Source organism: Petrotoga sp. Shatin.DS.tank11.9.2.9.3 (assembly GCF_003665005.1).
Taxonomy (GTDB): domain Bacteria; phylum Thermotogota; class Thermotogae; order Petrotogales; family Petrotogaceae; genus Petrotoga; species Petrotoga mobilis.
The window spans coordinates 230,687-346,029 of sequence record NZ_JGVT01000001.1 but is presented as its reverse complement, the minus strand read 5'-3'; the positions used below and the strand labels follow the sequence as shown (position 1 = coordinate 346,029).

Annotated in this window: 107 protein-coding genes, 1 tRNA gene, 2 pseudogenes and 1 riboswitch (1 of these 111 cut by a window edge); of the genes and pseudogenes, 74 read left to right on the top strand and 36 right to left on the bottom strand. The window is 34.2% G+C overall.

The genetic code is table 11. The features are described 5' to 3' along the window. Nucleotides 1-430: 430 nt before the first annotated feature. From BZ25_RS10520 to BZ25_RS01475, 18 genes are all read left to right on the top strand, one after another. On the top strand, nucleotides 431-565 hold the full coding sequence (locus tag BZ25_RS10520) for a hypothetical protein (protein WP_255415867.1): 135 nt from the start codon (nucleotides 431-433) through the stop codon (nucleotides 563-565). A 195-nt stretch (nucleotides 566-760) separates the two neighbouring features. Next, nucleotides 761-1,528, top strand: coding sequence for a DUF364 domain-containing protein (locus BZ25_RS01555; RefSeq protein ID WP_121515501.1), 768 nt, complete (start codon nucleotides 761-763; stop codon nucleotides 1,526-1,528). Between the two features lie 48 nt (nucleotides 1,529-1,576). Then, nucleotides 1,577-2,092, top strand: a complete 516-nt coding sequence (gene cobO / locus BZ25_RS01550; protein ID WP_121515500.1) for a cob(I)yrinic acid a,c-diamide adenosyltransferase — start codon at nucleotides 1,577-1,579, stop codon at nucleotides 2,090-2,092. Between the two features lie 222 nt (nucleotides 2,093-2,314). Further along, nucleotides 2,315-2,809, top strand: coding sequence for a hypothetical protein (locus BZ25_RS01545; protein WP_147429921.1), 495 nt, complete (start codon nucleotides 2,315-2,317; stop codon nucleotides 2,807-2,809). A gap of 81 nt (nucleotides 2,810-2,890) precedes the next feature. After that, entirely contained in the window at nucleotides 2,891-3,640 is a 750-nt protein-coding gene (locus BZ25_RS01540; RefSeq protein WP_103064726.1) for an ABC transporter ATP-binding protein, read from the top strand. Nucleotides 3,641-3,661: 21 nt separating this feature from the next. After that, entirely contained in the window at nucleotides 3,662-5,257 is a 1,596-nt protein-coding gene (locus tag BZ25_RS01535; RefSeq protein WP_121515498.1) for a hypothetical protein, read from the top strand. 422 nt (nucleotides 5,258-5,679) lie between these two features. After that, nucleotides 5,680-6,336 carry an MBL fold metallo-hydrolase gene (locus BZ25_RS01530; protein ID WP_121515497.1) on the top strand — a complete coding sequence of 219 codons (657 nt, stop codon included), beginning with the start codon at nucleotides 5,680-5,682 and terminating at the stop codon, nucleotides 6,334-6,336. Nucleotides 6,337-6,388: 52 nt separating this feature from the next. Next, nucleotides 6,389-7,783: a YfcC family protein gene (locus tag BZ25_RS01525; protein ID WP_121515496.1), complete on the top strand. Its 1,395-nt coding sequence runs from the start codon at nucleotides 6,389-6,391 to the stop codon at nucleotides 7,781-7,783. Nucleotides 7,784-7,797: 14 nt separating this feature from the next. Beyond that, nucleotides 7,798-8,892 carry a M14 family metallopeptidase gene (locus BZ25_RS01520; protein WP_158584816.1) on the top strand — a complete coding sequence of 365 codons (1,095 nt, stop codon included), beginning with the start codon at nucleotides 7,798-7,800 and terminating at the stop codon, nucleotides 8,890-8,892. 74 nt (nucleotides 8,893-8,966) lie between these two features. Further along, a complete protein-coding gene (locus tag BZ25_RS01515; RefSeq protein ID WP_121567217.1) occupies nucleotides 8,967-9,890 on the top strand; it encodes an L-lactate dehydrogenase in 924 nt (307 codons plus the stop codon). A 14-nt stretch (nucleotides 9,891-9,904) separates the two neighbouring features. Continuing rightward, entirely contained in the window at nucleotides 9,905-10,588 is a 684-nt protein-coding gene (locus tag BZ25_RS01510; RefSeq protein ID WP_121567216.1) for an RsiV family protein, read from the top strand. Between the two features lie 83 nt (nucleotides 10,589-10,671). After that, nucleotides 10,672-11,247: a nitroreductase family protein gene (locus BZ25_RS01505; protein ID WP_121567215.1), complete on the top strand. Its 576-nt coding sequence runs from the start codon at nucleotides 10,672-10,674 to the stop codon at nucleotides 11,245-11,247. Between the two features lie 37 nt (nucleotides 11,248-11,284). Continuing rightward, nucleotides 11,285-12,820, top strand: a complete 1,536-nt coding sequence (locus BZ25_RS01500) for a class I SAM-dependent DNA methyltransferase (protein WP_121567214.1) — start codon at nucleotides 11,285-11,287, stop codon at nucleotides 12,818-12,820. Beyond that, on the top strand, nucleotides 12,811-14,148 hold the full coding sequence (locus BZ25_RS01495) for a restriction endonuclease subunit S (protein ID WP_121567213.1): 1,338 nt from the start codon (nucleotides 12,811-12,813) through the stop codon (nucleotides 14,146-14,148). The genes BZ25_RS01500 and BZ25_RS01495 overlap by 10 nt, the downstream gene beginning before the upstream one ends. A gap of 88 nt (nucleotides 14,149-14,236) precedes the next feature. After that, on the top strand, nucleotides 14,237-17,182 hold the full coding sequence (locus BZ25_RS01490; protein ID WP_121567212.1) for a type I restriction endonuclease subunit R: 2,946 nt from the start codon (nucleotides 14,237-14,239) through the stop codon (nucleotides 17,180-17,182). Further along, complete coding sequence (locus tag BZ25_RS01485) at nucleotides 17,175-17,453, top strand: M48 family metallopeptidase (protein WP_012209683.1); 279 nt, start codon at nucleotides 17,175-17,177, stop codon at nucleotides 17,451-17,453. The genes BZ25_RS01490 and BZ25_RS01485 overlap by 8 nt, the downstream gene beginning before the upstream one ends. 15 nt (nucleotides 17,454-17,468) lie before the next feature. Beyond that, complete coding sequence (locus BZ25_RS01480) at nucleotides 17,469-19,712, top strand: bifunctional dihydroorotate dehydrogenase B NAD binding subunit/NADPH-dependent glutamate synthase (protein WP_121567211.1); 2,244 nt, start codon at nucleotides 17,469-17,471, stop codon at nucleotides 19,710-19,712. Beyond that, a complete protein-coding gene (locus BZ25_RS01475; protein WP_121567210.1) occupies nucleotides 19,712-20,353 on the top strand; it encodes a protein-L-isoaspartate(D-aspartate) O-methyltransferase in 642 nt (213 codons plus the stop codon). The genes BZ25_RS01480 and BZ25_RS01475 overlap by 1 nt, the downstream gene beginning before the upstream one ends. Before the next feature lie 53 nt (nucleotides 20,354-20,406). Here BZ25_RS01475 and BZ25_RS01470 read toward each other — a convergent pair whose 3' ends face one another. Further along, nucleotides 20,407-21,507 (bottom strand): BMP family protein, encoded by a 1,101-nt coding sequence (locus BZ25_RS01470; protein ID WP_121567209.1) that lies wholly within the window; start codon nucleotides 21,505-21,507, stop codon nucleotides 20,407-20,409. A gap of 302 nt (nucleotides 21,508-21,809) precedes the next feature. Here BZ25_RS01470 and BZ25_RS01465 point away from each other — a divergent pair, with 302 nt between their 5' ends. From BZ25_RS01465 to gcvPB, 13 genes are all read left to right on the top strand, one after another. Then, the gene (locus BZ25_RS01465) at nucleotides 21,810-23,165 is read left to right on the top strand and encodes an MBL fold metallo-hydrolase (protein WP_121567208.1); all 1,356 of its coding nucleotides are present in this window, start codon (nucleotides 21,810-21,812) and stop codon (nucleotides 23,163-23,165) included. A gap of 123 nt (nucleotides 23,166-23,288) precedes the next feature. Then, a tRNA-Ala gene (locus BZ25_RS01460) sits at nucleotides 23,289-23,364 on the top strand. Nucleotides 23,365-23,638: 274 nt separating this feature from the next. Then, nucleotides 23,639-25,090, top strand: a complete 1,452-nt coding sequence (gene guaB, locus BZ25_RS01455) for an IMP dehydrogenase (protein ID WP_121567207.1) — start codon at nucleotides 23,639-23,641, stop codon at nucleotides 25,088-25,090. A 252-nt stretch (nucleotides 25,091-25,342) separates the two neighbouring features. Then, nucleotides 25,343-26,386 carry a 23S rRNA (adenine(2503)-C(2))-methyltransferase RlmN gene (rlmN, locus tag BZ25_RS01450; protein WP_121567206.1) on the top strand — a complete coding sequence of 348 codons (1,044 nt, stop codon included), beginning with the start codon at nucleotides 25,343-25,345 and terminating at the stop codon, nucleotides 26,384-26,386. A 5-nt stretch (nucleotides 26,387-26,391) separates the two neighbouring features. Next, on the top strand, nucleotides 26,392-26,895 hold the full coding sequence (locus BZ25_RS01445; RefSeq protein ID WP_012209690.1) for a PASTA domain-containing protein: 504 nt from the start codon (nucleotides 26,392-26,394) through the stop codon (nucleotides 26,893-26,895). Then, complete coding sequence (rsgA, locus tag BZ25_RS01440; RefSeq protein ID WP_121567205.1) at nucleotides 26,892-27,794, top strand: ribosome small subunit-dependent GTPase A; 903 nt, start codon at nucleotides 26,892-26,894, stop codon at nucleotides 27,792-27,794. Before BZ25_RS01445 ends, rsgA begins: the two co-directional genes overlap by 4 nt. A gap of 12 nt (nucleotides 27,795-27,806) precedes the next feature. Next, the gene (gene rpe / locus BZ25_RS01435) at nucleotides 27,807-28,466 is read left to right on the top strand and encodes a ribulose-phosphate 3-epimerase (RefSeq protein ID WP_012209692.1); all 660 of its coding nucleotides are present in this window, start codon (nucleotides 27,807-27,809) and stop codon (nucleotides 28,464-28,466) included. Further along, a complete protein-coding gene (gene rdgB, locus BZ25_RS01430; RefSeq protein ID WP_121567204.1) occupies nucleotides 28,459-29,082 on the top strand; it encodes an RdgB/HAM1 family non-canonical purine NTP pyrophosphatase in 624 nt (207 codons plus the stop codon). The genes rpe and rdgB overlap by 8 nt, the downstream gene beginning before the upstream one ends. A gap of 115 nt (nucleotides 29,083-29,197) precedes the next feature. Beyond that, complete coding sequence (locus BZ25_RS01425) at nucleotides 29,198-29,470, top strand: HU family DNA-binding protein (RefSeq protein ID WP_012209694.1); 273 nt, start codon at nucleotides 29,198-29,200, stop codon at nucleotides 29,468-29,470. Between the two features lie 71 nt (nucleotides 29,471-29,541). After that, nucleotides 29,542-30,213 (top strand): metallophosphoesterase family protein, encoded by a 672-nt coding sequence (locus BZ25_RS01420; protein WP_012209695.1) that lies wholly within the window; start codon nucleotides 29,542-29,544, stop codon nucleotides 30,211-30,213. A gap of 138 nt (nucleotides 30,214-30,351) precedes the next feature. Beyond that, nucleotides 30,352-31,677 (top strand): glycine cleavage system aminomethyltransferase GcvT, encoded by a 1,326-nt coding sequence (gcvT, locus tag BZ25_RS01415; protein WP_121567203.1) that lies wholly within the window; start codon nucleotides 30,352-30,354, stop codon nucleotides 31,675-31,677. A 65-nt stretch (nucleotides 31,678-31,742) separates the two neighbouring features. After that, nucleotides 31,743-33,089, top strand: coding sequence for an aminomethyl-transferring glycine dehydrogenase subunit GcvPA (gcvPA, locus tag BZ25_RS01410; RefSeq protein WP_121567202.1), 1,347 nt, complete (start codon nucleotides 31,743-31,745; stop codon nucleotides 33,087-33,089). Then, complete coding sequence (gcvPB, locus tag BZ25_RS01405) at nucleotides 33,086-34,522, top strand: aminomethyl-transferring glycine dehydrogenase subunit GcvPB (protein ID WP_121567201.1); 1,437 nt, start codon at nucleotides 33,086-33,088, stop codon at nucleotides 34,520-34,522. Before gcvPA ends, gcvPB begins: the two co-directional genes overlap by 4 nt. Nucleotides 34,523-34,599: 77 nt before the next feature. Here gcvPB and BZ25_RS01400 read toward each other — a convergent pair whose 3' ends face one another. Then, the gene (locus BZ25_RS01400; protein ID WP_158245175.1) at nucleotides 34,600-35,073 is read right to left on the bottom strand and encodes a Fur family transcriptional regulator; all 474 of its coding nucleotides are present in this window, start codon (nucleotides 35,071-35,073) and stop codon (nucleotides 34,600-34,602) included. Between the two features lie 214 nt (nucleotides 35,074-35,287). Here BZ25_RS01400 and pfkA point away from each other — a divergent pair, with 214 nt between their 5' ends. The 6 genes from pfkA to BZ25_RS01370 all read left to right on the top strand — a co-directional run bounded on the left by pfkA (nucleotide 35,288) and on the right by BZ25_RS01370 (nucleotide 42,011). Next, nucleotides 35,288-36,295: a 6-phosphofructokinase gene (gene pfkA / locus BZ25_RS01395; RefSeq protein WP_012209700.1), complete on the top strand. Its 1,008-nt coding sequence runs from the start codon at nucleotides 35,288-35,290 to the stop codon at nucleotides 36,293-36,295. Nucleotides 36,296-36,403: 108 nt separating this feature from the next. Further along, entirely contained in the window at nucleotides 36,404-37,840 is a 1,437-nt protein-coding gene (gene pyk, locus BZ25_RS01390; RefSeq protein ID WP_103064809.1) for a pyruvate kinase, read from the top strand. 44 nt (nucleotides 37,841-37,884) lie between these two features. Then, on the top strand, nucleotides 37,885-39,294 hold the full coding sequence (gene hslU, locus BZ25_RS01385) for an ATP-dependent protease ATPase subunit HslU (RefSeq protein WP_121567200.1): 1,410 nt from the start codon (nucleotides 37,885-37,887) through the stop codon (nucleotides 39,292-39,294). Nucleotides 39,295-39,354: 60 nt separating this feature from the next. Beyond that, nucleotides 39,355-39,789, top strand: coding sequence for an NAD(P)-binding protein (locus BZ25_RS01380; RefSeq protein ID WP_103064811.1), 435 nt, complete (start codon nucleotides 39,355-39,357; stop codon nucleotides 39,787-39,789). After that, entirely contained in the window at nucleotides 39,782-40,456 is a 675-nt protein-coding gene (locus tag BZ25_RS01375) for a TrkA family potassium uptake protein (protein WP_012209704.1), read from the top strand. Before BZ25_RS01380 ends, BZ25_RS01375 begins: the two co-directional genes overlap by 8 nt. Nucleotides 40,457-40,466: 10 nt before the next feature. Next, entirely contained in the window at nucleotides 40,467-42,011 is a 1,545-nt protein-coding gene (locus BZ25_RS01370) for a TrkH family potassium uptake protein (protein WP_121567199.1), read from the top strand. Between the two features lie 104 nt (nucleotides 42,012-42,115). Here the strand turns inward: BZ25_RS01370 and BZ25_RS01365 are convergent, their stop codons facing one another. The 11 genes from BZ25_RS01365 to BZ25_RS01315 form a co-directional block, all read right to left on the bottom strand. Further along, nucleotides 42,116-42,949 (bottom strand): carbohydrate ABC transporter permease, encoded by an 834-nt coding sequence (locus BZ25_RS01365; RefSeq protein WP_121567198.1) that lies wholly within the window; start codon nucleotides 42,947-42,949, stop codon nucleotides 42,116-42,118. Continuing rightward, entirely contained in the window at nucleotides 42,946-43,869 is a 924-nt protein-coding gene (locus BZ25_RS01360) for a carbohydrate ABC transporter permease (protein WP_121567197.1), read from the bottom strand. Before BZ25_RS01360 ends, BZ25_RS01365 begins: the two co-directional genes overlap by 4 nt. Nucleotides 43,870-43,945: 76 nt before the next feature. After that, nucleotides 43,946-45,193 carry an ABC transporter substrate-binding protein gene (locus BZ25_RS01355; protein ID WP_121567196.1) on the bottom strand — a complete coding sequence of 416 codons (1,248 nt, stop codon included), beginning with the start codon at nucleotides 45,191-45,193 and terminating at the stop codon, nucleotides 43,946-43,948. A gap of 60 nt (nucleotides 45,194-45,253) precedes the next feature. Next, on the bottom strand, nucleotides 45,254-46,420 hold the full coding sequence (locus BZ25_RS01350; protein ID WP_158245176.1) for an ROK family transcriptional regulator: 1,167 nt from the start codon (nucleotides 46,418-46,420) through the stop codon (nucleotides 45,254-45,256). A gap of 323 nt (nucleotides 46,421-46,743) precedes the next feature. After that, the gene (locus BZ25_RS01345) at nucleotides 46,744-47,715 is read right to left on the bottom strand and encodes a HAMP domain-containing sensor histidine kinase (protein ID WP_012209710.1); all 972 of its coding nucleotides are present in this window, start codon (nucleotides 47,713-47,715) and stop codon (nucleotides 46,744-46,746) included. After that, on the bottom strand, nucleotides 47,712-48,410 hold the full coding sequence (locus BZ25_RS01340) for a response regulator transcription factor (protein ID WP_121567195.1): 699 nt from the start codon (nucleotides 48,408-48,410) through the stop codon (nucleotides 47,712-47,714). Before BZ25_RS01340 ends, BZ25_RS01345 begins: the two co-directional genes overlap by 4 nt. 14 nt (nucleotides 48,411-48,424) lie before the next feature. After that, the gene (gene phoU, locus BZ25_RS01335) at nucleotides 48,425-49,087 is read right to left on the bottom strand and encodes a phosphate signaling complex protein PhoU (RefSeq protein WP_012209712.1); all 663 of its coding nucleotides are present in this window, start codon (nucleotides 49,085-49,087) and stop codon (nucleotides 48,425-48,427) included. A gap of 58 nt (nucleotides 49,088-49,145) precedes the next feature. Beyond that, complete coding sequence (gene pstB, locus BZ25_RS01330) at nucleotides 49,146-49,913, bottom strand: phosphate ABC transporter ATP-binding protein PstB (protein ID WP_012209713.1); 768 nt, start codon at nucleotides 49,911-49,913, stop codon at nucleotides 49,146-49,148. Continuing rightward, nucleotides 49,910-50,758, bottom strand: a complete 849-nt coding sequence (pstA, locus tag BZ25_RS01325) for a phosphate ABC transporter permease PstA (RefSeq protein ID WP_012209714.1) — start codon at nucleotides 50,756-50,758, stop codon at nucleotides 49,910-49,912. Before pstA ends, pstB begins: the two co-directional genes overlap by 4 nt. After that, nucleotides 50,746-51,573, bottom strand: a complete 828-nt coding sequence (gene pstC / locus BZ25_RS01320) for a phosphate ABC transporter permease subunit PstC (RefSeq protein ID WP_369973671.1) — start codon at nucleotides 51,571-51,573, stop codon at nucleotides 50,746-50,748. Before pstC ends, pstA begins: the two co-directional genes overlap by 13 nt. A gap of 71 nt (nucleotides 51,574-51,644) precedes the next feature. Then, nucleotides 51,645-52,469 carry a phosphate ABC transporter substrate-binding protein PstS family protein gene (locus BZ25_RS01315; protein ID WP_121567194.1) on the bottom strand — a complete coding sequence of 275 codons (825 nt, stop codon included), beginning with the start codon at nucleotides 52,467-52,469 and terminating at the stop codon, nucleotides 51,645-51,647. A gap of 272 nt (nucleotides 52,470-52,741) precedes the next feature. Between BZ25_RS01315 and BZ25_RS01310 the strand changes: the two genes are divergently transcribed. Genes BZ25_RS01310 through BZ25_RS01300 form a run of 3 tightly spaced genes read left to right on the top strand, consistent with a single transcriptional unit; the run spans nucleotide 52,742 to nucleotide 55,564 of the window. Then, entirely contained in the window at nucleotides 52,742-54,880 is a 2,139-nt protein-coding gene (locus BZ25_RS01310; RefSeq protein WP_121515462.1) for a bifunctional (p)ppGpp synthetase/guanosine-3',5'-bis(diphosphate) 3'-pyrophosphohydrolase, read from the top strand. Nucleotide 54,881: 1 nt separating this feature from the next. Further along, nucleotides 54,882-55,334, top strand: a complete 453-nt coding sequence (dtd, locus tag BZ25_RS01305; protein WP_121567193.1) for a D-aminoacyl-tRNA deacylase — start codon at nucleotides 54,882-54,884, stop codon at nucleotides 55,332-55,334. Nucleotides 55,335-55,366: 32 nt separating this feature from the next. Beyond that, the gene (locus BZ25_RS01300) at nucleotides 55,367-55,564 is read left to right on the top strand and encodes a hypothetical protein (RefSeq protein ID WP_121515461.1); all 198 of its coding nucleotides are present in this window, start codon (nucleotides 55,367-55,369) and stop codon (nucleotides 55,562-55,564) included. On the opposite strand, the gene BZ25_RS01295 is transcribed toward BZ25_RS01300, so the two are convergent. Further along, the gene (locus tag BZ25_RS01295) at nucleotides 55,551-56,633 is read right to left on the bottom strand and encodes a YfbR-like 5'-deoxynucleotidase (protein ID WP_121567192.1); all 1,083 of its coding nucleotides are present in this window, start codon (nucleotides 56,631-56,633) and stop codon (nucleotides 55,551-55,553) included. The two genes, BZ25_RS01300 and BZ25_RS01295, sit on opposite strands and share 14 nt — an antisense overlap. Nucleotides 56,634-56,774: 141 nt before the next feature. Here BZ25_RS01295 and dxr point away from each other — a divergent pair, with 141 nt between their 5' ends. The 25 genes from dxr to purD all read left to right on the top strand — a co-directional run bounded on the left by dxr (nucleotide 56,775) and on the right by purD (nucleotide 82,819). Next, the gene (gene dxr / locus BZ25_RS01290) at nucleotides 56,775-57,932 is read left to right on the top strand and encodes a 1-deoxy-D-xylulose-5-phosphate reductoisomerase (RefSeq protein WP_121567191.1); all 1,158 of its coding nucleotides are present in this window, start codon (nucleotides 56,775-56,777) and stop codon (nucleotides 57,930-57,932) included. After that, entirely contained in the window at nucleotides 57,929-59,452 is a 1,524-nt protein-coding gene (locus tag BZ25_RS01285) for a site-2 protease family protein (RefSeq protein ID WP_121567190.1), read from the top strand. Before dxr ends, BZ25_RS01285 begins: the two co-directional genes overlap by 4 nt. Nucleotides 59,453-59,465: 13 nt before the next feature. After that, on the top strand, nucleotides 59,466-60,515 hold the full coding sequence (gene ispG / locus BZ25_RS01280; RefSeq protein WP_121567189.1) for a flavodoxin-dependent (E)-4-hydroxy-3-methylbut-2-enyl-diphosphate synthase: 1,050 nt from the start codon (nucleotides 59,466-59,468) through the stop codon (nucleotides 60,513-60,515). Between the two features lie 17 nt (nucleotides 60,516-60,532). After that, nucleotides 60,533-61,003, top strand: coding sequence for a YaaR family protein (locus BZ25_RS01275; RefSeq protein ID WP_012209726.1), 471 nt, complete (start codon nucleotides 60,533-60,535; stop codon nucleotides 61,001-61,003). 23 nt (nucleotides 61,004-61,026) lie between these two features. After that, complete coding sequence (locus BZ25_RS01270) at nucleotides 61,027-62,067, top strand: hypothetical protein (RefSeq protein ID WP_147429920.1); 1,041 nt, start codon at nucleotides 61,027-61,029, stop codon at nucleotides 62,065-62,067. Between the two features lie 23 nt (nucleotides 62,068-62,090). Then, entirely contained in the window at nucleotides 62,091-62,918 is an 828-nt protein-coding gene (locus tag BZ25_RS01265; RefSeq protein ID WP_199171157.1) for a regulatory iron-sulfur-containing complex subunit RicT, read from the top strand. 174 nt (nucleotides 62,919-63,092) lie between these two features. Continuing rightward, nucleotides 63,093-63,302 (top strand): DUF2905 domain-containing protein, encoded by a 210-nt coding sequence (locus BZ25_RS01260; RefSeq protein ID WP_121515455.1) that lies wholly within the window; start codon nucleotides 63,093-63,095, stop codon nucleotides 63,300-63,302. 32 nt (nucleotides 63,303-63,334) lie between these two features. Next, on the top strand, nucleotides 63,335-65,230 hold the full coding sequence (locus BZ25_RS01255; RefSeq protein WP_121515454.1) for a transketolase: 1,896 nt from the start codon (nucleotides 63,335-63,337) through the stop codon (nucleotides 65,228-65,230). Then, complete coding sequence (gene rnc / locus BZ25_RS01250) at nucleotides 65,227-65,988, top strand: ribonuclease III (RefSeq protein WP_012209731.1); 762 nt, start codon at nucleotides 65,227-65,229, stop codon at nucleotides 65,986-65,988. The genes BZ25_RS01255 and rnc overlap by 4 nt, the downstream gene beginning before the upstream one ends. After that, a complete protein-coding gene (locus BZ25_RS01245; RefSeq protein WP_233552334.1) occupies nucleotides 65,972-66,841 on the top strand; it encodes a radical SAM protein in 870 nt (289 codons plus the stop codon). The genes rnc and BZ25_RS01245 overlap by 17 nt, the downstream gene beginning before the upstream one ends. Before the next feature lie 50 nt (nucleotides 66,842-66,891). Then, the gene (locus tag BZ25_RS01240; protein WP_121515452.1) at nucleotides 66,892-67,854 is read left to right on the top strand and encodes a 4Fe-4S cluster-binding domain-containing protein; all 963 of its coding nucleotides are present in this window, start codon (nucleotides 66,892-66,894) and stop codon (nucleotides 67,852-67,854) included. Nucleotides 67,855-67,883: 29 nt separating this feature from the next. Beyond that, nucleotides 67,884-69,521, top strand: a complete 1,638-nt coding sequence (locus tag BZ25_RS01235; protein WP_012209735.1) for a sigma-54-dependent Fis family transcriptional regulator — start codon at nucleotides 67,884-67,886, stop codon at nucleotides 69,519-69,521. A gap of 28 nt (nucleotides 69,522-69,549) precedes the next feature. Further along, nucleotides 69,550-70,002 (top strand): flagellar export protein FliJ, encoded by a 453-nt coding sequence (fliJ, locus tag BZ25_RS01230; protein WP_012209736.1) that lies wholly within the window; start codon nucleotides 69,550-69,552, stop codon nucleotides 70,000-70,002. Further along, nucleotides 69,995-70,447, top strand: coding sequence for an arsenate reductase ArsC (locus tag BZ25_RS01225; RefSeq protein ID WP_012209737.1), 453 nt, complete (start codon nucleotides 69,995-69,997; stop codon nucleotides 70,445-70,447). The genes fliJ and BZ25_RS01225 overlap by 8 nt, the downstream gene beginning before the upstream one ends. A gap of 83 nt (nucleotides 70,448-70,530) precedes the next feature. Beyond that, a riboswitch (purine riboswitch) is annotated at nucleotides 70,531-70,632 on the top strand. Between the two features lie 81 nt (nucleotides 70,633-70,713). After that, a complete protein-coding gene (locus tag BZ25_RS01220; RefSeq protein WP_121515450.1) occupies nucleotides 70,714-71,133 on the top strand; it encodes an AIR carboxylase family protein in 420 nt (139 codons plus the stop codon). Then, a complete protein-coding gene (purC, locus tag BZ25_RS01215) occupies nucleotides 71,123-71,839 on the top strand; it encodes a phosphoribosylaminoimidazolesuccinocarboxamide synthase (protein WP_121515449.1) in 717 nt (238 codons plus the stop codon). Before BZ25_RS01220 ends, purC begins: the two co-directional genes overlap by 11 nt. Next, nucleotides 71,836-72,108 carry a phosphoribosylformylglycinamidine synthase subunit PurS gene (purS, locus tag BZ25_RS01210; protein WP_012209740.1) on the top strand — a complete coding sequence of 91 codons (273 nt, stop codon included), beginning with the start codon at nucleotides 71,836-71,838 and terminating at the stop codon, nucleotides 72,106-72,108. The genes purC and purS overlap by 4 nt, the downstream gene beginning before the upstream one ends. 14 nt (nucleotides 72,109-72,122) lie before the next feature. Then, nucleotides 72,123-72,797, top strand: coding sequence for a phosphoribosylformylglycinamidine synthase subunit PurQ (gene purQ, locus BZ25_RS01205; protein WP_121515484.1), 675 nt, complete (start codon nucleotides 72,123-72,125; stop codon nucleotides 72,795-72,797). Next, nucleotides 72,775-74,958, top strand: a complete 2,184-nt coding sequence (gene purL / locus BZ25_RS01200) for a phosphoribosylformylglycinamidine synthase subunit PurL (RefSeq protein ID WP_121567188.1) — start codon at nucleotides 72,775-72,777, stop codon at nucleotides 74,956-74,958. The genes purQ and purL overlap by 23 nt, the downstream gene beginning before the upstream one ends. 4 nt (nucleotides 74,959-74,962) lie before the next feature. Continuing rightward, entirely contained in the window at nucleotides 74,963-76,327 is a 1,365-nt protein-coding gene (purF, locus tag BZ25_RS01195) for an amidophosphoribosyltransferase (RefSeq protein WP_121567187.1), read from the top strand. A gap of 286 nt (nucleotides 76,328-76,613) precedes the next feature. After that, nucleotides 76,614-77,585 carry a phosphoribosylformylglycinamidine cyclo-ligase gene (purM, locus tag BZ25_RS01190; protein ID WP_121567186.1) on the top strand — a complete coding sequence of 324 codons (972 nt, stop codon included), beginning with the start codon at nucleotides 76,614-76,616 and terminating at the stop codon, nucleotides 77,583-77,585. 25 nt (nucleotides 77,586-77,610) lie between these two features. Beyond that, entirely contained in the window at nucleotides 77,611-78,189 is a 579-nt protein-coding gene (gene purN, locus BZ25_RS01185) for a phosphoribosylglycinamide formyltransferase (RefSeq protein WP_121567185.1), read from the top strand. A gap of 67 nt (nucleotides 78,190-78,256) precedes the next feature. Beyond that, nucleotides 78,257-79,783, top strand: a complete 1,527-nt coding sequence (purH, locus tag BZ25_RS01180; RefSeq protein ID WP_121567184.1) for a bifunctional phosphoribosylaminoimidazolecarboxamide formyltransferase/IMP cyclohydrolase — start codon at nucleotides 78,257-78,259, stop codon at nucleotides 79,781-79,783. A gap of 63 nt (nucleotides 79,784-79,846) precedes the next feature. Beyond that, the gene (locus BZ25_RS01175; protein WP_121567183.1) at nucleotides 79,847-81,490 is read left to right on the top strand and encodes a sensor domain-containing diguanylate cyclase; all 1,644 of its coding nucleotides are present in this window, start codon (nucleotides 79,847-79,849) and stop codon (nucleotides 81,488-81,490) included. Between the two features lie 66 nt (nucleotides 81,491-81,556). Continuing rightward, nucleotides 81,557-82,819 carry a phosphoribosylamine--glycine ligase gene (gene purD, locus BZ25_RS01170; protein ID WP_121567182.1) on the top strand — a complete coding sequence of 421 codons (1,263 nt, stop codon included), beginning with the start codon at nucleotides 81,557-81,559 and terminating at the stop codon, nucleotides 82,817-82,819. A 7-nt stretch (nucleotides 82,820-82,826) separates the two neighbouring features. On the opposite strand, the gene BZ25_RS01165 is transcribed toward purD, so the two are convergent. Beyond that, the gene (locus tag BZ25_RS01165) at nucleotides 82,827-83,177 is read right to left on the bottom strand and encodes a hypothetical protein (protein WP_121515442.1); all 351 of its coding nucleotides are present in this window, start codon (nucleotides 83,175-83,177) and stop codon (nucleotides 82,827-82,829) included. 246 nt (nucleotides 83,178-83,423) lie between these two features. Here BZ25_RS01165 and BZ25_RS01160 point away from each other — a divergent pair, with 246 nt between their 5' ends. The 7 genes from BZ25_RS01160 to BZ25_RS01130 all read left to right on the top strand — a co-directional run bounded on the left by BZ25_RS01160 (nucleotide 83,424) and on the right by BZ25_RS01130 (nucleotide 90,357). After that, nucleotides 83,424-84,458: an L-threonylcarbamoyladenylate synthase gene (locus BZ25_RS01160; RefSeq protein ID WP_121515441.1), complete on the top strand. Its 1,035-nt coding sequence runs from the start codon at nucleotides 83,424-83,426 to the stop codon at nucleotides 84,456-84,458. Between the two features lie 17 nt (nucleotides 84,459-84,475). Next, the gene (locus BZ25_RS01155) at nucleotides 84,476-85,243 is read left to right on the top strand and encodes a type III pantothenate kinase (RefSeq protein ID WP_121567181.1); all 768 of its coding nucleotides are present in this window, start codon (nucleotides 84,476-84,478) and stop codon (nucleotides 85,241-85,243) included. Nucleotides 85,244-85,257: 14 nt separating this feature from the next. Then, entirely contained in the window at nucleotides 85,258-86,604 is a 1,347-nt protein-coding gene (locus BZ25_RS01150; protein WP_121567180.1) for a radical SAM protein, read from the top strand. Between the two features lie 116 nt (nucleotides 86,605-86,720). Continuing rightward, nucleotides 86,721-86,975, top strand: coding sequence for a type II toxin-antitoxin system Phd/YefM family antitoxin (locus tag BZ25_RS01145; protein ID WP_012209557.1), 255 nt, complete (start codon nucleotides 86,721-86,723; stop codon nucleotides 86,973-86,975). A 141-nt stretch (nucleotides 86,976-87,116) separates the two neighbouring features. Continuing rightward, nucleotides 87,117-88,217, top strand: a complete 1,101-nt coding sequence (locus BZ25_RS01140; protein WP_121515438.1) for an ABC transporter ATP-binding protein — start codon at nucleotides 87,117-87,119, stop codon at nucleotides 88,215-88,217. A gap of 83 nt (nucleotides 88,218-88,300) precedes the next feature. Next, a complete protein-coding gene (cas6, locus tag BZ25_RS01135; protein ID WP_121515437.1) occupies nucleotides 88,301-89,086 on the top strand; it encodes a CRISPR-associated endoribonuclease Cas6 in 786 nt (261 codons plus the stop codon). Nucleotides 89,087-89,133: 47 nt separating this feature from the next. After that, complete coding sequence (locus tag BZ25_RS01130; RefSeq protein ID WP_121515436.1) at nucleotides 89,134-90,357, top strand: 6-phosphofructokinase; 1,224 nt, start codon at nucleotides 89,134-89,136, stop codon at nucleotides 90,355-90,357. Between the two features lie 63 nt (nucleotides 90,358-90,420). Here BZ25_RS01130 and BZ25_RS01125 read toward each other — a convergent pair whose 3' ends face one another. The 4 genes from BZ25_RS01125 to BZ25_RS01110 all read right to left on the bottom strand — a co-directional run bounded on the left by BZ25_RS01125 (nucleotide 90,421) and on the right by BZ25_RS01110 (nucleotide 97,257). Beyond that, entirely contained in the window at nucleotides 90,421-93,618 is a 3,198-nt protein-coding gene (locus BZ25_RS01125) for a S41 family peptidase (RefSeq protein WP_121567179.1), read from the bottom strand. 21 nt (nucleotides 93,619-93,639) lie between these two features. Next, complete coding sequence (locus tag BZ25_RS01120) at nucleotides 93,640-95,001, bottom strand: D-alanyl-D-alanine carboxypeptidase/D-alanyl-D-alanine-endopeptidase (RefSeq protein ID WP_121567178.1); 1,362 nt, start codon at nucleotides 94,999-95,001, stop codon at nucleotides 93,640-93,642. After that, on the bottom strand, nucleotides 94,998-95,603 hold the full coding sequence (locus BZ25_RS01115; protein ID WP_012209551.1) for a TetR/AcrR family transcriptional regulator: 606 nt from the start codon (nucleotides 95,601-95,603) through the stop codon (nucleotides 94,998-95,000). The genes BZ25_RS01120 and BZ25_RS01115 overlap by 4 nt, the downstream gene beginning before the upstream one ends. A 955-nt stretch (nucleotides 95,604-96,558) precedes the next feature. Then, nucleotides 96,559-97,257 (bottom strand): hypothetical protein, encoded by a 699-nt coding sequence (locus BZ25_RS01110; RefSeq protein WP_121515432.1) that lies wholly within the window; start codon nucleotides 97,255-97,257, stop codon nucleotides 96,559-96,561. 1,591 nt (nucleotides 97,258-98,848) lie between these two features. Here BZ25_RS01110 and BZ25_RS01105 point away from each other — a divergent pair. After that, a complete protein-coding gene (locus BZ25_RS01105) occupies nucleotides 98,849-99,352 on the top strand; it encodes a hypothetical protein (protein ID WP_121515431.1) in 504 nt (167 codons plus the stop codon). Between the two features lie 165 nt (nucleotides 99,353-99,517). Here BZ25_RS01105 and BZ25_RS01100 read toward each other — a convergent pair whose 3' ends face one another. The 4 genes and pseudogenes from BZ25_RS01100 to BZ25_RS01090 all read right to left on the bottom strand — a co-directional run bounded on the left by BZ25_RS01100 (nucleotide 99,518) and on the right by BZ25_RS01090 (nucleotide 102,515). After that, complete coding sequence (locus tag BZ25_RS01100) at nucleotides 99,518-101,191, bottom strand: IS1634 family transposase (RefSeq protein ID WP_158584813.1); 1,674 nt, start codon at nucleotides 101,189-101,191, stop codon at nucleotides 99,518-99,520. 159 nt (nucleotides 101,192-101,350) lie between these two features. Next, nucleotides 101,351-101,893: pseudogene (locus BZ25_RS10630) on the bottom strand (LVIVD repeat-containing protein); the annotation flags it as partial. A gap of 2 nt (nucleotides 101,894-101,895) precedes the next feature. Next, nucleotides 101,896-102,196, bottom strand: a pseudogene (locus tag BZ25_RS10625) (hypothetical protein); the annotation flags it as partial. Nucleotides 102,197-102,275: 79 nt separating this feature from the next. Further along, nucleotides 102,276-102,515, bottom strand: coding sequence for a hypothetical protein (locus BZ25_RS01090; RefSeq protein ID WP_121515428.1), 240 nt, complete (start codon nucleotides 102,513-102,515; stop codon nucleotides 102,276-102,278). 373 nt (nucleotides 102,516-102,888) lie between these two features. On the opposite strand from BZ25_RS01090, the gene BZ25_RS01085 reads away from it, so the two are divergent. Next, on the top strand, nucleotides 102,889-103,827 hold the full coding sequence (locus BZ25_RS01085; protein ID WP_121515427.1) for a site-specific DNA-methyltransferase: 939 nt from the start codon (nucleotides 102,889-102,891) through the stop codon (nucleotides 103,825-103,827). A 154-nt stretch (nucleotides 103,828-103,981) separates the two neighbouring features. On the opposite strand, the gene BZ25_RS01080 is transcribed toward BZ25_RS01085, so the two are convergent. From BZ25_RS01080 to glgX, 13 genes are all read right to left on the bottom strand, one after another. Continuing rightward, nucleotides 103,982-104,878 carry a tyrosine-type recombinase/integrase gene (locus tag BZ25_RS01080; protein WP_121515426.1) on the bottom strand — a complete coding sequence of 299 codons (897 nt, stop codon included), beginning with the start codon at nucleotides 104,876-104,878 and terminating at the stop codon, nucleotides 103,982-103,984. Nucleotides 104,879-104,907: 29 nt separating this feature from the next. Beyond that, the gene (locus BZ25_RS01075; protein ID WP_121515425.1) at nucleotides 104,908-106,641 is read right to left on the bottom strand and encodes a phospho-sugar mutase; all 1,734 of its coding nucleotides are present in this window, start codon (nucleotides 106,639-106,641) and stop codon (nucleotides 104,908-104,910) included. Nucleotides 106,642-106,748: 107 nt separating this feature from the next. Next, nucleotides 106,749-107,438, bottom strand: coding sequence for an L-serine ammonia-lyase, iron-sulfur-dependent subunit beta (gene sdaAB, locus BZ25_RS01070; protein WP_121515424.1), 690 nt, complete (start codon nucleotides 107,436-107,438; stop codon nucleotides 106,749-106,751). A gap of 53 nt (nucleotides 107,439-107,491) precedes the next feature. Beyond that, on the bottom strand, nucleotides 107,492-108,367 hold the full coding sequence (gene sdaAA, locus BZ25_RS01065) for an L-serine ammonia-lyase, iron-sulfur-dependent, subunit alpha (RefSeq protein WP_121515423.1): 876 nt from the start codon (nucleotides 108,365-108,367) through the stop codon (nucleotides 107,492-107,494). Between the two features lie 28 nt (nucleotides 108,368-108,395). Beyond that, a complete protein-coding gene (locus BZ25_RS01060; protein WP_121515422.1) occupies nucleotides 108,396-109,568 on the bottom strand; it encodes a MalY/PatB family protein in 1,173 nt (390 codons plus the stop codon). Next, nucleotides 109,565-110,386 carry a bifunctional 5,10-methylenetetrahydrofolate dehydrogenase/5,10-methenyltetrahydrofolate cyclohydrolase gene (locus BZ25_RS01055; RefSeq protein ID WP_121515421.1) on the bottom strand — a complete coding sequence of 274 codons (822 nt, stop codon included), beginning with the start codon at nucleotides 110,384-110,386 and terminating at the stop codon, nucleotides 109,565-109,567. The genes BZ25_RS01060 and BZ25_RS01055 overlap by 4 nt, the downstream gene beginning before the upstream one ends. A 37-nt stretch (nucleotides 110,387-110,423) precedes the next feature. After that, on the bottom strand, nucleotides 110,424-112,088 hold the full coding sequence (locus BZ25_RS01050; RefSeq protein ID WP_012209543.1) for a formate--tetrahydrofolate ligase: 1,665 nt from the start codon (nucleotides 112,086-112,088) through the stop codon (nucleotides 110,424-110,426). Between the two features lie 184 nt (nucleotides 112,089-112,272). After that, nucleotides 112,273-112,533 (bottom strand): JAB domain-containing protein, encoded by a 261-nt coding sequence (locus BZ25_RS10620; RefSeq protein ID WP_081429298.1) that lies wholly within the window; start codon nucleotides 112,531-112,533, stop codon nucleotides 112,273-112,275. A gap of 148 nt (nucleotides 112,534-112,681) precedes the next feature. After that, nucleotides 112,682-113,047, bottom strand: a complete 366-nt coding sequence (locus BZ25_RS01035; protein ID WP_041534148.1) for a hypothetical protein — start codon at nucleotides 113,045-113,047, stop codon at nucleotides 112,682-112,684. Beyond that, a complete protein-coding gene (locus BZ25_RS01030; RefSeq protein WP_121515420.1) occupies nucleotides 113,037-113,531 on the bottom strand; it encodes a hypothetical protein in 495 nt (164 codons plus the stop codon). Before BZ25_RS01030 ends, BZ25_RS01035 begins: the two co-directional genes overlap by 11 nt. 65 nt (nucleotides 113,532-113,596) lie before the next feature. Continuing rightward, a complete protein-coding gene (locus tag BZ25_RS01025; RefSeq protein ID WP_121515419.1) occupies nucleotides 113,597-114,715 on the bottom strand; it encodes a YhcG family protein in 1,119 nt (372 codons plus the stop codon). Continuing rightward, nucleotides 114,705-114,839, bottom strand: a complete 135-nt coding sequence (locus BZ25_RS10515; RefSeq protein ID WP_147429919.1) for a formate--tetrahydrofolate ligase — start codon at nucleotides 114,837-114,839, stop codon at nucleotides 114,705-114,707. The genes BZ25_RS01025 and BZ25_RS10515 overlap by 11 nt, the downstream gene beginning before the upstream one ends. Before the next feature lie 60 nt (nucleotides 114,840-114,899). Further along, on the bottom strand, nucleotides 114,900-115,343 hold the final stretch of the coding sequence (glgX, locus tag BZ25_RS01020; RefSeq protein WP_121515418.1) for a glycogen debranching protein GlgX. Its footprint extends 1,713 nt past the window's final position; only the last 444 of its 2,157 coding nucleotides appear in the window; the start codon falls outside the window, past its right edge — the gene reads right to left on this strand; it ends in the stop codon at nucleotides 114,900-114,902.

The window sequence follows — 115,343 nt, the reverse complement described above, 5'->3', positions numbered from 1 at the left end:
ACGAAAGTTTAAACATGGTAAAATTGAGAGAGGAAACACCCCGAAGGGGGCTCAAGGAAATAAGTGTTCTTCTGGATAAATTATACAACATTCAACTAGCAAAAAGCAAATCAAGTTCAAAGACATAAATACTATCTAACCATTATCCTATTTCGATGACAATTAATTATGATCTAACACGGTCTAACATTCGTACGTTCGTAATATACTCTGGAAAACAGGAAAGTGGAGGAAATGAATTGGACCGGGGTTCAAATAAATACAAAGTTCAACAAGTACTCATGATAAACTACGATGGAATAAGAAAGGTATGAAAAGATAAAAGGAAAGATAGAAAAAGAAGAACAATTAGGTAAGGGAAGAATACATAAACAAGTTGAAAGAGGTGATACGAATGACAAAGATAGGAGCCTAGCTGTTTGAAGAAGGCATGGAAAAAGGTGAAAGAAAAGTAATCATAGAAATCCTAAACCAAAGGTTTGAAGAAGATTTTGATAAAATATTAGATGGAAAGGTCAGAAAAGCAAAAGAAGAAACCATAAACCAAATAAAGAAAAATATTTAAAGTATTACAGTAGAAGAGCTAAAGTAGTTATTGAATTAGTTGTCGAAGGCTAATGCAAATTAATGAATTTTTTTAGATTTTTAGATGATATAATGGGGTTGAAAACAAATTATATAAATCATGGGAAATAAGAAGAAGGTTAGGAACATTTTTAAAATTTCAATAGTTAAATAACTCACTAAGAAGGGGAACAGGATGATAATTGAAAGAGTTATAGAAGAAGCACAACCATATTTAGAAGGAATAAAGATCAAAGATGCAGTTATAGGAATTTCACTTATTGGTTTGGAACTGAGTAATAATCACATTGGCGTAAGTTACGTTCTACGTGAGAATTTAAAATCAGGTTGCTCTATCTTCCCGTATGTCCAGGACATTATTGGTAAAGATAGTTTAGAAATTGCCGAATGGGCTCTCACGGGTCAAGATGATTTGCAAAGGTCTATCGGCGTTGCCGTGTTGACAGCCGCTTCACGCTCCCTTCCTTTGGTTGATGTAGATACTTCTATTCACCCCTTTTCTATTGAAATCACACCAGAGGATAATGTTTGCTCGATAGGCTATATTCCTCAAGTTGCTAATATGTTCAATGGAATGGTCAAAAATGTCTTTATTTTTGATCGTGGGGTCTCACAAAAAGGTGGCATTTTTGGTAAAGTCCTTCCTGAGGAAAAGCAAAGAGACATACTTCCAAAATGTGAAATTGTTTTTTTAAGTGGGACTACTGTTATAAACCACAGCATAGAAGAACTTTTAAGTTTATGCGAAAATGCCCGAGAGATAGTTTTAATTGGGGCATCGACCCCGATGTTTCCCAATGCGTTTGTTGGAACGGGGGTAACTATTTTAGCAGGTTCTTGGTGGGATGAAGGGAAAAAAGATAAAATCTTTCGAATTATTTCACTCGCAGGAGGTATAAGCCAGATATCCAAATTTGCAATTAAAAAGAATGTAAGGGTATAAAAAAGCTTGTAAGAAAAGAAATTTTTAGCAAATGATGAGGTGGCTGAGATGGAACAATCCTTCGTTCATGTTTATACTGGTAATGGTAAAGGTAAAACAACCGCAGCTTTAGGGCTTTCTGTTAGAGCTGCACTTTCAGGTAAAAAAGTCTTTTTTGCACAGTTTATAAAGGGCATGGAGTATAGTGAGTTGAAAGTGAGCCAATATATTAAAAACATTGAAATTCAACAGTTTGGTAGAGAGTGTTTTATATACAAAAACCCTACAGAAGAAGACATAGAGGCAGCCAATAATGGCATGGATGTTTGTGAGAAAATTTTAAAAGGCTTTGAATACGATTTGGTCGTGTTGGATGAGTTGAATATTGCCTTATACTACAAGTTGATTCCGCTGGATAGAGTTGTAAAAGCAATCAGAGAAAGAACTCCATCGATAGAGGTCGTAATAACTGGGAGATATGCCCCAGAAGAAATTATAGAAATTGCGGATCTAGTTACCGAGATGAAAGAGGTTAAACATTATTACAACCAAGGAGTTCAAGCAAGAAAAGGTATAGAGTTTTAAATAACAGGAAGAAAATAAATAACTCAAATTTCTGCGAGGTTCGATTATTTAGGTATTCAAAAAATAATTTTCTGTTTTATTTTATTAATATGTATAATAAAAAAATAATGGTATAATAATATTAACAATGATAAGTTTTAGAGTTTCTAATTTTGTTCAATAAAAAAGGAGGAGATTTTTATTTCAAACTATCCAAATTTTCACACAGTGGCTATCGAGTATATGAATGATTCAAATTTAGTACATGAGGACCATCTTCACCCTGAAGTTATTTTATGGGTGAACTTTAGTGAAGAATCTAAGAAAGAATTTTTGGACAAGATAAAAAAACAAGATAAAGATTTAGCTCAGGATATCAACGATCACCTATCACAATTCAAAATTGAAGAAGAAATCGTACCAGTTAACTTACCTTTAGATGTCGATACCGAAGAAGAATTTGACAATTTTTTGTACTTCTTGGGTGAATTGGCAGAGATCGCTGATTTAAAAGCATATTCAGTGATTACTGAGGTATCGTTAGCCGATGAAGAGAGCGAGAAAGAAGGTTCTGAAGATCTATACAATTTCCCTGCAATATTCAGCGAGGAAAAGGAAGGTAGCTGCTATTTAACGGTGTTCGATTGGGATTTAAAAGAAATGGAAGAGTATTCTGGTAAGTTTGAGAAAAACGAAAAAGAAATTGAAGGTTTGAGATTTCCTTTCTTTCAAAGCTAACACTATAAAAAAACCCTCTGTATACGGAAAAGAGGGTTTTATACTTGTTAAAGTTAGAATGAGGTAGAGGGGGGCATAACATTGATAAAAGCAATAAACTTAACAAAAAAATTTAAGGATTTCACTGCTGTTGATGAAATCAATTTAAACGTGAATGCTGGGGAAATTTATGGTTTTCTTGGTCCGAACGGTGCAGGGAAAACTACAACGATAAGGATGCTCACAGGAACATTAAAACCAACCTCTGGTCAAATTTTCATAATGGATAAAGATTACAATAATTACGAAATGGAGATAAAAAGAGAAATTGGGGTTGTGCCTGATGAACCAAAAATGTATGAGAACCTCAAAGGTAGTGAGTATATAGAGTTTGTAATGAACGTATACAAATTAAATTCAAACGAAATTCATTCTCGATTCAACGAAATATGTGATGCCTTTGGGATAGATTACCTCAATGATTACATAGGTGATTATTCTCATGGTATGAAACAAAAATTAATGGTTGCCTCAGTTTTGATGAGAAAACCAAAGGTAATTTTTTTGGATGAGCCAACCGTAGGTTTGGATGCCCGAGCAGCGAGGATACTCAAAGAACTTTTACAAAAATACAAGAGCGAAGGCTCCGCGATATTCTTTACGACACATATCCTTGAAATAGCAGAAAAGATGTGTGACAGAATAGGGATCATCGATCACGGTAGGATCCTTGCAGAAGGTAATTTGGAAGAATTGAGATCTCTCTCTAAACTAGGAAATAGGAGTTTAGAGGACATTTTCTTGGAATTAACAGGGGGTAGTGAAGTAAAAGAAATAATCGACGAACTTTAGAGGGGAGGTTCTGAGACAATAATGAATGAATTAAAATTGTTGTTAAAATACTCCTATAAAAACAAATCTCGACCAACAAAAAATAAAAAAGGGATAGAAAGAGGTTCAGGTATGCTCTCCAGTGTAATGAGCTATCTGATAGTCCCAATAATTTTTTTAGCTGTTATTATTCCAACGATGCTTGCAGCAACAGGTTCTTTTAATTTAAATATTCCGTTGAATCAAATGGGTTTGGAGTCTAATTATACTTTGCTAGAACTAATGTTTGCGCCTTCCTTTTTACTTGTAAGTGCGATTTTTGTTTTACAATTTTCCCCATTAATTGTAACTACACTTTTCGATAACGATATGATGGACAACCTTTTGACCATGCCTATTAAAAGATCAACACTCTTTTTCTCTTCTACCATAGATAGTTTAATTATGTCTGGGATAGGAAGTGGGGCTTTCTTATCAATTGTTATTTCGTATATGATTTTAAAAGGTTCAAATGTAATTCTATCTATCTTGGGTATTATAGGTTTTTTTCTTTTTTTGATATCTATATCGATTGTAATAGGATTAATTATGTCTTTCTTTGTTGGTAAAACATCTGCAAAAAGAATTGCCCAATTAACTTATTTCATAGGCATTATCTTTATGGTCTTAATACCGCAATTTCTCCCCAGGATGATGACTAACGATCCACAAAACCTTGTGGAAGGGATGGGGAACTCCCTTAAAGTATTTATGAGTCCTTTTTGGCCACATGCTCAATTCATCAACGCTATAAACGGCAGTATCTTTTCTCTTATATTCATCTACGGTCTCTCGATATTGTTATTTTACTTCGTATATAGATATTCGAACAATCTTGATTTCTCAACCTCTAGGAAAAAATCAAAGGTTAAAAAAATTGAAAAATTTAAAACCAAACGTCTACCTCTTTTTGAAAAAGATAGGAAACTCCTTTTTAGAAATTCCCAATTGATTTTTATGATGATTTATCCGGTAGTATTGCCGTTCATATTCTTTTTCACAGGTATGCAAGATTTATCTTACATAGCGATGTTTTTTGTGTTGATAGCCGCAGACTATTCAGCTATGATTTCTGCATATATGTTGACTGAAGAAATAAAAATCTGGCCCGTTCCAAAGTTATTTCCTTTCAAAACAAAAACTATGGTGAACTCAAAAATAATGATTTCTACAGGACTTTATACAATTGAGTTTATAGCTCTTACAATAGTTTTCTCGATTCTTTTAAAATTCAATTTCTTTGATTTGGTACTTATAATTCCTACTGTCATATTGTTGTACTATTCATCGCTATTAGGAACAAGAATCTTTCTCAGTGATCCCAAAAGAGATATATCCCAAATGAACAAGGTTTTCAAAGGGAAAGAAGTGCTGGTTATAGAATTGATAACAATGGGGTACGCTGCGGCTATTTTCGGCTTACTGTTTTTTTATGACCTAATGCTTGACCGAGGTCCATTATGGATCTTCAAAAATATCAGCATGCAACTCACTTCTCTAATAATACTCGGAACAGTAGCGGTGCTATTGTTTGTGATTATAAGATCTATTGGAAAAGAACAAAGAAAGATAAATCAATACATAGAAGCAATGGAATAACAATCAAAGGATGGATCTAAAAATTGTATTGAATTTCTTTAATAGTATAATAAGCCCTCTCTGCTAATTTTCAGAGGGTTTTTCTTATTTATTGGAATGTGTGCTATCATATATTTTAGCAGGGTTTTCTTTATGGGTGGTTACGAAACGATGGAAGTATTTCTTCATTCTTATAGGTGGATTGCGGAACGATGGGAGTAATTCTTCCTCCTAATAGGGTGGGCTGTGGAATGACGGAAGTATTTCTTCATTCTTATAGGCGGACTGCGGAACGATGGGAGTAATTCTTCCTCCTAATGGTCGGGATGCAGGGTGAAAGGGCAAAAGATTCTTTTCCTTATGGGCGGGCTGCGGGGCAAAGGGGTGCTAAAGTAAGTTTTAGAGCTTCTTAAAAGAGTAATTATAAAAAAGGGGGAGCAACCATGGCAGGAAATAAACAATTGAAAGTAACTATTTTATACGATAACACAGTGTATGACAAAGATCTCCAAGCTAATTGGGGATTCTCTGCTTTGATTGAAGTAGAAAAAGCACCTAAGATTTTGTTTGATACCGGTGGAAGTGGAGATATTCTGTTAAATAACATGAAGAAGTTAGGAGTTGATCCATCTACAATAGACGAAGTTTTTATATCTCACAACCACTATGATCATGTGGGAGGTTTGTCGGGTTTTCTCTCAAAAAACCCCGATGTGACGGTTTACGTTCCACCCTCTTTTAAGGGAGTGAAAAATGCAAAAGAAGTTATTACCATAAAAGGTCCTAGTGAAATACATGAAGGCATTTATTCCACTGGAGAATTAGAAGGGATTGAACAATCCCTTTGTGTAAAAACTGAAAAAGGAATAATAATCATAGTTGGATGTTCTCATCCAAAGATGGAAAATATATTAAAAACCGCTTCAACATTTGGAGATGTCTACGGAATCATTGGAGGGTTGCACGGAACACCTGCAGAATCTTTGAAAGGTTTAAAACTAATTTGTGCAACACATTGTACCCAACACAAAGATGATATTAAAAGGCTTTTTCCAGAAGCCTATATAGAAGGTGGCGCTGGAAAGGTTGTTGAAATTTAAAAATACTAAAGACAATAAAATATCAAAACATATTATACAAGGGGGATGAGGAATGGAAAAGTCTGTAAAAATAAGCAGAAACATGTTTATAACCTCAGCACTAGTTATTTTTTCTATCATGATGATCTCAGGGGTATTAACAATTTTATTGCCTGCGGGGGAGTATCAAAGAGAGTTTATAGATGGAAGAACAGTCATCGTAGAAGATTCTTACCAGACAATAGAAAAACCAAATTATCCCTTTTGGCGATGGTTTACCGCTCCAATCGAAGTATTATGGAGCTCTGATGCACCCCTTATAATCACTATTATTGTGTTTATATTGGTAGTTTCCGGTTCGATCTATATTTTGAATAAAAACCATGTCATTGAATACATCATTAATAAAATTGTTAAAAGGTACAGCAAACAAAAAAACGTTTTATTAGGTTTGATGATTCTGGTTTTTATGCTTTTAGGTGCATTGATGGGGATTTTTGAAGAAATTGTTCCTTTAATACCGATTGTAATAATGTTTTCAGTTTCCTTGGGTTGGGATGACCTAACAGGTTTGGGGATGAGTTTACTCGCAGCAGGATTTGGTTTTTCTGCAGCAATAGCGAATCCGTTCAGTTTAGGGGTGGCACAAAGAATAGCTGAAATCCCACTTTTTTCGGGAATAGGTCTCAGAATAATTATTTTTATCACTACTTACCTACTTTTATTCTTTTTTTTGAGGAATTATGCTAAGAAGCACCAAAAAGAGGTTGTTGATCAGCAAATAGAAACCATCGATTATGATGTAAATACTTCAAAAGCTTCTAAAATATTAATAACAATAATTTCAATTTTGTTTATACTGATTTTAATTTCTGGTTTTACAGGGTTCATGAGCGGCCTTATGTTGCCCGTTGTGGGTGTGTTATTCATGGTAGGAGGTTTTTTATCGGGTTTAGTGGTTGAAAAAAGTATTTCTAAGGTGTTCAAAGATTTTTTAATAGGGATGAGCAATCTGTTGCCTGGAGTTATATTGATTCTCATGGCTATGTCGGTAAAACTGATAATTACCAATGGAAAAATCTTAGATACGATATTGTACAATGCATCTATTGTTATATCTGAATCTGGAACTGTCGCTGCAACTTTTTTGATTTATTTGCTTTTTTTTATTATGAATTTATTTATAGGTTCAGCTTCCGCAAAAGCATTTTTGACTATGCCAATTATAGTCCCTTTGGCAGATTTGGTTGGAATCACGAGACAAACCGCTGTACAAGCTTTCGTTTTTGGAGATGGGTTTAGTAATTTGTTGTATCCAACTAACGCAGTGTTGTTAATCTCGTTAGGAATAGCTGGAGTTAGTTATTTTAAATGGTTCAAATTCATTTGGAAGATTCAGCTTGCTGTGTTTTTTCTTTCTTTGCTATATTTGTATATTGCAGTAAAAATAGGATACGGTCCTATATAACAGGAGATAGAGAGATGTATGATTATTCCTATAATTATGATGAATGTAGAAACAATTTTTACACTTTTGAAAATGAGCTAAAGAAATATTATTCTACAGTTTCTAATGATTCCTATTCAATTGAAGAGGACAGTTATATTGATAGTTTTTTATGTCAGAACGAAGGTAACAGAAAGTTATTTCTTATTACAACAGGCGAGCATGGAATAGAAGGATACGCAGGTAATGTGTTCATGCAGATATTCGTTAAAGAGTTTTTACATCGAATAAAAAATCAAGAGATTTCGTTGTTTCTCATTCATTCCTTGAACCCTTGGGGGATGAGGCATAAAAGAAGAGTAAATGAAAACAACGTTGATTTAAATAGAAATTTTCTTTATCAAAACGAAGACCTAAACAACGAGTCATACGAAAAAATGATAAGGTATTTCACTAAAAAAAGGCCGGTTGGTGTTTTAGATTCAAGTTTAATAGTAGGATTTTTTGAATTGCTGCCTTATTTATTAAAATTAGGCACAAAAGGGATAAAAGAGGCTCTAACCAAAGGTCAATATGTTGATAATAAATCTATTTATTATGGCGGAAAGGAAGAAGAGAAATCAACTGAGTATATAAAAGAAATCTATGAAAGAGTTTTTAACACCTACGAATTTATCCTCCATTTAGACATCCATACTGGGGCAGGTCCAAAAGATAAATTGTTGATTGTTGACTCTGCCTTTGACAAAGAAGATTGCAATACCAGAGAAAAGCAATTTAATTATTCTCCTATTACCCAAGCAAAAAAAGAAACTTTTTACAGTATAAATGGAGATATGATTGATTATATATACAAAAAGTATCAGAGTACTTCGAATTTCTATTCTACATGCTTAGAATTCGGTACATATGGTGAAGGATTAATAGGTCAACTGAAAAGTATAAAAAGTTTGGTTTTAGAAAATCAAGCTTGGTGGTATGGTACCAAAAATACTCAAGTAAGATCGAAAGTTGATAAATTATTTAGAGAGATGTTCTTTCCAGAGCGTAACGAGTGGCGAAATTCTTTTGAAGAAGATACTAAAAAGGCATTGAATGGAATATTGAAATATTTTGAATTTTTAAAGTAGAGAACAAAAGCATACTATAACTTTGAGATATGTTTTTAATAGATGCAAACTTAAAAAATTGGAGGGATATAATTTTGAAAATTAGCATAATAGGAACGGGAAGAGTGGGTTCAAGTGCCGCTTTTGCTTTAGTAAACGCAGCAGTTGCTGACGAGATAGTTCTTTACGATCTCAACAAAGAAATGGCAGAAGGTGAAGCATTGGATTTACTACATGCTACAACCTTTCACAAAAGAATGATCATAAGGGCAGGGGAGTATAGTGATATAGAAGGAAGCGATATAGTAATAATTACAGCAGGAGCTGCTCAAAAGCCTGGTGAAACGAGATTAGATTTGACCATAAAAAATGCTAAAATAATAAAAGGCATTGCAGAAAATATAAAAAAATATGCTCCAAATACGTTGATAATAAACATTACTAACCCTGTTGATGTTATGAGCTATGTTGTGTGGAAAGTAACTGGTTTTGAATCTAATAGGGTAATTGGGACTGGAACAATATTGGACACCGCAAGATTAAGAGCCTTAATAGGGAAAAATTGTGGAGTTTCCCCAATGAGTGTTCACGCCTATATAATAGGTGAACATGGTGACTCAGAGTTGGCAGCGTGGAGTTCGGCAATGATTGGAGGTGTTCCAATTAAAGGTTTTTGCCGTAATTGCCCGTACAAAGATAATTGTAATAAAGATCTGAGTAAGATTTTTGATGATGTAAAAAATTCTGCTTACACTATAATAAGCAAAAAAGGTGCAACTAATTATGGAATAGCTTCAGCAACTACTGCACTGGTAGAATCGATAATTAAGAATGAAGGAAGAGTATATACCCCTTCCGTGTTGTTGGATGATGTGTACATAGGATATCCTGCGGTTATAAACAAAGACGGGGTGGAACGAACTATCGATATAACTTTGAATGATGAAGAAACAGAAAAGTTTGAAAGTTCAAAAAGCATAATAAAAGAGTATCTCGAATCAATCAAAAACTTACTTTAAGGGGGAGAGCAACTATGAAAAAACTTGTAAGTATTTTTTTATTGCTTATACTGTTTTCTATGACTCTCTATTCAGTCGAATATGTAACCCTATCATCAGAAATAACAGAAAACTTAGGTGGAAGGGTAAGTATTCCCTTTTTTTACGGTACAAAGGATGCACCAAGTGCTTTTCTTTTAAATAGTTACTTAGCAAAAGATGTTGAAGATTTCTTAAGTGAATATCTCGATCAGCTTTATGGCCTTAGAAATAGTATAGACGAATCTGAGGAATCATACGTTCAAGTAGTTATAGAATCAGAAATAGGATTTGTTTCAGACAGTTTTGTGAGCTTTTACACTGATTATTTTTCTTATGTTTATCACCAGGCTCATCCAATGACTACAAGAGAAACGTACAATTACGATCTAACTCTCAGTAAATTCCTCAATCTCTACGATTTCTTGGATTTATATAGTGATGACACAGGCGAATCTTTTCGAATAATCAAAGAAAGCATTATCGAAGAAATAAATGCAGACCCTAAAATTTATTTTAATGTTGATGAAACTCTAGATACAATAGGGTATGATCGAGATTATTATATTACAAATGAAGATTTTGTTGTAGTCTATCAACATTACGAAATTGCCCCATATTCATCCGGTATAAGAGAGTTCAAAATACCTCTTAAAGAATTGGGCATAGAAATTCAATAAATGAAGGGGCGCTAATAAAGACTAAGCACAGCGTAGAAAAAAGTTCATCTTTCAAAAATAATTAATGGAGGGAAAACAACAACATGGATGTAATAGAAATAATCAAACAAAGAAGAAGCATCAGAAAGTTCAAGCAAGATCCCATCGATGATAAAATATTGAAAGAGTTAGTAGATTGTGCGAGGTTAGCACCTTGCGCTTCAAATAAACAACCACTAGAGTTTATCGTTGTAAAAGATAAAGAAACTTGCGAGAAAGTCTTTGAAAATTTGGGTTGGGCTAGCTACATTTCCCCAAAAGGAACTCCTAAAGAAGGTGAAAAGCCAACCGCATACATTTTTATTTTAGTCAACAAACAAAGAGCTACGAAGTGGATTGGTCACGATATAGGAGCTGCCTTTGAAAATATCTTGTTAGCGGCATGGTCAAAAGGTATAGGTGGATGCCCAATCGTTACTATCAACAAGAAAAATGTAAGAGAAATCCTAAACGTCCCTGATGAATATGAGATCGATACAGTAATTCCTTTAGGTTATAAAGGGCATGAATCTTTTGCAGAAAACAACGACGAGAAGGTTGAATATTATATGGACGAGAACGGCAATTTCCACGTTCCAAAAAGACCTCTTGAAAAGGTTATTCATTTTGATAAATTTTGATTATAATTATTGATTTGGAACACAGGGAGGACGACAAATGGCTCAAAATAACCTTGATACCAAAACTCTAGAAAACTGGCTTTGGGAAGCTGCTTGTAAAATAAGAGGACCTATAGATGCCCCCAAATACAAGGATTATATCTTACCTTTGATATTTTTAAAAAGACTTTCTGACGTATTCGAAGACGAATTGAACGAGTTATCTGAAAAGTTTGGTTCACTTGAGACAGCCGAAGAATTTAGCAGGATTGATCCAGGGTTAGTTCGTTTTTATTTGCCACCAGAAGCAAGATGGTCTGAAGTTGCTAAAAAAACTACAAATGTCGGAGAATATTTAACTGACGCCGTAAGAACAATTGCAAGATACAATCCCAAACTTCAAGGTGTAATAGATATTGTAGATTTCAACGCAACTGCAGGTGGTCAAAGAATTATAAGTGACGATGTGTTGGTAGCATTAATTGATGTTTTAGGAAGACATCGCCTTGGCTTAAAAGATGTTGATCCAGATATTTTAGGTCGTGCATACGAATATTTGCTGAGAAAATTTGCGGAAGGTTCTGGGCAAAGTGCTGGTGAGTTTTACACCCCTGGTGAGGTAGCGATTTTGATGTCAAAAATCTTAGACCCAAAACCTGGAGATGAGGTCTATGACCCTTGTTGTGGATCTGGGGGCTTGCTGATTAAAGCTCATCTGAGATTTAAAGAAAAATACTCAGAAGACAGAACTAAAGAACCTCTTAAATTCTATGGGCAAGAAATCTTGCATTCAACGTATGCAATGGCAAAAATGAATATCTTTATACACGACATGGAAGCACAAATTGCCCTTGGAGATACGATGAATAGACCTGCGTTTACAACTTCAGAAGGACCGCTCAAGAAATTCGATTTAGTAACTGCAAATCCCATGTGGAATCAAACATTCTCACAATCTGTTTATGAAAACGATCCTTACAATAGATTCGTTTTTGGATACCCTCCATCAAACAGCGCAGACTGGGGATGGATTCAGCATATGTATGCTTCATTGAAAAATGATGGTAAGATGGCTCTAGTAATTGATACAGGTGCTGTATCAAGGGGTAGTGGAAATGTTGGAAAAAATAGAGAAAGAGATATAAGAAAAGAATTTGTTGAAAAAGATCTTGTGGAATCCGTTTTATTACTTCCAGAGAATTTGTTCTATAACACTTCAGCACCAGGGGTTATCATAGTGATTAATAAGTCAAAACCAGCACAAAGGCAAGACCAGATACTTCTCATAAACGCATCAAAGCTCTATGAAAAAGGAAGACCTAAGAACTTCTTGCCTGATGAGAGTGTTGAAAGGATAGCAGAGATCTATCTCAACTGGAAAGAAGAAGAGGGAATAAGTAAAATTATTTCTAAAGAAGAAGCCGCGAAAAATGATTATAACTTAAGCCCTTCCCGCTATGTTGCCCAGAATGGAGAAGATGAAACATTGCCGTTGGAGGATGCTGTTGTACAATTAAAAGAGGCAGAAGAAGAGAGAAAAGAAGCCGATGAAAAATTAGAGGTCATTTTAAAAGAGATGGGATTATGGAATTAGATCTTAATCAAAAAGAAGAATACAAAAAAACAGAACTGGGATTATTGCCGAATGAATGGGAAGTTGTGAGGTTAGGGGATGTTGTTCAAAAAATGAAGGCTGGAGGAACACCAAAGAGAGGAATAAAAGAATATTGGAATGGAGAAATACCTTTTGCGTTAATTGAAGATATAACTTCTTGTGGATTATATTTGTCAAAAACAAAAAATACAATCACAGAAGAAGGGTTAAAGAATTCTAATGCCTGGATAGTACCTGAGAACTCGCTTTTGTTAAGCATGTATGCAACAATTGGAGAAACAGCAATAAATACTATTCCATTAGCGACTAATCAAGCGATACTAGCAATAATTCCAAAGGGTAATTTTGATAAAGTTTTTGGGGCTTATCTTCTTAAATTTAATGCTGAAAGGTTGAAAATGCAAAATATTCAAAGTACACAAAAAAATGTAAATAAGGGTATAGTTGAGAGTTTCAAAATCCCCGTCCCTCCGCTCTCTGAACAAAAAAAGATTGCCTATGTCCTCTCTTCAGTACAAGAGGCAAAGGAGAAGACTGAGGATGTTATAAAAGCATCAAAAGAACTCAAAAAGTCCATGATGAATCACCTGTTTACTTATGGGCTTGTAAGTTTGGAAGAAGCTGAAAAAGTACCGCTCAAAGAGACAGAAATTGGCTTGATTCCTGAAGAGTGGGAGGTTATGAGACTTGGGGATTTATTTAAAAGTAAAAATATAATAATACAATTTGGGTTTCCTTGTGGTAAATGGAACGACAAAGGTTTAGGCGTACCACATCTTAGACCTTTTAATGTAAGTAATGATGGGCAAGTTGTTCTTAATGGCCTTAAATTCATTAATATAGAGAGAGATATAAATAAATATTTATTGAAAAAAGGAGATATACTTTTTAACAATACGAATAGCGAAGAATTGGTTGGTAAAACTGCTTATTGGAATAAAGATGGTGATTTTGTTCTATCAAATCATATGACAATTATTAGAGTGCTAAATTTTAATTTAATAAATTCTCAATTCTTAGCCAATTATTTACATAAGAAATGGTATGATGGATTTTATTTAAAGATCTGCAGAAGGCATGTTAATCAAGCAAGTATTAGTTTGGCAAGATTGGAACAAATTCAGATTCCCCTTCCTCCCCTCTCTGAACAGCAAAAGATCGCTTCAATCCTCTCAGCGATCGATCAAAAAATCGAGGCGGAAGAAAACAAGAAAAAAGCCCTTGAAGATCTCTTTAAATCGCTTTTACATAATCTTATGACCGCAAAAATAAGGGTAAATGATTTGGAGAATGTTTTCGATGAATAAAAAATAATTTTTTCTTACTTTTGCCTAAAGCAAAGAGAAAATATTATTAATTTAGTGGAGAAAAAAGTGAGAAAGTGGTGGTGTAGCTATGGGCTTGGGAGATGAAAAATATTCTGCTCAGGATCCAATTATAAAATACGTACAAGAAGAATCTGCTGAATATGGATCATCAGAAGGAAGCAAGGTTTTTCTGAACCTTGGTTGGGAATACGTCAAACCTGATGAAGCCTTGAGGCTAAAAGGTGGAGAAAAAGGCTTAATATTCAAAGATGTATTTATAAAGCAACTTCAAAAACTCAATCCTGGGTTTATGGACCATCTTTCAGCAGAAAAAATATTAAAAGATCTTGAAAGGATTCCACCCAATATACAAGGTAATTTGATAATCTGGGAATTTTTAAAAGGACTTAAAACTATATTTGTACCCAATGAAAAAAGAGAAAGAAACGTAACTTTTTTAGATACCTACGAAATAGATAGAAACATATTCCAAGTTACCGATGAATTTACATTTACAAATGGGAGCGAAACAATAAGGGCAGATGTGGTGTTTCTTATTAATGGAGTCCCGTTTATACTCATAGAAACGAAAGCACCTCATAGAATTGATCCGCTTAATGAAGCATATAAGCAAGTAAAAAGGTATCATCAGCAAGCACCAGAACTTTTGGCTGTTTTACAAATATTTGGTTTGATAGATGTGATTCGCTTTTATTATGGTGCAACTTGGAACCTTTCAGGTGGATCCCTCTTCGAATGGAAGGATGAATTAGATCAAGGTTATGAAACGTTAATTAAAACTTTTTTTGATAGAAAAAGAGTAATAAAGATACTTACTGATTTTATTCTTTTTACAAAGCAAGATGAAGAGCTTAAAAAAGTTGTGTTAAGGCCTCATCAAATGAAAGCCGTTGATAAGATAATTGAAAGGGCTAAAGATCCTTCAAAGCAACGAGGGTTAATTTGGCACACTCAAGGTTCTGGTAAAACTTACACTATGATTGTAACGGCGAAAAAAATAATAGAAGATCCCTTTTTTGAAAATCCGACAGTAATTATGCTTGTTGATAGAAACGAACTTGAATCACAGTTGTTCAGTAATCTGAAATCCGTTGGCATTGAAAATGTAGAGGTTGTAGAAAGTAAAAAACATTTAAGACATCTTCTTAGAACTGATAAAAGAGGTTTAATTGTTAGTATGATTCATAAGTTTGATAATATTCCTGCTGATTTAAATCTACGAGAAAATATTTTTGTTTTATTAGATGAAGCTCATAGAAGCACGGGTGGGAAGCTTGGTACATTTTTAGAAGGAGCTTTACCAAATGCAACTTATATAGGCTTTACTGGTACTCCCATAGATAAGACAAATTATGGGAAAGGAACGTTTGTTACATTTGGTAAAGATGATCCCCCTAAAGGATACCTTGATAAATACAGCATATCAGAATCGATTAAAGATGGCACTACCGTTCCCTTGTATTATACGTTTGCGCCAAATAAAATGATGATTGAAAAAGATGTTCTTGAGAAAGAATTTCTAACACTGGCAGAGACACAAGGGGTTAGCGATGTAGAAGAGCTTAACAAGGTTTTAGAAAAAGCGGTAAGACTTAAAAATATGCTAAAAAACAACGATAGAGTTCAGTTGATATCAAAATTTGTAGCAAGGCATTTTAAAGAGTACATCGAACCAATGGGTTTCAAAGCTTTTCTTGTCGCCGTTGATAGAGAAGCCTGTGCATTATACAAGGAAGAATTAGATAAACACCTGCCTCCTGAGTACTCTAAAGTTGTATATAGTCAGAGTCAAAACGATCCCCCGCAAATGACGAAATATTATTTATCTGAAATGGAAGAGAAAAAAGTTCGAGAGAACTTTAAAAAGCCTGGAGAACTACCAAAAATTTTAATCGTAACCGAAAAATTATTAACTGGGTTTGATGCGCCGATTCTTTATTGTATGTATTTAGATAAACCGATGAGAGATCACGTTCTTTTACAGGCTATAGCCAGAATCAATAGACCGTACAAGAAGGATGAAAAAGATAAAAAGAACGGCCTTGTTGTCGATTTTGTTGGAATTTTTAATAATTTAGAAAAGGCACTTGCTTTTGATTCTGAGGATATAGAAGGGGTAATCGAAGATATTGAACTTTTAAAGGAAGATTTTGCTCAACAAATGGAAATTGGCAAAGAGAAATATCTTTCTATCGTTGCCAAAAAAGATAGAGATAAATCTGTAGATGCTATCTTAGAGTATTTTAGGGATGAAGAAAAACGTAATGAGTTTTATGTGTATTATAAGAAGCTGTCTGGTTTGTATGAAATATTATCTCCCGACAAATTTTTAAAGAAATATCTACAAGATTATGATACCCTCTCAAGGATGTATAAGATTTTGAAAAATGCGTACGAAAAAGGTGTATCTGTCGATGAGGAATTTACAGAGAAAACGAAGAAATTAATTCAAAAATACACAAAAAATAGTAAAATTAAAGATACATTGGAAGTTTTTGTGATAGATGAATATACTTTAAAGAGGATTGAAGAAAGTAATGCTTCAGACGTTGAAAAGGTTTTTAATTTATACAAGAGTATTGAGAAGACGGTAGAAGAAGAAAGCGTAGAATATCCAATTCTCATTACAATAGGAGAAAAAGCGGAGAATTTACTTTCCTTGTACAAAAACAGACAGAAGAGTACAGAAGAAACTTTAAATGGCTTAAAGAACTTGGTACAAGAAACAAACGACAAGAAGAAGGCTCAAAAAGAAAGTGGAAAATCAGCAGCATTCTTTACACTCAAAGAATTATTGAAAGGTGAATCTATCGATGATGCCGAGAATATTGCTGAAGAGTTCGAAAAAAAGAAGGAAACTTATCCTCTTTGGGATAAAGACGAGGATCAAAAAAGAGAAATGAGACGAGGATTTTACAAGTTATTAGGGCCGAAAGGGCTCAAAGGCGAAAAAATAAAACAGTTATTCGAAAAATATCTCTACATTCTAAAAGGTAGGGATGTAAATGATTGACCCAGTTGATTTTAAAGCCGAAGTTTGGAATTTAGCTAGAGATATTAGGGTCCAGCCAAAAGAAATTCATATTCGTGAAATGAGTAAAAAATGGGGAAGTTGCTCTTCAAGAGGTAGGTTAACCTTTGATAAAAAACTTTTAAATGAGCCAAAAAGTTTTAGATTTGAGGTAATTATTCATGAATTATTACACTTGAGATACCCAAAACATGGGAAAATGTTCGATGCTTTAGTGCAAGAATATCTCAATAGAAACATTGAAAAAAACTAAAAAGGGGTGGAAGTTTTGTTCGAAATATCCGAGAAAAAGAAGTTAGCTCAAGATGTATACAGTGTTTGGGTTGAAGCGCCAAAGATAGCAGCACATGCACAACCTGGTCAGTTCGTTATAGTTATATCAGAGGAAGATGGAGAGAGAATTCCTCTAACTATAGTTGATAAAACTGAGGATAAGATAAGACTCATATTTCAAGTTGTTGGTAAAAGTACGAAGAAAATGGCAACTTTTGAAAATGGAGATTCCTTTGCCCATGTCGTTGGACCTTTGGGTAATCCTTCGGAAATCGATTATTATGGGACGGTATTATTGATTGGTGGAGGCATTGGTGTTGCCCCGATTTTACCTATTTTAAAGGCGTTGAAAGAAAAAGGCAACAGGGTAATATCGATTATGGGAGCAAGAACCGCTGATCTTTTAATTTTAGAAGATGAGTTTTCACAACTTTCTGATAAGTTGATAGTAACAACAGATGATGGATCAAAAGGTATGAAAGGTTTGGTTACCGATGGTATGAAAAAAATAGTTTCAGATGGAGAAAAAATAGATAAGGCTTGGGCTATTGGACCAGTTATAATGATGAAGTTTGCCACAAAGACTGCTCAAGAACTCGGTTTTCCAATAATAGTGTCTTTAAACCCAATTATGGTAGATGGAACAGGAATGTGTGGTGGGTGTAGGGTAACAGTTGGAGATAGCGTTAAATTTGCCTGTGTGGATGGTCCTGAATTTGAAGCTGAGCTCGTTGAATGGGATGAATTGTTAAAGAGACTGGGGCAGTACAAAGTTGAGGAGAAGGAGTCTTTAGAAGAAAAAAAGAAAAAACGTCCAAAAAAGATTTTGAGGAATAAAGTTCCTGTGAAAAAACAACCTCCCGAAGAGAGAAAGCATAACTTTCAAGAGGTTGCATATGGTTATTGCTTGGAAGAGGCTATGATGGAAGCCGATAGATGCTTACAATGTCCTGATAGCGCATATAATTGTATAAACGGATGTCCCGTTGGTGTAGATATACGAGGTTTTATAAGAGAGTTGAAAGAAGGTAATCTTGCCAAATCTGCAGAAATACTGAAGAGTTACAACAATCTACCGTCTATTTGTGGAAGAGTTTGTCCGCAGGAGAATCAGTGTGAAGGTGCATGTACCCTAGGTAAATCAGGTGCTTTTGAACCAGTTGCCATAGGTAGATTAGAAAGGTTTGTGGCGGATTGGGAAAGAGTTCAAAGAAAAAGTGAAAAGAATAATATCCAAGTGTCTAAAGACAATGTCAAAGGAAAGGTTGCCGTTGTAGGTGCAGGACCTTCAGGACTGACGGTGGCAGCAGATTTGGCAAAGATGGGATATTACGTAAAAATTTTTGAAGCCTTGCACAAACCCGGAGGGGTCTTGACCTACGGTATCCCTGAGTTCAGACTTCCAAAAGAGATAGTATTTGAAGAAGTCGAGTATGTTAAATCATTGGGAGTGGAAATTGAGACAGATGTTGTTGTGGGAAAGACAATTACAATAGATGAAATGAGAGAAGAGTTCGACGCTATATTTATAGGTACAGGTGCGGGGACCCCCAGATTCTTGAATATCCCAGGGGAAAATTTGAACGGGGTTTACTCTTCAAGTGAATTCTTAACAAGGGTTAATTTGATGAAAGCATATAAGTTTCCTTTGGTTGATACTCCGGTTAAGGTAGGCAAACATGTGGTAGTTGTTGGAGCAGGCAACGTCGCGATGGATGCTTCAAGATCGGCGTTAAGGCTTGGTGCCGAAACCGTAACAGTGGTGTACAGAAGATCGGAGGAAGAAATGCCAGCAAGAAAAGAAGAATATGAAAACGCCGTTGAAGAGGGAATCAATTTTATGTGGCTGACTAATCCAATAGAGTGTAAAGGAAACGAAAAGGGAGAATTGACAAGTGTTGTCTGTCAAAAGATGAAATTGGGAGAACCTGATTCTTCTGGTAGAAGAAGACCTATCCCCATTGAAAATAGTTACGTTGAAATACCCGCAGATCTTTTTATCGTTGCTATAGGTCAAGAGTCAAACAAGGTATTACTCAATGCATTTCCTGAATTGAAACTGAATAAATGGGGTTATATAGAGGCAGATCCCGTTACCGGGGTTACTTCTGTTGAAGGAGTTTGGGCAGGAGGAGACATAGTTACAGGTGCAGCAACCGTTATCGAGGCAATGGGGGCAGGTAAAAGATCTGCTAAGGCAATAGATGAATATATTTCTTCTAAGGTAGGAAAATTTTGATGGATTTTGAGAAAGAAAGTAGAATGATGGTTGAGTATCAGCTAAAAAGAAGAGGTATAAGCGATGAAAAAGTTCTAAACGCTTTTTTGAAGGTTAAAAGACATTTGTTTGTTCCAAAAAATCTTGAAGAGTATGCATATGATGATTGCCCTTTGCCTATTGGCGAAGGGCAAACTATTTCTCAGCCCTATATAATAGGCTTAATGCTTCAACTATTAGAGTTAAAAGAAAACGACGTTGTTTTAGAAATAGGGACGGGATCTGGTTATCAAACGGCTTTGTTGGCAGAGATTGTACGCTTTGTTTATACGATAGAACGAAATGAAACGTTAGCCCAAAGAGCAAAGAATAAATTTGAGGAATTAGGGTATAAAAATATTGTTTTAGAGGTTGGAGATGGAACAAAAGGGTGGACAAAAGAAGAGATTGAGTTTGACGGAATCATAGTTTCAGCGGCAGCTCCAAAGGTTCCTGAACCTTTGTTTTCTCAACTTAAAATTGGTGGTAGAATGGTAATTCCAATTGGTTCTAGAACCTTTCAACGTTTACATAAAATAACTAAGTTAGAGGATGGAAATATGAAGGTTGAATACTCTGATGGATGCATGTTTGTTCCTTTAATAGGTGAATATGGTTGGTGAGAGTGTTTAGTTAAAATATAAAATATCCCGCAAAAAGCGGGATATTTTAATAATTAATATGGAAAAGTTATCTCAGGAACTTCAAATGATCCAATTTGGGAAGGATCTGATGGTATTATTAATTTGTCTTCTTTTATCAATTTTTTTAGATATTCGATTTCTACAAAGTATCTAATGGGCACCATGCTTCTTGTGTATTTCATTGGCGTTATACTGACACCGTCTTCTTTCATACCTAATCTAAAAACACCAGATTCAAAGGTTCTTACGGACATGGCGGATTGAATGCCTTCAAAAGCAGCTGTGTCAACCCTTTTCATCGCACTTGTTAATACGTAACCCGGAGCCATGTAATCTTGATCTACATCCACGCCTATTGCAAAATAATTCTTTTCTAATTCATAGTATTTATCGATGATTTGCTCCAAAGATGCATTTTGGGGGAGATTGTACAGATTGCTTCCTCTTTCTTTAGCAGCATCAATTACTCCGTTACCCGTAGGCCCAGCCGCATGAAAAACAATGTCTGCTCCGTTCTCCATCTGTGTTAAAGCTAAACTCTTTCCTAAAGCAGGGTCATTGAAGGTGTTTGCATAGCCTGATACGACTTGGACATCTTCGTTATGTAATTCATTGTATACTTTAACCCCTGCTGCGTAGCCAGCTTCGAATTTGGTAACGGCAGGAACTGGAACTCCTCCTATAAATCCAACTTTTCCTGTTTTACTCATCATTGCAGCCAAATAACCTGCTGGGAAGCTTGATTCATGCTCGTTGAAAACATAACAAACTACGTTTGAAGGGACTACTTGTCCAGGAGACGGTTCGATATCTATCCCTACAAAATAAACATCAGGAAATTGGGGAGCTACGTTGAAAAGAACATCCGTCATCATGAAGCCCACTGCGATTACAACGTCTGAATCTCTTGCAGCGTTAGATAGATTTGGTAAATAATCTGTTTGTTCAGATGATTGGATTACTGCAATTTCTACCCCTAATTCGTCTCTTGCTCTTAAAACACCTTGCCACGTTCCGTCGTTGAATGATTTGTCTCCTAGCCCTCCTACGTCGGTAACCATGGTTACTTTGAAAGCGTAAATAGTAGAAAATAAGAACAAAACAACAAAGAAAACACTTAGGTACTTTTTCATAAAAATCGCCTCCTATGTGGTTTATAATATTATAGCATATTTATAATTTAAAGTTTTACGAAGAGCAATTTTATGATTTAATGATATTTTGATGATATAATATAAAAAAGAATTAAATAAAGGATGGGGAGTTGGAATGAAGGTTAAAAACTCTTTTTCCTTACGAATAAGGAGCAGGGATGAAGAATAAAGATCCTTTATCCATATGGGTGGGCAGCGGGGCGAAGGGGCGCTAACAGATGTTTTAAAGCTCCTAAGGATAGTAAAAATATAATAATAAACAAAGTAATGAGGAGATACTTATGAAGAAGATTCTATTGATATTTTGCATATTACTTCTTCCTTTTTCCCTTTCTCTATCCTTTAATTCTCCAAGCTTTATTTGGAGTTACGTTACGAGCTACCAAACAGATGAACTAATGTATTGGAAAGTTAACTATACCCAAAAATTAATAGACCTGATTGAAGATTATTTGCCATTTTTAGAAAGATCAGGCATAACTCTTCCTATCACTTCGGATGTTGAAGTTCATTTTATTGATGTTGGCCAAGGTGATTCAGTTTATATAAAATTACCGAATAATGTTGATATTTTAATTGACGGTGGTAATAATTGGTATGGTGACGATGTAGTTACTTACCTCAAATCCCAAGATGTTGATGATATAGAGTATTTGATAGCTACTCATCCTGATGCAGACCATATAGGTGGGTTAGATGATGTTTTAAAAGCCTTTGAAGTTGAAAATGTCTATGCCCCAGATGTTTCTCACACCACGAAAACTTACAATGATTTTGTTTTAGAAGTGAGGAATGAGGGAACTTACATTAAAACAACTAAGGCTGGGATTACTTTAATTAATCCTGCTTTAGCGGCTGTGATAGGTTGCCCTTCATTCAGCAATGTGTATTTTGTTGGACCGGTGAAAAATTATGGAACAGATCTTAATTCTTGGAGTGCTGTTATGAAGTTAGATTTTGGAAATTCTTCTTATCTTTTCACTGGAGATGCCGATAGAATTTCTGAAAAAGATATGATAGATAATAGTATGTTTTTAAAAGCGGATGTTCTTAAAGTTAGCCATCATGGGTCCGATTCTTCGACCTCGCAAGAGTTTTTAAAGGAAGTTAGTCCAAAATATGCGGTTATATCTGTGGGTAAAAATAATAATTACGGTCATCCAGCACAGGAAGTATTAGAAAGATTGGAAATGTGTAAGGTAGATCTTTTTCGTACAGATTTGCAGGGACATATTATAGCTATTAGTGATGGGAATAAAATAAATTTTAACGTTGAACCAATTAACATTGTTAATCTTATGGAAGATGCTCAAGAATCAGCACCACAAAAAACTTCTATATTGATTACGTATTTAGATGTTTCTGATGAAAAGGTTACTATCTGCAACAACACTGATAAAGACGTTGATTTAACAGGATGGGTTTTGGTTAGCGAAGTTGGGAACCAAAAGTTTAATTTTCCAGATGGATATATACTTAAAGCTGGAAAATGTGTGAATATTTTGTCAGGCCGTAACGCAATAGATGAACCTCCAACTAATTTAAAATGGACGGGCGCTTATATATGGAATAACGATAGCGATATTGCAGCCCTCTACGACGCAGAAGGGGTACTAATAAGCAGGGTTGAATTCTAACGTTTTGTCAACTACAATAATAAAAATTAATTAGAAATTGTGATTTTATGTTAAAAAAAATGCTTGAAAAAAGAGAACACTTATGTTATAATTTGTATGCTCAAATGAAGTTTCTATATTTACGGGGTCGTGGCGCAGCTGGGAGCGCGCTACCATGGCACGGTAGAGGTCGTGGGTTCAAGTCCCATCGACTCCACCAATATGAGGGAAATATTCCCTCATTTTTTATATATTAAATCTTTTATTCTGCGGAGTGCTTAGCTGGATAAAGAGTGAAGATTCCTAGTTCCTTAGGGGTGGGCAGCGGGTTTGGAATCTGAGGCTCATTCGTTAGAAAGTCTGGTTGTTGGGTTTAAAAGATGCTTTTGAGTTTAAAAGATAAAGATCCCTTTCCTTATGGGTGGGCAGCGGGGCGAAGGGGCGCTAAAAACGTTTTTTTACGTTAATATTCACCACGGCAAGGAGGCAGAGAAATGGAAGAGTATCTAACTTTTGATGATGTGTTACTACTACCGCAGTATAGCGAAGTTGTACCGAGCAGGGTTGATACTACATCTTATTTAGTAAAAAATATCCATTTAAAGATCCCTTTTCTTTCTGCAGCGATGGATACTGTGACTGAATCCCAAATGGCAAAAGCTATGGCAAGAGAAGGTGCCGTTGGTGTTATTCATAAAAATATGTCGATTGAACAGCAAGCCTATGAGGTTTCAAAGGTAAAAAAGACAGAGAACGGGATTATATACGATCCCATAACAATTACGCCCGATACAACCGTTAAAGAAGCTGAAAAGATCATGAGAGAGTACAGAATTGGTGGATTACCAGTTGTGGATGATGATAAAGTTCTTTTGGGTATATTGACCAATAGAGATATTAGGTTTGAACAAAATATGGAAAAGAAAGCTAAAGAATTGATGACTCCCTACCAAAATTTAGTTGTAGCTGGTTCACATATATCTTTGGAAGAGGCAAAAGAGATACTTCATCAAAATAAAATAGAGAAATTGCCTATAGTAGATGATAAAAGACATATAAAAGGTTTGATAACGATAAAAGATATTACTTCCGTAATCGAAAACCCAAACGCAACACGAGATGATAAAGGGCGTTTAGTTGTTGGAGCTGCTGTTGGTGTTTCAGATGGTTTACAAAGAACGCAAGAATTAGTTGATGCAGGAGTCGATTTTGTTGTTTTAGATTCAGCCCATGGACATTCCAAAAATATTATTGAAACTTTAAAAAAGATAAAAGAAAGATTCCCGGAACTCCCTGTAATTGCTGGAAATATTGCTACTGCTGAAGCTGCCAAGATGTTAATAGAAAGTGGAGCAGATGCAGTAAAAGTTGGAATTGGCCCAGGTTCTATTTGTACCACCAGAGTTATTTCCGGTGTTGGGGTACCACAGCTAAGTGCAATTATAAAAGTTTCAGAAGAAGCGAATAAATACGGCGTTCCTGTTATTGCAGATGGTGGGATAAGATATTCTGGAGATATCGTCAAAGCTTTAGCTGCAGGAGCCTCTACCGTGATGATGGGAAGTATTTTTGCAGGTACTGAAGAGGCACCTGGCGAAACGATAATTTATCAAGGTAGGAAGTTTAAAACATACAGAGGCATGGGTTCGATAGCAGCTATGGAAAGAGGAAGCAAAGATAGATATTTCCAAGAAGGTACACCAAATGAGAAACTTGTGCCAGAGGGTGTTGAAGCTATGGTAGCATACAAAGGTGAGGTAAAAGATGTTATAATACAATTAGTTGGAGGAGTCAAAGCTGGAATGGGGTATGTTGGGGCAAAAGATATCAAGGAATTACAGCAAAAGGCTAAATTTATAAAAATTACAACCGCAAGTATAACAGAAAGTCATCCACATGATGTAAAGATTACACGTGAAGCTCCGAATTATTTCTTTTCATCTTAGTTATTGATTTTTGTGGGTTGTGGGAGAAAGGATAAAAATTCTTTTATCCTTATGGGTGGGGAGCGGGGAGAAGGGGCGCTAAAACTAAGATTTAGAAGATATTCTTATAATTAAGCTTCAAAATTAAGGCTCTGATTTTAAAAGGGTCAAAGGGCGGAGCCCTCCATCGCAGTATGGTTAGGGGCCGCTGGTCCCTCGTGGAGTATATGGAAGGGGAAACGATAGTATATATTTTAATGGAGAGGAAGTTATATGCAAACAAAAAACATTTTAGATTTTGAATATTCGGATTTACAAAGTTACTTACTCAATGAATTGGGACTTGAAAAGTTTAGAACTGATCAAATTTGTGATTGGATTTATAAGAAAAGAGTTTTTGATTTCGAATCGATGACTAATTTATCTAAAGACGATAGACAAAAACTCAGTGATAATTTTAAAATATCTATTCCTCATATTGTTAAAAAAGAGGTTTCAAAGATAGATGGAACTACCAAATATCTTTTGGAGTTAGAGGATAGGAACACTGTTGAAGCCGTAATTATTTACTATCCTTCAAGAACGATAGCATGTATATCAACACAAGTTGGTTGCCCACTGAAGTGTTCATTTTGTTCTACAGGACAAAGCGGCTACGTTAGAAATTTATCGACAGGTGAGATCATTGGTCAACTGTTAGCTATGGAAAAAGATAAAGAGATGGATGTAAAAAATGTTGTATACATGGGAATGGGTGAACCATTATTAAATTTTAACAACGTTGTTCAAACCATAGAGATATTAAACCATCCAAAGATGAAAAAGTTAGGGGCAAGACATATAACCATTTCAACCGCGGGAATTCCTCAGAAAATTGAAGAATTAGGAGATTTGAACAAAGAGTTTCGACTTTCTGTTTCACTTCACGCACCAACGAATCTTCAAAGAGATCAAATAATGCCAATAAATCATAAATATCCGGTAGAGCAGGTTATTCAGTCATGCCGAATTTATCAGAAAAAAACAAAAAAGAGGGTTACTTTTGAGTATATTTTGATAAAAGGATTTAATGATTCAAAAGAGGACGCTTTGAAATTAGTTGAACTATTTGGTGATTTGAAAGTGATGGTTAATTTAATTCCTGTCAATGAAAATCCAGCGGGCTTTGAAAAGCCGTCAAAAAGGTTTATTCAAGCTTTTTTGGATACTCTCGTTAAGAATGGAATTGATGCTGTGGTGCGAGCTGAGAAAGGTAGTGATATATCAGCCGCATGTGGTCAATTAAGAACTAGAGAGTTAAAAGAAGCTAATAGGTGAACATAATGATTAAAGTAAGAAAATTAATAAAAAATTTGATATTTTTTATTTTAGGGATAGTTGCTTCTGGAATATTTGCCTTTTTTTTTATGACAGTTTTTGCCAATAGTTCCAATATGGTTGAGATTCCATATTTGATCGGAGAAGATAAAAAGGTAGCAATCTCTTCTTTAGAGGAATTAAATCTAATTCCAAACGTAGTAGGTAATGGAGAAAAAGTTTTGTATACCGATCCTGAACCTGGAACAAAGGTAAAAGAAGGACATCACGTAATAGTCCAACTTAGAGAGATGAATACTCTGAAGATTCCTGATCTGATAGGTATACCTTCCGGAGTAGCACAACAGTTTTTAAATGAGTACAACATAGCTTTTGAAATTAGAAATCAATTAACCTATAAACCTGAAGAAAATGATGTGGTATTGAACATGTCTCCAACACCAGGAAATAATTATAGTGGAGAAAGGGTGATTCTCTATGTCGGTAAATATGAAGGGAGTAATCAATGAGTTGGAGAAAGGGTATAGTTGTTAGATTTCATTCGGATATGGTAACCGTTCAAGATTTGGAAAGTAATCAAAAAATTAACTGCTTTCTCCCTGGTAGATTCAAATTACAGAAGATTAGGCCCATTGTTGGCGATTATGTAGAGTATTCTAAGGACCAACAAAATACTTATGGAAGAATCGAAAACATTTTAGAGAGAAAAAATGAATTATACAGACCTAGAGTAGCTAACTTGGATCAGCTTGTTTTAGTTACATCAATTAAAGAGCCTCGAGTAGATTTGATAGTAGTCGATAAAATTATAGTTCTCGCTGAAAAAGAGAAGCTTGATGTAGTCATAGTGTTAAACAAAACGGATTTGCTTGGTAGTGACGAAGAAAAAAGAGAAATGGAAAGATTTATAGAAATATATGGTAAAATTTATCCTGTGATTCCTACATCGAAAATAACGAAAAATAATTTAGATATATTAAAATCATATTTAAAAAACAAAGTATCAACATTTGCAGGTCCTTCTGGAGTTGGAAAGTCCAGTTTATTGAATGTTTTAGATCCAAAATTGAAACTTAGAGAAGGAGAAATCTCCAAAAAATTAGGTAGAGGTAAACACACAACAACTTATGCTGAACTGCTTTATTTTGATTTTGGAGGATATATAGTCGACACACCAGGTTTTTCGAGTTTAGAGCTAAGGGGAATAAAAAAAGATGAAGTAAGGCGTTATTTCAAAGAATTTTTGGAATTTGACGGTTTTTGCCAGTTTTCGAATTGTTCCCATACGGTTGAACCTGGATGTGCAATTAAAGAGGCTGTAGAGAACGGACAGATTTCATTGAGTAGGTATACCAATTATTGTCAAATATACGAAGAAATAGAAGATAGTTCACTAAAATTACAATAGGGGTGTTTCAGTTTGATAAAAATATATCCTTCCATTTTAGCTGCTGATTTTTTGAATTTAGCTCAAGAGGTAGAGAAAGTTTCTAAAGATGCTGATGGAATACATCTCGATATTATGGATGGAGTGTTTGTTCCAAACATTACTTTTGGTTTTCCAATCGTGGAATCGATTAGGAAAAAATTTAAAGATATATATTTGGATGCTCATTTGATGATAGTTGAACCAGATAAATATTTAGAAAACTTTTCTAAGTCTGTGAATAGCATAACAGTGCATTATGAAGCGGTCACACATCTACACAGAACTGTATTAAAAATCAAAGAGTTGGGGTGTGAAGCAGGTGTTACTTTAAATCCACATACTCCAGTGTCACTTTTAGAAGAAATTCTACCATATGTGGACAAGGTATTGATTATGTCGGTTAATCCAGGATTTACTGGACAACATTTTATAGAAACTACTTATGAAAAAGTGAGAAAATTAAGAAGACTCTCTGATGAGAAAGGACTGAATGTTGAAATAATGGTTGATGGAGGAGTGAATAAACAGAACATTGGATTACTTCACCAAAGTGGCGTTAACACTTTTATCATTGGTGCCAGTGTGTTTTATTCAGAAAATCCTTCACAGGAGATAATCGAACTAAAAAAGGTGGCAGAAGATTTTGAGTGACGTCTATTTGGCTACATCAAACAGAAACAAGGTAAGAGAAATCAATGAAATCTTGCAAAATATTGATATAAATCGAAGTATCACTGTTAAATATATATTTGATGAGATAAAAGAGGATAATTTTGAAGTAGAAGAGTATGGCGAAACTTATGTAGAAAATTCTGTTATTAAAGCTTGGGCTTATTCAAAATTAATAAAAAAACCTGTTTTTTCAGATGATTCTGGTTTGTCTATAATTGCACTTGGAGGATTCCCTGGCGTGAACTCTGCAAGGTTCATGGAAAATCATTCCTATGAGCAAAAGATGAAGGAATTATTATCAATGCTGGAAAATGAAAAAGATAGAACCGCTTATTTTGCCTGTGCGGCGACGTATTTTGACCCTCAAAAAAATATTTTAGTTACTTGTCAAGAAGAAGTTTATGGTAAAATAGCATTTGAGATAAGAGGAAAGAATGGTTTCGGTTACGATCCTATTTTTATTCCCGATGGATACGATTATACATTTGGAGAACTGACCAAAGACGTAAAAAATAGCATAAGTCATAGGGCAAAGGCTATAAAAAAGTTGCTTCTTTTTTTAAAAAGTGCTAAAATATTAGAAAATAAAGAGTAATTTTTCATAATATTGATTCAAAAGTGGATATTTTTTTGGTTTTATGGTATAATTTCGTTGAAGTTCCGTAGAATCAGGATTTAAGAATCTTTATCTGTTGAAAGGGGGAATGTTTGTGAATAAGAAAGATTTAGTTGATGCTTTTGCAAAGAAGGCTAACGTAACAAAGAAAGATGCAGAAAGTTTCGTTGATGCTTTTGTTGATGTAGTGTCTGAGGCTTTAAGTAAGGGTGAAGAGGTTAAGTTAGTTGGTTTTGGAACTTTCAAAGTTCAGAAAAGAGCAGCTAGAAAAGGTGTCAACCCACAAACTGGAAAAGCTATTAAGATTCCAGAAAAGATGGTTCCAAAATTCGTTCCTGGTAAAGAATTAAAAGATATGGTGAAGTAAATTCCAAAAAATGGGCAGGATTCCTGCCCATTTTTTTATGATAAAGACTTGATCACATGGGAGGGTTTCAAGTGATCTGGGCGATTTCAGATATCCACGGTATGTACGATACTTTAATTTCGCTTTTAAAACGGATACAGATCAAAGATTCTGACACAATGATTTTTCTTGGTGATTATGTGGACAGAGGACCTGATTCAAAAAAGGTGCTGGATCTTTTGATTACTTTAAGCAAACAGAGGAATCGTATTTTTTTAAAGGGGAACCATGACGATATGATGGTCGACTATTGTCAAAAAACTCATGAGTATGGAGAAGGTGTCTGGTTTTACAACGGTGCATTGTCGACAATTAAAAGTTTCAATAACAATATTGGGGAAGAGTACATAAACTTTTTAAAAGATCTACCTCTGTATTATGAGTTGGAAGTAGAAAACGAGAAATATTTGTTTGTACATGCGGGAGTTAATCCAAAAAAGTCACTTTCAAAACAAGATAAATGGGATTTGTTGTGGATAAGAGATGAATTTTTAAGTATGTCAGAAAGGTATTTTAATTATACCGTTATTCATGGACATACTCCAACATTGTACTTAACAGGGGAAGATAAGATCTTTGTGAAACGAGATAATAATAAGAAAATAATAAGTGTAGATATAGATACGGGATGTGTGTACGGTGGGAAATTGACGGCCTTTGGAATCACTGAGGATAACAGACACGTAGTTTTACAAGCTGTTTGAAAAATCGATTTAAACTTCTTTAATCGTCTTTAATTGCCTTTAAACTCTTCTAATTAAAAATACTTCGACTTTCTAACTTTTTCAAAGAGTGATATAATTAAGGTTGAATAGTATCTTCTCTCTGAGAGGTGTGAGACAATGCTGAAAAAACTAAAAGATTACTGCAATTATTCACAGAGCCAGATTTTGAAACAAATTTTGGAAGAAAACGGTATACAAGTATTTTTAAAATCTCCCATTGGAATAGGTGGAGAATATTTCGGTGAAGGAGCAATTTACGATTTATATGTTGAGGATAAAGATTTTGAAAGCGCGATAGTTATAATTGAAGAATTGGAGAAGGGAGGAATTACTTTGTCTGAACTTAAAAAGACTCCGCTTTATGAAAGACATATAGAACTTGGAGCGAAGTTGGGAGAATTTGCAGGTTGGGAGCTTCCGTTATGGTATTCTTCTATTATTGATGAGCATAACGCAGTAAGAAATTGTGTTGGAGTTTTTGATGTATCTCATATGGGTGAATTATTTGTGCAAGGGAAAGATGCTCAGAAATTTGTAAATCACCTTATTACGAATAATGTGGAAAAGATACCCATTGGTAAAATTGTGTACTCTCCTATGTGTAACGAGGATGGTGGTATTTTAGATGATCTTCTCGCTTATAAATTAGACGAAGAAAAGATCTTGTTGGTAGTCAACGCATCTAATACTCAAAAAGATTTTGATTGGGTAAGAAAGCAATCTTCTTCTTTTAATGTTGAGGTTATTAACAAGAGTGATGAATATTGCCAAATAGCTTTCCAAGGTCCTAAATCCCAGGATCAACTGCAAAAATATCTTAAAGATATTGATCTGGATAGTATAGAATATTATTCCTTCAAAATTCTAGGATTGGAAGGAGAAGAAGTAATATTATCAAGGACCGGATACACAGGTGAAGATGGTTTTGAGTTGTACCTGTCTCCAGCGATCTCTGTTAAAGTTTGGGATAGACTTATACAACTTGCTAAAGAGGTTGATGGGAAACCATGTGGTTTAGGAAGCAGGGATACTTTGAGATTCGAGCCTAAAATGCTCCTTTATGGCAACGATATGGATGAAAATACTACTCCTTTGGAGGCAGGTCTAAGTTGGACTGTTGATTTTAATAAAGAATTTATTGGTAAGGAAGCTTTGCTGAAACAAAAAGAAGAAGGAATCAAAAGAAAATTAGTTGGTATGGAAGTACACGACAAGATGCCGGTGAGACATGGGTATGAAATTTTCAAAGATAATGAAAATATAGGGTTTGTGACAAGTGGTGTAAAGTCTCCTACTTTGGGGAAAAATTTAGCCTTGGGCTATGTAAGTAAAGAATTTTCAAAATTAGGATCCATTGTGAGTATAAAAGCAAGGGAAAAGTTACTAGAAGCTGAGGTCGTGAAAACTCCGTTTTATAAAGGAAGTGTAAGAAGTACAAAGTAACAAACGAGGCAAAGGGGCGCTATATCAACTTTTATAAGAATAATAAAAAGAGGTGAGATGTTATAATGAATGATTTTCCATATTTACCCCATACCCAAAAAGATATAGAAGAAATGTTCTCTTTTTTGGGAATAAAAGATATAGATGAACTTTATCGAGATATTCCAGCACTGTTCAAAGGTGAGTTGAATATCCCATCGGGTTTGAGTGAATTAGAAGTTAAAGAAAGGCTAACCGATTTATCGCAAATGAATACAAATATGGAAGAATACGGGGTTTTTAGAGGTGCGGGAATTTACAATCATTATATTCCTTCTGTGATATATCCTTTAGCTTCAAATAGGAATTTTTTAACTGCATATACGCCTTACCAGGCTGAAGTTTCTCAGGGTACCCTCCAAATACTCTATGAGTATCAAACTCAAATTTGCAATCTTACGGGGATGGAAGTTTCTAATTCATCTATGTACGATGGTGCTTCAGCTTTAGCTGAGGCTATTTTAATGGCAAAAAGAATTAATGGTAAAAATCATGTTTTGATGTCTAAATTGGTTCATCCCGAATATCAAGAAGTATCAAAAACCTATGTTGAAGTGCAAGGGATGAATATAGAGCAAATAGGCTATTTATCTGAAACGGGACAATTAGATTTAGATGATTTAACTTCTAAAATCACTCAAGAAACATCTTGTGTTGTAGTTTCATATCCAAACTTTTTTGGTGTAATAGAAGATTTGAAAGCGATAAGAGAAAAGGTTCCTAGCGATGTTATTTTCATTGTAGTTACCTATCCAATCTCTTTAGGGTTGTTAGAAGCTCCTGGAAAATTTGGGGTGGATATAGTAGTAGGAGAAGGTCAATCTTTAGGAAATACACCTTCATTTGGGGGACCAAGTTTGGGATTCTTCGCTTCCAAAAAAAAGTACATCCGAAAGATGCCTGGCAGAATTATCGGTGAAACCGTGGATCAAGATGGTAAAAGAGGATTTTGCATGATTTTGCAGACAAGGGAACAACATATAAGAAGAGAGAAGGCTACTTCTAATATATGTTCAAATCATGCATTCAATGCTCTTTTGGCTTCTTTGTATATGAATGTGATGGGAAAGCAAGGGATAAGAGAAGTTTCTCTTCAGAATTATCATAAAGCCCATTATCTAGCAAAAAAATTGGTAGAGACTGAAAAGTTTAAACCTGTATTTGACGGGCCATTTTTTAACGAGTTTGTATTAGAAAGCAAAATTGATCCTGATCTTCTCAACGAAAAACTGTTGGAGCAACATTATTTTGGACCTTTGATACTGAAGAATTTTTATGAAGAAATGGGGAATAAGGTACTGTTTTGTGCAACAGAACTGACTAAAAAAAGAGATATCGACTTTTTATGTTCTTTCTTGGAGGGATTATCATGAAATTGATATTTGAAAAATCAGTTAGCGGGAGAACATCATATTCGCTTCCTAAATTGGATGTCAAAGAATCTCAGATAGATATACCAGAACATTTAGTTAGAAATGAAGCTCCGAATCTACCAGAACTTTACGAAGTTGATGTTGTTAGACATTACAATCAATTAGCCAGTCTAAACCATTCGGTTGATAGAGGTTTTTATCCTTTGGGTTCTTGTACAATGAAATACAATCCTTTTCTGAATGAAGAGGCTGCATCTTTGAATGGATTCAAATTTATTCATCCCTACCAAGAGGAAAGTACAGTACAAGGTGCGTTGGAATTGATGTATGAATTACAAGAATTTCTTAAAGAAATAACAGGAATGGATTATGTTACCCTGCAGCCTGCTGCTGGTGCCCATGGGGAGCTTACAGGAATGCTTGTTATTAAGAAATATCTACAAGAAAATAATTTAGGTCATAAAAATGAAGTTATCATACCAGATTCCGCTCATGGTACGAATCCTGCTTCTGCGGTAATGGCAGGGTTTGATGTCGTTAAAGTTAATTCGAATAATGAGGGAAGAGTCGATTTAGATCATTTGAAATCTTTAGTGAATGAAAATACTGCCGCTATTATGCTTACCAATCCAAATACTTTGGGATTGTTTGAAAAAGATATTCTGAAGATATCTGATTTGATGCATAAAAACAATGCCTTGTTGTACTACGATGGGGCGAATTTAAACGCAATAATGGGAAAAGTAAGACCTGGAGATAATGGTTTCGATGTTGTCCATCTAAATCTACATAAAACATTTTCTACCCCTCATGGAATGGGGGGACCTGGGAGTGGTCCTATAGCGGTAAAGTCTTTTTTAAAAGAGTATTTGCCTAAACCTATTGTGGGTATGAAAGAAAGTGGGGAATATTATTTTGATTATGATATCCCTAAAAGCATTGGTAAAGTACGTAGCTTTTACGGTAATTTTTTAGTACTAATCAAAGCATACACTTACATATTATCAATGGGCAAAGAAGGTTTGAAGAAGGTAAGTGAACTTGCAACTTTAAATGCGAATTATTTGAAAGAGAAGTTATCAAAATTTTTAGACGTTGCTTATCCAGATGTCTGTAAGCATGAGTTTGTAATAAAAGGGAGTTCGTTGAAAGATTATGGTGTAAGCACACTGGATTTTGCAAAAAGGCTCTTAGATTATGGCATGCATCCTCCAACAGTTTATTTTCCTTTGATAGTGGATGAAGCAATGATGATCGAACCAACCGAAACCGAAAGCAAAGAAACCTTGGATGAAGTTGCTTCTATATATGAGAAAATCTTAGAAGAAGCCAGGAAAGAACCAGATAAATTAAAAGAAGCTCCTTTGAGTTTAACTATTAAAAGATTGGACGAAATAAAAGCCAATAAGGATTTAAAGGTGAAATTTGAGTAGGCGTTGATAAGCTGGGGATGAAAGTTGAAGGTATTTGTTATATTAAGTCAAAAAAACAGTGAGGCAAAAATATCGACTTACGCCTCACTGTTTTCTTGTTTTAAACATTCTCCACAGATTCCATAGAAAGTGATTTCAACAGAGTCAATTTTGTTATCTTTTAATTCTTCTTCAGTAAAAGTTTTAAAACTAATTAATTTCTTTTCATCTATGAAATTTAATTTATCTAACTCTATATCTTGCACTTTTCCACAATTTTTGCAAATAAAATGCGCATGAGGGGTGATGTTAGAATCGTAATGGATTTTATTTTCAATTAAAATTTCTTTTACTAGTCCTGCATTTTCAAATAATTTTACAATGTTATACACTGAAGTGAAAGAAATCTGAGTTTCATTACTTTTTACTAACTTTTGATGCAATTGATCAATCGACGGATGTTCATTAGAGTTAAAAAGCTCAAAGGCTACTTTGAATCTATTTGGAGTAACCTTAATCTTTTTATCTTTTAATATTTTGATTATACTATTTTTATCGTATTTAATTTCCAACTCTACCACCTTAGTTTAAATTATTTTACTGGTTAATTATAACACAAGATTTTAAAGAATTATTTGAATTATAGTGAAATTAACAATAGTGTCAAAAAACAAGTGATATAATAAAAAGGTAGCTTAAAGAGCAGAGAGCAAAGAATTGCGACCTTATATCTTAATGGGCAAGGATTGTGGCGACGGGGCGCGAAACGAATTTTGGGATTTCTAAATGAAGTATAAAATAATAAAGATTTTTAGGAGGGATACAGTGAGTGAGGTTAAAAAAATCGGTTTAATGACCAGTGGTGGAGATGCACCTGGAATGAACGCTGTTATTAGGGCTGTTACAAGAAGTGCAGTTGTGGAAAATATCGAAGTGTATGGGTTTTTGAGAGGATTTGCTGGTATTTTAGATAAAGAATATAAAAAACTAACATATTCAGATGTTGGTGGAATAATGGAAAGAGGGGGAACCATTTTAAGAACCTCTCGAGTACCAGAATTCAAAGTTCCTGAAGTTAGAAAAAAAGCTGCTGATATATTGAAGGATTTAGGTATAGATGTGTTAGTTATAATTGGGGGTAACGGGAGTCTTACTGGGGGAAAGTTGCTAGCAGAAGAACAAGGGATATCTGTAGTAGGCGTACCGGCTTCTATAGACAACGATATTGCATATACCGATATGAGCATAGGTGTTGATACCTGTCTTAACACAGTAGTTGATGCCATGCAAAAGTTAAAAGATACCGCTTCTTCCCACGAAAGGGCTTTTATCGTCGAAGTTATGGGAAGGACATCTGGATACATAGCGTTGATGTCAGGTCTTGCTATAGGTGCGGAAGCTATAATAATACCAGAAGTTCCCACCGATTACGATGCTTTAGCAGAAAAAATGTGGGATGAAAGAAAAAGGGGTAAGATTAATTCAATAGTCGTTGTTGCGGAGGGATCTGCCAGCGCCTATACAGTCGCCAGACATTTAGAAAATAGAATTGGTTTTGAAACGCGTATAACAATTTTAGGCCATATTCAAAGAGGGGGTTCTCCTACTGCATTCGATAGAATTTTGGCTTCGAGAATGGGGAACGAAGTAGTAAAATCAATTAAAGACGGAAATTTTAACGTGATGGTGGGCTTGAGTAAAAACGATTTAATAAGAACACCTCTTGAAAAAGTGCTTTCTGAAAATAATAAATTGGATATGGAGATTGTAAAGCTGGCAGGGATTTTATCCTAGGGCGTTCAAGGGGTAAACCCCTTGAAAATTCCCAAGGCATGGAATCTAAAAAAAAGATGTAATTTGGGAAGAAACACCCAAAAGTTACGCATCTTTAGGAGGATAGTTATGAACGAAAAAATAGAAAATAAAAAGACGAGAATCGTTTGCACAATTGGTCCAGCTACTCAAGATGAAACGATGATAAAAAAATTGATAAATGCAGGAATGAATGTAGCAAGATTGAATACTTCTCACGATACCATTGCTGATCATGAGAAAAGAGTAAATTTAATAAAGAAGATACGAAAAGATTTGAACATACCTTTTGCCATTTTACTCGATTTAGAAGGTCCTAAGATTCGTACGGGCAAATTTGAGACGGATCAAGTAATGTTGGAAGAGGGACAGAAATTTATTTTGACTATCGAGGAGATCGTTGGCAACAAAGAAAGGGTGAGTATAAATTATAGAGAATTACCTAAAGAAGTTAAAAAAGGAGATTTTATTCTTCTTGATGATGGAAAAATTCGACTTGTAGTCGTTAGCAGCAACGAAAAAGAAATTGTTACGAAGGTTGTAACCGGTGGCAGTATCACTCACAGAAGAGGGATAAACGTTCCTGGAATAGATATCAGTTTGCCACCTTTAACAGAAAAAGATATGGAGTATTTAAACAAGGCTGTAGAATGGAACGTAGATTATATAGCACAATCTTTTGTTAGAAAAGCTGAAGATATCACTAGAACGAGGAGAATTCTAACGGAATTGGGTATGCCCGATCTCCCCATTATCGCAAAAATCGAAACATTACAAGCTCTAGACAACCTTGAATCGATCATTGAAGAAGCTGATGGGGTGATGGTCGCAAGAGGAGATTTGGGTGTTGAAGCACCAGTTGAACAAATACCTTTACTTCAAAAGAGAATAATAGAGATTGCAAATACAATGGCAAAGCCTGCTATAACAGCTACCCAAATGCTTGAAAGTATGGTTAACAATCCTTTTCCTACAAGAGCAGAAGCTACTGATATAGCTAATGCTATATTAGATGGGACGGATGCAGTTATGTTGTCTGAAGAAACGTCGATTGGGAAATACCCTGAACAAGCTGTCAAAGTTATGGCTAATGTAGCTAAAGAAACCGAAAAAATACTAGAAGAGTACTACTACAAATTTGATTATTCAACATACGGTGGTGGAGATCCCGCTACCAATTCGATAACGATGTCTGCAATAAAAATTGCCGAGCAATTAGGAATTGATGTTATAGTTGCGACCACTTATAGTGGTTATACGGCAAGAGCTTTGTCTAGGTTCAGAAGAAATATTAAAATAGTTGCTGCATCTCCAAGGATAACTACTTATCATCGATTGGCATTGGTATGGGGAGTCACCCCCGTTATCATGCAAAAATTTACCGACACAGATAATATGTTGGAGAGCGTTAGCAATATCGTGAAATCTTTAGATTTTGGTGTATCAGGAGAAAATATCATAGTGACGGCTGGGATTCCCTATGGTTTCTCCAGTAAAACCAATCTCTTAAAGGTTCATGAGATATGATATAATTGATACATTAGTAAAAATTTATTTTTGAGGTGATTTTTATGAATAAAATAGATGAATTAACTCCAAAAAAAGTTGTAGAAAAATTGGATAACTATATAATCGGTCAAAAGGAAGCAAAGAAACAAGTTGCTATCGCTTTGAGAAATAGAATTAGACGGTTGTCTCTATCAGAAGATGTTAGAAAAGATGTTATACCGAAAAATATTCTGATGATAGGTTCTACCGGTGTTGGAAAGACTGAGATTGCTAGAAGATTAGCAGAGGTTGCCAATGCACCATTTGTGAAGGTTGAAGCTACAAGGTTTACGGAAGTTGGATATGTTGGAAAGAATGTAGAAAGTATGGTCAGAGAATTGGTTGATTCTTCAGTCAATATGGTTAAAAAAGAAATGATGGAAGAAGTTAAAGATAAAGCTCAAAGGCTCGTAGAAGAAAGAATAGTAGAAGTACTCGTGCCTTCAAAGAAAAGAGCAAAAGCTCAGCCCTCATTTATGGATGTGATGCAACTTTTCAATCAAAACGCTGAATATTCCCAAAATAAGGACTACGATGAAAATGAAGACGAAAATATAAGAAGAAGAAGAGAGGAATTATTGGAAAAATTAAGAAAGGGCGAATTAGAGGATGTAGAAATAGAAGTAGAAGTCGAGGAACAATCTTCCCCAATGTTTGCTGGATTAGGACCAGAATTAGAAGACATGGGTATACAATTTGGAGAAATGTTTCAAAATCTTATGCCTAAGAAGAAAAAAAGAAGGCGAATGAAGATTTCTGAAGCGAGGAAGGTTTTGGAACCTATCGAATCGGAAAAGTTGATCGATCAAGATAAATTAATTCAAGAAGGTTTAAGTAGAGCCGAAAATAGAGGCATAATTTTCATTGATGAGATCGATAAAATTACATCCAAAGGTGTTTCTTCAGGACCCGATGTATCCAGAGAAGGTGTTCAAAGAGATTTGTTGCCGATAGTTGAAGGTACAACCGTCATGACAAAGTATGGTTCCATTAGTACTGATTATATATTGTTTATTGCTGCTGGTGCATTCAGTGAGGCTAAACCTTCGGATCTAATTCCTGAGCTTCAAGGTAGATTCCCAATTAGAGCAGAATTATCAGATTTGACTAAGGAAGACTTTATTAGAATACTCACCCAGCCAAAGAATGCAATATTAAAACAGTATCAATACTTGCTGCAAACCGATGGAGTGAAAATCGAGTTCACTGAAGATGGCGTTGAAAGAATGGCAAATATAGCCTTTGAGCTCAATGAAAAAGTCGAAAATATTGGAGCAAGAAGACTTTACACTGTAGTCGAAAAAGTTCTTGAAGAGGTTTCTTTTGAAGCCCCCGCATCAGGAGAATGGGAATTGAAAATTGATAGCAATTATGTAGATCTAAGACTTGGTAAAGTATATGGTGATGAAGATCTTAGAGAATATATCCTTTGATGGACGGTAGTGAGCTAGTAAATTGTATATTTCAATAATATTTTTTGGAAGTGAGGATATATGCGATTAAATGGTTCCAAACTAATTATCATAATAGGTTGTGGAAGATTAGGGTCTGAACTAGCTTTACAGTTGAGTAAATCTTATAATGTTGTGGTTCTTGATAAAGAAGAATCCTCTTTTGAAAGATTGTCGAAAAGAAATTTTACTGGTTTCACAAGAGTGATTGACACAAGTGATATGGCTGCATTAAAGGATGTGAATATTGAAAAAGCTCACATGGTTTATATTGTCACTCCCGATGACAATTTAAATTTTATGTTGGCTTATGGAATTAAAAAATTAAATTCGGGGGTAAGAATAGCCGCAAGAGTGAACGATCCTTTAAAAAAATCAATTTTTATTAAGGCAGGATTGAATTTATTTTGTCCCATTGAGGATTCAGTAATGGATTTAGTTGAGGAATTGGAGAAGGAAGTAGTTAAGTATGAGTAGAATTTTTTATATCATAGAGGGAAAGATATTAGCCTATTCTCTAGCTAAAAAATTACTCTTATTGGGTAATCAGGTTTACTATGTGAGTCAAAATAAGGAAAATTTGGAGATTTTAGATGGATTAAAGGTAAATTTTCCGGCTCTTGAGCTCGTCAAGCAAGATCCCACCGATATCAAATGGATAGAAAATTTGGATCTAAATAAAAAAGTAGAAGCCTTAATAATAATCTCTGAGGATGACGCATTGAATTTTGTTGTATCTTGGCTGCTGAGAGAATATTATGAAGATATAAAGATAATCTCTCTAGTCAATGCAACAGAAAACGAAACTATTTTCAAAGGTATTAATGTCGAAACACTAGTTCCAATTTCTTGGATGCAAAAAATAATAGAATCTTCTTTGATTCATGAAGATATTACTGATTTTTTCAATCCCTATGTGGAAAAGTTATCTATTCTGGAACTCACTATACTTGAAGATGATAAAGCGGTAAATAAAAAACTGAAGGAATTAAATATACCTCAGAATTCAATAATTGGAGTTTTGATAAGAGAAGACGGAGATATAATGGTTCCTCAAGGTGAAACAATTATTTATAAAGGAGATAGATTGATCGTTCTGGCTTTAAAAGAACAAGCTGACGATGTTATAGAAACGTTAAAATAGAGGTGATCAAGTGCCTTCTTACACATATTTTTTAAAATTAAGGTATAAAGCGATTTTTAGAAATACAGGAAATATTATAATAGGTCTTTCAGTTTTGATACTTTTAGTGGGTTCTACGGCTTTTATTTATGATTCATTTAAAGATTTTCTGCCATTTTTGATTACGGGGATATTGTCCTTTCTTAGCGGTGGAATGTTTCGCTTCATTGGAAGTGGAGAAAAAAGAAAAGAATTAAATACACAGGATGCTGTCGTCACAGTCTTTTTTGTTTGGACACTCGCAATATTCCTTTCTTCTCTGCCTTTTATTTTTTCTGGTGAATTGAATTTTTCACAAGCGGTTTTTGAATCCACAAGTGGATGGACAACGACGGGGCTTTCGATGTTTTCTGATGTGGAAGTACTACCCCGCTCTATCTTAATATGGAGATCTGTGATGCAATATGTCGGTGGCGCAGGTTTCGCTATAATTACTGTAATCGTTGCTGGTACCATGGGTGTCGGTATATATCAAGCAGAAGGAAGAAGTGATAATTTAGTTCCAAATTTGAGGGAATCAGCTAGGATTATTCTTAGAATCTATTTAAGTTGGGCGGTTATAGGTGTTCTGCTTTTGATGTTTGTAGGAGAACTCTCTTTTTTTGATGCCTTTAACCATACATTAACCGGCTTGGCTACAGGAGGATTTTCTACAAAAAATTTTAGTATAGGTTCTTTTGGTAGCTTGAAGGTAGAAATAATTATCATGTTGCTTATGATTATGGGCGGAACCGGGTTTGGAGTCCATTATGCTGGTTTATTAATGATTAGAAATTTTATTAGGAATCGCAGAGACTATCGGTCCAAAAAAATTTCTTTACTTGAATTAAGAGAAAAAATTAAATCTGAGCCTTTTTTAAAAAATCCCGAAATTAAGACCATGTTCATAATTTTAGTTATTTCCTTTTTGTTACTTTTTTCTTTTACTACGGTTGAAATGTATGGAGTTGAAGATGGCTTAATTCATTCCGCATTTCAGAGTATTTCAGCTCTAACAGGCACTGGCTTTTCAACGGTAGCTTTTTCAAATTGGAATTATTTCGGACTGTTAATTTTGACAATATTGATGATCTTAGGTGGAATGATGGATTCCACATCAGGTGGTTTAAAATTATTCAGGGTTTATATCGCTTTCAAATTGATAATTAACCAGATTAAAGAATTTTTTAAACCCTCTGGAACCACGTTTTACATAGAAGTATATAAAGGGGTATCAAGAAAGAAAATTGATCTAAACGCAATAAAAAATGTTTTAGTAGTCTTTACAATGTATTTTATTACCTATTTTATTGGAGTTTTTATATTGTTGGCTTATGGGTATCCGCTCCATAATGTTTTGTTTGAGTTTGCTTCAACTTTATCTGCTGTGGGACTTTCTACAGGTATTACCTCGAGTCAAGCTCCCTTGGGTGTGATCTGGACTCAAACATTAGGAATGTATTTAGGGCGTCTGGAATTTTTCGTGATTATAAATGCACTTATAAAATTGTTTAAAGATTTGAGAGATATTATTTAAAAAAATATGCTTTAATACTTGAACGATCTTTTGTTTTTCATATTAAAAAAAACAAATTTAGGAAGATAAAAAATACCCGCCATCTATAATTAGGCGGGTTAATTTTATCCTTTGACTGAACCGGCGAGCAAACCTCTTACAAAATACCTTCCCAATATCATGTAAACGATGAGTGTAGGAAGGGCAGCTATTAAAGCTCCTGCCATTTGAACGTTCCATTGAACGACCTGACTGCCAGCCAAATTGACTAACGCCACCGTTATGGGCTGTTTCGTTGGGTCACTAGTTATCGTTACTGCAAATAAGAATTCATTCCATATGTTAGTGAACTGCCATATTATAACAACTACGAAACCAGGTATAGATATAGGTAAAAGAATCTTTGTATAGGATTGCCATATGTTTGCTCCATCCACAGATGATGCTTCTACTAATTCGTTTGGTATTTCCTCATAGTAATTTTTAAACATTAATGTTGTGATCGGTATTCCGTATATAACATGGGTTATTATTAATGCTGGTATTGTTCCATATAAACCTATTGCTTGAAAGAATTGTATCAGTGGAAATAATACGCTCTGATAAGGTATGAACATGCCAAATAGTATGAGTGCAAAAATAATATTTGAATATTTGAATCTTAATTTTGAAAGGGCAAAGCCATTTATAGAACCAATCATTGCAGATATTAGTGTTGCTGGTATTGTAAGATAAAAACTGTTTTTTAGATTCGGCCCTAACTTTGCAAACGCCTCTTTGAAACCTTCAAAAGAAATCTTAGTTGGAAGTTTCCACATGTTTGATATAGAGACTTCTTCAAACGGTTTAAAAGAGGTGCTTAGAGTTACATAAAACGGCAGCACGTAAAATATTGTGAATAAAGCCAATATAATGTAATAGATTGTAAGCGAAGTTTTATTTGTTTTTTCTGCCATCATCTCTCCCCCCTAAAAGAGCTATAAAGATATGGTACTATAACCGCTGCTACCATTACCAACATTATTATTGCAATAGCTGATGCTACTGCATATCTGTTTGATCTGAACATCTGTTCAAACATGTAAACAGCAGGCATATCGGTAACGTTGTTAGGCCCACTTCCAGTCATAGCGTATATTAAATCAAATATCTTTAAGGACATGTGTCCTATTACTATCATTGCACTAAGTGTAATTGGTCTAAGCATAGGCATCTTTATTCTCCAAAATAATTGAGTACCTGTTGCACCGTCTACTTGTGCTGCTTCTATCATCTCTTCAGGGATAGCTCTAAGCCCAGCTAAATACATTGCCATTACGTATCCTGACATCTGCCAGGTTGCTGCTATTACCACTGGTATCAACGCTAAATTGAATTTTCCTATTGATTGAGTACTCGTGTACCACATCCATTGTAAGTTTGACCATCCAAGGTTTTCAAGTAATAAGTTAATTCCCTGTGGGGAAGTTGGTATGTTCCCCGGAGCGAATATCCAACCCCAAACAGTTCCTGTTACGACAAATGAAATTGCCATTGGGAATAAAAAGAGGTTTTGAAAAAAACTTGATCCTTTCAATTTTTTGTCAATAATATTGGCTAAAAATATACCGAGTATAATACAACCAGCAAGAAAAAATAGGGTAAAGAATAATGTATTCCATAAATCTGTTTGAAATCTGGGATCCATGAATAACCTTTGATAATTTCTAAGCCCTACAAACTTATATTCCCCACTTAATAATGAAGAGAAACTATTCCAGTTGGATGTTGATGTTCTTACAGTTAAAAATATGAAATAATATACAAATATTCCTATGAATGCTAAAGAAGGGAGAATTATAAGGAATCCTGCTCTTGCTTTTTTCTTTTGAACGGACATATCTATCTCTCCTTATCGATTGAGGTATATTGAAAATCTCGGCCCCATAAAGGGCCGAGATTAAGTTATCTTAATGTTAATCTGTGAGTAGATTTACGTCGTCAGCAGCCCATAATATCATTTGTTTTGCTTGGTTAACATTTTTAGTAGTTACTAAATTGTTGATGGCATCGTTAAATGATGTGACAAATGCTTCAGGCGCAGCGGATCCGTGAACGATGGATGGTGATATGATGAGAGTTCTGAAATCTTCAGCTGTTTCTATTAGATATGGATCATCTCCTGGATCTGCATCAATTCTTGCTGGGATAGAACCTTTGATTGGGTTAAACAATGATTGAGCCCTTGTGGAAGCCAAATATTCCAAAAAGATTAGTGCATTTTGTCTATGTGGGGCATTCTTTGGTAATCCGAAGGTATCAGATACTAGTACAAATACCGCTTGCGTACCAGGCAGTTCAAACCATCCAAAGTCTTCTCCTGGTGTCCAACCTAAGGTTTTGTAGTAACCTTCCGCCCAGTCACCCATTAAGTTGAAAACAGCTTTGTCTTCATACAATAGCCTTGCAGCATCTTGCCATTCCAAAGCTGCATGGTCTACGTTCACGTAGTTCATAAGTTGAACCATTTTCTCTAATGCACTGTCAAGCCTTTTGTCGTTGAACGATAGTTCACCGTTGAATAATGCGTTGTAATTAACGGCTCCAAATTCGGCTACCATGAGATTTTCCGCAATTTGACCGGCTTCCCACTTGTTTTTATCTCCCAAAGCAAGAGGGGTATAACCTGCAGCTTTTGCTTTTTCTAATGCGTCTATGAATTCCATCCAAGTTTCTGGCTCTTTTGTCAAACCTATTTCGTTGAATAATTTCTTGTTATAGAAGATTACGTTACTTCGATGGATAGTCAGAGGAATGGAATACACTTCACCCTGATAACTTACAATGTCTATTAGACCTTTTGGAAATTTATCGTATACTCCCCAAGATTTGAGATAGTCTGTTAAAGGTTCCATGAGTCCAGGTATTACGTATGTATCTGTTAGCTCCCAACCAGCATGTACTTGGAATGTATCTGGTGGGTTACCACCAAGGGTTCTTGTTTTCAATACCGCTTTGGCGTTAGTCCCTGCACCACCGGCAACAGTTGCGTTAATTACTTCAATGTTTGGATATAGTTCATTGAAATCCTCAATAGTTGCTAAAAGAGCCTCTTCTTCTCCTCCACCTGTCCACCAACTGAATATCTCTACCTGCCCGCTTTGGGCATAGATCATGGTGAAACTTAATACACTTAGAAGTACTAAACCTACTAATTTTCTCATACTATGCTACCTCCTTTTTGAGAATTCACAATTTATTTGGAAGCTCTAAAACTTTCTTTTTTATTTGGGGTTGTTATAAGATATGTTTTTGGCATTGTTTAGCAAAAATTCATATGGAGAAGATACGATGTGTTCGATCGCAATTGAGGCTGCACCTGACAAAATAGCATCTTCTTTCTTTGTTGCGACTAAAATTTCTGGTATTTCATTGGAAAAGGTGTATTGTTCAACTATTTTTTTTATTTCTCTGATTACAGAGTTGCCTACTTTTAAAATTCTCCCTCCTAAAATTACTGCTTCGGGATCAATCGTATTTACCAGGTTCACTATTCCTAAAGCTAAAAATTTACTGATTTCATCAATTGCTTTTTTAATTTCATCTGACTTTTTTGATTCATTTAAAATTATCTCTAATGGTAAGTTAAATTCATCTGCTAACCTTGATAAACCTCCGAAACTTTCCAAAGGAATTAAATCTTTAGTTATGACTGTATGGCCTATTTCTCCAGCAGAATTAGAAGTTCCCGAATATAACTTTCCGTTTATTATAATTCCTGCGCCGATTCCGGAATCACCTACAATAAAAACATAATTGTTAAATTTTTTTCCATGTCCAAACCACTTTTCACCTAAAACAGCACCATTTGCATCATTTTCTAACCAAATTGTTTTTTCATAGTGTTCTTCTAGCTGCTCAACTAGCGGGTATTCTTTTAGTAATGGGAAAGGATGAACTGATCGTAAAATTCTTTTTTGACTGTCTATCAAACCCGGCATAGCAATACCCATCCCTTTAATCTTGTAGAAGTCGACTTTGGAGTTATTGATCAATTCATCAATTATTAAAATTAGGTTTTTTAAAACATCAGTGGGCCTTCCATATGAATTTATTTCTTTTTCAATACTATTAATTTTTTTACCCTTAATATTGAATATTCCTGCACGTACTATATTTACCCCGAATTCAATACCTATAACATAAAAAGCGTCTTCTTTGATTTTTATAAGTTTTCTTTTTCTACCTAATTTGCCATCTACAGTGCCAACTTCTTCTACTAAATCCTTGGAAATTAATTCGTTGACTATATTTGTTATAGTTGCGTTTGTAAGCCCTGTTATGTCTGATATTTCTGATCTTGTGCTTGTCCCTTTAGAATTCAATAATTCTAGAACAACAGTCCTGTTTCGCTCTTTAACTAATTCTATATTGTATGTTTTATTTGTCATCAGTAAACCCCTTTGCATTTTATTTCTGCTTCACTTTCAATTTAAATACATTTTATTATAAATGTCAAGTTTGATTATGAGCGTTTATACTCAATTATTATCATTTAAAAGCGATTATTTAGGAATATCTTAAGAAATCATACTTTTTTTATTTAAAAAAATTTGGTCTATATATTTATAGTTTAATACTTGAACGAATATGTAGTTTTCATATGAAAACCTCATTAAATACTGTTCATTATGCAGTACTACCTAATGTAAATTTTTAAAAATTTAGCTAATAAATTCGTTGAGGTTGTTTGAGTGGGAATTAGAGGTTAAGTTTACTTGTAGAAAAAGACTTTAAAGGTTGTACCTACCATCCATTTTGATTCAAATTCTATTTTATAATTTGCTAGTTCGCATAGATATTTAACCACCGCTAAACCCAACCCCGATCCTTTAGCGTGATTTTTTGCCTCGACCCCTCGATAGAATCTTTCAAAAATTCTTTTTTGTTCTTCTTCTCTTATACCTATTCCTTCATCTTTTATAATGAGTTGTTCATTTTGGAAATCAATGTATATATCAGAATTTTCGTAAGAATATTTAATCGCATTGGAAAGTAGATTTCTGAAGATTGTGTAGAGTACAAACTTGTCACCTTTTAAGGAGTGAATATGGCAGTTGAAGTGTAGCTTTACCGATTTTTCTTGTATTTTTTCGTAGAGATCAGTTACTACTTCATTGTATAGTGTACTTGGATTTATTACTTCTTTTTTTAATTCGTATTCTCCAAATTCTGCTTTCGAAAGAAGAGTTAGTTGAGAAATTATATTTTCTATTCTGTCAAGAGATTCTTCGATTTTGGTAACTTGTTTTATAAATTGATTATCTTTCATGAAGTCTTTGAGAATTTGAGTATTTCCTTTTGCTATAGTGAGGGGAGTTCTGAGTTCGTGGGATACAGAAGTTATGAAATCCTCTTTCACTTTTTTTAGTAATTCAAATTCTGTTTTGTCCTGTAATATTAAAAGTTGATATTTTTGTTTGAATGTGAGTTTGCAAAACTTGCTGTATCCTTCAAAGAAATATATATTTGTTTCTATTTCAAAGTCCTCATTATTCAATATATGCTTTGCAAGCTGATCGATTTCATTGAAACTTATGGTGTTCAATAATTCTTTGTTTGCTCCTAATCCCCAAGCTTTGGCCGTGGTATTTGCGTTAAGTATAGTTGTTTTGTTTTCTAACTGTAATACCGCGTCTTCTAAAGAGTCAAATATTTGAAAATCAAACGAACTGGTATTTTTCATATTTTATTTTCACCGTTGTTATCTACTGCATAAGCGTTTTTGTTGAACTTGTATCCTACGTTTCTAATAGTTTTTATCCATTCTTTCCCTATCTTTGATCTGATCATGCTTATATGTACGTCTATGACTCGGTCTGTAATAAATTCATCTCCAAACCAAATCTTGTCGATAATTTCTTCTCTGGTGTAAACTTTTTCTGAATTCCTTGCTAATAGATCAAGTATTTCAAACTCTTTTGAGGTCAATTCAATATTTTTACCTTTGTAAGTTACTAAATAATTGTTTGAGTATATTTCCATTGGTCCAAAAATCATTTTACTTTCGGATTTTTTAAGTCTTTTTAATAAAGCCCTCACCCTTGCTGTAACTTCTCTGGGATTGAAGGGTTTAGTGATATAATCATCTGCTCCTGATTCAATTCCCAAGATTTTTTCTCCATCTGTATTTTTTGCAGAAATGATTATTATACCTATTTCTCTATTCAAAGCCCGAACTTTTGGTAACTCATCAACTGCGTTACCATCGGGTAGCATTAAATCTAGTAAGATTATATCGATGTTTGATTCTTTGTTTAAAACATTTCTCATTTGTGATAACGTACCGGCTTCTAAGATTTGTAAATCTTCTAAACGAAGATAAGTTTTTAATATATCTCTTATGTCTTCATCGTCTTCAACAATTAATACTTTAGGCATGAAAAAGCCTCCATTTATAGATACTCTTCGATTTCCTTGCCTGTTTCTATGTAAACTATTTCTTCGCAAAGGTTTGTTGCGTGATCAGCGATCCTCTCTATGTCTCTAGCCAACAATATATAAGGTATGATAAGTTCTTTGTTGAATGATTCATCCTCCAATTTTTGCACAGCTATTTTTCGAATTTGTCTTTCTAGGTCGTCTACTTCGTCGTCTCTTTTCCATATTTTAACTGCTTGTTGAATGTTTTTTTCTCCAAAGGCTTTATACGAGTCCTTTATCATTTCTAAAGATATACCGAACATCTTTTTTATTTCTTTATTATTTACAATGTCCTTTAAATCAACATGGGCATAGGTTTCAGTTTTTTCTGCAATATTGCATGAAAGGTCGCCTATCCTTTCAAGATTGTTTGCAAACTTTATCATTGTTACTGCGTATCTCAAATCCTTAGCTAAAGGTCGATACCTTGCTACAATTTGATATACTGATTCTTCAATTTGGCGGTTTAATTCATCTATTTGATCATCCGCTTTTAAGACTTTTTCGGCTAATTCAAGGTTTTTATCTTCTAGCGATTTAATAGAATTTTCAAAGGATCTTAAAACTACAGTTAATAGCTTGGATATTTCGCTTGTTAATCGAGTCATTTCAGTTTCAAAATGTGTGTAATCCATTTATTCCACTCCCTATTTTCCTTATATACTTTCTTTTGTTTGCTTGTTTATTAAAGTTTTAGCTAATTCTACCATTTAAATAATCTTCTGTCAATTGTTCTTTAGGGTTTTTTATAATGTCTTCTGTTTTTCCAGATTCGATAAGCTCTCCTTGAAACATAAAATACATATAATCTGATATTCTAATAGCTTGAGCTAGGTTATGTGTAACAATGATTATAGTGTAATTTTCCGACAGGTGTTCAATTAAATTCTCAATTTTTTGCGTTGCTATAGGATCTAGGGCAGATGTAGGCTCGTCCAATAAGATTATTTCAGGATCAATGGCGATAGCCCTAGCAATACACAAACGTTGTTGTTGTCCACCAGAAAGTGAGCTCGCTGGTTTGTCGAGGTCGTCTTTTACTTCTTCCCATAAAGCTGCTCTTTTTAGTGCTGCTTCGATGATTTCATCCATTTTTCTACTATTTCTTGGTGTGTGTAATTTTATTCCAAAGGCAATGTTTTCATAAATAGACATCGGAAAAGGAACAGGTTTTTGAAAAACCATTCCAATTTTTTTTCGAAGCGTTGATAAATCAATGTTATTTTCGTATACATTTTTCCCCTCAAATATTATTTCTCCGCTTGTTCTATAGCCTGGAATTTCATCGTTGATTCTATTAATACTTCTCAACAAAGTTGATTTTCCACAACCTGAAGGTCCTATTATTGCGCTGACTCTTTTCTTTTTGATTTCCATATTTATATCTTTTAAGGCTTGTTTTTGATCGTACCAACCATTAAAATTTTTGATTTCTATCACAATTTCTTTTTCTGTATTCAACTTTTTTGTTTTCCTCCTCTTATTTTAAAGGCTATAGAGTATATTACTAAAATAAGTAATATTAAGAATGCGGAAGTTGCTTTTGCCATCCATTGAGCACTTTCACCATAAGCCATGGTTATAAAATATATATGAGTTGGGAGAGTCATAACGGGATCGAGTAAAGAGTTTGGTAACTTAGTTGAATAGAAAACTGCTCCAGTCAATAAGACAGGAGCGGTTTCTCCGATAACTCTTCCTGCACCAATTAATATTGCTGTTATTATTCTATTTTTTGCTGCAGGAAATAGTATTTTGTAAATAGTTTCAGTTTTTTTTGCTCCTAATGCATAGGCTGATTCCCTTAGTTCCCTTGGTAGAGAGGCAAGGGCTTCTTTTACTGATGATGATATTACTGGTAAAGTCATTATCGCCAAAGTTAAACTTCCACTAAGAAGCGACGTCCCAAATCCAAGAGTTATTGAAAAGAGTGCTAATCCAAACAATCCATAGACAACAGAAGGAACACCGGACAACGAGGTTACGGATACGTCAATTATTCTTCCTAATCTTGATTTTTGGCCGTATTCAGATAGGAATGTACCAGTGAGAACTCCTATTGGTATTGAAAATAACAGGATAAAAAAAATCATCAATAGACTTCCCAATATAGCTGGTCCAATTCCTCCTGCAGTCATACCTTGACTGGGGTACTCTACAAAAAAAGAAGGAGTAAAATATCTTGCACCATCTACTATTACTATTATGATAATTGACAATATTATGCCAAAGGCGATATAACTTATAATTCTGAAAATGAGTGATATAATAGAATCTATTCCAGTTTGCTGTTTCAACTTTTCCAACTCCTCGTTATTCTCCTAGATATCATCGTAAGAATAAAAGATATCGTTAACAAAATTAAACCCGCTGTAAACAACGCAGAGTAGTGAGTACTTCCTATCGGTACTTCCCCCATCTCGCTTGCAATAGTAGCGGTCAAAGGTCTAACCGGATCCCAAATTGATCTAGGAATTATGGCAGCTCCACCCGAAACCATCAATACAACAATAGTTTCTCCTATGATTCTATTTATAGTTAGAATTATTGAATTCAAAATTCCTGATAGGGCTGCTTTGCTTACTATTCTAAATCCGGCAGTGAACCTACTTGCTCCTAAGGCTAAGGCGCTTTCTTTTAAACTGATGTCAACAGATGATAACGCTTCCTGCATGAGAGATGCAGCGTATGGCAGAGATAAAATTGATAATCCAATAGCTGCCAAAAGCAAGTTACCTGCTGACCAAGCACCGAAATTCATCAGGATAGGTGAAATATAAATGAATAAGAATGAACCTATTATAACAGTTGGGATCCCGGATAACAAATCTATCGCTGATTTTATAATTCTTTGCTCCCTGTTCGTGGCATAGTCATACAAGAAAAAGGCAATTATATACCCTACGGGTATAACTATAATAGAGGCAAATCCTGTTAGTATGAAAGAACCTACTATCATTGCTAACATTCCGTACTCTGGTGGATCATATGTTGGATACCAATATTTACTGGTAAAAATTTCAGCCCCAACTTCTGTCAGGGCTGGAAGTGATTCTCTTATGATAAAAATGAATAGACCAATTAATGCCAAAATTCCTACCATTGCAACAGCTGTGATTATACTTTGATTTGCGATATTTTTTAAATCTCGTCTATTCACGAATAAAGCACTCCTTCTAAAAGATAATCTTTTTAAAATCCGTATGCTGCAACGTAACCAGCTTGTTCAACTAACTCTTGACCTCTTTTTGATAGTCCAAATGTCAAATATTGTTTAACTGGACCAGTTTCTGGGTAACCGTTTGTAGCATCAACAAACATATACAATGGTCTTGAGATTGGATATACAGAATTTAAAATATTCAGTTTTGTTGGTTGTACACCTTCAACCGATAAAACTTTTACATCGTCAGTTACGTAACCTACACCTGTATAAGCTATGGCATACATGTTTTGTGCAACTGCTTGTATTTCCGCTTGGGTAGATTCTAACATCTGAACTGTTGGAGTCATCCTTTTACCCTCTAAAACTTTTTCCACAAATGTTTCATAGGTTCCTGAGGCTGTGTTTCTTGAATATACAACGATTCTTTGACCTGGTAAATTAGGGCTCAATTGGTTCCATCTTGTGATTTCACCAGTGTAAATTTTTGCCAATTCTTCTATAGTGATATCATCAATTCCAAGATTCGGATTAACTATTACTGCTATTCCATCGTATCCTAAAACAACGGGAATGAAGTACTTACCTTCTTCATGCATCTGCTCTAATTCAGAATCTTTAAGCCATCTACTTGAGTTTGCAATGTCTGTTGTTCCGTTGAATAAAGCAGCAATACCGGTTGAAGAGCCAGCACCTTCCAATGTGATTGTTAAATCGGGATACATATCTTTTAACTCTTCAATCCAAAGTTGAGCTACTGGAAAAATCGTGTTTGAACCTTTTAGAACAAGTGTTTCTGCAAAACTGAAAAGAGCTATACCAACTAAAACTAACGTTAATAATACTTTCTTCACAATGTTTCCCTCCTTAATTTATGTTTTCGATGTTATTATAACAATCTTTTTTTTAGGTAAAATCAAGTGATGTTAAGAAATATTAAGGAGGTACTTTCATTGATATTTAACCATAATTGATGAACCTAAAAATAAAAATGCTATTACAATTTGATAAATTTTTTAAGCTTTTATCCTTTTCTAAATTTCTAGAATTTGTGCTATAATTGTATTGTAATGTCTCTAAATAAACTAAGTAATTATTTTTAAGAATCGTTAAGAGGTGTTTGATTATGTTGATTGAATCGAAAAGTTATGAGAAAGAAGTAGAAAAGCTATTAAATGTGAAGCTTACTAAAAAAGAAAAAGAAAGAATAAAAACTGCCTATGAATTGGCTGAAACATCTCATAGTGGTCAATTTAGGGATTCTGGTGAGGAATTTTTTGAGCATCCAAAAAGTGTTGGATTGATACTTGCGGGTTTAAAAATGGATGTGGATACTATTATAGCGGGTCTTTTGCACGATGTAGTTGAAGATTGTGGTGTTTCAATAGATAAAATAAAAGATCTTTTTGGGATCGATGTTGCTAATATAGTTTCAGGTGTTACTAAGATTAGCAATTTAAAGCTCAATGAGCGGCTAAACGAAAATGACATGAAATCTTTAGAGAAAGTGGAAACTATCAGAAAGATGCTTTTTGCTATGTCCGAGGACATAAGAGTCATAATCGTTAAATTGGCAGATAGATTACATAACATGAGAACTTTAGAATTCGTCGATAGAAAAAAGCAGATAGCCAAGGCCGACGAAACTTTAAAAATATACGCACCTATTGCCCATAGATTGGGTATCTATAAGATGAAGGAAGAGTTGGAAGATTTGTCTTTTCGGTATTTGTATCCTGAGACATATTTTGATCTAAAGACTAAAATCGAGGAAAAAATAAGACTTGGGCAAAATCGATTGAACGAATACGCGCAGATTATTAAACAAGAGCTTGATAATCAGAAAATTAAAGCGACGGTTGAAGGTCGCTCTAAGCATTTATATAGTATATGGGATAAGATGATTCGAAAAGGAAAAACTTTAGATGAAATATATGACTACATAGCTCTTAGGATAATTACTGAAGATCAGAATAAATGTTATGCTGTGTTGGGAATAATTCATTCTATTTGGTCCCCTGTTCCAGGTAGAATAAAAGATTACATTGCAACCCCTAAATTCAATGGTTATAAATCGCTGCATACCACCGTTATAACCCATAAAGGAGATCCTTTGGAAATTCAAATTCGAGATTGGGAAATGCATGAAGAAGCTGAATACGGCTTAGCTGCCCATTGGGTCTATAAAGAGGGTGTTAGTCAGGAAAAGTTGAAATTTTTAACTGATCTTATGGAATTACACAGGTATATTGCTCAAAATGCTTTTGAATTGAAAGATATCGAAACGAATCTTCTTTCAAAAGAAACTTTTGTATTTACACCAAAGGGAGAAATAATCCATTTACCAAGAGGAGCAACACCTATTGATTTTGCTTTTGCTATTCATACTGAGGTTGGCAATCATTTTTCTGGAGCGAAAGTCAACGGTAAATTAGTCCCTATTTCATACAAATTACAGACTGGGGACATAGTAGAGATATTGATCAATAGGAATTTTCAAGGACCTAGTATTGATTGGTTAAAATATGCTCATTCTCCCAAGACTATATCAAAGATAAAAAAATATTACAGGCAAAAAAACGAAGTGGAGTTAATAGAAAGAGGCAAAGACAAGTTTAGAGAGCTGTCTAAAAAACTTAATTTTTCTATGGATGAAATTCTTGAGAAATTGAAAGAAATAGGATTTTATATTAAATACAATATAAAAAGTGACGACGAATTTTTCATTAAGTTATCTTTAGAAGATATCAGTATTAATACTATTAGAAATATTTTTACCCTCAATGAAAAAGAAGAGGAAACAATCACTACGGTCGAAAAAACTAACTCAAGTAGGAAAGGGATCTCTGTTCTTGTTGATGGTGAAGAAGGAGTTGAAAGTTATTTTGCTAAATGTTGTATGCCTGTTCCAGGTGATGAAATTATTGGTGTGATAACTCGTAGAGGCATCGGCATACATAGAAAAGATTGTAATAATATTCAGGATATTGATGATAGTAAGAAGGTAAATGTTGAGTGGAACGAACTCAATCAAAACAAATTTTCTACAGTATTAATGATTGATGTGGAAAGTAAAAATGTTTTAAATAACGTTAGAAATGTTATAAATAATGAAGGTGGACATATTGAAAAATTCGAAATGACAAATAATTCTAATTATCTTAATATTAGGATATATTTAGCTGTTCAGAATTTAAAGCATCTGAGTCTTTTGAGTAATAAATTGAAAAATTCTAAAGGTGTTTATTCTGTTAGGAGGGTATAATTTGAGGGCAGTGGTTCAAAGAGTATCACAAGCTTCCGTAACCATTTCTGATAACATTGTTGCTCAAATAGGAAAAGGTCTCCTGGTTTTCTTGGGCATTTCGAAAATTGATCAAGTATCAGATATTAGTTGGATGGCTGATAAGATTGTAAATCTTAGAATTTTTGAAGATGATCAAAATAAAATGAATAGATCTTTATTAGATATTATGGGGGATGTGATCGTTGTCTCTCAATTCACTTTATATGGTGATTGTAGAAAAGGAAGGAGACCATCCTTCACTGATTCGGCAACTCCCGAGAAAGCTAAAGTTCTTTACGATAATTTTCTTTCCTACCTTAAAGAAAAATACCCTATAAACGTTCAACAAGGTGAGTTTCAAGCTCATATGAAAGTAAATATTGTCAACGATGGTCCAGTGACTTTACTTTTAGATTCTCAAAAGTTGTTTTGAATTTAATAAATATCTTTGATTGGAGGGATTTTATGAAAGAGTTAGAAGTTACCGTTTTTGTCTACAACGAAGATCCTTTTGAAGCACACATTTCAGCGGAAGGTGTAGAATCAGGAGTTAATCAATCTAATGTACATAAAATATATTTAGGTTATGAAAAACCTCAAAAAGGAGTCGTTGTTAAATTCAAACTACCTAACGGCGAGAAAAAATACATTAGGGGTGAATAGATGATTCTATTTCATTCATAATTTCACTAATATCTATTGGAGAGAAGTGTAATATCTCCTCTTTTATAGTTTTAAAGGTATCGATAAAATATTTATTTTGGTTTCCGGTACTTATTTCTAGTGAACATTCTATTAGTGCAGCCATTAGATCAGAAGTTTTCACGTATGCTCCATAATCATTTTCGAATGGAGCATATATGTATTTTTCGTATTTTTTAATTTTCTCTTTCATAGCAATTTTATTATTGTACCAGTCTTTAATGAAGTCTTTTTCTATTTCTCCAATTATCTCTTCTAAGCCTCGTACTTTTCTTTTAGTGGGGCTTATCACATCACCTGTAAATGCTTCAGGCAAATCATGTAGTATAGAAGCAATCATAATATCGTAAATTTCTTTCATTTGTAAATTAGCTTTTAGAGCTAAAAGATAAGAAATTAAAAAAACGAAAAAAGTATGTGAAGCTACGGAACTTTTAATATTTCTATGATTTTTGTTCCATCTTATCATAGTCACCAATCTTGTTGATATTTCTAACAATTCATTAGCTAATTCTTCTATCTCTTTTTTATCTTGTATATCCATTTTTTTTATTTTCGTTTGGTTTTTTATTTTAGGTTCAGTGTAGTATTCAGGAAAGACTCTTTCGTTAATACTTGCTTCTTTTTGAGCAACGAGAAGGTTTATCATTCTAACTTTTTTTTCTATTTCTTCATCAAAGGCATAATGAATTAATAGTTTTGATCTAATATCGCTATCAAAATAAGATTCTACTTCTTTGTAGGTTTTGTTAATCACTTCATCCCAAAGTTTTTTGCCTTTTTCTTCAATTTTGCTTTTGGTAGCCAATGATATGTCTGATAATCTTATTTTGGGAATTGCTTCATATATTTTGTTGTGAAGTATTTTTACCAAATTTTCCTTAGATTCTTCGGAGAATACAAATATACTTAAAAGAAGGTTGTTGTATATGTTGTCGGATTCGCTAAATCTTACAATTGCAGGATTGTTGTTCCATCTGTAGACTGTAAACAAATTAGAACTTTCTAAAAGAAAATTACCAATGTTCATTTAATCACCTTCTTAATTGATTCAATATTTCGCTTTTGTATTTCTTAATTATTTTAACACATTTTTTAATTTATGATTATTTGAATTGATGGTATAATTTATTTTGTGCTTAGAATAGTGAAATGAGAAAGGGGTTTATATGTGAAAAGTATTTTCATCGCTGGAATTTCCGGGTCAATTGGTCAACAGGCTATAGAAGTGTTAAATAGCGGGTGGTTTAAAGACAATTTTAAGATAGTAGGAGGATCTGTTTATAAGAGTTGGGATAAATTAAAAGAAGCCATAGATAAATACGATCTGATTAGTGCTGGGATAGTTGAAAATATTGAAAATATGCCCAAAACTTTTAATGGTTGTCGCATTTTTACTGGCGCAGATGCTGTTGAAAGGAGCATAGAGTTTTGTAATCCTGATTACTCTCTGATCGCTACTTCTGGTTTTTCTGGGGTTAAAAACACCTTAAAGGCTTTAGAAGTTTCCCAGCGGGTCTGTTTGGCGAATAAAGAATCGATTGTGTGTGGTGGAAATTATGTTTTGGATTATGCTAGCAATCTCAAAAAAGAGATAATCCCTGTTGATAGCGAACACAGTGCGATATTTCAACTTTTGATGGGTGAAACCTCGACTCCAGAGAAGATTATATTAACGGCTAGCGGTGGAGCTTTAAGAGATTACCCAGTTGAAACCCTTGAAAATGTTTCAGTGGAAGAAGTATTGAACCATCCCGTTTGGTCGATGGGGAAAAGAATAACCGTTGATTCTGCATCGATGGTAAATAAGTCTCTTGAATTATTTGAAGCTTTTCATTTATTCAAAATAAACAATATCGAGGTTGCCATCAACAGAAACAGTAGGATTCATTCTATGGTTCAATTTTCTGACGGAGTAATTAAGATGCATTACGGTGTAGCAGATATGAAAATTCCAATAGCTTTTTCGATTTCTTATCCTGAACGAAATTTTGTTTTTGAAAAACCTGATTTATTTTCAGAGAAGATATATTTTGAGAGAGTAGATTTCAATAGATTCCCCGCTTTAAAATTAGCTTATAGCATTCTTGGGAAGGCCCCATTACAAAATGCATTTAACGCCGCAGATGAGGTTGCAGTGGATAGTTTTTTAAAAGGTACAATTAAATTTGGAGATATTTATCGTGTGATATACAAAACGGTAAATGAGGTGCAAACCCAGTATTCTTTTGCAAATAACTTGAGTTTTAATGATTTTGATGATATACTTAAAGTGGATAAAATCAGTAGAAATATAGCGAAAAAATATATTATGGAGGTTATCGAATGACGGTTTTATTATCAATTATTTGGTTTTTGATTATCATATCCGTTATTGTAGTTGTGCATGAATTTGGGCATTTTATTTTTGCGAAAATTTTTAAGACGAGAGTTGAAGAATTCTCTATTGGATTTGGGCCTGCATTATTCAAGATTCCTGGTAAAGAAACCACATTTCGCTTCAATATCATTCCATTGGGTGGTTATGTTAGATTGGCTGGTGAGGAAGTATTAGAAGAAGGTTATACTGATACTGATCCTGCACTGTTTTACAACAAAAAACCTTTCCAGAAATTTTTGATAGCTTTTGCAGGGCCCTTGTTTTCTTTCCTTTTAGGTTATTTTCTTTTTGTTGGAATAGCTGGTGTTTATGGTTTTCCAGAGGTAATGGTTGAAAGATTAGGAAGGGACAGCGTTGCTCTCCAAGCTGGTCTTGAGCCCGGTGATATCATTAAAACAGCAAATGGTGAGTATGTATTTAACCCTTCGATTTTAGAGATGGAAATAGCTTCTGGGAAACCGTTAGAGTTAACTGTTATAAGAAACGGAGAGGAAGTTAATGTTACATTGATTCCAGAGCTTACCAACGATAGGGCAATTTTCACTTTTTATGATATTGAAAACGCCGAAGCGCTCAATTTGAAAAACAAAGAGATTGTTTCACTAAATGGTGAAGAAGATTTATATTTGGTAATGAGCCGAATGGAAAATGGTGATCCAATAGAAATACAGTTAGAAGATGGATCCGTTATTGAAGGTAAGTTAGCTCAATATTCTTATTTTCCCCCCACGTATGAAACAGGTATCGTGTACGCTACTTTTTCAAATGTTATAGCAAAAGGTAACGATTTTTTCCAACAGGGAGATAAAATAATTGAAATTAACGGAGTAGCAATTAATAATGGATCTGATTTGCAAAATATAATTTATCGAACCCAATTGAATACTGGAGAATTAATGTTTGCTGTTTCTGGTAAAGAAATTATTAATGAGTATAAGCCATTTAGTGACGATGCTCTTGAGGTGCTGGTAGAGAGAAACGGTCAGATAATTAATATTGATTTACCCAAAGAAGAATTTTTAGATTTCATCGTTCAGCCTGGGATTTTAGAGGTTCCATACGAAAATTGGCATCCTAAAGGGATTGAGGCTCTTACAGTCCCCATTCAATGGGCAAATAATTTGATTGCTTTAACGTTTAGATCTTTCGGTCAGTTATTCACAGGAAGGTTGAGCGCTGATCAATTGGCAGGTCCGGTTGGAGCTGCTGCCATAATAGGGCAAGCAGCAATGGTTGGTTTTGATGCTATTTTAAATTTAACCGCTTTAATAACTATCAGTTTAGGAGTTTTTAATTTGATTCCAATCCCTGGTTTAGACGGTGGCAGAATCGTTTTTTCTATTTATGAAATGATAACTAGAAAAAGGGTGAGTCCAAAAGTTGAGGCTATAGTGAATACGATAGGATTTTTGTTCTTAATATTTTTGATGATCTTCGTCACTTATAACGATATAATGAGATTTTTCTAATGAGGTGTTCTAAATGTTCTCAGAAAAAGTAGTGGATGTTGGCGGGGTTAAAATTGGCGGGAAGTATCCCATCGTTATTCAAAGTATGACGAATACGGATACAGCAAATGTTGAGAAGACTATGCTACAAATTGAACGTTTGAAAAATTCAGGTGCCCAGATTGTAAGGGTATCAGTGAGAAGTAAGGATGACATTCAACCTTTTGGTGAAATCGTAAAAAAATCTCAAGTGCCTTTAGTTGCAGATATTCATTTTGACTACAGGTTAGCTATAGAATCTATTAAGGCCGGTGCTTCGAAAGTAAGAATAAACCCAGGCAACATTGGTTCAGATGTTAAAATACGAGAAATAGTTAAAGTTGCTAAAGAGTACAACGTACCAATAAGGGTCGGATCTAATTCTGGTTCGATCGCTAAAGAATTTTCTGATTTACCTAGACATAAAGCATTGGCTGAAAGCGCTTTAAAAGAAGTTCGATTGCTAGAAAAAGAAGGTTTTTACGATATTGTCGTCTCTGTGAAATCTGTTGATGCTAAAGAAACTTTTGTTGCCAATCAATATCTTTCGAGGTTGATACCTTATCCTTTTCATATAGGAGTTACTGAAGCAGGTGTGTTTGAGGATGCAGTTATATTGTCATCAGCAGGTTTAGGTTCTTTGCTTATAAACGACATCGGAGATACAATCAGAATATCCATCAGCGGGGATCCGATCAGAGAAGTTGAATTGGCAAAAGATTTGCTAATAGCATTAGGCTTGAAAATAGGGGTAAGAGTAATAGCCTGTCCGACTTGTGCAAGGACGGAAATCGACGTTGAAGGATTAGCCTACGAAGTAAAAAAAATGTTAAAAGGTAAAGAGGTTAAAAAAAATATTACCGTAGCGGTCATGGGATGTGTTGTTAACGGTCCTGGTGAAGCTAAACACTCTGATATCGCCATAGTTGGAACCAAAAATTCATCAGCGGCTATTTTCCTTAAAGGGGAACTTTTCGGTACTTTTAAGAGAAGTGAGATAAGAGAGAAACTTTTTGAGATTATAGAAGAAATTCAGAATTCTTAATTGAAGAAGGGAATACTATGGAGATAGATCCCATTACCGGAAAAAAAATGGATAAAGAGATGAAAAAAAAGAAGATAAAAAAATCTAACGATCAAGATGTTACTGTTTCTGAGGTGAAAGAAAAAGAAGGATTTTTTGATGTATTAGTTGACACAAATATAAAAATTTCTGAAAGTGAGTTAAGGAGTTTGATTGACAATATTCTTAAACTGGGAAACAACTTTGTAAAATCTCCCACCCAATCTAATTTACGAGGATATAGGAATGCTATCAAAGATTTCCTTAAAAGATTGGAGAAACATTGGTATGTGATAAAAAACGATCTTGATTTTAAAAATTCAACACCGCAACTACATATGGTAGCCGAAGTAGTTGATGGCAAACTCATGGAATTGACTGATATGATTTTAAAAAGAGAGAAAAATACTTTAGTGTACGCGTCCAAAATTGACGAAATAAACGGATTGATTTTAGATTTGTACAAATAAAAGGTGTATGGAAGGTGTTTTTTTTGAGTGATTCATTTTTTTATGATACAATAGAAAAAATTCAATCGAAAATAGAAGTAATTAAGGCAAGTTCCATGTGTTTTGTTGCAGAAGATAATTTTATTTTAAATAATTTTAGAGATGAATTATTAAATTCAGTTTCAGCTTTCAATCAGTTAGATACATTAATTATTAAACCTTCTGGTGGAAATATTAAGATAGAGCAAGTTAGGGATGTGGAAGAGTTTTTAATGTATAAACCTAACTATGCAAAGGTGAAGGTTGTTTTTTTTGAGGATATTGATAGATTGAACATAGAAGCAGCAAATGCCGCACTCAAATTAATCGAAGAGCCTCCAGAATATGCTTTGATATTTGGAACTACTACGAGATGGAATTATTTGTTACCAACCATAAAAAGTCGTTTTATAAGGTATGATCTTTCGATCCCTTCACTTTTGGTTGAAAATATTAATCGCAAATATGGTGAAATAGCGATTTATTTCAATTTTTTCCGACATTATGATTTGGGGGTTTTATTGTTTCTGAACGATGAAAGTACCGATGTTTCTAAAGTTAAAGATGAGGTAGAGAGGGTGCTTAACTTTTCATCCAACAATATCGATGAATTGATAAGCAATTTTAAATTATCTCTTGATTTGCCATACAACAAACTGAAGTTTTCTCTTTCATATTATAAATTGTGGAATATATTAATAAATTCAGACGATAAAGAGTTCTTTTATCTAATAAAAAATATTTCTCAAATAAAAAATGATGTTGAAAATTTATCTTTTTTAAGTAATATATCTTCTTTAGGTGCTATTTTGTTGAGAGATGCGATGGTATTTTTGAATTCTTCCAAATGGAAATTTTTTTGGAACAACTCGTTAGTTTATTTCTTTGGCTTAAATGAACATATTGTTAATTTAGAGCAAATTAAAGATAATATATCATATTTGAATAGGGTATCTACGATGAGATTGGCTAACTTTAACTTTGAAATGGAAATATTTACCCATTTTTTTAGAATTAAAAGATGCTTTATTAGAACCATTAAATAATAATACAATGGGAGTGAAATCTTTTGATAGATCTTGAAGCTGAAGTTTATGGGGTAGAGTTGGAAAAGTTAGGTCCCATATATTACTATAATTATATAGGAATTGAAAAAATCAATATATTTGATTATGTTTTGGTTCAAACAGAAAATGGAATAGAAGTTGGTAGGGTTGTGTTGGGCCCTGTTACAATGAGGTTTGAAGAAATAGGCTATGAACCCAACTCAATTATTAGAAGGGTTTCAGACGAAGACAAACAACAAGTAGAAGACAATGTTAAACTAGCCGAAGAAGTTGCACAATATGCAAAACAGATGGTTAGAGAATTAGGATTAAAAATGAGGATTCTTGATGCCGATTTTACTTTTGATAGATCAAAATTGGTAATTTACTTTGGTTCCGATGTTAGAATCGATTTCAGAGAATTGGTAAAGATATTAGCTAAAAGGTACAAAACAAGAATAGAACTTAAACAAGTAGGAGCTAGGGATGAAGTAAAGAAGATTGGATCAATTGGCTTATGTGGACAAGAGGCTTGTTGTAGCAGATTTCTGAGAGATTTTTCTTCTATAAAGATGGAGCTAGCTAAAACCCAACAGATGATGATTAACACAGCTAAAATTTCGGGTAGATGTGGTAAGCTTCTTTGTTGTTTGAAATATGAAAATGATTTTTATAAAGAAGTCCTTAAAAATGTGCCAAATGAGAACTCTACAATAGAATACGATGGAAAGCCAGCTAGAGTTGTAACGGTCAACGTGTTCTTGAAAGAAGTCTCGCTACAAGTAATAGAAGAAAATCAACCAATCTTAATCAAAGTTCCTTTTTCCTATTTCAACAATGGTGATTCTTAAGTTCAACTGCCCCCGTCTAACGACGGAGGCGGAAAGGTTGTGAGAAGATGGATAAGGTTATTTCAAAGAAGGGCTGAATATGGATATTAAATATCCTGAAAGGAGTGAGAAAAACTACTGCATTCCTTTCATTAGTGGAATAGTTACTCTGCCGCAGTAGTTTTTCATGATCATATGAGAACAATTGCAGCTGTATTCATAACAATCGGTATTTTGTTTTTAATAATAGGGTTGATGTTTGCATTTAATATAAAACTTGGTAGACTCCCCGGAGATATAATAATAAAAAGAGAAAATTTCGTTTTATATATTCCTATTACAACGATGCTTATTGTTAGTGGATTAGTCACATTACTATCAATTATCATTCGAAGATTTTTCTAATAATGAATGTAAATTCCTTGGAGGTGTATTCGTTGAAAAAAAATTTAAAAGAACTAAAAAACTTGTCGGTTATCGCTAGAGGAGATATATTGAAGATGACCACTGTGGCTAATTCTGGTCACCCCGCAGGGTCTATGTCTTCTATTGATATGTTTTTATCGGTTTTAAATAGGGCAAATATATTCCCAGATGATCCGTTTAATCCAGATAGAGACAGGATCGTGGTTAGTCATGGTCACACTTCACCAGGATTCTATGTGGCTTTAGCAAGGATGGGCTTTGTAGACATAGAAGAAGTTATTTCAGGATTCAGATATGCTGGGAGCATATTTGAAGGGCATGTTACCCGTGGAATACCTGGTGTTGAGTGGTCAACAGGCAATTTAGGTCAAGGTTTATCAGCTGGGATTGGAATGGCTTTGGCAGCAAAAAAGAGGGGAAAAGACTATAGAGTTTACGTATTTAGTAGTGATGGAGAAAGCTCAAAAGGGCAAATTGCAGAAGCTCGAAGAACTGCCATAAAAGAAGGCTTAAATAACCTAATAGTATTACTTGATTACAACGATATTCAAATATCTGGAAGAGCCAGAGATATCTTATCAGTAAATATAGTTGGAGAATATGAAGCGGCTGGCTGGAACGTTATAGAAATCGATGGACACAATTTTGATCAAATCAATAAGGCTTTAGAAGTAGCTGAAAATGAACCATTAAGGCCAACTGTGATTGTAGCTAAGACGATTATAGGGAAAGGAGTTTCTTTTATGGAAAACACCCCAACCTATCACGGTAAAGCACTCACTAAAGAACAGCTAAGTAAAGCTTTAGAAGAATTAGGTTTAGAAAACGATGTAGAAAAGTACATTGAAAAAAGAAAAAATATGGCTTTAACTAGGGATAAACTAAGTTATCCAAATATTGAATTAAATGTTGAGACGGGACAACCTATAGTATATGGCAAGGGAGAAAAGGTTGCCAATCGTAATGCTTTTGGTAACGCTATTGCTGATCTTGCGAAACTGAACATGGAGAATTTTCCAGTAGTTGCGATCGATTGTGATCTGAAACCATCCGTTAATTTGGAAAAATTTGAAAAAGTCAATCCCGAAGGTTATATTCAAATTGGTATTGAGGAGCATAACGCAGCCACCATTGGAGGAGCATTGTCCGTTAGTGGAGCATTAACTTTTTTCGCTGATTTTGGGGTATTTGGCTTGGATGAGGCATTTAATCAGCAAAGATTAAACGATATTAATCACACTAATTTAAAGACTGTTGTCACCCACTGCGGTATCGATGTTGGAGAAGATGGGAAGACTCATCATGAAGTCAATTATATTGGGATAGTCAGAAGTTTATACCATACTAAATTGATCGTACCTTGTGATGCCAATCAAACTGATAAAGCGATTAGGTACGCTGCAAAAGTTCCTGGCAACTTTGTAATCGCTATGGGAAGATCTAACTTGCCAATCTTGTTAGATGAAGAGGGTAACGTTTATTACAATAACGATTATAACTTCGAGTATGGGAAGTTGGATGTTTTTAGAAAAGGTAGAGACCTAACAGTATTCACATATGGAAGCTTCGCTCATTTAGCGGTGGAAGCTGCTGATAAGTTGAAAGAAGAAGATATACATATTACAGTTATTGGTGTACCCACTCCTTTAGAATTTGACCTTACTCAAGTGAAAGAATACGTAGACAATACTATAGTATTAACCTTAGAAGATCACAACGTAGAAAATGGTTTATCCAATGAACTGTCAAAAGCTATGATCAGAAATTCTTTGAAACCTTCTTATTTTGAACCTATGGGATTAAAAGAATATGCACCGTCTGGAACGATCAAAGATTTGCTAAGAGTTCATGGATTTGATGTAGAATCGTTGGTAAAAAAGATGAAAGGATTAATTGAGAGCAAATGAAGCATGAGGATGATTTAAAATTAACCTTGCAAGAGGAACAAAATGTAAAAAAAGCAAAAAAGGAGCTCCTATTGCCACCATGCGTGAAAGAGAGCGTGTTGTTCGAAGCGTTGTGTCATAAATCATACGTTTTTGACAACGAAAATATTCAAAGAAAACTTGATTCTAATGAAAGGTTAGAATTTCTCGGAGATGCCGTTTTAGAGTTAGTTATCTCCGAGTTTCTTTACAATAATTATCACCTTTCTGAGGGAGAAATGTCAAAGGCGAGGGCTATAATAGGAAGCGAAATTATTTTAGCAGAAGTTGCTTTAAAGTTAAGGTTAGACGACTTTATTTTTTTAAGTAAAGGTGAAGACAAACAAGGTGGGCGAACGAAAAAGTCAATTTTATCTGATACTATGGAGGCTTTGTTTGCTTGTATTTATCTTAGCTGCGGTTATGAAAAGGCAAAGAAGTATATTATAAAAAACATGAAGGAGTACATCGAGAACGCTGTTGAAGGGAATATTTTTCTCGATTATAAGACGAAGTTACAAGAATTAACTCAAGAAAAAACAAAAAAATTGCCTGAATATGTGTTATTGAGTGCTTCTGGGCCCTCACATATGAAAAGATACAAGGTAGCAGTAAAATTAGATGATGAGATACTAGGAATAGGCGAAGGCTTTTCAAAAAAATTTGCGGAACAATTAGCAGCAAAAATTGCTTGTGAGAAGTTTTTGGATTCTATTGGTGGAAATGATGTCGTTGATTAAAGAAATTGAATTCGTTATTTTAAAGAACACATCTTCAGTTTCACTAACAGGGAATTATTGCTACCTGAACTGCAAACATTGTGGCCGCCATTATCTAAATAATATGGCAAGAGTAAAAGATATTGAAGATTTAGTAAAAAAAGGGTTCACTTCTTTTTTAATTAGTGGTGGATTATTGGAAGATAGAAAGGTCCCAATAACTACTTTTGAGGATACACTATATACTCTAAAAACTAAATACAATTTGAAATACAACGTGCATACAGGGTACGTAGATGAAAGTGACATACATGTTTTAAAAAAGATCGCGGATACCGTATCTTTTGATCTGGTTGGAGATCAGCAAACGGTAAAAGAGGTTTATGGGGAATTTGATTATGATAAGATGTGGACTTCTTTGGAATTACTTGTAAATAATGATTTCGTTGTTAAACCACATATTACCATAGGTTTGAATAAAGGAGAATTTTCTCATGAACAAAAAGCAATTGAAAAATTAAAGAAATTTGGAGATCGGATAGATGAAATTATATTTCTAGTTTTTATACCCACGGTTGGAACTGAATTCTATTCTTATCAACCTCCAAAAGTGGCTGAAGTTGTTTCTTTTCTTTCAAGGGTAAGAAACGATTTTTCACATAAAAAGTTAACCTTAGGTTGTATGCATCCTAAAGGGAAATATAGAGAAGAACTACAAACCGAGCTTTTGGGTATTGTAAATAAAATTGTTCAACCTATCGGCAAAGTTATAGAAAAAGCCGAAAGAGAAAATTTCCAGATTAGCTATAGTTACGAATGTTGTGCGTTCTCCTCCAACGGTCGGGTGGGGAGCGGGGCTAGAGGCGCTATATAAAGTTTTAGAGTTTCTAAAAGGCTGCATGATGAGTGGAGGTATATTGTAGAATGGATATTTTACCTTCTTACATGAAGTTATATGAATCAGGTGAACTTCATAGAAGACGTGATTATTTGATCAAACGCTTAGAAGAATGTGATCTTTGCCCTCGTCAGTGTAAAGTAAATAGGCTAAAAAATGTGGGATCTTGTAGGGTAGGGAATGAAATAAAAATTTCCGAATACGTTCTTTATCCAGGAGAAGAGCCTGTATTAAAAGGAGAAAATGGTGCAGGTGGTGTCTTCTTTAGCAATTGCACGATGAGATGTGTGTACTGTCAGAATTTCAATTTCAGTCAGTTGGGTTTCGGAAAGAAGATTTCTACTGAAGAGTTGGGAGAAATTTTCTTAAAATTGCAGAATGAAATGAAGGCCGCTAATTTAGATTTGGTAACAGCAACTCCATACTTACCTTTTATTTTTGATGCTTTAATATATGCAGTAGAAGGGGGATTTCGCTTGCCTATAGTATGGAACTCTTCATCTTATGAAAGTATAGAGACTTTGAAGTTAATGGAAGATGTCGTTGATATTTATTTGGCTGATATAAGGTATACTAGCAATATTGTGGGTAAACGATATTCAGGGGTAAAAGATTACTGGAGTAATGCCAAATTAGCTGTTAAAGAGATGTATCGTCAAATTGGAGAAACTTTTCTGGTAGATGAAAAGTCTAATATTTTAAAAAGAGGAATAATAATTCGTATTCTAGTATTACCGAATTTAATAAACCAAGCAAAAGAAGCCTTAAAATTCTTAAAGTATGAAATCTCGGAAAAGATACATGTCAGCTTAATGGACCAATATGTTCCGGTTTATAAGGCTAAAAATTATGAAAAGTTATCAAGATATTTATATAAATCAGAATATCAGGAAGTAGTCGATTATTTGTATGAATTAGGGTTTGAAAATGGTTGGATTCAGACTCACAATTTAAAAGAAGATAATGAAGTTTTTTCAACGTCACAATAAACATTGGTGACTATCCGAGGGGTGATTTCATGAAAGAAATAGAACTAATGAGGTACGTTCTTGATCAGTTACAAGATGGAGTAATGGCAATAGATGAAAGGGAAAGAATTTTTTACATAAACGATGCCGCCTGTAGGGTTTTAGGTGTTGATAAAGAAAAAATAATTGGACAAAATGTAGTTGAAAATGTTCCTAATACTAGATTGCACGTTGTTTTAAGAACAGGTGAAGCAGAATTCGACAAACTACAGAGTTTAGGGGATAAAGTAATTTTAACTTCTCGTATCCCTATAAAAAATGATAATAATGAAACTATTGCTGTTGCCGCTGTTTTTAGAGATATCACTACATTACAAAAGTTAGCTGAAGAGATCACTAATTTAAGAGAAATGGAAGCTCTACTGAGTTCCATAATTGATTCCACTTCAGATGCAATTTCTGTCGCAGATCAAGAAGGTCGTGTGACTATGGTCAACAGAGCTTACACAAGAATCACAGGATTAACACCAAGAGAGGTCATTGGTAAACCTGCAACTATAGATTTGGCAGAAGGTGAAAGTTTACATATTCAATGTGCAAAAGAGAAAAAACCTATATACAATGTAAAAAAAAGATTAGCCACGAACAAAAAAGAAGTAGTAGCAAGCGTTACCCCACTTTTTGTTAAAAATGAGTTTAAGGGAAGCGTCGCCGTTATTCATGACATTTCCGAAATTCAAAGATTGATAAACGAATTAGAAGCTACAAAAAGGATGTTGAAAAAAGAAAGTGCCACACATACCTTTGATGATTTAGTCGTTAAATCTGAAATTATGAAAGATGTTGTTGCCCAAGCAAGTAAAGTAGCCTCAGTAGACGTCAACCTTTTATTAATAGGCGAATTTGGAGTAGGGAAAGAGGTACTAGCACAAGCTATTCACAACGCAAGTGCGAGGAAAGAGGGACCGTATCTCAAATTAAACTTTTCTTTGATCCCAAGAGAAAGACAAGAAGAATACCTTTTTGGGGAGAATAGCTATCTGGCACAAGCGAATGAAGGGACCCTTTTTTTGGAAAATATTGATCTCATGGATATAGAAATGCAAAGAAAACTTTTAGCTTTCCTTAAAGACAATGTTTTTGATACCAATTATTACGATTTTATTCCTGATGTTAGGTTCATTTTTGCAACTACTGAAGATTTAAAGATTCTTTCTGGTTTGGGTAAATTTTCTAAAGAGCTTTTATACAAAATTTCAGTAGTAAATATAGAAGTTCCACCGTTAAGAGAAAGAAAGGAAGACATTCCTGAACTTGCTCAGCAACTATTACATAATCTAAATAGAAAGTATGGAAGAATAGTTTATGGATTTACTGAAGATGCCTTGAAGAAATTGATGAATTATTCGTGGCCTGGGAACATAAGAGAGTTGGAAAACGTTATTGACCGGGCTATGTTGGCAATGGACAACAGCGATTCCATAGTTACTTCCACGCACATTCCCGATTTGATAGAAAAGGTTGAAGAAGTCACAGGAACGCTTAAGGAAATGACAGAAGATTTCGAAAAAAAGATAATTCTGGAAATCCTTGAAGCAAGTCACGGTAATAAAACAGAAGTTGCCCGAAAATTAGGCTTAACCGTTAGGAACCTTTATTATAAGCTGGATAGATACGGAATTAAGTGAAATTTTTATGTGAATAGGGGGATGAACATTGAAGTTTGAATTTCGTCTAGAGCGATTGAAAGACCTAAAAAAAATTTTAGAAGATAATGCAAGAATGGAATTGGGTAAAAAAAGTAAACAAAGGCAATTAGTTGAAGACGAAATCAAACAGATTAGCAATAAGATTGATACCTTTTCAGATGAATTTACAAAAGAAGTAAAAGATACCATATCGATTACTAAATTATCAAACATGATAGAGTATAAAAATCATTTAAATGAGCAATTATCACAACTACATTTAGTATTACATGAAAAACTGCAAGAAGAAGAAATTGCCCGACAAAATTATTTAAAGGCCAAGAACGAAAAAGATATCCTTCAAAAACTTAAAGATAAAAGATTTGACGAATTTAAAATTCAGGAAAAGAGGGCGAATATAAAAGAACTAGATGAAATTGCTAGATTAAACCATCAACCAAGGGAGGAGAATTATGAATAAGATCAAAGTTTTGTTTTTGTGTTCGAGAAATTCTGCAAGAAGTCAGATGGCTCAGGCATTTTTGAAAAAATACGGAAATGATAAGTTTGAGGCTTACAGTGCAGGTTTAGAAGCAAGTGAAATTCATCCTTTGACCATAAAAGTCATGGAAGAAAAAGGAATATCTATGTCCGAGCAATACTCAAAAAGTTTGGATATATACTTGAACGACAGATTTGGTTTTTTAATAACCGTCTGTTCAAAAGCAGAAAAAGAATGTCCTTTTTTTCCGGGCGTTAGTATAAGATTATATTGGCCCTTTGACGATCCAGCCGCTGCCAAAGGTTCTGAAGAAGAACAATTAGAAGTATTTCGAAAGGTAAGGGATCAAATAGAAAAAAAGGTAATTGATTTCGTGGAAAATACTGATAAATACTCTAATATAAAAGATAATTTTCGAGTGTAAAAACCTTTTTGCATATACTTTATTTTTCAAAGAATTAACCTTCAGCTAAAGTTTGTTTGCTATAATAAATTCATAAAAAAATTAATAAAGAAAAAACCTCTTTCTGTATAATGCCGATAATAAGGTTCGGCAGTTTCTACCAAACAGCCGTAAACTGTTTGACTACAGTAAGAGGGGTGTGAGATTTTGTATTTCAATATCCTACCTCTCTACTGTATGAGAGGTAGGATTTTTTATTTCAAGATTTTAAAAAAGGAGAGATAACCTTGAGTAAGAAAGTCCTTTTGATATCTGGAAGTCAATCAGATGAGATTTTTGTAAAAACTGCCATTGACCTCTTTGAAGAATGGAAGATAAGTTACGACTATAAGGTGTTTAGTGCTCACAGAAATTTGAAAGAGCTAACAAAATTTATCGAAGAACTTCCAAGTAACGAATATTGTGTCATAATAGCTGTTGCCGGCCTTTCTGCTGCCTTACCTGGTGTAATCGCTTCATTAACTAATCTCCCCGTTGTTGGTGTCCCCAGAGATGTAGGTCCTTTAAATGGAATAGATGCATTACTTTCTATGGTACAGATGCCTAGTGGGGTTCCTGTTGCAACGATGGGAATTGGAAGTAGTGGTATGAAAAATGCAGCATACTTTGCAAAAAGGTTGATAGAAGGTGAAAAAGATGGAAGATAAGAAAAATTTTGAGCTTTTATACGAAGGGAAAGCCAAAAAAGTATACAAGTTCGATGAGAAGAAATTGTTGATAGAATTCAAAGATGATGTGACAGCATTCAACGGATTAAAAAAAGATCAAATCCTTAACAAAGGAAAAATCAACAAAGAGATTTCCAAGTTCTTTTTTGAAATGCTGAATAATCAAGGTATAAATACCCATTACATCAACGATTACGATGAAAACTCTTTCGTTGCAAAATGGACAGATTTAATTCCTCTTGAGGTTATAATTAGAAATTACACTGCCGGTAGTTTTTGTAAGAGATATGGTGTGAAAAAAGGCTTGATATTTGATTACCCCTTAGTCGAATTTTCTTTGAAAAATGACGAGTTAGGGGATCCCATGATCTCAAAAGATGCTATCCTTCTTTTGAAAATTACCACAGAAAACGTATTGGATGAAATCGCTTCTATTTCTAAAAAAGTCAACAATATTTTAAGTGATTATTTAAAATCTAAAGGAATTATTTTGGTGGATTTTAAATTAGAGTTCGGAATCAGTAAAAACGATAACAAAGTTACGTTGATCGATGAGATCTCTCCTGATACGTGCCGTTTTTGGGACGCAAATACTATGGAATCTCTTGACAAAGATGTTTATAGGGAAAATAAAGGGGATCTTATCAACGCCTACGAAGTATTACTTGGGAGGTTAGATATATGATGATTAAAGAGGAGCAGAAAACCTTCCGATTTGAAGTAAAAGTAAAGTTAAGGGAAGGAATTTTAGACCCACAGGGAGCTACTACTTTCAAGGTTTTAAGAAGGTTGAATTACAACGTTGAAAGTGTACGATTTGGAAAAAGTATAGAATTAGAAGTAAAGGAAGATAGCTACGAAGCAGCCAAAGATAAAGTCAGAGAAATAGCTTATAAAATTTTAACCAATCCAGTTTTAGAGGATTTTGAAATCGTCGATTTGAATAGGAAGTGAAGAGTGTGAAGAATGTGAATTCGTTAACGGCTGGAATTATAGTTTTTCCAGGTTCAAACTGCGATAGGGATGCAAATTTCGCTTTAACGATTAACGGTTTTGATACAAAATATATATGGCATGATTTCAATCAATTACTGGATTTCGATTTGGTTTTTATTCCAGGAGGGTTTTCCTATGGAGACTATTTAAGGGTTGGGGCGTTGGCAAGATTTTCTCCCGTAATGAGCTCTGTAGAGAAGTATATATTGAACAAAAGAGGATTGGTTTTAGGGGTTTGTAATGGTTTTCAGATACTAACAGAAGCAGGGATATTACCCGGGGCATTAACCGTTAACACCTCTCATAGATTCATATGTAAAGATGTTGAAGTTGAAGTTGTAAATTATGATACACCGTTTATCAATGATGTTCAAAAAAAGATTTTAACTTTACCTATTGCCCACAAGGAAGGCCGATATATCAACGATAATAAGCTTGATCCTAAAAATATTGTATTAAAGTATAAAAAGAATCCCAACGGTTCATTTGACGATGTAGCAGGCATAATAAATGAAGAATACAATGTCTTTGGCTTAATGCCTCACCCAGAAAGAGCTTGTCATAGTGTATTAGGTAATGAGGATGGTAATTACATTTTTCAATCTATCAGGAGGTATTTGTCTAGTGCAGAATCAATTAACAATTAAAGAGATAGCGTTGGAATTAGGTATTTTAAAAGAAGAATTTGATCTTATCAAAGAAAAGTTGGGGAGAATACCCAACGAATTTGAAACCTATCTTTTTTCTGCTCAATGGTCTGAACATTGTGGTTACAAGCATTCTAAACATTATTTAAAAAAAATTAATGAATCTTATGAAAGCGAAAATGCAGGATACGTTCAGATTGGGGGAAAAGCTGTTGTTTTTAAGGTTGAAAGTCACAACCATCCTTCTGCTGTAGAACCTTATCAAGGCGCAGCCACTGGTATCGGTGGGATAGTTAGAGATATATTAGCTATGGGAGCAAGACCCATAGCACTTTTAGATTCGTTAAAATTTGGTAATATTTGCGATCCAAGGGTGAAGAACATTTTTGAAGGTGTTGTTTCTGGTATAAGTGATTACGGCAATTCCATCGGTGTCCCAACGGTTGGTGGAGAGACTTCATACAATGAAATATATTCAACAAACCCTTTGGTAAATGTAATGTGCGTCGGTATTGCTAACAAAAATCATTTGGCATCTTCCCATGCTGATGGTCCTGACAAACTTCTTGTATATGTAGGATCTAAAACCGGACGTGATGGAATCCATGGTGCCTCTTTTGCATCAAAAAAATTGAGTGGAAAAGATGACAGGCCTTCCGTCCAAGTTGGAGATCCTTTCACCGAAAAGAATCTAATCGAAGCAACACTTGAGATATTGAAAATAAAAGGAGTAAGGGCTTGTCAAGATATGGGAGCTGCCGGCATTCTTAGCTCTACTTCTGAAATGGCTTATAAGGGTGGAGTTGGTTGTGAACTTTATTTAGATAATATACCCAAAAGGCAAGAAGATATAGAACCTTGGGAAATAATGCTTTCTGAGTCTCAAGAGAGGATGCTTTTTTTGGTTAATCCTGGCACAGAAAAAAAAGTAGAGGCCGTATGTAATAAATACTTAATCGATTTTGCAATTATAGGAAAAACAATTTCTTCCCTTCATTACGTTGTGAAAGAAAATAGCGAAGGCAAGGTTCTTGCTGATCTTCCAATAGAGATCTTAGTTAACGCCCCTGAATATTATAGGAACAACACTATTCCTTCTATTTACATATTGAACAAAGCAAAAAAATACCCAAAAACAAAGATAAATGATGTAGATAAAATATTAAAAATATTGCTATCTAACCACAATATATCCAGTAAAAAATGGATTTATCAGCAGTACGATTATAAAGTTGGAACCAATACAATATTTATACCAGAACAAGCCGATAGTGCTGTACTTTGGTTAAAAAACACTCAAAAGGCTATTGCTGTTACAATTGATAGCAACGAACTTTACACCTATTTAGATCCATTTGAGGGTACAAAGAACGTTGTATACGAAGCTGCGAGAAATCTAATCTCTGTTGGTGCAAAGCCTTTAGCTATCACGGACAATCTTAATTTTGGTGATCCTGATGATCCTGAGGTATCGTGGCAATTTGAGAAAAGTATCGAGGGTTTGATTGAAGCTTCAAAAGAACTTTCTACCCCAGTGGTTAGCGGGAACGTCAGCTTTTACAATTCGTATCATGAAACATCGATTTTTCCTACCCCAGTTATTGGTATGATTGGAGAGATTAAAGATATAAAAAAAATAGTTAACCTAAAGTTCAAAGATTGTGGTGATGTAGTATATTTAATTGGAAAAACAGATATCAATGTTGATAAGATAGGTGGTAGTCTTTATTTAAAAGTTCTTGAAGGGTTTGTAGGTGGAGAGATAGACTTTGTAAATCCAATGTATGAAAGATATTTGCAAAACTTTATATTAGATCTAATAGATAAAGGTATTTTAAAAAGTGTGCATGATGTTTCAAAAGGCGGTTTGCTCACTGCTTTGGCGGTGTCCTGTATATTGAGTAATCGTGGTTTTAAAGGTATTTTAGATGCTTCCATAGAAGAACTTTTTGGAGAGAATCAGGGCAGGTTCATCGTGTCTGTTAGGAGTAAAGATTCCCGTACATTTGAGGATATGGCAAAATCAACTAATATCAACGTTAAAAAATTGGGAGAGATAAAATCCAGTGATGACGGTATCGATATCGGCAGTGCATATTTTGATTTAAAAGAATTGAAAAGTATCTATTTTGATAGTATCTCGAAAAGTGTGGAGGAATAATAGAATGTTGATGGAGAATTGTGGTTTATTTGCCGCATATTCAAAGGCTGAAAAGTACAACGTAAGTGGCAGAATTGTGGAAGGCCTTTTGGCACTTCAACATAGAGGCCAAGAATCAGCCGGGATCTCGGTGTCAGATGGTACCAAAATTACAACTTATAAGGGCAAAGGCCTAGTCAATAGAGTTTTCGGGGGCGGTGTATCAAAAAAAATTAACGGTTATTTTGGGATCGGGCACGTAAGATATTCAACGAAAGGGGTCTCTAATTTCACAAATGCTCAACCGCTTACTATAAAGTATAAAAATGAATTTTTTTCCATAGCTCACAACGGTCAAATTGAAAATGGTCCTGAAATGAAAGAGAAATACGAAGAGCAAGGCTCCATATTTATGACAACTACAGATACGGAACTTTTCCCCCATCTTTTAGTTAAGAAGCTAAAAGGCTCTCCTTCAAGTTGGAAAAGTGAAGAAATAGGTAAGTTAATTGCTGAAAATATATCTCCTTCTTACTCACTACTTTTTCTTTTTACAGATAAAGTCATTGCTTTTAGAGATCCTTTCGGATACAGACCGTTAAGTATTTGTGAAACTGAAAATGGAATTTATATAGCTTCGGAAGATAGTGCTTTCAAATTTTTTCCTCTTAGAAATGCTAAAATTAGAGAAATAAAGCCCGGTGAATTAATTGAAATAAAGGATGGAAAGATTAAAAGTCATGTAATATCTTCGAATAGTCCTAATAAGTTTTGCTTTTTTGAACATGTTTACTTCGCAAGACCCGATTCAAATATATTTGGTGATAATGTACACTTAATGCGTGAAAAGTTGGGAGAGCTGTGTGCTAAAGAGAATCCTATCAAAGCTGATATAGTTGTTCCAGTAATGGATAGCGGCTTTTCTGCTGCCTTAGGATATTCAAAAGCATCTGGTATTCCGTTAGAAATGGGGCTAATGAGAAACAAGTATGTTGGAAGAACTTTTATCGATCCAGATTTGCAAGAAAGAAAGTTGGGAGTCAGACGTAAACTTTTACCGATTAAAGAAGTTATAGACAACAAAAGAGTTATTTTAATTGATGATTCCATCGTAAGAGGAACAACGATGAAACATATAGTGAAGATGCTAAGGGAGAATGGAGCCAAACAAGTTCATATAAGAATAGCCTCTCCAATGGTTGTTAATACATGTCATTGGGGGGTTGATATTCCTACGAAAGAAGAATTAATTTGCGCAACTAAAACGATCGAAGAAATTAGAAAAATTCTTAATGCAGATTCTCTTAATTTTATAACTTTATCGAATTTACTTACTTCTTTAGGTGAAAAGGGAAAAAATTACTGCTTTCACTGTTTTATAAAAGATTAAAATTTTTTAAATTATTGGGTAGCTGGGCGAAGGGGGGCTAACAAAGACTAAACAAGGCTTACATGAAAACCATGCAAACAATTAATAAAAAAATCTGCTTTTAAAAAGGGTCACAGGGCGGATCCCTTTTGCTGATTTGTGCAAAAAAGTTTCTTAAAACGAACTTTGATTTTGAGGATCTTGGGGATCTTAAGGGGGGAACCCCTTAATGGCCAAGGGTGGGATGCGGGGCGAAGGGGAGCAAATATCATAGAAGACACTATAACCAAAATTTGGGAGGTAATCCATGTTTTATAAAAACTCAGGTGTAGATATAGACAAAGCTAACGAATCAATTAAAGAAATCAGATCTTTTATTGGCTCCAATATAGGTGCATACGCAGGGATATTTCCTTTGAAAGATGAGCTATCTAATTATAAAAATCCTTTTTTAGTAGCTACTTCCGATGGAATAGGTACAAAGCTTCAATTGTTAAAAAAGTATGGAAGATGGGATATAGCTGCACAAGATTTGGTGGCTATGAATTTAAACGATTTGGTTTGCATGGGTGCAAAGCCTTTATTTTTTTTAGATTATTTCTCTACATCACACTTAAATAAGAATAATTTTGTCACTTTCATTCGGCATTTAAAAAATATTTTAGATGAATATGAGTGTGTTCTTTTAGGTGGAGAAACAGCCGAACTACCTGGTGTTTTTAAAAACAAGAGTGAAGATATCGCTGGTTTCGCCGTTGGAATAGTTGAAAAAGATAATATATTTGACTATTCAAAGGTAGAGCCAGGTGATAAGCTTATCGGTCTTTCTTCTTCTGGGATACATTCAAATGGCTATTCTTTGGTTAGAAAATTACTGGATGAAAGAAAAATTACCTTCACAGAAGAACTTTTAAACCCTACAAGAATATATGTTAAACAAACTTTAACGTTGATTAATTATATAAAAGGTGCTGCTCATATAACGGGTGGGGGAATAATCGATAACTTGCCTAGAATAATACCTGATGGTTGTTGTGCAGATATAAAGGTTAATTGGGAGATTCCTTCTGTCTTTGAAAGTATTAAACAGTCAGGTGTCTCTGATGAAGAAATGTTCAAAACCTTCAACATGGGTATCGGTATGATATATGTTGTTCCTGAAAATAAACTTTCCGAAGTTAAAAAAATATTCGAATCTGTTTTAATGGAAGACTTTTTTATTATTGGAGAAGTGAGGTCAACAAAGGATTCAAACCAAAAAGTTAAAATCAGTTTTTGAACATATTTATTAGGAGCGATATACTGTGAAAAAGATAGTAATTTTAGCCTCAGGTAAAGGGACAAATTTTGAAGCTATATGTAAATATTTTTCGAAATCTGAAAAAATTAGTATAATTAAATTGATAACGGATAACAAGGAAGCTCAGGTAGTAGAAAGAGCAAAAATATTGGGAATAGATTACGAAATAATAGATTATAGCACTTTCAAATCAAAAAAAGAGTTCAATGATTATCTTTTTGATCGTTTGAAAGCTCTAGATTTTGATCTAATGGTACTAGCAGGATATATGAGAATATTACCAGGCTATATAGTTAGATATTATGCCGATAAAATAATAAACATTCATCCTTCTCTTTTGCCGAAATACCCTGGTTTACGTTCAATAGAAAGGGCGTATAATAATAAAGAAGAATACACAGGAATAACGATTCATTACGTTGAAGAGGAAGTTGATGGTGGGAGAATCATATTACAAAAAAAGTTAAAAGTAGACAAAAATTGGGACCTTGAAAAGTTAGAGGAAGAAATTCATAAGTTAGAACATCAATATTATCCTCAAGTAATTGAGAATCTCTTGAGCAATTCCGATGAAGATAGCTAAAGATTGATGGGGCGATGAATAAAGTTTATAAAGGATAATTTATAAAAATGACATGGGAGGCATTAGAGTGATAAAAAGAGCATTGTTAAGTACTTACAAAAAAGAAAAAGTAGTCGATTTCGCGCAAACTCTTCAAGAACTTGGAATTGAAATTATTTCAACGGGTGGAACCGCTAAGAAACTTCAAGAGAACGGCATCGAAGTTACCCCCGTTGAAGAAATCACCAATTTTCCTGAGATATTAAATGGAAGAGTTAAAACTTTGAATCCTTTTATACATGGAGGTATTCTTGCAAGAAAAGAGAATAAGCAAGATATGGAAACTCTTGAAAATTTAAAAATAGAGCCAATAGATCTCGTTTATGTTAATCTTTATCCATTTGTAGAAGTAGCTAACAAACGCGATGTTGACATGAATGAGTTGATTGAATTTATAGATATAGGCGGACCAACAATGATAAGATCTGCGGCGAAAAATTACAAAGATGTAATTGTTGTAGTAGATGAATCTGATTTGGAACAAATATCCACTAAATTAAAGACACCAGAAGAGTTAGATGAGAATTATAGATTGTACTTAGCTTCAAAAGCCTTTAATTTGACCGCCTTTTATGATAGTTGTATAAGTAATTACCTAAATGCTCAATTAACAAATAAGGATGATTTTCAAGAATTTTTAACGGTTCCATTTGAAAAAAGTTATGAAATGAGGTATGGTGAAAATCCTCATCAAAATGCCATTTTTTATAAAAATACTTTAACTTCTGGGGCTATGACTTCATTTGAACAATTAAACGGGAAAGAGTTATCCTTTAACAATTTAAGAGACGCCGATTCCGCATGGAAAGCGGTGAATGAATTTGAAGATACAGCATGTTGTTGTTTAAAACACAGTTCTCCTTGTGGTATTGCTTTGGGAGATAGTGTTATAGAAGCATACCAGAAGGCTTATTCATGCGACCCTGTTTCAATATTTGGTGGAATAGTTGCTTTTAACAGGAAAATTGATGTTGAAACAGCACTTGAGCTAAAGAAAATATTTCTTGAGATAATAATGGCTCCAGAGTACGATGAAGAGGCTTTAGATATTTTAAAAGAGAAAAAGAATTTAAGAATTTTGAAGATGAATTCTAAGCCTATTGATACGTATGAGTATGTATCAGTTGATGGAGGGATTCTCGTTCAAGAAGTTGATAAACGGGTTATAAACGAATTTGAGGTTGTAACAGAAACTAAAGTATCAGAAGAAATCAAAGAAGAACTTTTGTTTGCATGGAAGGCGGTAAAACACGTAAAATCAAATGCAATAGTGGTTTCAAAAAACAAGGCTACCACAGGCATAGGGGCTGGCCAACCCAACAGGATTTGGGCTGCTACGCAAGCTCTAGAAAGAAGTAAGGATAAAGGAGGGGACGTTTTAGCTTCAGATGCCTTTTTCCCTTTTAGCGATGTGGTAGAAAAGGCTGCAGAATATGGAATAAAAGCGATAATCCAACCTGGAGGATCAATCAGAGATGATGAGTCTATTCAGGCGTGTAACAAATATGGAATAGCCATGGTATTTACGGGAATGAGACATTTCAAACATATATAATTTGTTTAAATTTTTAGTATACAAAGCACCCATTTTTTGGTATACTATTAATGGGTGATTAAAATGAATGTAAAAATAAAATCTCTTATTTTACTAGGAATTACAATGTTATCTTTTTATTTTTTAAGAGCGGATTTTGAAAATATTGCTCTTATAGATGCTTTGATGGTAATAGCATTAACCGCCATTTCTGATAATATAAGAATTTATTGGAATTACCATAATAGGTTAGTTTCTAACACCGTTGGTTTTGTATATGCTTTTATATTGGGGCCTCAATATATTTTAATTTCCTCTTTAGTCATTCTTTTCAGTAAGACCAAACATCGAGAAATAAGTAGGAAGTTATACAGGACACTCGTGTTCTCCGCAAGCTATTCATTAGCCGCTTTGATTTCTTATAGATTTAATCCGCTTCTTTCTATATTTTTATTTTTGACTATTTCAAAAATTATTAACAGCATTATAGTTGAAGATAGAAAAAATTTCAACATTTCTGTGTTTTTTTATGAATATCTTTATTTTTTGAGTCTTTTACCTTTTTCTTATTTGTATTTACAGTTTGAGTTTTCTCCTTATAAGTATCTGATAATTTCTTTGAGTTTGTTAATACTATTGCTTTTTTATCTGAATATTAAAGTTAGAAACGAAAAAAGCTATGAGATTTTGAGAACCCAAAGAATACGAAGATTAAACGATGTGATTGTTAATTTAAGTAATGTCATCAGGCAACTTTCCTTGAAGGTATCTTCCGAGAAAATTCTTGATCAAATAGCAGAAATAATGCAGAAAAATATGGGTTATGCATATGTTCTTATCAGTTTGTTTAATTATCAGAATAATAAAGTTGAAAGAATAGCACATCGAGGTCTAAAAGAAGAAATGTTTGAAAAAATTAAAGGTCAAGAGGTTCCTATATCTGAAGTTCTTAAATTTATGGATGAAAAATATAATTATAAAGATACCTACTTTATTCCTCACGCTGATAAAATAAGCGAAACTTATACTTATCAACCTAGGGATGAAGTGAGCATAGATTATTTAGAAGATAATCAGAATTTATGGGATCCTGATGATTTATTGCTATTAGCTTTGAGAGATGAAAGAAACAACATTATAGGGTATATATCTTTGGATTCTCCAGAAAATAATTTAAGGCCGTCTAAAGAGGAGTTGAACATTTTATCGGTTTTCGCTCAGTTAGTCTCACTGGCGTTGGAGCATTCACAAAAATTCATGGAGATTAGAGACCAAGCCGAGAGAGATAGTTTAACGGGACTTTTTAACCATTCTAAATTATTTTCTGATTTGGAAGATTTTGAAAAAAATGAAGAGAAAATTTGTGCTGTATTTATAGATTTGGATGATTTCAAGGACATAAACGATAAATATGGCCATAAGTTTGGTGATGATGTTCTTGTTAAATTTTCTCAATTAATATTGAATACTGTTAGAAATAAAGACAGGGTTTATAGATATGGTGGAGATGAATTTGTAATTTTATTTACTGGTATTTCAACAGAGATTGGTATAAAGATTATAGAAAGGCTCTATGATGCGCTAAAAGTTTTTCAACCAAGGATCAGTTTTAGTGCTGGATTAAGTACTTGTGATGAAGTAATTAATAATTATAAAGAGATCGTTGAAATTGCAGACAGAAAAATGTATCTATCAAAAAATCAAGGTAAAGGTAATTTGATGGTTTAGTAGATCTTACTTTTGGTAGACATAAGACGAGGGTGGTTATTTTTTTGCAACAGGAGGAAAAAAATAATGAAAGTATTAGTAGTAGGCAAAGGTGGTAGAGAACACGCAATCGCTTGGAAGTTATCTCAAAGTAAAGATATAGAAAAAGTGTTTGTGGCCCCTGGTAATGATGGTATATCAATTGAAAATAAATGTGAATGTTTAAAAATAGAATCTATCAAAGAAATTTTGAATTTTGTTAAAAATAACAATATAGATATAACGATAGTTGGTTCGGAAGAGTATTTGGCTAATGGAATAGTCGATAAGTTTGAGGAGTCAAATTTAAAAATAATCGGTCCCGACCAAAAAGCCGCTCAATTAGAAAGTAGTAAAATATTTGCAAAGAGTTTCATGAAAAGGCATAACGTTCAAACAGCATCTTTTAATACATTTGTTGAGCTAAAAGATGCCCTTGATTATTCTAGAAAAGCGTCCTATCCATTGGTGATAAAAGCCGATGGTTTAGCGGCAGGTAAGGGTGTTTTTATATGTAATTCTTATAAAGATTCTACCCAAGCTCTTAATGAACTTATGAAAGAAGAAAAATTCGGTGAATCTGGTAGAAAAATTGTTGTTGAGGAATATTTAAAAGGCTTTGAAGCCTCTGTTTTTTTGCTGATGGATGGTCAAAACTACAAATTTTTTAACGTCTCGAAAGATCATAAGAAGTTGTTGGAAAATGATCAGGGCCCAAATACTGGAGGTATGGGAGCGATTACACCTCATCCTGATGTTGATGAAAAATTAACAAAGATAATATTTCAAAAAATCATAAACCCAACTATCAAAGGTTTAGAAGAAGAGGGTTTATTATATAAGGGATTCTTGTACTTAGGTTTAATAATAAAAAAAGAAAACACCCTGAACGGGGTCAAAGATGAACCATATGCATTGGAATACAATGTGCGTTTAGGAGACCCAGAAGCCCAATCGATGCTTTACTTATTAAAATCTGATTTTAGTGATATCATAAACGACATAGAAGAAGAGAGAGTTAACACTACCAATATTGAGTTTTATGATGGCTTTTCTTTTTGTCTTGTGCTTAGTAGCGAAGGTTACCCTTTTTCCTATGCAAAAGGTGAAAGAATCACAATTAAACCTGAAATAACTTCGAAAGTCTTATATTCTGGTGTTAAAAAAGATGGTGAAGATTTACTTACCAACGGCGGTAGGGTATTATCGATAGTAAATAAAGCAAATACATTAGAAGAGGCACGAAATATTGTTTACGAAGAAGCAGAAAAAATTCATTTTAAGTCAAAGTATTATAGAAAGGATCTCTAGTGAGTGTTTAACCGCTTCTGTTAATTTTGTGACGGCTTAAGGACTCCTCGATCTTGAGATATCCTTTTTTCATAGCTTTTTTACTCACCTGAACGTTGAATTGATCGCCTTTGATTTTTTTCATCTTCTCCTCTATACTTTTTGAACGCTCAGAATCTTTTTTTAAGATATTTTCAAGGACGTTTTTTACCGCGAGTTCGTTTTTAAATGGTTCCAATTGTTTCAGTAGTTCCAATCTTTCTTCTAGCGTTTTAGAAAAAATTTCAAAATTATCGTTCTCTAGCGAATCATCTAGCGTATTTTCCTTTTTGTTTATTTTACTTATTAATTCTTCTATTACGGTCTTTTGAGTATTCATTTAAAACCCACCTTTTCTCTTTCTTATGCTTTTAACGGCACTTAGCCTCCGTTCTCCATCCAACGTGTACTTTTTGAATTATACCACATTTAGCTTTACTACAAAAAAAAGTCGAATATTTGTATTTAGAGACATTTAACAGAGATTAGAGGTCATTATGATCGATTATTTCACTTTTTTGATGTTTTCTTGTATAATATAAGTTGAAGGTATTTTTATTTGCCAAATGGAAAAGGAGAATTCATTATGGAAACCAAAGTTATCGAAGTGGATCCATTAAATATCGAAGAGGAAAAAATTAAAGAAGCAGCTCAAGCAATCAAAGAAGATAAAACAGTCGTTTTTCCTACTGAAACGGTTTACGGTTTGGGGGCAAATGGTCTTTCAGAAAATGCCGTGAGAAAGATTTTTGAAGCTAAAGGTAGACCTTACGACAATCCTTTGATACTCCATGTATCAAACGTTAGATCTTTTTTAGAGTATACTTATATCTCTTATGCTCTTTTAGAAAAAATAGAAAGGTTATTACCAGGTCCGATTACTTTTGTATTAAAGAAACGGGAGGTTGTTCCAGATATTGTGACAGCTGGAAAAGACACCTTGGCTATTAGAATGCCAGCCCATCCTGTAGCTTTAAAATTGATAGAGTACGCTGAAGTACCAATTGCCGCACCAAGTGCTAATATTTCAGGTAAGCCTAGTCCAACAATGTCGGAACATGTTTTAAAGGATATGCTTGGGAAAGTTGACTATATAATTATTGGAGGTAAAGTAGAGTTTGGAGTAGAATCGACGATAATTGATTTAACTCAAGGAAAGATACCTATAATATTACGGCCAGGTCCCATTCCACCTGAGAAATTAAAAGAGATTTTTGGAGATATTATTATTCCTGATTTTGTATATGGAAAAATAGAACCGGACTATATAAAATCTCCGGGTATGAAATACAGGCATTACGCTCCTAACACCCCTGTTATTTTGGTTGAACATGATGATGCAAATACTATGGTAAAAAAGGTTTTAGAGGAAGTGAAAAGTTATAACAATCCTTTAGTTCTCTGCCTGAAAGAACATGTTGGATATTATAAATATCATAATATTAATTTTGACACTATAGGTAGTGAATCAAATTACTATGAATTTGCGGTTAAACTTTTTGAAATGTTAAGAAAATACGATGAAAAAGTTGATGCCATGATTATCGAAGGTATAGAAGATAAAGGTATAGGTATAGCAGTTATGAATCGTCTAAGGAAGGCAGCCTACCACATATTATAAGAAGGGAAGGGGTAAAATTGGAACTTTTATTTGATGTGGGTAACTCTTATACGATGGTTGGGATACACGAAGATGGTAAGTTTTTGACTTGGAGAATTGGACCAAGTAGCTTTGAGTCGGAGGATGGTTTATTTGTTATTATTTCAAATTTATTAAATCGAGTAAATGTTGATTTAAACAAGATAACCTTGGCAGGCATTTCTTCTGTGGTTCCCAATGTAAACTTTATTTTAGAACAGATGCTAAAAAAATATTTTAATGTTGAAATTATTTTTGTTGGTACGAAGAACAAAATTAATAATATAGCATATTTAGTAGATTATCCCAAAGAAGTTGGAGCGGATAGAATATGTAACGTTATTGCATGTAAACAAGAATATGGTGACAACGTAATTGCTATAGATTTTGGAACTGCTATAACCGTAGATGTCTTAGAAGGAGGGAATTTTGTTGGTGGTGCGATAATTCCTGGATTTAAGACCGCTATAGGTGCATTGTTTTCTAGAACCGCCCAACTTCCGAAGGTAGAGATAAAGATTCCTGAATACCATTTGGGGAAAAATACTATCGACAATATTCAAATAGGGGTAATAAAAACAACGTTATACGGAATAGAGAGACTGATAGACGAAATAAAAAGAGAAAGGAACAAAGATTTTGTCGTTATAGCAACTGGTGGAGATATGAGTTTCCTTTCGAGTAAAACATCTTTTTTCAAGCATTACGACCCTTATTTAACACTAAAGGGAATATTATATTATTCAAAAGAAATAAAAAAATTGTGATAGGAGGCAACGATTTGAACTTCTTGGTTGTTAATCCTTGGATCTACGATTTTGCAGCATATGATTTTTGGCTTAAGCCCTTAGGGTTGTTATACATAAGTGAGGTACTAACTTATTTAGGTCACAGCGTAACTTTTATCGATCTGCTAAACAGGCATGATGATGATTTAATTTCAAAATATCCTCCAAAAGATAAAAAGTACGGAACTGGTAAGTTTTATAACGAAGGAGTTGAAAAGCCGGATATATTAAAGAATATTCCAAGAAAATTTAAAAGGTACGGATTACCTTTAAAATTGTTTGAAAGTAAATTAGAAGCAATAAAAAAACAGAACAAAGTTGATGCAATTTTGGTGGGAATCACTTTAACATACTGGTACTACGGTGGAGAAAAAACTATCGAAATTTTGAGAAATATCTTCCATTCAACTCCTATCTTTTTAGGTGGAATTTATTCCACGTTGTATACAAAGCATGCAGAAGATAATTTTTCCAAATTTGGAGTCAATATTTCTCCAGGAACAGGCATGTCTCCTTTAAAGACAGTTTTGGAAGCACTAAACGAAGATACCACAAAATTAGATAACTTCAACTGGTTTGAAGAAATCGATCTTACCTACGATTTTTATGATTCCTATCTTACTTACGTTGTTTTGGTTTCTTCAGTAGGTTGTCCCTTTCACTGTACGTATTGTGTAACTCCTAAGATGTGGAAATTTCAATATAGAAGTATAGACAAAATAATAAATAATATAGAGTGTATTCTTAAAAAAAGACCTTATGTAAAGGATATCGTTTTTTTTGACGATGCGTTTTTATTAAGAAAAGATATTAAAGAATTGCTGAAGTACCTTTCTAAATTTGACGTTCGATATCATTTGCCCAATGGTATACATGCTCGGCGTGTTGATGATGAAATAGCTTTGTTATTGAAAAAAGCAAATTTTAAGACGATAAAGCTGGGATACGAAAGCTATGATTTTAATATTCAAAAAGGGACAGGGTTTAAGGTAACTAATAACGATCTTGTAAAAGCGGTTACATGTCTGAAAAACGCTGGTTTTGATATGAACGATGTTTATGCTTACGTCTTGGTAAATCTACCATCTCAGAATAAGAATGATGTAATACAAGCTGTTGATTTCTGCCATTCGCTCGGAATAAAGGTGAATTTAAACGAATTTACTCCAATTCCTGGCACGGTTGAATACGAAGAACTTGTTAAAAAAAATGCTATATCTTCAAATATAGATCCTTTGCTTCTAAACAACACAATTATCCCTTATTGGTCGAGTTTTGGCCTCTCTATTGGTGATATCGAAGAAGTAAAAAGATATACCAAAGCCAAATATACCAATTAGATGAGATTATTTGGCATTAGAATGAATTAGAATTGATTATGCCCAAAAATCTTTAAATTCCTTGGGTTGACAAATTAGAATAAATTGACTATAATTATAGTCAAGGGGTGTGAGATATGTATTTAAAAGACTTTACTTTTTATAGCTTAGCCGAAGCGAAAGCAAAATTATCTCAAGTTGTTGATGAAGTTGAAAACAAAGACATTGTTATTACCAAGAATGGTGTACCAAAGGTTGTTTTATTAGATTATGATAAATTTGTTAAGCTCATGGAATTCGTCGATGAAGTGAGAGATATTTCTCTTTTTGAGATAGAAAACGTAGAGGAATATCATCGGATTAAGGACTTTTTTAAAGATTTTGATTACTGAGTTCATCATTCTTTTTGGTTGACTCTGCAGGTATGGCATAGACTCTTTTTTCCTTATGGGTGGCTGCGAGGCGAAGGGGCGCTAACACAAGTTTTAGTGTTATTAAAGACAGAATAAATTAAAAGATGGAGGTGTACTTTAATGGCTCAAGTTGTATTAGAAAAGGTTAACAAGGTTTATCCAAACGGATTTCACGCAGTAAAGGATGTAGAATTTGAAATAGAGGATAAGGAATTCCTTGTATTACTTGGACCTTCAGGATGTGGGAAAACTACTACTTTAAGGATGATCGCGGGATTAGAAGACATTACTGAAGGAACAATAAAAATAGACCAAAAAGTTGTAAATGATGTGGAACCAAAGGATAGAGATATTGCGATGGTTTTCCAAAATTATGCTCTTTATCCACATATGACTGTTTACGATAATATGGCTTTTGGATTGAAATTGAGGAAAACCCCTAAAGACGAAATTGAAAGGAGAGTTAGAAACGCCGCAAAAATTCTCGGGATCGATCATTTGCTAGATAGAAAACCAAAACAGTTATCAGGGGGACAAAGACAGAGGGTAGCAGTTGGTAGAGCCATAGTAAGGGATCCTAAAGTTTTCTTATTTGATGAACCTCTTTCAAACTTAGATGCAAAACTAAGGGTGCAGATGAGAGCCGAACTTAAGAAACTACAAAAAAGGTTGGAAGCTACTATTGCTTACGTTACACATGACCAAGTGGAAGCTATGACTATGGCTGACAAAATTGTTATAATGAATGAAGGATTAATTCAACAGGTTGGTGGACCTTTTGATGTATACAATAACCCAGCTAACATTTTTGTTGCTGGATTTATTGGGACGCCTCCAATGAATTTCTTGAATGTAAAAGTAGCTAGAAATAACGGCATTTGGTTCAAATCAGAAGGAATATCTATAAAAGTACCAGATGATAAAGCTCCTTTACTTGAAAATTATATAGATAAGGATGTTATATTTGGTGTTAGACCAGAAGATATTTATGACAAGAATTTTTTCGAAGGTGCTGATGAAACTAATATTTTAAAAGCTCTCGTTGACGTTGTTGAACCTTTGGGGAGTGAGACTTTACTCCATTTAACGATTGCTGGACAATCTATGACTGCAAAGGTAAGTCCTCAAACGCGAGCAGAATCTGGACAGAATTTTGAAGTCGCAATTGATTTAAAAATGATACATGCATTCGATAAGGAGACCGAGCAAGCCATATTTTAATTTCTTTGAATCAATAAACCCTTTGTGCGTTTGTCACAAAGGGTTTTATCTAAAGACTTATTATTGATATTGGGGGGATTCTATTGGTCATTAAGTTAGTTTTTGGAGCTCTAGAAGGCGATAAAATCGATCTTCCTGTTCATTACAATAGACCTTTGCAAGGATTGTTTTACTATTTAATGTCAGATACTGTACCTAAGTACCACGATTTAGGAACAAGGTCTGAAGATAAGAAGTTGAAGCTTTTCACTTTTTCAAGGATTTACCCCTATAACTCTTTTAAAGTGGAGAATAGAAGGATGATTTTTAAAGGTTTATTCAATATTTACTTTGCTTCCCCAATTGATAAATTAGTAGAGGCGGTTTTACATTCTTTAAATGAACAAAAGGTCGTGAGAATCGAAAAAAATTATTTTACTTTGAGGAAGTATGAAGTTATTCAAAATGAAGTGGATGAAGAAATGCTTGTTAAAACTTTATCGCCCATTACAGCATATTCAACTATCGTCCTACCAAACGGAAATCGTTATACTCATTATTTTTCTCCCTATTCATCAGATTTTAAAAAATTGATAGAAGAAAACCTCAAAAGAAAAGCTTCAGCATTAGGTATTGTAATAAAAAACAATAATTTTTATATTGAACCTTACGGTATAACGGAAAAAAATGAGAAATTACTTTTTTACAAAGATATTATCATAAAAGGATGGACTGGATATTTCATTTTAAAAGGTGATACTCAATTATTGAAATTAGCGCTTAATTCAGGATTGGGAGCAAAAAATGCACAAGGTTTTGGAATGATCCTTTCTGTTGAAAAGAATTCTATAAGAGAAAGAAGTTTTCTGGAACTTGCAGAAGAAGGCTGAAATATAGGTAAATTGTAATTTAAATTAAAAGTTCGGGGGTGTGATTATTGAATAAAAAAAATATCTTATATGCACAATCAGGGGGAGTTACAAGTGTCATAAATGCTTCTGCATATGGACTGATAAGTAAGGCTTTAAAGGATCCACAAATTGATAAGATATATGTAGGAATAAATGGTATCACTGGAGTCCTTGAAGGGAAATTATTCGATTTAACAAAAGAATCTTTTGATAAAATAAATAATTTGAAAGCCACACCTGCAAGTGCCTTTGGTACTTGCAGACATAGGTTAAAAGAAGGAGACGAAGAAGGTTTTCAAAAACTTTTTAAAACGTTTGAAGATTATAATATTAGTTATTTCTTTTATAACGGTGGTAACGATTCAATGGACACAGCCCATAAAATCGATGAGTATTCAAAAAAAATTGGTTATGATTTAAAAGTCATAGGTATTCCAAAAACAATAGATAACGATCTATACGGCACCGATCACTCTCCGGGTTATGGTTCTGCAGCAAAGTATTTGGCAATTTCAATGTTGGAAGCAAGTATAGATACGCGTAGTATGGCAAAAGATTCTACAAAAATTTTCATAATGGAGACAATGGGCAGACACGCAGGCTGGCTTACCGCGGCTACTTCGTTGGCAAAGTTGAATAGAGATTTTGGACCTCATATCATTTTGCTACCCGAAAGGATTTTTGAAGAAGATCATTTTATAGACAAAGTTCAAAAAGAAGTAAGTAAGAATGGTTACTGTACGATTGCTGTCTCTGAAGGTATTAGATATAAAAGCGGGGCTTTTGTTTCTGATATGGGATACACCGATAGTTTTGGAAACAGGCAGTTGGGAGATGTAGGAAGAGTTGTTGCCAATATTATTTTAACAAGGTTAGGTTTGAAAGTACATGTGTCTATCCCGGATTATCTTCAAAGAAGTGCTGGACACATCGTTAGTAAGACTGATCAAACTGAAGCGGTTATGGTAGGAGAAAAGGCCTTAGAATATGCTCTGGATGGTATATCAGGATTCATGGTAACAATTAACCGCCTTTCGAACAACCCTTACAAGATAGAATTTGGGAAGGTTCCCTTATTTGAAGTGGCAAATAACACTAAATATTTACCAGAAGAATATATTTCTGATGACGGTTACGGTGTGAATGAGAATTTTATTGAGTATGCTAAACCTTTAATCCAAGGAGAAAGTTATCCGCTTTATGAAAATGGTATTCCTAAATACGTATCTTTTCCAATTGAAGAGAGATAAGAAACAGATCTACTTTAAACTAAAAGCCGAGCAGTACGCTCGGCTTTCGTATTATTTAATAATTTATGGCTTTTTGATATCATTTGGAGCTATTGGTGGATTTTCTTTCAGTTCTTTTAGTACAATCTCTATAGCCATATCGAGTTGCGTATCTTTCTTTTCTTTATAATCTTTTGGGGTAATATCTATTTCAATGTCCGGATCGGTTCCATAATTTTCAACATCCCATCCAACATCTTTAAACCAAAAGGCCATTTCTGGTTGAGTTGTTATGGTATGATCAACAAGTGGATTTCTGGGCCAGATTCCAATCACTCCCCCCCACGTTCTCTTACCTATAAGTTTCCCTAGTTTCATTAATTTGAAGGAGTGACTAAAAATATCCCCATCTGAACCAGCAAACTCGTTCGTTATAGTAACCATTGGGCCTCTTACACTGTCATATTGATAGGCTTGGGCTTCTCTATATGGTGAGAGATCGTATCCAATAAACTTTCTATTCAATTTATCCAAGATCATTGAAGATACAAAACCACCACTGTTGACTCTTACATCGATTATGAGTCCGTCATATCTGACTTCGCTTAAGAAGTTTCTGTGAAATTCTGCATATCCAGTGAATCCCATATCTGGGATGTGAATGTATCCAATCCGTGAATCAGTTTTTTCATGAACATATTTCTTGTTTTGTTCTACCCATTCTCTGTATCTTAGAGGCGTTTCATCTTTTAACGTTTTGACAACATACTTTCTCTTATGATCAATATTATCGCTGCTTGATACCACTATTTCGACATCTTTGCCGCTGTTATTTACCAAAATTTCATTGGGTATTTTATCCTTTATTTCTACGCCGTTTATCGCTAATAGGTAATCTCCTTCTTTTACCTCAACCCCTGGTCCAAGTAATGGGGGTTTATTTTTTTCATCCCATATGTCTCCCTTTACGATGTGACTAATTTTGTATAGATTTCTATCTTCATCGAGTATCAAATCTGCTCCTAAATATCCAATTTTGTAAACTGGTTTGGGTTTGTATTCTCCTCCCATCTCGTAGGCATGTGATGATTTTAATTCGCCTTGCATTTCCCATATTAAATCAGAAAATTCTGTTCTTGTTGCTATTCTTTCAACTAGAGGATAATACTTTTCTAATATCTTATCCCATTCAATTTCGTCTAGTTTGTCCTTGTTCCAAAAATAGAACTTTTGTAGGCGCCAAGCTTCACAAAGCATTTGTCTCCATTCTAACAGTGGTTGAACTTCCACATTGATTCTGTGAAAATCTATCCAGCCGCACTTTCTCGTATATTTATTTTCACATTCTTTTTCTTGTTCTGGGGAGGGAGGATTGATAGTTTTAAGAATTCTTAGTTCATCGTCTATCAGAATTGCGATTTTTTCTTTGTCCTCGGAAATTTGAAAATCTGAAATTCCCTCAAGATAAGTTTTTTCTTCTTTTTCTGTGAAATCGTAGTATTTCAAGGTTAATTTTTCATGTTTCTCGCTGAGCATATCTTCTTCATCTTCCAGTACACCACTTACAGGAGAAATAGCGTAAAAAACCTTCTCTTTAGCAGCTTGTATATTTACATATCTTTCTTCACTAACCGGGAAGGGTATAATTCTATCAGCGATGTTATCAAAATCAATATCAACTTTTATTTCTTCTTCTTTTTTCTCTTTCTCTTCTTCTTCTTCTTCTTTGATTATTTCCTGAAATGGAGAGCAAATATCTTTTTTTAGTGTTATAAGATAAGGCTTTGTTCCTTTTACGAAAGCTAAATTCATTTGAAATCTATCTTCAATTGGATTGAATATTCTATAAGATAGAAAATAAAGATATTTCCCTTCTGGATCAAAGACAGGGTCTACATCAAATAGAATAGGTTTTGTAACTTGGTGTACCTCTTCTTTTTCCTTATCAAATATCATAATAGCTGCTTGTTTGCTGTTTATAAATTTTGAATAAGCAATCCATCTACCATCTGGAGAGAAAGAATATCCAGTAAAGGGACCAATGTTACTTTTATCCACGTCTATCTTCTTATGGTTTCTCAAATCGATCAAGATAAGTTCGTTTCTTTGATTAGTTAACAGAATTTCTTCATCTTTAGGAGAGGCAACGATATTCATAACCCTTCCTAAATCATATTCTTCTACTTTATCGATTAAATTGCCAGTTTTTAAATCGTACACCTCGATATGTTCATAATTATTTTCATCGCTGATTGTTACAGCCTTTTCTTCATCTTTCAGATTTAGGTAGGTGGTAAGTCTATATCTGGCACTGTTTTCTTTTCCAAGTTGTTTAACGGGACCGTACCAATTGTTGTAATAAAAGCTTTTGCCTCTGTGCGTACTTATTAACTTTTCAGCATCTTTAGAAATTGAGAAATCTTCAAAATACTGTGTTGGTTCAACAAATTTTCTGTTTCGTTGTGGTAAGGTACTGTAATATTTTATATCTACCTTTTTTGATACGTTGGTTGATAAATTCAAAATGTAAATATCCGAACCGGCATGGTATACAATATCTTTTCCATCAGATTTTGGATTTCTGACATAAAAATCATTGTGATACGTATGTTTTTTTAGATCTTTTCCTTCTACGGTACAGGAGTATATGTTAGCGACATCCTCATGGTCTGAGACGAAGTAAATTCGGTCTTGGATCCATATTGGATTGGCAAAGTTGGATTTTAAATCGATCAATTTTTTGAAGTTGTAGTTTCCTTCTACGTCTATCAGTAATTCTCCCGCTGTTCCACCTCTGTACTTTTTCCATCGAGCCGGATCTCCGGTTTTTCTTCCCAAAACGACACCTTTTTCTTTACCAAATGAGATTTCAGTGGCTATTCCAAAATCCAATTGTTTGAATTTCCTCTTATCTTCAACATCGATTTCCCATAGGGATGTAATCCTTTTAAACGGTTGGGTATAATTTGATGAAAAGATTATCTTACCATCGTGCCAACAAAGTACTTTGCTGTTTGCACCTAAGTATGTTACTCTAATTGGTACACCTCCTGTGGATGGAATTATATATACATCTGGTACACCTTCGTCTCTTCCTGTAAAGGCTATCCATTTTCCATCTTCAGAAAAAGTTAGATCGGAGATTTCTCCGACATTTGTGGTTAATCTTCTGGCTACTCCCCCTGAAGAAGGAACTACCCAAATGTCATCTTCAGCAACAAAGGCTATTTGATCGTTGTAAATAGTCGGAAATCTGTAGTAACCGTTGAACTCTTCACTCATGAATTCTTCCCCCTTTTGTTATTATAAGTTTTCATAGAGATAGTTGATTATTGAATTTTCAAACTCTTTCACCTTTTGAACATCAAAAGGAAAATTGTTTTCCATTAAGCTAAAAATATAATATTTTCCACTTTTTGATTTGAAAATCCCACTGATGGCAGAATCGTAATATAAAGTTCCAGTTTTTGCGTAAATTTCAAAGTTAAAACGATTTTCAAGAGTGCTTTTTTCGTATGGTGATGCTAAGTAATCAAAAAATTTAGATTGATACTTTGAATATAGATAAAATAATGTATCAGATATCATCTTTGGGGGTAACAAGTTGTACATTGATAATCCACAACCATCTTTAATTACATAATCGGTTGGGTCGTATCCTAAGGTTTCTTTGATTACTTTTTGGAAGTGATTTTCAGAATCTTCTATTTTCCCATTGCCATAAATAGCGCCAAGATTTCTAAAAATCTGTTCGGCTATCTGGTTATCGCTTGTTTCCAACATTTGTTGTATTATATTGATTAGTGGTGGAGAATGATTTGTATATAGAAGATTAGCGTTAAAAGGCACTTCATCATATCTTATTTCTCCCCAAAATTCAACACCTATTTCTTGCAAGAATAATGTTGTAAGGAAGTTTATATAATCTTTTATTTCATGATTTGTTTTATATTTAAAAGATTCATAGCTTGTTTGCCAAATATTAATTGCAGCGATTTGTGGCTGGGGGTCATCCCACATCCAGCCTCTACCAAAACCTTCTTCGGTCATGAAAGAATAATCGAAAATTATATCACCATATATCCTTTTTATTCCTCTATCCACCGTTGCCCTTTTTAGTATTTCTTTATATTGTAAGGAAGTTAAAACAGGGTCTCCAAATCCTTTTATATACAGATTTCCTCTGAAATTAGGTGATATTTCCCCTGTATGGTATATTTTAGTTTCGAATTTGTAATTATCCCCCAGACTTTCCAAGGCAACGAGGGCGGTAATTAATTTTGTGTTTGAGGCAGGGATGAATAATTTATCTGAATTGTAGTTGAAAAGAACTTCATTGGTGCCAAGATCTCTCAATTCAAACCCAACAAATCCTTGAAAACTTTCAAATTTTGAAATTAATTCATTTTGTATTTGATTAGTTATTGTTTTCGAAGGTGGGATTGTGGGAACAGATTTGGGCACAGGTTCAGCAATTTTAGACGGTTCTATTATTTGTATTTTTGAGGAATCTTCGTTATCTCTAGCAATTGGAACCCTACTCGAAATTGGAGCAGCTATGACAACTGTACTAACATTAAAAAAAACTAAAATAAAGATTGTGAGACTCAAGACGGTCAAAAAATTACTGGATCTTAACTGATTTTTGGATTTAATATTATTCACTCCTTTTCAGAATTTATTTTATAAGCTAAGGCGGTTTCGATTAACTTTGTATAATTACCTATGACTTCTTTGAAATCATGATCTTTGAGCATCATACCCATTCCTTTGGTAACAGAAGTAAGAAATTCTAAGATGTATTTAGCTTCGATATCCTTTCTTATTTGTCCAGCATTTTGAAACTCAGCAATCTTTTCTATGATTACCTTACCAAAACGTTGATAGTAGTAATCATTTATAATGGAAGTGATCTCAGGGTGTTCAAAAAGATCATCTATGGGGTACTCTTTCATCAGAGATTGAACATCGAAGTTTAAGTTTGAGAGATACTCAAGCACTTCTTGGAAAGTGTTAAAATCATCAACGTATTTCTTAAAAGGGGTGAAGAAATCGTCCAATAAACTCTTAATAACAAAAATTATGAATTCATCTTTTTTTCCAAACTTTTTATAAACAGTCGATTTGCTGAGTTTGGCATCGTAGATAACCTTTTCATAATTGAAGTTAGTGATGCCGTGATTGAGTAGTTCCCCCTTTGCCAAATCGATTAATACTTCAATTTTATATTTTGTATTTTTTTTTGAAGTTTTTTGCCTTTTAGCCATACATCTTCTCCAACTTATAAAATTTGTAAAATAAGAGTGTAATCTCTTTTCATATTAATATAGCTTCTTTTAATATTTCATCTTTTAACTCTTCTCTTATAGCTCTATCTGAAACAACATCAACTTTAACATTAAGTGCCCTTTCCATTTGTATTTCACCTTCTTTACTTTTTTGCCCTTTTAATTTCAACTTTGGGTATCAATTAATATTATAACATTCTTTGAGCATAAGAAGAAACTTTTAAATTTATATATTTGTTAATGCGTACAAAATGATATAAATATACAATGTATATAAAAAGGATTCCTGGGTAAAGGGGAAGAATTAAATTTTCATCTAGATTGTTGGTTAAAAATTTTAATCTAATTCACCCTAAAGAAAAGGGTCTTCGTAAAACGCTTAATTTTGAGAATTAAGTTTAATTTGTTAGTTTTTATATTTATTTAAAAGTTTGAAGGCTCTCAGATCTTTTTACAAAGAGGTGGTTTGTAATTAGCATAAATAAAGGTTTTAATAGGTTTAAATTCGTATTATTTGATTGTTCAACTTACTCTGTCGGAAAACTTAGGTTTTCCGACAGAATTTATTCTTCTAAACATCCTTTCCATGTTTTTTAATTCCGAAATAAAAGCAAGAATAAAAGCACTGCGTTGATTACAACTAACCCAAGATTGACTATGGTTTGACCCAAGGGACAAGTTTTAGGTATGCCAAAGTACATAAGGTTTCATAAATTCTTGGTGTCTAAAGAAGATAACTAAAAAAGAGAGTAACTAATGAATCCTTAGAAAACTAAGTTCTTTTTAGCAACTTCGTGTTTGATTTGGTCAGTTTGGTGTTTAGAATGGACCGACCAAATTTTTTCTTGCCTACTTAGTTCCCTTTTTAATAGGAAGCACCGATTAAATTATCTCAAGGGCCCTCACTCTGTTTAAGGAAATTACAACGCAGAGCCTAACTCTCTTTGCCTTTATCATCTTTATATAAGAGGATTTCACAGATCATCTCCAATTCTTTGTCTAGCTGCTCTTCTTTATACGTTTTTTGTATTGTTTCTTCGTCTAATCCCAAGGTTTTTAGTCGAGTTTGAACTCCTTTAGTTAAAGCCTCAATTTTATCATCAAGAGTCAGTGAAACTCTTTCTGTATAGTTGTTCAATGACGCAATAAACTGTCTGGTTCTTTCTTTGCCCAGATGCTTGCCCAATGATGCTTTAATAAACTTTTTGGTCCATTTAGAAATCTTTCCATCAACGCTGCTCAACGCTGCAATAAGCTTTCTCCATCTTTTTGAAGGCTTTCCATAAACTACTCTTTCATAATCAGCCCAAGATTGAGCTATTCGCATAAGGAAGTTTTCAAGGTGCCTAATTAATTCAACTTGATATGCTAAAGTTTGCTGAAGCTTTATCTTTTCAGCTTCTGGTACAGCTTGACTAGCTTTTTGTAATTCTAGAAAATATTGAGCTTGACGTTGAGCGCGTTTTTCTAATATTACTATTAATTTTGCTACTAGTTTTTTATAAGCAATGATTTGTTCTGGGTATTCTTTTAGAGTGTTTTGAAGTTTTTTAAATTCTTCGAGACTAATTCCTGTAAAATCTTCAAATTCTTTGGGATTAATTCTTAGAATATCTTCTATAGATTTTACCATAATCCATCTTTTCCCCTTTTTGGGATATTTCTTAATTTCTAACTTGGTCATTTTAAATACGAAAGTAGACAAATTAAACTAAGTATTACCATAAATTATTTTTAAAAATTTAAATTGACTTAAATTAACCTACTGTAACGAATGTTCTAACACCAGCTTTTCTTTTCTTAAATATAATTCTTTGAGTTATACTTAGTAGGTTCTCTTCCAAAAAGTGTGGGTAGAAAAATAAAATATTAATCAATAATTAAATAATCCGGTATCATATAGAAGAACAGAAAAAAAGACTAAATACTTGCTATTCAAAAAATCCTAAAAACCTTGCCAAGAAAAATAAAGTTAGACTCGATTAATTGAAGAAATATCAACATCTTGATATAGTTCAAGCCAATGATTGTAAAAAAAATTTCGATTACATCAGCCCTGCTTATGCAACATGTGAAACAATATAATCGAGATTAGAAACAGCCCTCAAAGTGATATTTGGATGACCTCCTTGACCTCCCGACTTTTTGCCACTACTGCTCCGTACGCTGACTACTTCCTTACTTAACTTGGTTCGGCTTTGATCATTAGATGGCAGGATACGGCTGTAATGGCTATCCGGGTTGAATTGATTCTGAGTTCACCTACCTTTTTTACGGCTTTTCATGAGTTCCTATCAATTCCTCAATAAGACCACTAGAGCTGGATGTTCATTTAATATCCATCGCGACTCTGCCAGCGATGCTGAGATTCTAATTGAAAACTCGTTTTCATTCGTGCTATATACAATACTACATACTACAATTTCTTCTCTAAAGTCCAGACTGCGGTTCTATGGAAAACGGGACATCTGTATAGTTACCTTCTAATTTCTACTAATAAATTCTCTACTTTTTCATTTGTCATTGGAAAAATTTGAAACATTAAGTTACTGTTGATCTGTTTTTATATATTTCAATTTTCAAAGGTCATATATACATTATATATATTATTTTACATTATAGATAAATTATATATTAAATTTAACTATATTCAATAGAAATATCGTTTCTAATAGTAAGTACATTATACCTTTGTAAACTAAATTATGCAGTATAAAGTTCAATATATAATAAATAAAAAATATTTTTTGGTTCTTTTCCAAAAAATATAGGAAAAATCCTAACGACCTTACCAAGAAAGATAAAGTTTAAAAAATGAAAGGAAACATCCCGGACGGGGGGACGGGGCTCTAGGATGAATATTTCAAAAACTATTACATGAAACTACGTACTCGAGGTAAATCACATACTGTCGCTGTGTTAGCTGTAACAGGAAAATTGTTGAGAATAATATATTCACTGGTAAAGAAAAGGGGAAAATATGATTCTAACTGTCATTACAAATTGCTTACAAATTGCGAAATCAAGAAATGAGCGTTCATAGCTATTATACAACAAAAAATATTAAAAGGATAAAAAGACATCAAATTACTATCTAATCCAACTTTTTTAAGAACATCTAATATGATCTAATTCGTTGATAGGTGGTGAGAATAGGGTGTATAATAAAAACGAAAGATTCGTCAACAAAGCAATAAATAGCTTACAGATAAGGGGGTAATACAATGATAGACCCACGGTATCTTGAGGTTCTATGCAAAATATACAACCGACTGAATAACACTAATGTGAACTGGGTAGTTACAGGAAGCCTCGGTTTTGCACTTCAAGGTATGCCTGTAGAGCCTAATGACATTGACATCCAGACTGATAAACAGGGAGCCTATGAGATTGAGCACCATTTTTCTGATTTTGTAACCAAAAAAGTTAGGTTCTCTTCTGCAGAGAGGATTCGCTCGCACTTTGGCGAAGTGATGATTGACGGAATAAAAGTAGAGATCATGGGAGACATTCAAAAGAGGCTTGAAAATGAGAATTGGGAGCCTCCAGTAGATTTGGACCGCCATAAGCGGGTTATAGAGGTTGAAGGAATGCAAGTAGCTGTACTCTCTCTGGAGTATGAATATCAAGCATATTTGAAGTTGGGTAGGATAGAGAAAGCAGAGATGTTGAGGAAATGGTTGAAAGGTAAAGATGAATTTTCCGGCAGCTCATCTTCTAATAGTTGATAAAAAGCACCGTGATAAAACTAATTTCCTGAGTTTGACAGTTACAAAAATGTAAGAATTCTAAAACAGGCATGAATAATTGCAAAAAAGCGTTTTTTGCTTTCTCTGTTTTCCAAAAGTGTCACTACATGCCTTTCTTTTCCTTTGTTTATCAGTGTTTTAGCCTTACGCTTTCACTTTGCTCCTTTCTAACCCTTTAATTTCCTTATTTTCGTTCTGTAGTTTTAGTTTCTCTATGAATTCCTCATATGGGGTTACCACTTTTGGAATTGGTATATTAAGTATCTTCAATATCTTCTGAGCTAAAAGATTCATGTTAGTTCTAATGGCAAAATGTTGTTCGTTGGGTTTAATATCTATGTATTCCATGTTTTTAATCGCTTCTCTTATCTTTTCGTGTGAGTATTCTATATTGTTCCTTTCTAGTTCTAATTCTAGCGTTCTTTGCATTATGTAAGATACAAAACTCATCACAATGTGTCCCTTTATCCTTTTCTGTGTCCAATGAAATATTGGTCTTGTCTCAAGATAATTCTTTAGTGTTCTGAAGCTTTCTTCCACTTTCCACAAGGTATGGTATTGTTCTAATATCTGTTTTGGATTCAACTGTGTGTTGGTTATTATTCCATAGTACCCGTCATATTTTTCGTCTTTTTCTATCTTTTGTATATCAAGTGTATAATCTACTTCGTTCTTTGTCTTTAAGTACTTTTTTGCACCTCTTTTGCTTTTTGTTTCTATGTTCCCATCTTTCAACATTTTTTTCGCTTTTTCAATCAATCTAATCCTGTCTTTTCTATCTTTTTCTGCCCTTTCCTTTGAATGTATTATGAGTAATCTTTTACCTTCGTATTCTATTTCTCTGTATTCAATCCCTTTTGCTATTTCAGTGAATCCTCCATCGAATATATCCACCTTTTTTAACTGTTTTATCGATTTACCAACTATGAATTCGTAATCGGAATTCTCTACTATTTCCATATTGGTTTTACTCATCATCCCCCTATCACTAACCACTATTACCTTTCCCAACTGATATCTCTTTTTCATCGCCTCTATCGTATCTTTGAACGTATGTCCTTCGAACGTGTTACCTGGGTATATATCAAAACTAACCGGCATCCTATCCCTATCTATCGACATCCCTAGAACCACCTGTGATTCGTTGAACTTCTTATCTTTCGAATACCCCATCTGTAGTAACTCGTTCGTTTGTAGTGTCTCAAAGGCCAACGTCGTTACATCGTAAAACACTAAGTCTACTACAGAATTGAATAAACTCATCCTTTGACGGTACAGATGTTTCTCTAACTCTTCCTTCTTCTGCGCTAACACATCTAGCGTCCTGTACATCCATTGTAAGGCTATCCCTTCTTCATCTGTCTCTGCCTCTTCCATCCTTGAACCCCCTTCGGGGCGTTTCCTTTTGAATCCGTAATAATCTAACTCGTTGAATATTCCCAACTTACTTTTTGGTTCTATTATTCTGTTCATAACCATTATTTTCAACAAATCTTCTACATCGAACCTCGTCTTTTTATCCATCTTTTCAAAGAACTTATCCATCTCATACCTTTCAAACAATCTATCCACTATTACCTTTATTCCATAATTCTTCTTATCAGGTGCTTCCTCAACACTATTCAAATTCACATAACCTTTTATATCATATATCTGTACGAGTTTATCGACAATATTTTCCACTTCTTTTCTACTGATAGTATCGATTCTACCCAAATTAGCGATAATCTTTTGTTTATTCTTACCGTTTTCACGGTAACTTTCTACTATTCTTAAGTATTCTTTCCCTTGATTGTTTTTTACGGTTCTAACATACATCCAAATCATCTCCCAACTTCATAATGTCTTTAATATTATACCACAGAAATATTATGAAGTCAAGAGAATAATATAATTAAAAGAGAAAAAAGTGTCACTACATCACTTCCGTTCGGTTTACTGAAAAATCGTCTCTCAACTGTCAAACTCAGGAGAAAATTAGTTCACACTTACACCGTAGAAGGTATACCAAAGCATATCAGCTTCAAGAGTAGGATTTTCTGGATCACTTATGTCTAGTATTACAAAACCATTCTCACTATCTGCCACATAAGCGTAATTATCTTTTACATAAACACCAAATGCATCACCTGCTGTGTCGTAATGAACTACTTCTTTTGGTTCTGTTGGATCGCTTACGTCTATTATCACCAAGCCATTAAACCCATCTGCCACGTAGGCGTAATTGTCTTTTACATAAACACCCCATGCCCAGCCTCTGGTGTCGTAATGACTCACTTCTTCCGGATTATTTGGGTCACTTATATCTACTATCATCAAGCCATTATTCCCATCTGCCACATATGCATAATTATCTTTTACATAAACCCCCTGTGCCTCACCTGTTGTGTCGTAATGGCCTACTCCTTTTGGATTTATTGGATCGCTTATGTCTACTATTACCAAACCATTATTCCCATCTGCCACATATGCGTAATTATCTTTTACATAAACACCAAATGCATCACCTGCTGTGTCGTANNCGTAATGAACTACTTCTTTTGGTTCTGTTGGATCGCTTACGTCTATTATCCCCAGGCCATTATTCCCGCCTGTCACGTATGCGTAATCATCTTTTATATAAACTCCTCGAGCCTCATCGTCTAAATTCAAATGTGACAGATGCTCTGGATTTGTTGGATCACTTACATCGAATATGTCTATCCCTTCTACTCCTACCGCAACTATTATGTCTTCTAATTCTTCATTTGGTGTTTCCTCCTCAGGTACTTCTTCCTCTGACGTTGCTGGTTGTGTTACACAAGAAGACAACGTAAGTAGCATAACTACCAAAACTGCCAATAAAAATGTTCCTGCCTTTTTCATCTCTTCCAACCCCCTTTTCTGAAATATAATTTTTCTTTTAGAACCCTATTGCGAAGTTCAATTTTGCAGATAATCCTTCGAGTTTATATTGATTCAAAAAGCTCTCACTTGCTACCTTAACTCCTCCATACAATTCTAACACATAGATGCTCATTCCAAAACCTAAAGATGTTCTCAATATTTGGCTTATGTTTTCTAACCCCAAATATATAGGAAATACCTCCACCACCTTCCATTCTTCCACTAAACCATAGTTGATACTTAAGGGATCTGACAAAATCGCTTCCTAATAAGCGATCCAGTCAATTTTACCCACACCTAACATTTTTTGCGTTTCATAAATAAAACCACTCTTTGGTTCCTTTACTCAATAGGTCTATCATTTAACCTTAGGAAGTAACAATAATTTCCTTTTATTAATTTTTCGATTCAATTATACTTCAAAAAATTTATTTTCTTCAAAAAACTTTACATTTTTATTTTAATTTTTAATGAAGTTAGAATTATTCGTTTTTAGTGGTTGTACCTATTCTTTCTTCTAAAAATCATCTCATGAGCGATATTTTATAGTATAATATGACCAATGGAAACTACTTAAGACAATAAAAAACCGAAGTAAAGCTTTTAAAAAGTGGGGAAAATCATAAAAAATGAAGAATATCAAAAAAACAAAAGCGACTAAAACGAGTCCTTTTGGTTCCCCTGGTAGAACGAATCATAACTCTACAACTTTCTATAGTAGCAAATTATACGGGAATATGCCTAAGGAACAAAAGGTTGAATATGCTGAGCAACCAATTCCAGCGGGATCTTTGGATAAAATCTTTTGCAAATCTTCTGAACAAATGGAAGAGTTGCCTGACAATAGTGTTCATCTCATGGTAACTTCTCCTCCTTACAATGTGGGAAAAGAGTACGATGAAGACTTTACACTTAAAGAATATTTGTCATTTTTAAAAAAGGTATGGGAGGAAGTCTATAGAGTCCTTGTGCCAGGGGGAAGAGCCTGTATAAACATTGCTAACCTTGGGAGGAAACCTTATATTCCTCTACATGCATTTATTGTCAAAGATATGATCGAGTTAGGGTTCCTGATGAGGGGAGAAATTATATGGAATAAGGCATCTTCCGCAAGCCCTTCAACTGCTTGGGGTAGTTGGTTATCACCTGCGAATCCTACCTTAAGAGATATTCACGAATACATATTAGTATTTTCAAAGGATACGTTTTCAAGAAAGAACATCTATAAGAGGGAAAGTACCATTTCAAAGGAAGAATTTCTTGAGTTTACCAAGAGTGTATGGACTTTTTCGGCTGTTTCAGCCAAAGGAATCGGACATCCTGCCCCGTTTCCTGTGGAACTTCCATATAGATTAATTCAACTTTACACCTATAAGGATGAGGTTGTTTTAGACCCTTTTATGGGAAGTGTACAAACTGCTATTGCATCAATTAAAACGGGAAGACATTACGTTGGATATGAAATTGAGGAAGAGTATGTGAAGCTGTCAGAACAGAGAATAAGAGAATTTTTAATAGAATTTAATTCGCCAAAATTGTTTAAAGTTACCAGTAACAAACAGATATAAAATAATTAATGAGTGCAATTAATACCTGAAACTTCAGTTTAATCGATTGTGAACTTGTTGGATTTGTATTTTTTCAAATTTTCTTATTCCATTTTTGTTAAAAAGTTCCCCATCTTTGCGGGGAACTTTTTAAGAGATAGTTAAAGTTTCAATTTTATATTTGATCCAGCACTGAACTATGGCTATCAGATCTAACGTATATCCCGGTAGTTGAAATGGTTGTATGTCCAAGTATGTATCGAACTTCTTCCAAATTTTTTCCCGAGTTCAAAAGCCTTTTTGCGCAAGTGTGTCTTAAAGCATGGGGTGTTGCGTTAATATAATTTATATTGTTATAACCGTTTATCCTCAATTGATCGATTTTTTTGTTGGCTTTAATAACGTAATCTTGAAATCTTCTTTCCATAGTTCTAGAAGTTATGGGAACATCGTTGCCATTTGAAAATATATATTTCTTACCGTTTGCAAAGGTTACTAACTGTTCTGCGTATTGTTTTGAAATTTTTAGATATCTTACTCTGTTTCCTTTCCCATTTATAACAAGTTCAGCATGATCGTTGTAAAAAATAATGTGTTCTTTTTCCAACGATAAGGCTTCTGAAATCCTTAAACCTGTTTTTAATAATAATGAATAAAAAGTTTTGTCAAATTTATCTTCAATAACGGAGAAAAAAACTTTTATTTGATTTTCTGTCAAACCTTTAGGAACGTCACTTGGGATCTTTGCATTTGCATCTTTCCAATATTTTTTACCAGATATTTCATCATTTTCGTATAGATAGTTTAAAAAAGATTTTATAACAACTATCCTAAGTTTTATCGTTCTTTGAGATAGATTTGAGATCTCTTCAAGATATTTAAGAAAGCAGCCTCGAGTAAAACCATACTTTTGAGCGAACTTTTTATACCCGTTCAATATTTTTTTATATTCATATATGGTTGAGTCTGCCCTTCTTTTGACAAATTTCAGATAGGATAAAAATTCTGAGATATATCCTTCGATTTTGTCTTTATCTTTTATAGAGTCTGATGTATTATCTATATCCATCATAGTTTCTTCCCCCAATAAGGTGTGAAACGCTAAACAACGTGTTCTATGATACTATCAACGATATTTTTAATTAAAGTGAGCTTTGCTTTTGATTTTTCTTTTTCTTTATCGTTTGAATATATGTATATTTTAAGTTTTGGTTCCGTTCCAGAGGGCCTAATTGCATACCATGAACCATCGCTAAACCAGAATCTTAAAACATCAGAAGAAGGTATATCGTTTATATCGCTAATTTCACCTGTTGTTAAATTGTATATTTTTCTTTTTAAATAATCTGCGTATTGCTCAAGTTTGAGATCCCCAATTTCTTTGGGGAAGTTGTTTCTAAATTTCTCCATTATTCTCTTTATTCTTTCTTGGCCTTCAACCCCTTCTAAAACAAGGGAATAATTATTTTCTAATTCGTAACCGAACTCCTGATAAATATCTTCTAATACGTCAAGTAAAGTCTTATTTTTTTTAGAGTAGTAACCAGACATCTCCGATATAAGCATTGAGGCAATAATACCATCCTTATCTCTCACAAAGGTGCCGTATATATAACCGATACTTTCTTCAAAGCCAAAGAGGAATTTTTTCTTTCCTTCTTTTTCTAATTCGTTTTCTTTCCCACAAATATTTTTAAATCCCGTGAGTGTTTCAATAACAGTAACGTTATGTTTTTTTGCAATTCTTTTTGTAAGATCTCCTGTTACAATCGATTTTATTATAACAGAATTATCTTCTAAAATTCCTTTTTCTCTCTTGCTTTCCAGTATGTAATTAACCAAAAGGGCTCCAACTTGGTTACCATTTAACATCTTGTAATTGTTGTCATCTAAAATTTCTAAAGCGGTTCTATCTCCATCAGGATCATTTGCCAAAAGTAATAAGGCATTTTTTTCATAACCTAATTTCTTTGCCTCTTCAAAAGCGACTTCGTATTCTGGATTTGGGTTGGCAACGCTTTTGAAATCTGGATCAGGTAGTTCTTGTTCTTTAACTATGAATACATTTTTAAAACCTCTATCTTTTAGTACCCTTCTGACAAAATTGATTGATGTTCCATTCAAAGGTGTATAAACTATTTTTATATTTTTATCTACATCTTCATCCCTTAATGCCAAACTTTCAACTCTTTGAATGTATTCTTCATCGACTTCTTTTGAAATATATTGAAGTAAATTCTTGTTAAGTGCTTCTTCTTCGCTTATTTTTTTGATTTTACTAAAATCGTATCCAATATTTTCAATCTTTTCAACTATTCCATTGGCGACATCATCTAATATTTGAGACCCTTGATCCCAATATACTTTGTAACCGTTGTAATTTTTCGGATTGTGACTAGCGGTAACGACTATTCCAGCGGTAGTTTTTAAATATCTCACAGCAAAGGATAAAACGGGTGTGGGCCTAATATTATCAAATAAATAAGCTTTTATACCATTAGCCGCAAGGATTAATGCAGATTCTTTTGCAAACTCCTTTGAAAAGTGGCGTACGTCGTAGGCTATCACAACACCCATCTTCATCCTTTCTTCACCAAAGTCTGTTATATAATCAGCAAGGGCTTGAGATGCTCTGCCCACAGTGTATACGTTCATCATATTGGAACCTATACCCAATTTTCCTCTCAATCCTGCTGTTCCAAACTCGAGATCTTTGTAGAATCTTTCTTTTATCTCTTCAGGATTGTTTTCAATACTTTTTAATTCTTCTTTTGCTCTTTCATCAATATATGGATTATTTAACCACTCGTAGTAGATTTTTTTGTAATCTCTCAAAGTTAGTTGCCTCCTTAGTTTTGCGTTTTTTACTATTTTTGGAAACTGTAAAAGCAAGCATTTGACTATTTTCTAAAACTTTCAATAGTAAGACATTTAACTTTTATTTAATCATTGCTTTTACCTATTTTTGAAATGGGTACATAAATATATTTGCTAAATAAAAAAGTCTTTCCGTTTTGGATAGATTCATAGAGTTCAGAATCTAAACTTTCATTTAATTCTACTATAAGAAGAACCTCATCGTCTTCTTTGATGGTTCTCATTAAATCAATATTATGCCCTTTGGAGTACAAAGCATTGGAAATATAAGCAATCATTCCTTTTTGCTCTTTGTATCTAAAAAGTAAAGTAGGATTTTCTGCTGTAAAAATAACAGAGGTACCATTAATATTAGTGATTTCAATATTTCCCCCACCGATAGAAGAACCGATTACATAAAAACAACTTCCATCGGGGTAATGGAACTCAATTTTTACAGTATTAGGATGGACGTCTTCCAAGTTAACAGGAATAAAATTATAAGTAATTCCTACCTCTTTGGCATGTAAAAAAGAATTCTTAATGCGTAGATCACTAGGCTCAAACCCTAATATTCCTCCAACAAGAGCCTTATCGGTTCCATGGCCTTTGTAGGTAGCTGCAAAAGAACCATGAAGAAAAAAATCCACATGATGATAGCCTACCCCGGCAATCCTTCGAGCTACTAAAGCAATTCTAGCAGCACCAGCAGTATGAGAACTAGAAGGACCAATCATAACGGGACCGATTACGTCGAAAATACCGATGTTTTTCATATGATATCCCTTTCTTTATCTCTCTGATATTATTGCAATGAAAGTAACAAAGTTTAACCATTCTTAAGCAGAGAGTTTTTTATAGCACAACCTGTTGGAGTACCTGCTATACCACCAAGCCCTGTTTCTCTTAAGCTTTCTGGAAGAGCTTTTCCTACTTTGTACATTGCTTTTACCACTTCATCAAAAGGTATTAAAGATTTTACCCCCGCAAGAGCTAGATCTGCGGCAGACAAGGCATTTATAGCTCCTGAAGCATTTCTCAGAATACATGGGAATTCTACTAAACCAGCAATGGGATCACAAACCAGCCCCATTATATTAATGAGTGCAATAGAGGCTGCATGAAAGATTTGTTCATTGTTTCCTCCTGAAGCAAACACTGCAGCTCCAGCAGCCATAGCTGCCGCTGAACCACACTCTACTTGACATCCCCCTTCAGCTCCGGAAAAGGTTGCATTTTGACCGATAACTCGTCCAATCCCCGCTGCTACAAGTAGGGCATGGATCAAATCCTCTTCATTCACATGTAAACTTTCCTCAAGGGTCATCAAGACTGCTGGTAATATGCCAGAAGAGCCCGCAGTGGGAGCTGCTACTATTTTTCCCATAGAGGCATTGACTTCTGCGGTTGAAAGGGCCATAGCCATCGCTTTATTAGGAATAACCCCTAAAAGGGTTTTACCATCCTTTTGATAATTGTTAACCCGTTGAGCATCTCCTCCCATCATTCCTGATAAACTAGGTACCTTTTTATTCAAGGTACTTTGAGAAGATTGGTTCATGACGGATAAAATTTCTTTCATTTGTGAAAGAATTATTTCAGGAGCTGAACCAGATGATTTGGATTCTTCTTCTATAACTACTTGATAGATTGGCTTTTTTTGCTTTTCACAAAGTTCTAATAGTTGCTTTGCAGAGTTATACATTAAATTCTCCCTTTTACTTTTTCTACTTTTATAAATTTTTAAAAGCATCGTAAATATTGTTGCATGCGTCTTTTAAAATAGATATGGGACATCCAATATTCATTCTAAAAAACCCGTTACCTTCTTCTCCAAAGATGCTACCTTCTTCTAAACCAACTTTTGCTTTGTTTACGAGTATATCTTTGACTTTTTGCTCATCTCCATATGCCCTAAAATCTAACCACATTAAATATGTTCCTTCTGGTTTTTGCAATTTTACTTTAGGTAGTTTTTCATTGAAGAAATCGTACACGTAATCGATATTGGCTCTCAAGTAATTTAGTAAATCATCAAGCCAATCTTCACCTCTTTCATAAGCAACTTTAGCTGCAACCATTCCAAAGATATTTAAATTATCACTTGAAAGACTCTCAATAACATTTTTGTATTCAGTTCTTAATTGTTCATTTGGAATAACAGCAAACGAGGCTTTTAAGCCAGCTAAATTGAATGTTTTACTTGGGGCATAAAAAGTTAAAGAACTCTCTTTTATATCTTGTGAGATCGAAAATATTGGAATATGTTTGTTGGGAGAAAATACTAGATCTGAATGTATTTCGTCGGATAACAAAAGAACGTTATGTTTGGCACATAATTGAACTAACTTTTCTAATTCTTCCCGTTTCCAAACTCTTCCCACTGGGTTGTGCGGATTACATAAGATGAATAATTTCGTTCTTTTGAGTGATAATTTCTTTTCTAAATCATCAAAATCCATGCTATAATTTCTGTTTTCAAATTTTAGAGAATTTTTTATTATCATTCGGCCATTGGATTTGATGATGTTATAAAAAGGATAGTAAACAGGTGTTTGAATTACAACGTTGTCTCCTGGTTTGGAGTAGGCAAGTATGGCTATTTTTAAGGCGTCAACCACACCGTCAGTAGTCACTATCCACTCTTTTTTTATCTCGATGCCATGTCTTGCCTTGATCCAATTTATAAAAGGAACAAAGTAATCTTCGTCTAACATTGGATATCCAAAAATTCCATGTTCTGCTCGTTGTTTTAATGCTTCAATTACTTCAGGTGGAGATTTAAAATCCATATCAGCTACCCACATGGGGATAACATCATCTCTACCATAAAGACTTTTGACACCGTTCCATTTTACTGACTCTGTAGATTTTCTGTCCACAATTTCGTTGAAATTATTCTTCAAAGTTGCATATCTCCCTTTTTATTGTTAGCCGCTCTAAAAACATTTCTCATTAGAATAGCTGTTGTGACGCTTCCAACACCACCGGGTACAGGTGTTAACTGGCATATTTCTGAGACATCTTTATTTACATCACCCACTATTTTTCCATCCACTACATTTATTCCCACATCGATCACGATCATTCCTTCTTTTACAAAAGTACTATCAACGAAATTAGCCTTACCTATTGCTGCAACCAAGATGTCTGCTTCTTTGGTTATCTCTTTTAAGTTCTTAGTTTTTGTATGTGTGACCGTGACAGTGGCATCCCTTCCGTGTCTTTGAAGCATTATTGCAGCGGGTTTCCCTACCGTTGTACTTCTTCCAAGGATAACGATATTTTTACCTCTAACGTCAGTTGTATCTTCTATTATTTTCACCACCGCTTCTGCTGTACAAGGTACAAACAATTCTTTTTCGTAAAACATAGAACCGATGTTATGTAAACTTACCCCTTCAACATCTTTTTCTGGATTGATATATTTTGCTATATCTAATTCAGTGTATCCTTTCTTTAAAGGTCTTGCAATAAAGATTGCATCAGTATCATCGTCTTCATTATATTTTCTTAAATCGTTAGTCAAATCTTTACTTTCAACAATTTCTAAGTTGATTCCAAATTTTTTTGCATTTCTTTTTTGAGAGTTAAGATAAGATTTGGTAGATTCATCGGGTTCAACAACTAAACTTACTAATTTGGGTTCATAAGGAACTTTTTCTTTAAGTGATGATATTTCTGCCTTTATTTCATCAATAATATTGTCTACTTCAATTAACATAATGTGATACCCCCCAAATTCAATTTATTCACCGTGCTCATGACAATCCGGATATGTTTCCTTCATTGTCTATGTCCATATTCACTGCATTGGGAACCTTTGAAAGGCCAGGCATTCTCAATATATCTCCAGCCAATGCAACAATGAACCCTGCGCCCGCCGAAAGTTCAAAATCTCGTATTGTGAAAGTATAGTCCTTTGGAAATCCAAGTTTTTTAGGATCGTCGGATATAGAATACTGGGTTTTTGCTACAATTACAGGGAGATTTTCGTATCCGTATTTTTTCAAAAATTTAATTGTTGATAAGGCCTCCGAAGAATATTCAACCTTGGAAGCACGATAGATATTTTTTGCTAACTTTTCTATTTTCACTTCTAAAGGATCTTTAAAATCGTAAATACTTTTCAATTCGGATTGTTGTTCACTAACTTTTACCACTTTTTCAGCTAAGTCTATAGCACCTTCTGAACCTTTCTCAAATCCTTCGTTGACACTTACTTCTACACCTAATTTATCACAATAATCTTTTACCATATTGATTTCTTCATCCGTATCTGAGTAAAATTTATTTAAAGAAACAACCACAGGAATATTGTACTTTTTTAGGTTTTCAACGTGAACCTGTAAGTTAGGCAATCCTTTTTCTAAACTTTCAAGGTTTGGCGTATTCAAATCCTTTAAGTTTTGTCCCCCATGGTATTTTAAAGCCCGTATTGTAGCTACCAAAACCGTAGCTGATGGTTTTAAGCCAAAAGTTGGAGAAACAAAATCATAGAATTTTTCTCCTCCCAAATCAGAACCAAAACCTGTTTCGGTTACAACGTAATCAGAAAGCTTCAAGGCAAGTTTTGTTGCTAAAATAGAATTGGTTCCATGAGCGATATTTGCAAAAGGCCCACCATGAACAAAGGCAGGTGTATTTTCAATTGTTTGAACTAAATTAGGATTAATTGCGTCTTTTAAGAGTACAGAAAGAGCCCCAGTGATTTCTAAATCTTTTACAGTTACTGGTTCTCCCTTTTTATTTTTAGCAACTACTATATTAGATAATTTTTTCTTTAAGTCTTCCAAATTTTCTATCAAACATAGTATTGCCATTATTTCTGAAGCAGCGGTGATTATAAAACCGTCTTGTCTGGGATAACCGTTTTTCTTTCCACCCAACGCAACTATTATTTCTCTCAAAGCCCTATCGTTCATGTCCATAGTTCGAGGCCAAGAGACTTGGGTTGAATCTATATCATATTTATTGTACTTTATGTAATCATCTAAAATTGCTGATATTAGGTTATGGGCTGAGGTAACGGCATGAATGTCTCCTGTGAAATGTAAGTTTATGTCTTCCATAGGAAGTACTTGAGAGTAGCCTCCACCTGCTGCTCCCCCTTTTATACCCATTACTGGACCCAAAGAAGGTTCTCTTAGAGTTACTATTGACCTTTTGTGGATTTTGTTTAAAGCCATGGATAGTGAAATACTTGTTGTAGTTTTTCCTTCACCAGCAGGCGTTGGAGTAATAGCAGTTACCATTACTAAATTACCGTCATTTTTGAAGTTAAGTTCATTCAAATATTTGTGGGAAACTTTGGCAATGTTCTTTCCGTAAAGATTGTAGTACTCCTCTGGAATATCCAGCTCGTTTGCGATTAAATCAATTTTTTTTAGCTTTGCAGATCTTGCAATTTCGATATCAGAAAGCATTGTAAAACTCCTCCTTTTTAATTATTTTGAAATACAGTCTTCTATGATATTTGATAATACAATATATGCATAAACAAACAACTATTTTCTTTTAAAATAAGTGGGTGGTAGAACGCCAAAATCTTTACGGGAAAAAATACGATCCTAACTATCATTATAAATTACCAAATCAAGAAATGAAAGTTCATAATAAACCTCTATCTTTCATGCTCAAATGTCCCCTTTTCGATATGATTAAATGGTCCAATACTTTAATACCCGAAATTGATACGGCCTCAACAAGTTGCTTTGTCATAAAAATATCTTGATTACTGGGTTCTAAGACCCTAGATGGATGATTGTGGACAAGAATTACGGATGCTGCTCGATCTGTAATTACGTCTGCAAAAACTTCTCTCGGATGTATATAGAAATTTCTGGTCGTGCCTTCTCGGTAAAGCCAAATATATCTACAACTTCCTCCTTGGTAATCACTACTGCTGTTTCGGGGGCATGTGGATTTTGTCGTCTAGAGCACCAAGGATAGAGGCGATTTTTTGTTGCACCAAATACCGTTCCAGTTTCAAGACTCTTCCATTTGCGTTCATAATATTTCATAAGAAAATACAGAAATTCATTGTTACCATTATCCAATCTAAGAGCCGAGACTCCCCTAAACCAATACAACAGTCTTCGATTGCTTCGTTTATTTCGCCTACAGGAGCCCTCACAGTTAAAAGGACATCCCCTTTAATGGCAATTTTCTTTGGATCAGTGCAATAAACACTAACTGTAGGATATTTTCTACCGAAGTCTCTCCTTCCCTGATAAAAAGGCAGCCCATTTCCAACTTCGCTATAAGTTTCTGATTTAGGAGATTGCCCCATATTTATCTGCCTAACCTCCTGAAGTCCTTTAAAATCCCACTTTTCTGGAATCTTTCCAATTTCTGTTTCATTAAATTCTTGCTCAGAACCCATACCCCGCCTCCTCTATCATCTTCTTTCCCTTCTCTGTCAGAACATATTTTCCTGTTTTGGGTGCGCCCTCGAACCTTATAAGATTTACATCTTTTAGCATTGCTATATCTCTTTCAGCAGTGGCTGTTGATACATTAAAGAGCTTTTCTATATCTCTGCGGGTGATAGATTTCCGTGCGTGGATTTCGATCAACTCTTTTGATAATCTCAATTTTACTCCCTCATTTACTCCATCACCTACTCCCTCATTTACTCCATCATAAGCACGTTTCAAGAGCATTTCACTATCTGTAAGTTCTGTTACAACTTGTGGGGTAACTTGTGGGGTAACTTGTGGCCTTCTCACGAATATAACGGTGAAGAATGAGGTGAATTCATACTGGGGCTCGGGTAGTCCGCTGGACAACATCATCTCCTTCATAAACTCTATAAACTGACCCTCTGGCTGAGAGAGCATCATGTTCAATCTCTTCTCAGAACCCATACCCCAGCACCTCCAGATTCGTTTTTATCTGTTTCCTCAATTCTTCTTTCATATCACTTCCCATCTCATCCATCCTTTGTCTTCTCATCTTCCAGTACCTCTGTCAGTTGCTTTGGGGTCGGCAGTTTTCCTCTTAGGTTTCGGGGCAGTTTAGGTGTAAGTTTGTATTCTGCAACACCGATGGGTTTGCTCATATCTCTCAGAGAATATTCAGCAACAGGTCCGCTCTTACTCTTGCACAGGATGATGCCTACAGAGGGCTGGTCATCTGGATGCTTCATTGTATCATCCAGCGCTGAGAGATAGAAGTTCATCTTTCCAGCATACTCAGGTATGAACTCGCTTATCTTTAAATCAATAGCTACAAGACATCTCAGCCTGTGATGGTAGAACAATAGGTCAATGTAGTAGTCCTTGTCTTCTACTTCGAGATGATACTGGCTTCCCATAAATGCAAACCCCATACCCAGTTCAAGAAGGAAATCTTTTATCTTTTCTATCAACGCCCTTTCAAGGTCTCGCTCCCTTGCATCCTTTTCAATAGTGATAAAATCAAAAATATATGGGTCTTTGATTGCCTGTTCTACCAGTTCAGATTGCGGAGACGGGAGCGACTCCGGGAAATTGGTTGTTTTAACTGCGGTTGCCTGCCTTCCATAAAGGTCACTTTCTATCTGATGAACCAATATATTGCGGCTCCATCCGTTTATCTTGGTCTGCTCGGCATACCATAGACGTTCTTGAATGTCCTTTATCTTTTCCAGCAAAACCACATTATGTCCCCAGGGAATTTCTGCCACAGCTTGTGGCAGATTTACACCATCGAGACCCAGCACAAGTTGTGCGAGGTCCTTAGATGAACTTTCTGGCACAGCCTGTGAGAGTTTTATAACATCTTCGGTAAAAGCCAAATAGAACGCACGCATCCGCCAGATATTCCTTGAAGAGAAGCCCTTTACATCTGGGAACTCTCGCCGTAGATCTTTAGCCAACTGCTCCACCACACTTTTGCCCCAGCCCATATCCTCTTGTTTCTCAACTATACTTTTGCCGATGTTCCAGTAAAGATAAATTAATTCCCTGTTTACGCTCAAAATCGCTTTAGTCTGGGCAATTCGGATGCGCTCTTTTATTTCATTGAGGAATTCTGTATACTCAGCTCGTTTTATAATATCAGAATCCATATCCCAACCCCTCCAGATTTGCTTTTATCTGTTTCTTTAATTCTTCTGACTTCTCGAACTGCTCTGCAAGTTGTGTTGACAACCGTTCTATCTTCTCCTCGAAAGGTTCACCGTCGTCCTCCATCTCTTAAGTTCCGGTTGGTCACCTTGATCCTCGTGCCATCGACGGCAATCAAGTATCTAATTATTTTGAAATTAAAACTATTGAGCTTCTTGAATTTACTGTGTAGCGATTATCTTGAATTATAGAAGGTTCTAAAAGAAAATCTTGGGGGGATTCTTGAGAGGTATCTACTACCCTATACCATTTTTTCCCGTTCGGTAATTTTGGAATTTCAAATTGTAAATCCTTTATGAAAGCATTTAAGGCTACGTATATATCACTATCTTTTTCTTTACATCCTTGAATATAGTCATCGCCACTTATCATGAACGCTAGGCTGTGAGAATAATATCCAAAATCAGGTTTGAATGGTTTGACTCCATGCCAAGTTATGTCTGCTATGCCATCACCACTTAGATCTCTTCCCGTAAAAAATCTGTCTCTTCTAAGTGCACAATGAACTTTTCTAAAATGGATCATATTTTTTGTAAAATTAAAAATGTCATTGAATTTCGCTTTTCTACT

Bases quoted from the DNA above. Each gene is read 5' to 3' on its own strand.
- BZ25_RS10520 (WP_255415867.1), top strand. From the start codon at position 431: ATGGAAAAAGGTGAAAGAAAAGTAATCATAGAAATCCTAAACCAAAGG.
- BZ25_RS01555 (WP_121515501.1), top strand. From the start codon at position 761: ATGATAATTGAAAGAGTTATAGAAGAAGCACAACCATATTTAGAAGGA.
- cobO (WP_121515500.1), top strand. From the start codon at position 1,577: ATGGAACAATCCTTCGTTCATGTTTATACTGGTAATGGTAAAGGTAAA.
- BZ25_RS01545 (WP_147429921.1), top strand. From the start codon at position 2,315: ATGAATGATTCAAATTTAGTACATGAGGACCATCTTCACCCTGAAGTT.
- BZ25_RS01535 (WP_121515498.1), top strand. From the start codon at position 3,662: ATGAATGAATTAAAATTGTTGTTAAAATACTCCTATAAAAACAAATCT.
- BZ25_RS01530 (WP_121515497.1), top strand. From the start codon at position 5,680: ATGGCAGGAAATAAACAATTGAAAGTAACTATTTTATACGATAACACA.
- BZ25_RS01525 (WP_121515496.1), top strand. From the start codon at position 6,389: ATGGAAAAGTCTGTAAAAATAAGCAGAAACATGTTTATAACCTCAGCA.
- BZ25_RS01520 (WP_158584816.1), top strand. From the start codon at position 7,798: ATGTATGATTATTCCTATAATTATGATGAATGTAGAAACAATTTTTAC.
- BZ25_RS01510 (WP_121567216.1), top strand. From the start codon at position 9,905: ATGAAAAAACTTGTAAGTATTTTTTTATTGCTTATACTGTTTTCTATG.
- BZ25_RS01505 (WP_121567215.1), top strand. From the start codon at position 10,672: ATGGATGTAATAGAAATAATCAAACAAAGAAGAAGCATCAGAAAGTTC.
- BZ25_RS01500 (WP_121567214.1), top strand. From the start codon at position 11,285: ATGGCTCAAAATAACCTTGATACCAAAACTCTAGAAAACTGGCTTTGG.
- BZ25_RS01495 (WP_121567213.1), top strand. From the start codon at position 12,811: ATGGAATTAGATCTTAATCAAAAAGAAGAATACAAAAAAACAGAACTG.
- BZ25_RS01490 (WP_121567212.1), top strand. From the start codon at position 14,237: ATGGGCTTGGGAGATGAAAAATATTCTGCTCAGGATCCAATTATAAAA.
- BZ25_RS01485 (WP_012209683.1), top strand. From the start codon at position 17,175: ATGATTGACCCAGTTGATTTTAAAGCCGAAGTTTGGAATTTAGCTAGA.
- BZ25_RS01475 (WP_121567210.1), top strand. From the start codon at position 19,712: ATGGATTTTGAGAAAGAAAGTAGAATGATGGTTGAGTATCAGCTAAAA.
- BZ25_RS01470 (WP_121567209.1), bottom strand. From the start codon at position 21,507: ATGAAAAAGTACCTAAGTGTTTTCTTTGTTGTTTTGTTCTTATTTTCT.
- BZ25_RS01465 (WP_121567208.1), top strand. From the start codon at position 21,810: ATGAAGAAGATTCTATTGATATTTTGCATATTACTTCTTCCTTTTTCC.
- guaB (WP_121567207.1), top strand. From the start codon at position 23,639: ATGGAAGAGTATCTAACTTTTGATGATGTGTTACTACTACCGCAGTAT.
- rlmN (WP_121567206.1), top strand. From the start codon at position 25,343: ATGCAAACAAAAAACATTTTAGATTTTGAATATTCGGATTTACAAAGT.
- BZ25_RS01445 (WP_012209690.1), top strand. From the start codon at position 26,392: ATGATTAAAGTAAGAAAATTAATAAAAAATTTGATATTTTTTATTTTA.
- rsgA (WP_121567205.1), top strand. From the start codon at position 26,892: ATGAGTTGGAGAAAGGGTATAGTTGTTAGATTTCATTCGGATATGGTA.
- gcvT (WP_121567203.1), top strand. From the start codon at position 30,352: ATGCTGAAAAAACTAAAAGATTACTGCAATTATTCACAGAGCCAGATT.
- gcvPA (WP_121567202.1), top strand. From the start codon at position 31,743: ATGAATGATTTTCCATATTTACCCCATACCCAAAAAGATATAGAAGAA.
- gcvPB (WP_121567201.1), top strand. From the start codon at position 33,086: ATGAAATTGATATTTGAAAAATCAGTTAGCGGGAGAACATCATATTCG.
- pfkA (WP_012209700.1), top strand. From the start codon at position 35,288: ATGAAGTATAAAATAATAAAGATTTTTAGGAGGGATACAGTGAGTGAG.
- pyk (WP_103064809.1), top strand. From the start codon at position 36,404: ATGAACGAAAAAATAGAAAATAAAAAGACGAGAATCGTTTGCACAATT.
- hslU (WP_121567200.1), top strand. From the start codon at position 37,885: ATGAATAAAATAGATGAATTAACTCCAAAAAAAGTTGTAGAAAAATTG.
- BZ25_RS01380 (WP_103064811.1), top strand. From the start codon at position 39,355: ATGCGATTAAATGGTTCCAAACTAATTATCATAATAGGTTGTGGAAGA.
- BZ25_RS01375 (WP_012209704.1), top strand. From the start codon at position 39,782: ATGAGTAGAATTTTTTATATCATAGAGGGAAAGATATTAGCCTATTCT.
- BZ25_RS01365 (WP_121567198.1), bottom strand. From the start codon at position 42,949: ATGATGGCAGAAAAAACAAATAAAACTTCGCTTACAATCTATTACATT.
- BZ25_RS01360 (WP_121567197.1), bottom strand. From the start codon at position 43,869: ATGTCCGTTCAAAAGAAAAAAGCAAGAGCAGGATTCCTTATAATTCTC.
- BZ25_RS01355 (WP_121567196.1), bottom strand. From the start codon at position 45,193: ATGAGAAAATTAGTAGGTTTAGTACTTCTAAGTGTATTAAGTTTCACC.
- BZ25_RS01350 (WP_158245176.1), bottom strand. From the start codon at position 46,420: ATGACAAATAAAACATACAATATAGAATTAGTTAAAGAGCGAAACAGG.
- BZ25_RS01345 (WP_012209710.1), bottom strand. From the start codon at position 47,715: ATGAAAAATACCAGTTCGTTTGATTTTCAAATATTTGACTCTTTAGAA.
- BZ25_RS01340 (WP_121567195.1), bottom strand. From the start codon at position 48,410: ATGCCTAAAGTATTAATTGTTGAAGACGATGAAGACATAAGAGATATA.
- phoU (WP_012209712.1), bottom strand. From the start codon at position 49,087: ATGGATTACACACATTTTGAAACTGAAATGACTCGATTAACAAGCGAA.
- BZ25_RS01310 (WP_121515462.1), top strand. From the start codon at position 52,742: ATGTTGATTGAATCGAAAAGTTATGAGAAAGAAGTAGAAAAGCTATTA.
- BZ25_RS01300 (WP_121515461.1), top strand. From the start codon at position 55,367: ATGAAAGAGTTAGAAGTTACCGTTTTTGTCTACAACGAAGATCCTTTT.
- BZ25_RS01295 (WP_121567192.1), bottom strand. From the start codon at position 56,633: ATGAACATTGGTAATTTTCTTTTAGAAAGTTCTAATTTGTTTACAGTC.
- BZ25_RS01285 (WP_121567190.1), top strand. From the start codon at position 57,929: ATGACGGTTTTATTATCAATTATTTGGTTTTTGATTATCATATCCGTT.
- ispG (WP_121567189.1), top strand. From the start codon at position 59,466: ATGTTCTCAGAAAAAGTAGTGGATGTTGGCGGGGTTAAAATTGGCGGG.
- BZ25_RS01275 (WP_012209726.1), top strand. From the start codon at position 60,533: ATGGAGATAGATCCCATTACCGGAAAAAAAATGGATAAAGAGATGAAA.
- BZ25_RS01260 (WP_121515455.1), top strand. From the start codon at position 63,093: ATGAGAACAATTGCAGCTGTATTCATAACAATCGGTATTTTGTTTTTA.
- rnc (WP_012209731.1), top strand. From the start codon at position 65,227: ATGAAGCATGAGGATGATTTAAAATTAACCTTGCAAGAGGAACAAAAT.
- BZ25_RS01245 (WP_233552334.1), top strand. From the start codon at position 65,972: ATGATGTCGTTGATTAAAGAAATTGAATTCGTTATTTTAAAGAACACA.
- BZ25_RS01240 (WP_121515452.1), top strand. From the start codon at position 66,892: ATGGATATTTTACCTTCTTACATGAAGTTATATGAATCAGGTGAACTT.
- BZ25_RS01235 (WP_012209735.1), top strand. From the start codon at position 67,884: ATGAAAGAAATAGAACTAATGAGGTACGTTCTTGATCAGTTACAAGAT.
- BZ25_RS01225 (WP_012209737.1), top strand. From the start codon at position 69,995: ATGAATAAGATCAAAGTTTTGTTTTTGTGTTCGAGAAATTCTGCAAGA.
- purC (WP_121515449.1), top strand. From the start codon at position 71,123: ATGGAAGATAAGAAAAATTTTGAGCTTTTATACGAAGGGAAAGCCAAA.
- purS (WP_012209740.1), top strand. From the start codon at position 71,836: ATGATGATTAAAGAGGAGCAGAAAACCTTCCGATTTGAAGTAAAAGTA.
- purF (WP_121567187.1), top strand. From the start codon at position 74,963: ATGTTGATGGAGAATTGTGGTTTATTTGCCGCATATTCAAAGGCTGAA.
- purM (WP_121567186.1), top strand. From the start codon at position 76,614: ATGTTTTATAAAAACTCAGGTGTAGATATAGACAAAGCTAACGAATCA.
- BZ25_RS01175 (WP_121567183.1), top strand. From the start codon at position 79,847: ATGAATGTAAAAATAAAATCTCTTATTTTACTAGGAATTACAATGTTA.
- purD (WP_121567182.1), top strand. From the start codon at position 81,557: ATGAAAGTATTAGTAGTAGGCAAAGGTGGTAGAGAACACGCAATCGCT.
- BZ25_RS01165 (WP_121515442.1), bottom strand. From the start codon at position 83,177: ATGAATACTCAAAAGACCGTAATAGAAGAATTAATAAGTAAAATAAAC.
- BZ25_RS01160 (WP_121515441.1), top strand. From the start codon at position 83,424: ATGGAAACCAAAGTTATCGAAGTGGATCCATTAAATATCGAAGAGGAA.
- BZ25_RS01145 (WP_012209557.1), top strand. From the start codon at position 86,721: ATGTATTTAAAAGACTTTACTTTTTATAGCTTAGCCGAAGCGAAAGCA.
- BZ25_RS01140 (WP_121515438.1), top strand. From the start codon at position 87,117: ATGGCTCAAGTTGTATTAGAAAAGGTTAACAAGGTTTATCCAAACGGA.
- BZ25_RS01125 (WP_121567179.1), bottom strand. From the start codon at position 93,618: ATGAGTGAAGAGTTCAACGGTTACTACAGATTTCCGACTATTTACAAC.
- BZ25_RS01115 (WP_012209551.1), bottom strand. From the start codon at position 95,603: ATGGCTAAAAGGCAAAAAACTTCAAAAAAAAATACAAAATATAAAATT.
- BZ25_RS01110 (WP_121515432.1), bottom strand. From the start codon at position 97,257: ATGGTAAAATCTATAGAAGATATTCTAAGAATTAATCCCAAAGAATTT.
- BZ25_RS01105 (WP_121515431.1), top strand. From the start codon at position 98,849: ATGATAGACCCACGGTATCTTGAGGTTCTATGCAAAATATACAACCGA.
- BZ25_RS01100 (WP_158584813.1), bottom strand. From the start codon at position 101,191: ATGTATGTTAGAACCGTAAAAAACAATCAAGGGAAAGAATACTTAAGA.
- BZ25_RS01085 (WP_121515427.1), top strand. From the start codon at position 102,889: ATGAAGAATATCAAAAAAACAAAAGCGACTAAAACGAGTCCTTTTGGT.
- BZ25_RS01080 (WP_121515426.1), bottom strand. From the start codon at position 104,878: ATGATGGATATAGATAATACATCAGACTCTATAAAAGATAAAGACAAA.
- sdaAB (WP_121515424.1), bottom strand. From the start codon at position 107,438: ATGAAAAACATCGGTATTTTCGACGTAATCGGTCCCGTTATGATTGGT.
- sdaAA (WP_121515423.1), bottom strand. From the start codon at position 108,367: ATGTATAACTCTGCAAAGCAACTATTAGAACTTTGTGAAAAGCAAAAA.
- BZ25_RS01055 (WP_121515421.1), bottom strand. From the start codon at position 110,386: ATGTTAATTGAAGTAGACAATATTATTGATGAAATAAAGGCAGAAATA.
- BZ25_RS01050 (WP_012209543.1), bottom strand. From the start codon at position 112,088: ATGCTTTCTGATATCGAAATTGCAAGATCTGCAAAGCTAAAAAAAATT.
- BZ25_RS01035 (WP_041534148.1), bottom strand. From the start codon at position 113,047: ATGGGTTCTGAGCAAGAATTTAATGAAACAGAAATTGGAAAGATTCCA.
- BZ25_RS01030 (WP_121515420.1), bottom strand. From the start codon at position 113,531: ATGGGTTCTGAGAAGAGATTGAACATGATGCTCTCTCAGCCAGAGGGT.
- BZ25_RS01025 (WP_121515419.1), bottom strand. From the start codon at position 114,715: ATGGATTCTGATATTATAAAACGAGCTGAGTATACAGAATTCCTCAAT.
- BZ25_RS10515 (WP_147429919.1), bottom strand. From the start codon at position 114,839: ATGGAGGACGACGGTGAACCTTTCGAGGAGAAGATAGAACGGTTGTCA.